The sequence below is a fragment of the Streptomyces sp. NPDC029292 genome (genome assembly GCF_055569295.1).
Genome location: NZ_JBVHXR010000001.1, coordinates 942,226 through 1,051,807, shown reverse-complemented (window position 1 = coordinate 1,051,807; position 109,582 = coordinate 942,226). Strand labels below are relative to the sequence as shown.

100 protein-coding genes and 4 pseudogenes are annotated in these 109,582 nt (G+C 71.1%); 58 read left to right on the top strand and 46 right to left on the bottom strand.

All coding sequences use genetic code 11. The annotated features are described in order from the left end of the window. Nucleotides 1–198 precede the first annotated feature (198 nt). The 3 genes from hydA to ACZ4WS_RS04795 all read left to right on the top strand — a co-directional run bounded on the left by hydA (nucleotide 199) and on the right by ACZ4WS_RS04795 (nucleotide 4,341). The gene (gene hydA / locus ACZ4WS_RS04805) at nucleotides 199–1,599 is read left to right on the top strand and encodes a dihydropyrimidinase (RefSeq protein WP_467977085.1); all 1,401 of its coding nucleotides are present in this window, start codon (nucleotides 199–201) and stop codon (nucleotides 1,597–1,599) included. A gap of 18 nt (nucleotides 1,600–1,617) precedes the next feature. Then, nucleotides 1,618–2,637, top strand: coding sequence for a TIGR03842 family LLM class F420-dependent oxidoreductase (locus ACZ4WS_RS04800; RefSeq protein ID WP_467977084.1), 1,020 nt, complete (start codon nucleotides 1,618–1,620; stop codon nucleotides 2,635–2,637). 177 nt (nucleotides 2,638–2,814) lie between these two features. After that, nucleotides 2,815–4,341 carry an NCS1 family nucleobase:cation symporter-1 gene (locus ACZ4WS_RS04795; protein WP_467977082.1) on the top strand — a complete coding sequence of 509 codons (1,527 nt, stop codon included), beginning with the start codon at nucleotides 2,815–2,817 and terminating at the stop codon, nucleotides 4,339–4,341. 45 nt (nucleotides 4,342–4,386) lie between these two features. On the opposite strand, the gene ACZ4WS_RS04790 is transcribed toward ACZ4WS_RS04795, so the two are convergent. From ACZ4WS_RS04790 to ACZ4WS_RS04780, 3 genes are all read right to left on the bottom strand, one after another. Next, a complete protein-coding gene (locus ACZ4WS_RS04790; protein WP_467977080.1) occupies nucleotides 4,387–5,046 on the bottom strand; it encodes a hypothetical protein in 660 nt (219 codons plus the stop codon). A gap of 221 nt (nucleotides 5,047–5,267) precedes the next feature. After that, complete coding sequence (locus ACZ4WS_RS04785; protein ID WP_467977079.1) at nucleotides 5,268–6,089, bottom strand: class I SAM-dependent methyltransferase; 822 nt, start codon at nucleotides 6,087–6,089, stop codon at nucleotides 5,268–5,270. Continuing rightward, the gene (locus ACZ4WS_RS04780; RefSeq protein ID WP_467977078.1) at nucleotides 6,086–7,087 is read right to left on the bottom strand and encodes a carboxymuconolactone decarboxylase family protein; all 1,002 of its coding nucleotides are present in this window, start codon (nucleotides 7,085–7,087) and stop codon (nucleotides 6,086–6,088) included. The genes ACZ4WS_RS04785 and ACZ4WS_RS04780 overlap by 4 nt, the downstream gene beginning before the upstream one ends. A gap of 257 nt (nucleotides 7,088–7,344) precedes the next feature. Here ACZ4WS_RS04780 and ACZ4WS_RS04775 point away from each other — a divergent pair, with 257 nt between their 5' ends. From ACZ4WS_RS04775 to ACZ4WS_RS04765, 3 genes are read left to right on the top strand one after another with little or no spacing between them, the layout of a single operon-like run. After that, complete coding sequence (locus ACZ4WS_RS04775) at nucleotides 7,345–8,493, top strand: sensor histidine kinase (protein WP_467977077.1); 1,149 nt, start codon at nucleotides 7,345–7,347, stop codon at nucleotides 8,491–8,493. After that, a complete protein-coding gene (locus ACZ4WS_RS04770; RefSeq protein WP_467977075.1) occupies nucleotides 8,490–9,158 on the top strand; it encodes a response regulator in 669 nt (222 codons plus the stop codon). The genes ACZ4WS_RS04775 and ACZ4WS_RS04770 overlap by 4 nt, the downstream gene beginning before the upstream one ends. 35 nt (nucleotides 9,159–9,193) lie before the next feature. Continuing rightward, a complete protein-coding gene (locus ACZ4WS_RS04765) occupies nucleotides 9,194–9,841 on the top strand; it encodes a DUF4232 domain-containing protein (RefSeq protein WP_467977074.1) in 648 nt (215 codons plus the stop codon). Between the two features lie 79 nt (nucleotides 9,842–9,920). On the opposite strand, the pseudogene ACZ4WS_RS04760 reads toward ACZ4WS_RS04765, so the two are convergent. Beyond that, nucleotides 9,921–10,034 (bottom strand): annotated as a pseudogene (locus tag ACZ4WS_RS04760) (hypothetical protein); the annotation flags it as partial. 161 nt (nucleotides 10,035–10,195) lie between these two features. Between ACZ4WS_RS04760 and ACZ4WS_RS04755 the strand changes: the two are divergent. From ACZ4WS_RS04755 to ACZ4WS_RS04740, 4 genes are all read left to right on the top strand, one after another. Beyond that, the gene (locus ACZ4WS_RS04755; RefSeq protein ID WP_467977072.1) at nucleotides 10,196–12,016 is read left to right on the top strand and encodes a gamma-glutamyltransferase family protein; all 1,821 of its coding nucleotides are present in this window, start codon (nucleotides 10,196–10,198) and stop codon (nucleotides 12,014–12,016) included. 112 nt (nucleotides 12,017–12,128) lie between these two features. Beyond that, entirely contained in the window at nucleotides 12,129–12,974 is an 846-nt protein-coding gene (locus ACZ4WS_RS04750) for an inositol monophosphatase family protein (protein ID WP_467977070.1), read from the top strand. 128 nt (nucleotides 12,975–13,102) lie between these two features. Next, entirely contained in the window at nucleotides 13,103–14,512 is a 1,410-nt protein-coding gene (locus ACZ4WS_RS04745; protein ID WP_467977068.1) for a phytoene desaturase family protein, read from the top strand. Next, nucleotides 14,509–15,018 (top strand): O-acetyl-ADP-ribose deacetylase, encoded by a 510-nt coding sequence (locus ACZ4WS_RS04740; RefSeq protein WP_467977067.1) that lies wholly within the window; start codon nucleotides 14,509–14,511, stop codon nucleotides 15,016–15,018. Before ACZ4WS_RS04745 ends, ACZ4WS_RS04740 begins: the two co-directional genes overlap by 4 nt. Before the next feature lie 103 nt (nucleotides 15,019–15,121). On the opposite strand, the gene ACZ4WS_RS04735 is transcribed toward ACZ4WS_RS04740, so the two are convergent. Beyond that, nucleotides 15,122–15,481 (bottom strand): nuclear transport factor 2-like protein, encoded by a 360-nt coding sequence (locus tag ACZ4WS_RS04735; RefSeq protein ID WP_467977065.1) that lies wholly within the window; start codon nucleotides 15,479–15,481, stop codon nucleotides 15,122–15,124. 39 nt (nucleotides 15,482–15,520) lie between these two features. After that, the gene (locus ACZ4WS_RS04730; protein ID WP_467977063.1) at nucleotides 15,521–16,306 is read right to left on the bottom strand and encodes an SDR family oxidoreductase; all 786 of its coding nucleotides are present in this window, start codon (nucleotides 16,304–16,306) and stop codon (nucleotides 15,521–15,523) included. 99 nt (nucleotides 16,307–16,405) lie between these two features. On the opposite strand from ACZ4WS_RS04730, the gene ACZ4WS_RS04725 reads away from it, so the two are divergent. Continuing rightward, nucleotides 16,406–16,924, top strand: a complete 519-nt coding sequence (locus ACZ4WS_RS04725; protein ID WP_467977061.1) for a winged helix-turn-helix transcriptional regulator — start codon at nucleotides 16,406–16,408, stop codon at nucleotides 16,922–16,924. 23 nt (nucleotides 16,925–16,947) lie between these two features. Here the strand turns inward: ACZ4WS_RS04725 and ACZ4WS_RS04720 are convergent, their stop codons facing one another. The 3 genes from ACZ4WS_RS04720 to ACZ4WS_RS04710 all read right to left on the bottom strand — a co-directional run bounded on the left by ACZ4WS_RS04720 (nucleotide 16,948) and on the right by ACZ4WS_RS04710 (nucleotide 19,297). After that, the gene (locus ACZ4WS_RS04720; protein WP_467977059.1) at nucleotides 16,948–17,325 is read right to left on the bottom strand and encodes a nuclear transport factor 2 family protein; all 378 of its coding nucleotides are present in this window, start codon (nucleotides 17,323–17,325) and stop codon (nucleotides 16,948–16,950) included. A 95-nt stretch (nucleotides 17,326–17,420) separates the two neighbouring features. Then, nucleotides 17,421–18,134: an SDR family NAD(P)-dependent oxidoreductase gene (locus ACZ4WS_RS04715; RefSeq protein WP_467977057.1), complete on the bottom strand. Its 714-nt coding sequence runs from the start codon at nucleotides 18,132–18,134 to the stop codon at nucleotides 17,421–17,423. Nucleotides 18,135–18,373: 239 nt separating this feature from the next. Beyond that, on the bottom strand, nucleotides 18,374–19,297 hold the full coding sequence (locus ACZ4WS_RS04710; protein WP_467977055.1) for a LysR family transcriptional regulator: 924 nt from the start codon (nucleotides 19,295–19,297) through the stop codon (nucleotides 18,374–18,376). Between the two features lie 431 nt (nucleotides 19,298–19,728). Here ACZ4WS_RS04710 and ACZ4WS_RS04705 point away from each other — a divergent pair, with 431 nt between their 5' ends. From ACZ4WS_RS04705 to ACZ4WS_RS04690, 4 genes and pseudogenes are all read left to right on the top strand, one after another. Continuing rightward, a complete protein-coding gene (locus tag ACZ4WS_RS04705) occupies nucleotides 19,729–20,031 on the top strand; it encodes a muconolactone Delta-isomerase family protein (RefSeq protein WP_467977054.1) in 303 nt (100 codons plus the stop codon). 140 nt (nucleotides 20,032–20,171) lie between these two features. Further along, nucleotides 20,172–21,569, top strand: a complete 1,398-nt coding sequence (locus ACZ4WS_RS04700) for a YbfB/YjiJ family MFS transporter (RefSeq protein WP_467977052.1) — start codon at nucleotides 20,172–20,174, stop codon at nucleotides 21,567–21,569. Nucleotides 21,570–21,598: 29 nt separating this feature from the next. Next, the gene (locus ACZ4WS_RS04695) at nucleotides 21,599–22,204 is read left to right on the top strand and encodes a GOLPH3/VPS74 family protein (protein ID WP_467977050.1); all 606 of its coding nucleotides are present in this window, start codon (nucleotides 21,599–21,601) and stop codon (nucleotides 22,202–22,204) included. Nucleotides 22,205–22,241: 37 nt separating this feature from the next. Beyond that, nucleotides 22,242–22,445, top strand: a pseudogene (locus tag ACZ4WS_RS04690) (alpha/beta fold hydrolase); the annotation flags it as partial. A 115-nt stretch (nucleotides 22,446–22,560) separates the two neighbouring features. Here ACZ4WS_RS04690 and ACZ4WS_RS04685 read toward each other — a convergent pair. After that, nucleotides 22,561–23,181, bottom strand: coding sequence for a TetR/AcrR family transcriptional regulator (locus tag ACZ4WS_RS04685; RefSeq protein WP_467977048.1), 621 nt, complete (start codon nucleotides 23,179–23,181; stop codon nucleotides 22,561–22,563). Nucleotides 23,182–23,402: 221 nt separating this feature from the next. On the opposite strand from ACZ4WS_RS04685, the gene ACZ4WS_RS04680 reads away from it, so the two are divergent. Further along, nucleotides 23,403–24,242, top strand: a complete 840-nt coding sequence (locus ACZ4WS_RS04680) for a COG4705 family protein (RefSeq protein WP_467977046.1) — start codon at nucleotides 23,403–23,405, stop codon at nucleotides 24,240–24,242. Nucleotides 24,243–24,262: 20 nt separating this feature from the next. Here the strand turns inward: ACZ4WS_RS04680 and ACZ4WS_RS04675 are convergent, their stop codons facing one another. Both ACZ4WS_RS04675 and ACZ4WS_RS04670 read right to left on the bottom strand, forming a co-directional pair. Continuing rightward, entirely contained in the window at nucleotides 24,263–25,162 is a 900-nt protein-coding gene (locus tag ACZ4WS_RS04675; RefSeq protein ID WP_467977043.1) for a M48 family metalloprotease, read from the bottom strand. Further along, nucleotides 25,159–25,578 (bottom strand): BlaI/MecI/CopY family transcriptional regulator, encoded by a 420-nt coding sequence (locus tag ACZ4WS_RS04670; protein WP_467977042.1) that lies wholly within the window; start codon nucleotides 25,576–25,578, stop codon nucleotides 25,159–25,161. Before ACZ4WS_RS04670 ends, ACZ4WS_RS04675 begins: the two co-directional genes overlap by 4 nt. Before the next feature lie 180 nt (nucleotides 25,579–25,758). Here ACZ4WS_RS04670 and ACZ4WS_RS04665 point away from each other — a divergent pair, with 180 nt between their 5' ends. Further along, the gene (locus tag ACZ4WS_RS04665) at nucleotides 25,759–27,264 is read left to right on the top strand and encodes a DUF2142 domain-containing protein (RefSeq protein WP_467977040.1); all 1,506 of its coding nucleotides are present in this window, start codon (nucleotides 25,759–25,761) and stop codon (nucleotides 27,262–27,264) included. Then, nucleotides 27,261–28,196 carry a lysylphosphatidylglycerol synthase domain-containing protein gene (locus tag ACZ4WS_RS04660; RefSeq protein ID WP_467977038.1) on the top strand — a complete coding sequence of 312 codons (936 nt, stop codon included), beginning with the start codon at nucleotides 27,261–27,263 and terminating at the stop codon, nucleotides 28,194–28,196. Before ACZ4WS_RS04665 ends, ACZ4WS_RS04660 begins: the two co-directional genes overlap by 4 nt. A gap of 93 nt (nucleotides 28,197–28,289) precedes the next feature. On the opposite strand, the gene ACZ4WS_RS04655 is transcribed toward ACZ4WS_RS04660, so the two are convergent. Further along, nucleotides 28,290–28,661, bottom strand: coding sequence for a winged helix-turn-helix domain-containing protein (locus ACZ4WS_RS04655; RefSeq protein WP_467977036.1), 372 nt, complete (start codon nucleotides 28,659–28,661; stop codon nucleotides 28,290–28,292). Between ACZ4WS_RS04655 and ACZ4WS_RS04650 the strand changes: the two genes are divergently transcribed. Continuing rightward, a complete protein-coding gene (locus ACZ4WS_RS04650; RefSeq protein WP_467977034.1) occupies nucleotides 28,635–28,880 on the top strand; it encodes a hypothetical protein in 246 nt (81 codons plus the stop codon). The genes ACZ4WS_RS04655 and ACZ4WS_RS04650 overlap by 27 nt on opposite strands. Before the next feature lie 66 nt (nucleotides 28,881–28,946). Continuing rightward, nucleotides 28,947–29,780 carry a COG4705 family protein gene (locus ACZ4WS_RS04645; RefSeq protein WP_467977032.1) on the top strand — a complete coding sequence of 278 codons (834 nt, stop codon included), beginning with the start codon at nucleotides 28,947–28,949 and terminating at the stop codon, nucleotides 29,778–29,780. Here the strand turns inward: ACZ4WS_RS04645 and ACZ4WS_RS04640 are convergent. The 4 genes from ACZ4WS_RS04640 to ACZ4WS_RS04625 are packed head-to-tail and all read right to left on the bottom strand — an operon-like array spanning nucleotide 29,761 to nucleotide 33,097. Beyond that, nucleotides 29,761–31,122, bottom strand: coding sequence for a sensor histidine kinase (locus ACZ4WS_RS04640; protein WP_467977030.1), 1,362 nt, complete (start codon nucleotides 31,120–31,122; stop codon nucleotides 29,761–29,763). The two genes, ACZ4WS_RS04645 and ACZ4WS_RS04640, sit on opposite strands and share 20 nt — an antisense overlap. Beyond that, on the bottom strand, nucleotides 31,119–31,781 hold the full coding sequence (locus tag ACZ4WS_RS04635) for a response regulator transcription factor (protein WP_467977028.1): 663 nt from the start codon (nucleotides 31,779–31,781) through the stop codon (nucleotides 31,119–31,121). Before ACZ4WS_RS04635 ends, ACZ4WS_RS04640 begins: the two co-directional genes overlap by 4 nt. A 9-nt stretch (nucleotides 31,782–31,790) precedes the next feature. Then, on the bottom strand, nucleotides 31,791–32,429 hold the full coding sequence (locus ACZ4WS_RS04630) for a phosphatase PAP2 family protein (protein ID WP_467977026.1): 639 nt from the start codon (nucleotides 32,427–32,429) through the stop codon (nucleotides 31,791–31,793). Further along, the gene (locus tag ACZ4WS_RS04625) at nucleotides 32,426–33,097 is read right to left on the bottom strand and encodes a DedA family protein (protein ID WP_467977024.1); all 672 of its coding nucleotides are present in this window, start codon (nucleotides 33,095–33,097) and stop codon (nucleotides 32,426–32,428) included. Before ACZ4WS_RS04625 ends, ACZ4WS_RS04630 begins: the two co-directional genes overlap by 4 nt. 115 nt (nucleotides 33,098–33,212) lie before the next feature. On the opposite strand from ACZ4WS_RS04625, the gene ACZ4WS_RS04620 reads away from it, so the two are divergent. Together ACZ4WS_RS04620 and ACZ4WS_RS04615 are read left to right on the top strand one after the other, a co-directional pair. Continuing rightward, nucleotides 33,213–33,584, top strand: coding sequence for a BlaI/MecI/CopY family transcriptional regulator (locus tag ACZ4WS_RS04620; protein ID WP_467977022.1), 372 nt, complete (start codon nucleotides 33,213–33,215; stop codon nucleotides 33,582–33,584). After that, entirely contained in the window at nucleotides 33,581–34,510 is a 930-nt protein-coding gene (locus ACZ4WS_RS04615; RefSeq protein WP_467977020.1) for a M48 family metalloprotease, read from the top strand. Before ACZ4WS_RS04620 ends, ACZ4WS_RS04615 begins: the two co-directional genes overlap by 4 nt. Nucleotides 34,511–34,529: 19 nt before the next feature. Here ACZ4WS_RS04615 and ACZ4WS_RS04610 read toward each other — a convergent pair whose 3' ends face one another. Next, nucleotides 34,530–35,675 (bottom strand): MFS transporter, encoded by a 1,146-nt coding sequence (locus tag ACZ4WS_RS04610; RefSeq protein WP_467977203.1) that lies wholly within the window; start codon nucleotides 35,673–35,675, stop codon nucleotides 34,530–34,532. Nucleotides 35,676–35,700: 25 nt separating this feature from the next. Beyond that, complete coding sequence (locus ACZ4WS_RS04605; protein ID WP_467977018.1) at nucleotides 35,701–36,063, bottom strand: ArsR/SmtB family transcription factor; 363 nt, start codon at nucleotides 36,061–36,063, stop codon at nucleotides 35,701–35,703. Between the two features lie 35 nt (nucleotides 36,064–36,098). Between ACZ4WS_RS04605 and ACZ4WS_RS04600 the strand changes: the two genes are divergently transcribed. The 3 genes from ACZ4WS_RS04600 to ACZ4WS_RS04590 all read left to right on the top strand — a co-directional run bounded on the left by ACZ4WS_RS04600 (nucleotide 36,099) and on the right by ACZ4WS_RS04590 (nucleotide 40,128). Then, on the top strand, nucleotides 36,099–38,084 hold the full coding sequence (locus ACZ4WS_RS04600; protein ID WP_467977016.1) for a heavy metal translocating P-type ATPase: 1,986 nt from the start codon (nucleotides 36,099–36,101) through the stop codon (nucleotides 38,082–38,084). A gap of 82 nt (nucleotides 38,085–38,166) precedes the next feature. Beyond that, on the top strand, nucleotides 38,167–39,636 hold the full coding sequence (locus ACZ4WS_RS04595; protein WP_467977201.1) for an AlkA N-terminal domain-containing protein: 1,470 nt from the start codon (nucleotides 38,167–38,169) through the stop codon (nucleotides 39,634–39,636). Nucleotides 39,637–39,645: 9 nt separating this feature from the next. Then, complete coding sequence (locus ACZ4WS_RS04590; protein ID WP_467977014.1) at nucleotides 39,646–40,128, top strand: methylated-DNA--[protein]-cysteine S-methyltransferase; 483 nt, start codon at nucleotides 39,646–39,648, stop codon at nucleotides 40,126–40,128. A gap of 46 nt (nucleotides 40,129–40,174) precedes the next feature. On the opposite strand, the gene ACZ4WS_RS04585 is transcribed toward ACZ4WS_RS04590, so the two are convergent. Next, complete coding sequence (locus ACZ4WS_RS04585; RefSeq protein ID WP_467977013.1) at nucleotides 40,175–40,900, bottom strand: SIR2 family NAD-dependent protein deacylase; 726 nt, start codon at nucleotides 40,898–40,900, stop codon at nucleotides 40,175–40,177. 576 nt (nucleotides 40,901–41,476) lie between these two features. On the opposite strand from ACZ4WS_RS04585, the gene ACZ4WS_RS04580 reads away from it, so the two are divergent. Both ACZ4WS_RS04580 and ACZ4WS_RS04575 read left to right on the top strand, forming a co-directional pair. After that, on the top strand, nucleotides 41,477–44,122 hold the full coding sequence (locus tag ACZ4WS_RS04580) for an amino acid permease (RefSeq protein WP_467977012.1): 2,646 nt from the start codon (nucleotides 41,477–41,479) through the stop codon (nucleotides 44,120–44,122). Nucleotides 44,123–44,305: 183 nt separating this feature from the next. Then, the gene (locus ACZ4WS_RS04575) at nucleotides 44,306–44,902 is read left to right on the top strand and encodes a DUF3159 domain-containing protein (RefSeq protein WP_467977010.1); all 597 of its coding nucleotides are present in this window, start codon (nucleotides 44,306–44,308) and stop codon (nucleotides 44,900–44,902) included. 259 nt (nucleotides 44,903–45,161) lie between these two features. Here ACZ4WS_RS04575 and ACZ4WS_RS04570 read toward each other — a convergent pair whose 3' ends face one another. Beyond that, nucleotides 45,162–45,653, bottom strand: a complete 492-nt coding sequence (locus ACZ4WS_RS04570; protein WP_467977008.1) for an NUDIX domain-containing protein — start codon at nucleotides 45,651–45,653, stop codon at nucleotides 45,162–45,164. Further along, nucleotides 45,650–46,549: a helix-turn-helix transcriptional regulator gene (locus tag ACZ4WS_RS04565; protein ID WP_467977006.1), complete on the bottom strand. Its 900-nt coding sequence runs from the start codon at nucleotides 46,547–46,549 to the stop codon at nucleotides 45,650–45,652. The genes ACZ4WS_RS04570 and ACZ4WS_RS04565 overlap by 4 nt, the downstream gene beginning before the upstream one ends. 85 nt (nucleotides 46,550–46,634) lie before the next feature. Here ACZ4WS_RS04565 and ACZ4WS_RS04560 point away from each other — a divergent pair, with 85 nt between their 5' ends. The 3 genes from ACZ4WS_RS04560 to ACZ4WS_RS04550 all read left to right on the top strand — a co-directional run bounded on the left by ACZ4WS_RS04560 (nucleotide 46,635) and on the right by ACZ4WS_RS04550 (nucleotide 50,845). Further along, nucleotides 46,635–47,519, top strand: coding sequence for an SDR family NAD(P)-dependent oxidoreductase (locus ACZ4WS_RS04560; protein ID WP_467977004.1), 885 nt, complete (start codon nucleotides 46,635–46,637; stop codon nucleotides 47,517–47,519). Between the two features lie 113 nt (nucleotides 47,520–47,632). Beyond that, nucleotides 47,633–50,086, top strand: a complete 2,454-nt coding sequence (locus ACZ4WS_RS04555) for a polysaccharide lyase 8 family protein (RefSeq protein WP_467977002.1) — start codon at nucleotides 47,633–47,635, stop codon at nucleotides 50,084–50,086. A 45-nt stretch (nucleotides 50,087–50,131) separates the two neighbouring features. Beyond that, entirely contained in the window at nucleotides 50,132–50,845 is a 714-nt protein-coding gene (locus ACZ4WS_RS04550) for a heparin lyase I family protein (RefSeq protein WP_467977000.1), read from the top strand. 66 nt (nucleotides 50,846–50,911) lie between these two features. Here the strand turns inward: ACZ4WS_RS04550 and ACZ4WS_RS04545 are convergent, their stop codons facing one another. Next, nucleotides 50,912–51,988: an ADP-ribosylglycohydrolase family protein gene (locus tag ACZ4WS_RS04545; RefSeq protein WP_467976999.1), complete on the bottom strand. Its 1,077-nt coding sequence runs from the start codon at nucleotides 51,986–51,988 to the stop codon at nucleotides 50,912–50,914. 161 nt (nucleotides 51,989–52,149) lie between these two features. On the opposite strand from ACZ4WS_RS04545, the gene ACZ4WS_RS04540 reads away from it, so the two are divergent. Further along, nucleotides 52,150–53,286, top strand: coding sequence for a glycerate kinase (locus ACZ4WS_RS04540; RefSeq protein WP_467976997.1), 1,137 nt, complete (start codon nucleotides 52,150–52,152; stop codon nucleotides 53,284–53,286). Between the two features lie 171 nt (nucleotides 53,287–53,457). On the opposite strand, the gene pssA is transcribed toward ACZ4WS_RS04540, so the two are convergent. The 9 genes from pssA to ACZ4WS_RS04495 all read right to left on the bottom strand — a co-directional run bounded on the left by pssA (nucleotide 53,458) and on the right by ACZ4WS_RS04495 (nucleotide 64,390). After that, nucleotides 53,458–54,276, bottom strand: coding sequence for a CDP-diacylglycerol--serine O-phosphatidyltransferase (pssA, locus tag ACZ4WS_RS04535; protein WP_467977199.1), 819 nt, complete (start codon nucleotides 54,274–54,276; stop codon nucleotides 53,458–53,460). Between the two features lie 22 nt (nucleotides 54,277–54,298). After that, the gene (locus ACZ4WS_RS04530) at nucleotides 54,299–54,946 is read right to left on the bottom strand and encodes a phosphatidylserine decarboxylase (RefSeq protein ID WP_467976996.1); all 648 of its coding nucleotides are present in this window, start codon (nucleotides 54,944–54,946) and stop codon (nucleotides 54,299–54,301) included. A gap of 170 nt (nucleotides 54,947–55,116) precedes the next feature. Beyond that, nucleotides 55,117–56,322, bottom strand: coding sequence for an acyl-CoA dehydrogenase family protein (locus ACZ4WS_RS04525; protein ID WP_467976994.1), 1,206 nt, complete (start codon nucleotides 56,320–56,322; stop codon nucleotides 55,117–55,119). A 2-nt stretch (nucleotides 56,323–56,324) separates the two neighbouring features. Beyond that, nucleotides 56,325–56,852: a MaoC family dehydratase gene (locus tag ACZ4WS_RS04520; RefSeq protein WP_467976992.1), complete on the bottom strand. Its 528-nt coding sequence runs from the start codon at nucleotides 56,850–56,852 to the stop codon at nucleotides 56,325–56,327. A gap of 5 nt (nucleotides 56,853–56,857) precedes the next feature. Further along, a complete protein-coding gene (locus ACZ4WS_RS04515; protein ID WP_467976991.1) occupies nucleotides 56,858–57,829 on the bottom strand; it encodes an HpcH/HpaI aldolase/citrate lyase family protein in 972 nt (323 codons plus the stop codon). After that, nucleotides 57,826–59,853 carry a protein meaA gene (locus ACZ4WS_RS04510; RefSeq protein ID WP_467976989.1) on the bottom strand — a complete coding sequence of 676 codons (2,028 nt, stop codon included), beginning with the start codon at nucleotides 59,851–59,853 and terminating at the stop codon, nucleotides 57,826–57,828. The genes ACZ4WS_RS04515 and ACZ4WS_RS04510 overlap by 4 nt, the downstream gene beginning before the upstream one ends. A gap of 10 nt (nucleotides 59,854–59,863) precedes the next feature. Next, on the bottom strand, nucleotides 59,864–61,201 hold the full coding sequence (gene ccrA / locus ACZ4WS_RS04505) for a crotonyl-CoA carboxylase/reductase (RefSeq protein WP_467976988.1): 1,338 nt from the start codon (nucleotides 61,199–61,201) through the stop codon (nucleotides 59,864–59,866). A gap of 434 nt (nucleotides 61,202–61,635) precedes the next feature. Continuing rightward, nucleotides 61,636–62,448: a TetR family transcriptional regulator gene (locus ACZ4WS_RS04500; RefSeq protein ID WP_467976986.1), complete on the bottom strand. Its 813-nt coding sequence runs from the start codon at nucleotides 62,446–62,448 to the stop codon at nucleotides 61,636–61,638. Between the two features lie 136 nt (nucleotides 62,449–62,584). Next, entirely contained in the window at nucleotides 62,585–64,390 is a 1,806-nt protein-coding gene (locus ACZ4WS_RS04495; RefSeq protein WP_467976984.1) for a 3-hydroxyacyl-CoA dehydrogenase family protein, read from the bottom strand. 371 nt (nucleotides 64,391–64,761) lie between these two features. On the opposite strand from ACZ4WS_RS04495, the gene ACZ4WS_RS04490 reads away from it, so the two are divergent. After that, nucleotides 64,762–65,334, top strand: a complete 573-nt coding sequence (locus tag ACZ4WS_RS04490) for an adenylosuccinate lyase (RefSeq protein WP_467976983.1) — start codon at nucleotides 64,762–64,764, stop codon at nucleotides 65,332–65,334. 210 nt (nucleotides 65,335–65,544) lie between these two features. On the opposite strand, the gene ACZ4WS_RS04485 is transcribed toward ACZ4WS_RS04490, so the two are convergent. The 3 genes from ACZ4WS_RS04485 to ACZ4WS_RS04475 form a co-directional block, all read right to left on the bottom strand. Next, nucleotides 65,545–66,057 carry a GNAT family N-acetyltransferase gene (locus ACZ4WS_RS04485; protein WP_467977198.1) on the bottom strand — a complete coding sequence of 171 codons (513 nt, stop codon included), beginning with the start codon at nucleotides 66,055–66,057 and terminating at the stop codon, nucleotides 65,545–65,547. Nucleotides 66,058–66,228: 171 nt separating this feature from the next. Continuing rightward, entirely contained in the window at nucleotides 66,229–67,821 is a 1,593-nt protein-coding gene (locus tag ACZ4WS_RS04480) for an alpha/beta hydrolase (protein WP_467976981.1), read from the bottom strand. A gap of 153 nt (nucleotides 67,822–67,974) precedes the next feature. Then, a complete protein-coding gene (locus ACZ4WS_RS04475; RefSeq protein WP_467976979.1) occupies nucleotides 67,975–69,006 on the bottom strand; it encodes an Rv2578c family radical SAM protein in 1,032 nt (343 codons plus the stop codon). A 182-nt stretch (nucleotides 69,007–69,188) separates the two neighbouring features. On the opposite strand from ACZ4WS_RS04475, the gene ACZ4WS_RS04470 reads away from it, so the two are divergent. From ACZ4WS_RS04470 to ACZ4WS_RS04455, 4 genes are all read left to right on the top strand, one after another. After that, nucleotides 69,189–69,632 (top strand): SRPBCC family protein, encoded by a 444-nt coding sequence (locus ACZ4WS_RS04470; RefSeq protein ID WP_467976977.1) that lies wholly within the window; start codon nucleotides 69,189–69,191, stop codon nucleotides 69,630–69,632. 180 nt (nucleotides 69,633–69,812) lie between these two features. After that, complete coding sequence (locus tag ACZ4WS_RS04465; protein WP_467976976.1) at nucleotides 69,813–72,200, top strand: MFS transporter; 2,388 nt, start codon at nucleotides 69,813–69,815, stop codon at nucleotides 72,198–72,200. A gap of 224 nt (nucleotides 72,201–72,424) precedes the next feature. Next, the gene (locus ACZ4WS_RS04460) at nucleotides 72,425–74,878 is read left to right on the top strand and encodes a SpoIIE family protein phosphatase (protein WP_467976975.1); all 2,454 of its coding nucleotides are present in this window, start codon (nucleotides 72,425–72,427) and stop codon (nucleotides 74,876–74,878) included. 209 nt (nucleotides 74,879–75,087) lie between these two features. Continuing rightward, nucleotides 75,088–75,816 (top strand): class I SAM-dependent methyltransferase, encoded by a 729-nt coding sequence (locus ACZ4WS_RS04455; RefSeq protein WP_467976973.1) that lies wholly within the window; start codon nucleotides 75,088–75,090, stop codon nucleotides 75,814–75,816. A gap of 70 nt (nucleotides 75,817–75,886) precedes the next feature. Here the strand turns inward: ACZ4WS_RS04455 and ACZ4WS_RS04450 are convergent, their stop codons facing one another. Further along, entirely contained in the window at nucleotides 75,887–76,459 is a 573-nt protein-coding gene (locus ACZ4WS_RS04450; RefSeq protein WP_467976972.1) for a pentapeptide repeat-containing protein, read from the bottom strand. 448 nt (nucleotides 76,460–76,907) lie between these two features. On the opposite strand from ACZ4WS_RS04450, the gene ACZ4WS_RS04445 reads away from it, so the two are divergent. The 9 genes and pseudogenes from ACZ4WS_RS04445 (at nucleotide 76,908) to ACZ4WS_RS04405 (ending at nucleotide 87,964) form a co-directional block, all read left to right on the top strand. Then, a complete protein-coding gene (locus ACZ4WS_RS04445; protein ID WP_467976970.1) occupies nucleotides 76,908–77,741 on the top strand; it encodes a M55 family metallopeptidase in 834 nt (277 codons plus the stop codon). After that, nucleotides 77,734–79,038 carry a M20/M25/M40 family metallo-hydrolase gene (locus tag ACZ4WS_RS04440; protein ID WP_467976968.1) on the top strand — a complete coding sequence of 435 codons (1,305 nt, stop codon included), beginning with the start codon at nucleotides 77,734–77,736 and terminating at the stop codon, nucleotides 79,036–79,038. Before ACZ4WS_RS04445 ends, ACZ4WS_RS04440 begins: the two co-directional genes overlap by 8 nt. Nucleotides 79,039–79,052: 14 nt before the next feature. Beyond that, a complete protein-coding gene (locus ACZ4WS_RS04435) occupies nucleotides 79,053–81,065 on the top strand; it encodes a prolyl oligopeptidase family serine peptidase (RefSeq protein WP_467976967.1) in 2,013 nt (670 codons plus the stop codon). 31 nt (nucleotides 81,066–81,096) lie between these two features. Beyond that, nucleotides 81,097–82,032: a S66 peptidase family protein gene (locus ACZ4WS_RS04430; protein ID WP_467976965.1), complete on the top strand. Its 936-nt coding sequence runs from the start codon at nucleotides 81,097–81,099 to the stop codon at nucleotides 82,030–82,032. A gap of 122 nt (nucleotides 82,033–82,154) precedes the next feature. Further along, nucleotides 82,155–83,954 (top strand): CocE/NonD family hydrolase, encoded by a 1,800-nt coding sequence (locus ACZ4WS_RS04425; protein ID WP_467976963.1) that lies wholly within the window; start codon nucleotides 82,155–82,157, stop codon nucleotides 83,952–83,954. Between the two features lie 88 nt (nucleotides 83,955–84,042). Then, nucleotides 84,043–84,291 carry a DUF1049 domain-containing protein gene (locus ACZ4WS_RS04420; RefSeq protein WP_467976962.1) on the top strand — a complete coding sequence of 83 codons (249 nt, stop codon included), beginning with the start codon at nucleotides 84,043–84,045 and terminating at the stop codon, nucleotides 84,289–84,291. A gap of 25 nt (nucleotides 84,292–84,316) precedes the next feature. Continuing rightward, a complete protein-coding gene (locus ACZ4WS_RS04415; RefSeq protein WP_467976961.1) occupies nucleotides 84,317–84,868 on the top strand; it encodes a GNAT family N-acetyltransferase in 552 nt (183 codons plus the stop codon). A 26-nt stretch (nucleotides 84,869–84,894) separates the two neighbouring features. Continuing rightward, nucleotides 84,895–85,939, top strand: a pseudogene (locus tag ACZ4WS_RS04410) (arginase family protein). A 51-nt stretch (nucleotides 85,940–85,990) separates the two neighbouring features. Continuing rightward, nucleotides 85,991–87,964 (top strand): DUF5107 domain-containing protein, encoded by a 1,974-nt coding sequence (locus ACZ4WS_RS04405; RefSeq protein WP_467976959.1) that lies wholly within the window; start codon nucleotides 85,991–85,993, stop codon nucleotides 87,962–87,964. Nucleotides 87,965–88,138: 174 nt separating this feature from the next. Here the strand turns inward: ACZ4WS_RS04405 and ACZ4WS_RS04400 are convergent, their stop codons facing one another. Beyond that, nucleotides 88,139–88,492 (bottom strand): VOC family protein, encoded by a 354-nt coding sequence (locus tag ACZ4WS_RS04400; protein ID WP_467976957.1) that lies wholly within the window; start codon nucleotides 88,490–88,492, stop codon nucleotides 88,139–88,141. Nucleotides 88,493–88,650: 158 nt separating this feature from the next. Between ACZ4WS_RS04400 and ACZ4WS_RS04395 the strand changes: the two genes are divergently transcribed. Both ACZ4WS_RS04395 and ACZ4WS_RS04390 read left to right on the top strand, forming a co-directional pair. Continuing rightward, nucleotides 88,651–89,139: a phage holin family protein gene (locus tag ACZ4WS_RS04395; RefSeq protein WP_467976955.1), complete on the top strand. Its 489-nt coding sequence runs from the start codon at nucleotides 88,651–88,653 to the stop codon at nucleotides 89,137–89,139. Between the two features lie 30 nt (nucleotides 89,140–89,169). Further along, nucleotides 89,170–90,183 (top strand): SDR family oxidoreductase, encoded by a 1,014-nt coding sequence (locus tag ACZ4WS_RS04390; protein ID WP_467976954.1) that lies wholly within the window; start codon nucleotides 89,170–89,172, stop codon nucleotides 90,181–90,183. A 15-nt stretch (nucleotides 90,184–90,198) separates the two neighbouring features. Here ACZ4WS_RS04390 and ACZ4WS_RS04385 read toward each other — a convergent pair whose 3' ends face one another. After that, nucleotides 90,199–91,680 (bottom strand): toll/interleukin-1 receptor domain-containing protein, encoded by a 1,482-nt coding sequence (locus ACZ4WS_RS04385; protein WP_467976952.1) that lies wholly within the window; start codon nucleotides 91,678–91,680, stop codon nucleotides 90,199–90,201. A gap of 117 nt (nucleotides 91,681–91,797) precedes the next feature. Here ACZ4WS_RS04385 and ACZ4WS_RS04380 point away from each other — a divergent pair, with 117 nt between their 5' ends. Continuing rightward, the gene (locus ACZ4WS_RS04380; RefSeq protein ID WP_467976950.1) at nucleotides 91,798–92,235 is read left to right on the top strand and encodes an HIT family protein; all 438 of its coding nucleotides are present in this window, start codon (nucleotides 91,798–91,800) and stop codon (nucleotides 92,233–92,235) included. Here ACZ4WS_RS04380 and ACZ4WS_RS04375 read toward each other — a convergent pair whose 3' ends face one another. Next, nucleotides 92,236–92,688 carry a hypothetical protein gene (locus tag ACZ4WS_RS04375; RefSeq protein ID WP_467976948.1) on the bottom strand — a complete coding sequence of 151 codons (453 nt, stop codon included), beginning with the start codon at nucleotides 92,686–92,688 and terminating at the stop codon, nucleotides 92,236–92,238. It abuts the gene before it with no gap. A 194-nt stretch (nucleotides 92,689–92,882) separates the two neighbouring features. After that, nucleotides 92,883–93,089, bottom strand: a pseudogene (locus ACZ4WS_RS04370) (LLM class flavin-dependent oxidoreductase); the annotation flags it as partial. Between the two features lie 99 nt (nucleotides 93,090–93,188). Between ACZ4WS_RS04370 and ACZ4WS_RS04365 the strand changes: the two are divergent. Then, a complete protein-coding gene (locus tag ACZ4WS_RS04365) occupies nucleotides 93,189–94,586 on the top strand; it encodes an NAD(P)/FAD-dependent oxidoreductase (protein ID WP_467976947.1) in 1,398 nt (465 codons plus the stop codon). Next, complete coding sequence (locus ACZ4WS_RS04360; RefSeq protein ID WP_467976945.1) at nucleotides 94,583–96,430, top strand: transketolase; 1,848 nt, start codon at nucleotides 94,583–94,585, stop codon at nucleotides 96,428–96,430. Before ACZ4WS_RS04365 ends, ACZ4WS_RS04360 begins: the two co-directional genes overlap by 4 nt. 181 nt (nucleotides 96,431–96,611) lie before the next feature. Here the strand turns inward: ACZ4WS_RS04360 and ACZ4WS_RS04355 are convergent, their stop codons facing one another. The 3 genes from ACZ4WS_RS04355 to ACZ4WS_RS04345 all read right to left on the bottom strand — a co-directional run bounded on the left by ACZ4WS_RS04355 (nucleotide 96,612) and on the right by ACZ4WS_RS04345 (nucleotide 99,254). Further along, the gene (locus tag ACZ4WS_RS04355; RefSeq protein WP_467976944.1) at nucleotides 96,612–96,782 is read right to left on the bottom strand and encodes a hydrophobic protein; all 171 of its coding nucleotides are present in this window, start codon (nucleotides 96,780–96,782) and stop codon (nucleotides 96,612–96,614) included. 42 nt (nucleotides 96,783–96,824) lie between these two features. Beyond that, nucleotides 96,825–97,646, bottom strand: coding sequence for a class I SAM-dependent methyltransferase (locus tag ACZ4WS_RS04350; protein ID WP_467976943.1), 822 nt, complete (start codon nucleotides 97,644–97,646; stop codon nucleotides 96,825–96,827). Nucleotides 97,647–97,748: 102 nt separating this feature from the next. Next, nucleotides 97,749–99,254, bottom strand: coding sequence for a phosphatase PAP2 family protein (locus tag ACZ4WS_RS04345; RefSeq protein ID WP_467976941.1), 1,506 nt, complete (start codon nucleotides 99,252–99,254; stop codon nucleotides 97,749–97,751). A 206-nt stretch (nucleotides 99,255–99,460) separates the two neighbouring features. Between ACZ4WS_RS04345 and ACZ4WS_RS04340 the strand changes: the two genes are divergently transcribed. From ACZ4WS_RS04340 to ACZ4WS_RS04330, 3 genes are all read left to right on the top strand, one after another. Then, complete coding sequence (locus ACZ4WS_RS04340) at nucleotides 99,461–101,080, top strand: ATP-binding cassette domain-containing protein (RefSeq protein WP_467976940.1); 1,620 nt, start codon at nucleotides 99,461–99,463, stop codon at nucleotides 101,078–101,080. Between the two features lie 161 nt (nucleotides 101,081–101,241). Next, nucleotides 101,242–101,550, top strand: a complete 309-nt coding sequence (locus ACZ4WS_RS04335; RefSeq protein ID WP_467977196.1) for a DUF6158 family protein — start codon at nucleotides 101,242–101,244, stop codon at nucleotides 101,548–101,550. After that, complete coding sequence (locus tag ACZ4WS_RS04330; protein WP_467976938.1) at nucleotides 101,547–102,134, top strand: TIGR03086 family metal-binding protein; 588 nt, start codon at nucleotides 101,547–101,549, stop codon at nucleotides 102,132–102,134. Before ACZ4WS_RS04335 ends, ACZ4WS_RS04330 begins: the two co-directional genes overlap by 4 nt. Before the next feature lie 274 nt (nucleotides 102,135–102,408). Here the strand turns inward: ACZ4WS_RS04330 and ACZ4WS_RS04325 are convergent, their stop codons facing one another. After that, a complete protein-coding gene (locus ACZ4WS_RS04325) occupies nucleotides 102,409–102,792 on the bottom strand; it encodes a DUF2795 domain-containing protein (RefSeq protein ID WP_467976937.1) in 384 nt (127 codons plus the stop codon). Nucleotides 102,793–102,889: 97 nt separating this feature from the next. Beyond that, nucleotides 102,890–103,726, bottom strand: a complete 837-nt coding sequence (locus tag ACZ4WS_RS04320) for an ATP-grasp domain-containing protein (RefSeq protein WP_467976935.1) — start codon at nucleotides 103,724–103,726, stop codon at nucleotides 102,890–102,892. Between the two features lie 268 nt (nucleotides 103,727–103,994). Here ACZ4WS_RS04320 and ACZ4WS_RS04315 point away from each other — a divergent pair, with 268 nt between their 5' ends. From ACZ4WS_RS04315 to ACZ4WS_RS04295, 5 genes are all read left to right on the top strand, one after another. Next, nucleotides 103,995–104,789: an RNA polymerase sigma factor SigF gene (locus ACZ4WS_RS04315; protein WP_467976933.1), complete on the top strand. Its 795-nt coding sequence runs from the start codon at nucleotides 103,995–103,997 to the stop codon at nucleotides 104,787–104,789. Between the two features lie 279 nt (nucleotides 104,790–105,068). Next, nucleotides 105,069–105,434, top strand: a complete 366-nt coding sequence (locus tag ACZ4WS_RS04310; RefSeq protein WP_467976931.1) for an ANTAR domain-containing protein — start codon at nucleotides 105,069–105,071, stop codon at nucleotides 105,432–105,434. A gap of 196 nt (nucleotides 105,435–105,630) precedes the next feature. Beyond that, nucleotides 105,631–106,236 (top strand): hypothetical protein, encoded by a 606-nt coding sequence (locus tag ACZ4WS_RS04305; RefSeq protein WP_467976929.1) that lies wholly within the window; start codon nucleotides 105,631–105,633, stop codon nucleotides 106,234–106,236. A gap of 254 nt (nucleotides 106,237–106,490) precedes the next feature. Continuing rightward, on the top strand, nucleotides 106,491–107,738 hold the full coding sequence (locus ACZ4WS_RS04300) for an aminotransferase class I/II-fold pyridoxal phosphate-dependent enzyme (RefSeq protein ID WP_467976928.1): 1,248 nt from the start codon (nucleotides 106,491–106,493) through the stop codon (nucleotides 107,736–107,738). Then, nucleotides 107,735–108,874 (top strand): MBL fold metallo-hydrolase, encoded by a 1,140-nt coding sequence (locus tag ACZ4WS_RS04295; protein ID WP_467976926.1) that lies wholly within the window; start codon nucleotides 107,735–107,737, stop codon nucleotides 108,872–108,874. The genes ACZ4WS_RS04300 and ACZ4WS_RS04295 overlap by 4 nt, the downstream gene beginning before the upstream one ends. On the opposite strand, the gene ACZ4WS_RS04290 is transcribed toward ACZ4WS_RS04295, so the two are convergent. Then, on the bottom strand, nucleotides 108,871–109,491 hold the full coding sequence (locus ACZ4WS_RS04290) for a DedA family protein (protein WP_467976924.1): 621 nt from the start codon (nucleotides 109,489–109,491) through the stop codon (nucleotides 108,871–108,873). The two genes, ACZ4WS_RS04295 and ACZ4WS_RS04290, sit on opposite strands and share 4 nt — an antisense overlap. Between the last annotated feature and the right edge of the window lie 91 nt (nucleotides 109,492–109,582).

Below are 109,582 nucleotides of genomic sequence, written 5' to 3'. Positions count from 1 at the left end.
GTGGGCTTTCCCCCTGCACCTGTCCTGGGGGGAGGGACGGACCCCTGACCGAGCCGGAGGCACACCCCCCCCCGAGGCCCCGGCCAGGGGGACCCCCCCCCCGCGTCACCGTATTCCTCTCGAGGAAACAGCGTTGACCTCAGTTTTCAACAGCTTCGGTATTCCCTCAGTGCACGCACGACCGGAAGGAGAGGGAGCATGAGCCGTACCGTCATCCGTGGTGGTCTCGTCATCACCGCGTCCGACGAGATCCACGCCGACGTCCTGATCGAGGACGGCCGGATCGCCGCCCTCGCCGCGACCGGCACCCCGGCAGCCGAGGCGTGGACGGCCGAGCGGGCCATCGACGCCACCGGCAAGTACGTCATTCCGGGCGGCGTCGACGCCCACACCCACATGGAGCTGCCGTTCGGCGGCACCTTCGCCTCCGACACCTTCGAGACGGGCACCCGGGCGGCGGCCTGGGGCGGCACCACCACCATCATCGACTTCGCGGTGCAGAGCGTGGGCCACTCGCTGCGCGAGGGTCTCGATGCCTGGAACGCCAAGGCCGACGGCAAGTGCGCCATCGACTACGCCTTCCACATGATCGTCTCCGATGTGAACCAGGAGACGCTCAAGGAGATGGACCTGCTGGTCGAGGAGGGCGTCACCTCCTTCAAGCAGTTCATGGCCTACCCCGGCGTCTTCTACAGCGACGACGGCCAGATCCTGCGCGCCATGCAGCGCTCCGCCGAGAACGGCGGCCTGATCATGATGCACGCCGAGAACGGCATCGCGATCGATGTGCTGGTGGAGCAGGCGCTGGCCCGGGGCGAGACCGACCCTCGCTTCCACGGCGAGGTCCGCAAGGCGCTCCTCGAAGCCGAGGCCACCCACCGCGCCATCAAGCTCGCGCAGGTCGCGGGGGCTCCGCTGTACGTCGTGCACGTCTCGGCGCAGGAGGCAGTCGCCGAGCTGGCACGGGCCCGCGACGAGGGCCTGAACGTCTTCGGCGAGACCTGTCCGCAGTACCTGTTCCTGTCGACGGACAACCTCGCCGAGCCCGACTTCGAGGGCTCGAAGTACGTGTGCAGCACGCCACTTCGCCCCAAGGAGCACCAGGCCGCCCTGTGGCGGGGCCTGCGCACGAACGACCTCCAGGTCGTCTCCACCGACCACTGCCCCTTCTGCTTCGTGGGCCAGAAGGAGCTCGGCCGGGGCGACTTCTCGAAGATCCCCAACGGCCTTCCGGGCGTCGAGAACCGCATGGACCTGCTCCACCAGGCCGTCGTCGACGGACACATCTCGCGCCGCCGCTGGATCGAGATCGCCTGCGCGACCCCGGCCCGGATGTTCGGCCTGTACCCGAAGAAGGGCACCATCGCGCCGGGCGCCGACGCGGACATCGTCATCTACGACCCGCACGCCGAGCAGGTCATGTCGGTCGAAACGCACCACATGAACGTCGACTACTCGGCGTACGAGGGCAAGCGCGTCACCGGCCGGGTCGAGAGCGTGCTCTCGCGCGGCGAACCGGTCATCACCGAGCGGGAGTTCACCGGACGCGCGGGGCACGGCGTCTACACCCCCCGCTCCACCTGTCAGTACCTTCTCTGAACGACTAGGAGCGGCGCCATGGACTTCGGACTCGTCCTGCAGACCGACCCCCCTGCCTCCCGCGTCATCGACCTGATGAAGCGGGCCGAGGGCAATGGCTTCACGTACGGCTGGACCTTCGACTCCGCCGTGCTGTGGCAGGAACCCTTTGTGATCTACAGTCAGATTCTCGCGAACACCGAGAAGCTGACGGTCGGCCCGATGGTCACCAACCCGGGCACCCGCACCTGGGAGGTCACCGCCTCCACCTTCGCGACGCTCAACGACATGTACGGCAACCGCACGGTGTGCGGGATCGGGCGCGGCGACTCGGCGATGCGCGTCGCCGGACGCAAGCCCAACACCCTGGCCCGCATCAGCGGCGCGATGAAGGTGATCCGGGCGCTCGGGCGGGGCGACGAGGCCGACCTCGGCGGCACCGTCATCAAGTTCCCGTGGGTCAAGCCCGGCGCCGAACTCCCGGTCTGGATGGCCGCGTACGGCCCCAAGGCGTTGAAGATGACCGGAGAGGAGGCCGACGGCTTCATCCTCCAGCTTGCCGATCTGTATCTCACCGAGTACATGGTCAAGGCCGTGAAGGACGCGGCGGTCGAGGCAGGGCGTGACCCCTCCGAGGTGAAGATCTGCGTGGCCGCGCCCGCGTACATCACCGAGGACGACTCGCCCGAGGCGCTCGCCCACGCCCGTGAGCAGTGCCGCTGGTTCGGCGGCATGGTCGGCAACCACGTCGCCGACCTCGTCTCCAAGTACGGCGAGCACTCCGCCGCCGTACCCGACGAACTCACCGACTACATCAAGGCCCGCGAGGGCTACGACTACTCCCACCACGGACGCAGCGACAACCCCGACACCAAGTTCGTGCCCGACGAGATCGTCGACCGGTTCTGCCTGATCGGCACGGCCGAGAAGCACATCGAGAAGCTGAACGCGCTGCGCGCACTCGGCGTCGACCAGTTCGCGGTGTACGACATGCACGACGCGCAGGAAGCCACCATCGACGCGTACGGGGCGAAGGTCATCCCGGCGATCAACGGCTGACCCAGGCCCAGGCGTTACCGCGGCTCCCGCCCCACGCGGTACCGCGGCTCCCGCTCCACCTCCCCATTCGTCCCCTTCCCTCCGTCCGGGGAAGGGGACCGGCCGCACCCGCACACCTCCCCCCACGGCGTCACCCGCACGGCCTTTCCCGACACTCCTCACCTGATTGGCCTGCCCATGACCGAGACCGTCCCCACCGACAGCCCGCCACCCGCTCAAGTCACGCTCGCCGACGGCCGGGTGGAGATCGCCCCCGACGCGCCCGCCCCCAGCGGCCCCTACGCCAACGAGGACCTGCTGCCGGTCCCGGTCGAGAAGCGCACCTGGACCACGTACAACTTCTCGGCGCTCTGGGTCGGCATGGCCCACAACACCGCTTCCTGGACCCTGGCTTCCGGCCTGATAGCCGTGGGCATGGACTGGAAGCAGGCCGTGTTCACCATCGCGCTGGCCAACCTGATCGTGCTGGTCCCGATGCTGCTCACCGGGCACGCCGGCCCCAAGTACGGCATACCCTTCCCCGTATTCGCCCGCGCCTCCTTCGGCGTCCGCGGCGCCAACCTCCCCGCCGTCGTACGGGCGTTGGTGGCCTGCGGCTGGTTCGGCATCCAGACCTGGATCGGCGGCGAGGCGATCTACTTCCTCGCCGGGAAGCTCTTCGGCGACGGCTGGAAGAACGCCTCCGAGGTCGGCGGCTACGCCTGGACCATGTGGCTGTCCTTCGCCATCTTCTGGGTGCTCCAGGTCGCCATCATCTACCGGGGCATGGAGACGATCCGCCGCTTCGAGAACTGGGCCGCGCCCTTCGTACTCCTCGGCGCCGGCGTGATGCTGTGGTGGATGAGCAGCAAGGCCGGCGGCTTCGGCCCGCTGCTCGACCAGCCCTCGAAGCTCGGCTGGGGCGGCGACTTCTGGAAGCTGTTCTGGCCCTCGCTCATGGGCATGATCGGCTTCTGGTCCACGTTGTCGCTGAACATCCCGGACTTCACCCGCTACGGCAAGAGCCAGAAGGCGCAGACCTGGGGCCAGGCGCTCGGCCTGCCCACCACGATGACGCTCTTCGCCTTCCTCTCCGTCATGGTCACCTCGGGCTCGCAGGCGGTGTACGGCGAGGCGATCTGGGACCCGGTCCAGCTGGCCGCCAAGACGGACAACGTCGCCGGCATCCTCTTCGCCCTGGTCACCGTGCTGGTCGCGACCCTGTCCGTGAACATCGCGGCCAACCTGGTCTCCCCGGCCTTCGACTTCTCCAACATCGCGCCCCGGAAGATCAATTTCCGCGCCGGTGCGCTCGCCACCTGCGTCCTCGGCGTGCTGATCTTCCCGTGGAAGCTGTACTCCGACCCGCAGGGCTACATCTTCACCTGGCTCGGCCTGGTCGGCGGTCTGCTCGGCACGGTCGCCGGCATCCTCATCGCCGACTACTGGATCCTGCGCCGCACCAAGCTCGACCTCGCCGACCTGTACCGCACGGGCGGCCGCTACTGGTACGACGGCGGCTGGAACTGGCGGGCCGTCGTCGCCTTCGTCACCGGCGGCGTCCTCGCGGTCGGCGGCGCGGACTTCCACCCGCTGATCGACGGACGGCCCATTCCGGCGCTGGAGTCGCTGGCCGACTACGGCTGGGCGGTCGGGCTCGGTACGTCGATGGTCCTGTATGTCGTGCTGATGCTGCTGCGGGGCAAGGAGAAGACAGCTGTCTGATTTAAGTGCCCTTGGGTAGAGCTGACCCCTTCATTCGGGTCAGCTCTACTGGGCTTTCTCCAGGGTGGCCACCGCGTCCTTGGCGGCTTTGATGGCGCCCTTGTTGATTTCGTCCGTACCGGGCGCCTTCTTCGTCTCGAAGTCGCTGCCGTTGTAGGTGACGACCACCAGCGCGTTGGACGCGCGGGCGATCACCACGCCCTCACGTGTCTGCTGCTTGTCCTCGGTGGCGAGGTTCACGACGGAATAAGCCGTGTCGCCCAGGCCGGGGACATCCCCCCCGCCGCTCTTCTTGGCGATGCGCTCCTTGTAGGAACTTTGTGCCGCTTCGTCCGAGTTCATGATCTCGAAGGAGATGTCGAGCCAGCGGTAGTCGTACCCCTTGAGTGCGTTCCAGGAGCAGGTGCGGCGCACGGACTTGTCGGTCGACGCGATCTCCTGACCGGCCGTCTTGGCGCCCGGGACCAGGGACTTGACCGTCTTCTCCGCCACGCTGCCGCAGGGTGCGGGCGACGCGGTGTACGTCTTGGTGGCCGCGGACGTCGACGGAGCGGACGCCGTACTGGTCGCCTTTTGCGTCGTTTTGTGATCGGCCGTAGGGGTCGCGGCGAACGGACCGGACGTCAGGGCCCAGCCCGCCGAGGCGAGCACGGCGACCGGCAGCAGACGCGCGGTGAGAGCGAGCGGCAGAGGAAGGGAACGCACGACGCACTTCTCGTGGGGGACGGTGCGGAGGTAGTCCGCACTGCGGACGGGACGCCAGTGTCACATGAGTCTCTGTGGGGCGGAAGTGCCAACTCGCTCCGTACCTGTGCGGTGACAGTGGCTCACTGTCCACGGACTGTGGGGCGCCCCGAAGTTGCCCTCGCACTCGCCCCGGCAGTCGCCCTCGAAGTGGTCCTCGAAGTGGTCCTCGAAGTTGCTCTCTAAGGTGTCCTCGCCGTCACGAGCCACACCGCGGCCCGGAGACGAACGCCGCGATCCGTCTCGTACGGGCGCAAAGTGTCCTCCAAGGTCGCGCGGGTGTCGGCCGCGACGGTCCGTCCGCCGGGCGTGCGCGAGAGGATGAAGCCGACGGCGTCCGAGGCGTCGCGCCCCCACACCGTCTCCAGCTCGACCGGGCTCACCGTCACGTCGTCGTACCCGTGCAGGACTTCGCGGATGCGAGCCGGGTCGGACAGGGAGGCCATCGCGACGTGCGCGGCGACCGTGTCGGGGTCCGGTTCGTCGAGGAGCTTGCCGAACAGGCCCAGGGCCCGCGACTCCTCCGCATCCGGACCGGCGGGCTGCGGACAGATGAACGCGAGCCGCCCTCCCGGCCGCAGCGCCCGCGCCAGATTCCGGAACGCGGCCGCGTGGTCCGCGAAGAACATCACCCCGCCCCGGCTGATGACGACGTCGTATCCGGCCGCCGGGAAGGGGTGGACCTGGGCGTCGGCGAGCTCGTACGCGACATTCGTGACCCGCTCGGCGGCGGTGACCGCCCGCGCCCTGTCGAGCAGGGGCGCCGAGATGTCGACGCCGACGGCATGCCCGGGGGCGGCCAGCCGGGCCGCGATCCGTGTGGTCGTCCCCGCGCCGCACCCGACGTCGAGGACGCGCTCGCCCGCCGCGATGGCCGCGCCCGCGAACAGCGCGTCGTTCACGCCGGCCAACATCGTGTCGTAGCGCTCCTGATGGGCGGCCCAGTGGATGCCGACGGGGCCGTTCCAGGCTTGTGCCTGAGCGGAGTTGGCGTTCGGGGTCATGAGGTCTCCTTCGCGGTGTGGACGGGAAGTGCGCTCTCGATCCGGTCGACGGCGGCGAACGCGCCGTACGCCACGAGATGCACGAGGCAGTGGTCGGCATGAATCGGTGTGCGCCAGGCCGTCACGTCTTCGTCCGTGATGCGGTACGGGGCGATGGCGGCCAGCAGCGCGAGGCGCGCGCCGGGGCGTGAACGGTCCGGCAGCTCATCCCACGCGAGCGGCGGGTGCGCGCCGTCCCATTCCTGGAGGGTCTCCTGTACGAGGGTCCGGTCGGCCTCGTCGAGAAGTCCCGCGCCCGCACCGGCGGCGGTGCGCAGCGCGGCGTAGGCCGGGCCGACGGTCGTCCCGCGCGCCCAGTCCGGGCCGGGACCCGGATCGTCGAGCAGCGCCAGGCCCGCCCCGGGGGAGGGGTGACGACGCAGCGTTCCGGCGACCGAGCGCCCCACCAGACTCCGGACCACCCGGAAGCGCTGGGCGTTGCCCGGCAGCAGATTCTCGGTCAGCAGCGCCGACACGATCCGGTTGATGAAGTGGAAGGAGAGCGCGGTCCCGATGTAGGCGGGGGCGTGCGCGGCGGGGAAGGGGAGCGGCGTCAGCGCCGGCGCGCCCGGCGCGCGGGACGCCTTCCCCCACGCCAGCACGCGCGCGTGCCCCTCGTCGGCGGGGGTCTCGCCGCGCGCCACTGTCTCCGCGAGGGCGTGATCCCCGGTGCCGTGCAGCAGCATGGTGTGCGCGTCCACGCAGAAGGGACAGCGATTGGCGACGGACACTCCGAGCGCCGCGAGCTCCTTCCCGGTCCGGCTGCCCTCGCCCGCGATGAGCGACTCGCGCATCAACGCCCAGGCGGGAGCGAGGATTTCGGGAGCGGAGGAGAGGACGACGAAGGTGGTGGCGCGCTCGATGCCGAAGTCTTCGGCGAGTTGGGCGTAGACGGCCGCGGTGGTGCCGGTGGCGGATTTGGGGGGCGGTGGGGTGGTGTAGCGGAACGGGGTGGGCATGGTCCGGTTCGCCTCCTGGTGTGGGTTACCGCTGATGGCAGGCGTTCCGCGGGTCGGAACGGGTGGCCACGGCCATCAACGCCGGGTGCCCTGGCCACCCTCGCTCCGAGGAGGCACCCGGGACGTCGTACACCCGAAGGCAATCCGCGCTACGACCACCAAGCCCGCGCGCGGTGCGAACTACTGCGCCGGGAGTACCCCGACAGCCATCCACAGGTCTGACGCGACGGTCGGCCCGGCCGCATATCGTGCCGAGCATGCAGCTTGACCAGGTCACCCGAAGGCGCCTGGCCGACACGACGCTCGCCGTCGTGATCGGCGCCCTCGTGGTGACCTCGGCGGCGCTCGACGGCACGACCCTCGTCGACTACACCCTGATCGCCCTCGGCTCGCTCACCCTCGCGGCCTACCGCAGCGCCCCGCGCGCGGTCCTGGCCGTGAGCACGGCCACGACGACCGCGTACGTCGTGCACGCACACCCAGGCCCGCTGTCCGCCCTCCCCGTCCTGGCCGCCGTCCACACGGCCGCCCGCGCGGGCCACCGAGGGGTGGCTGCGCTGGCAAGTGCCCTGTTCCTGGCGGTATATATGGCGACGGGGCCCACGACACGGGAGATCGTCGAGCGGGCGCTGCTGCTCGCGGGCTGGTTCCTGTGCGCCCTGGTGACGGGCCTCGCCGACCGCAACTGGCAGGCATACCTGCGTCAGACGGAACAGCGTGCGCTGGAGGCGGAACGCACCCGTGAGGAGGCCGCGTTGCGGCGGGCGGGCGAGGAACGGCTGCGGATCGCCCGGGAGTTGCACGACTCGCTCACGCACAGCATCTCGATCATCAAGCTCCAGGCGGGTGTTGCCGTCCATCTCGCCCGCAAGCGCGGCGAGGAGGTGCCGCCCGCGCTGCTGGCCATTCAGGAGGCGGGCGGCGAGGCGATGCGTGAACTGCGCGCCACGCTCGAGGTGTTGCGCACCGACGAGCCGACCGGCACGCCCGCGCTGCTCGTGGAGCGGGCCCGCGCCGCCGGCCTCGCCGTCGACCTGAGGGTGACCGGCGAGGAGCGCCCGCTGACGGCGACCGTGGACCGCGCCGCGTACCGCATCGTCCAGGAGGCTCTCACGAACGCCGCCCGTCACGCGGGCCCCGCCAAGGTCACCGTTGAACTCGGCTACACGCCCGGCGAGTTGACGATCCGCGTGGACGACGACGGCGCCGTCCAGCCTCCTTCGAGTTCTTCACTGCGTTCGAGCAGGGGGGAGCCCCGTCGGGCGCCCAAGCCCGGCATCGGCCTCACCGGAATGCGCGAACGCGTCACGGCTCTCGGCGGCACCCTGCGGGCCGGTCCGCGTGCGGAGGGCGGCTTCTCGGTGCGGGCCGAACTGCCGCTGGGCCTGCCGGAGGACGCGTCGTGATCAGGGTCGCCCTCGTCGACGACCAGGCTCTGATGCGCGCCGGTTTCCGCGCCCTGCTGGACGCCGAGGACGGCATCGAGGTGGTGGGCGAGGCCGCCGACGGGGAGCAGGGGCTGGCGCTCGTGCGGGCCCAGGTGCCGGACATCGCCCTCGTCGACGTACAGATGCCGGTGATGACGGGCATCGAGGCGACCCGACGTATCGCCGCCGACCCGCGGCTGTCCGGCGTACGCGTCGTGATCCTCACCAACTACGGCCTGGACGCATACGTCTTCGAGGCGTTGCGGGCCGGTGCCCTCGGTTTCCTGCTCAAGGACACCGAGCCCGCCGACCTGCTCCAGGCCATCGAAGTCGTCGCCCAGGGAGAGGCGCTGCTGTCCCCGTCCGTCACCCGCACCCTGATCGGAGAGTTCGTCGCCCGGCCCCCCGACCGGTCCACCGCGCCCGGTCTCGAATGCCTCACGCGCCGCGAACGCGAGGTCACCGCGCTCGCCGCGCGCGGCCTCACCAACGAGGAGATCGCCGCGCACATGGTCATCAGCCCGTTCACGGCGAAGACCCACGTCAGCCGCGCGATGACGAAGCTGGGCGCCCGCGACCGGGCCCAACTCGTCGTGTTCGCCTACGAATCGGGGCTGGTGACGGCGCGCGGGCGCGCGGAGTGACGGCTTCCGCCGAGACCGCGTGCCATGATCGGCGCGTGCTCGCGATACGCCGGAAGCGGACCCGCCCCGCCGCCCTCGCCTGTGTGCTGGCGCTGGCCGCGAGCGGGTGCGGGCCCTCCGCCGAACTGGACCGCGAGCGCAACCCCGAACGCAAGCCCATGCCGTCGCAGACGCGGGCCGCCCCGGCGCCCGCGTCCGCCGAGCCCTCTCCGGCGCCCGCGTCCGCAGAGCCCTCCCCGGCCGTACCGGTCCAGCAGACGCGCGGCTGCCCGCCCTCCGGCCTGCGCGTCGACCCCGGCCCCGTCGACGCGGCCATGGGACTGCGCGCCATGACCCTCACCCTCACGAACTGCGGCACGCGGTCGTACGAGGTGAACGGCTACCCCGTCGTCCACGTCCTCGACGAGACGGGCGCCCCGCTCACGGGAGTACGGACCGTCGAGGGGACGGACAAGGTGCCCATGGCGCCGGAGGACCCGGGCCCCGAGCCGCTGACGCTGGCCCCGGGCGAGGTCGCCCGGGCAGGCCTGTTCTGGCGGATGAACGCCGAGGACGGTACGTACCTCCGCGTCGCGCCGGACAAGGGGCGGGACGCCTTGAACGTACGCCCGGAAGAGCCCCTCGACATCGGCCCGGAGAACACGCTCGGGACGACGGCGTGGGTATCGGGCTCGTCCGCTTAGCGGAGTCCGTCGGTGGTGTCGTCCGCTCAGCCGCGTCCGCCGGTGGCGGCGTCCGCGCCCCGCGCGAGCTCGAAGTGGTCAGGGTGATGCCCAGCTTGGAATGCAGCACGTCGGCCGCCATGGTGCCGAAGACGCTCACCGTGACCACCGCAGACCAATAAACCCCGGCGTGGGGAAAGGCGCCAACTCGCATACTGCACAGCTGATATGGATCGCCCATGAGTGTGTCTGATATGGCACCGGCCCGGGTGTGTTTGAAGGAGATTTCCAGAAATCGGAACCCTCCCTTCCGGTGGCCGCGAGTGTCATAGTCGAGCGCGAAGTTGATCGCTCCGCACAGCGAGGTGGCACGGCATGTTCACGACCCGACCGACGCTCCAGGGCACCTTCGGCATGGTGTCCTCCACGCACTGGCTCGCCTCGCAGTCGGCGATGGCCGTCCTGGAGGACGGCGGCAACGCGTACGACGCCGCCGTCGCCGCGGGCTTCGTCCTGCACGTCGTCGAGCCGCATCTCAACGGACCCGCGGGCGAGGTCCCGATCATCCTCGCCCCGGCGGCCGGCGAGGTGCGGGTGCTGTGCGGGCAGGGCGTCGCGCCGGCCGGAGCGACGATCGCGTACTACAGGGGACTCGGTTTGGATCTCGTACCCGGTACGGGGCCGCTCGCCGCCGCCGTGCCCGGCGCCTTCGACGCCTGGATGCTGCTCCTGCGCGACCACGGCACGAAGACCCTCGCCGACGTCCTGAAGTACGCCATCGGGTACGCGGAGGACGGACACGCGCCCGTGGAGCGCCTCGGCGAGACCGTGGAGTCGGTGCGCGAGCTGTTCGAGACGGAGTGGACCTCCTCGGCCGAGGTGTATCTGCCGGGCGGCAGGTCACCGCGCCCCGGCGAGCTGTTCCGCAATCCCGCCCTCGCCGCGGCCTGGCGACGGCTGATCGCCGAGGTCTCCGGGGAGACCGATCGCGTGGCGCAGATCGAGGCCGCGCGCGGGGTCTGGCGTTCCGGCTTCATCGCCGAGGCCCTGGTGCGCCAGGCGCGGCGGCCCACCATGGACACCAGCGGCGAGCGCCACTCCGGCACCCTGACGGCCGCCGACCTGGCCTCCTGGTCCGCGGCCTACGAGGCCCCGGCGACGTACGACTGGCGCGGCTGGACCCTGTGCAAGGCGGGCCCCTGGAGCCAGGGCCCGGTCCTCCTGCAGCAGCTGGCCCTGCTGCCGCCCGAGCTGCCGCGCTACGGCTCCGCCGATTACGTCCACCTTCTGGTCGAGGGCTGCAAACTCGCCATGGCCGACCGGGAGGCCTGGTACGGGGACGCGGCCGAGGTGCCGCTCGACGAGCTGCTGTCGCAGACGTACAACACCGACCGGCGCGCCCTCGTCGGCGACAAGGCGTCGTACGAGCTGCGACCGGGCAGCCCGGGAGGGCGCACACCCCGGATGAGCGGGCACGCGTGCGTGGTGGCCGCCGGGGAATCGGGCTTCGACGCGCTGGGGGTACCGGGCGCGGGCGAACCCACCGTGGCCCGCACGGGCGCGGGACTCGAAGTGGCGAGGGACGGCGGCACCCGGGGCGACACCTGCCACCTCGACGTCGTCGACCGCTGGGGCAACATGGTCGCCGCCACGCCCAGCGGTGGCTGGCTGCAGTCCAACCCGGTCGTGCCGGAACTGGGCTTCCCGCTCGGCACCCGGCTCCAGATGGCCTGGCTGGAGGAGGGACTGCCGAACTCCCTCACGCCGGGTCGCCGCCCGCGCACCACGCTGACCCCCTCGCTCGCGCTGCGCGACGGTGTGCCGGTCATGGCGTTCGGCACCCCGGGCGGCGATCAGCAGGACCAGTGGCAGACGCACTTCTTCCTGTCGGTGGCGCTGCGTTCCGAGGTGCGCGGCGGCCTCGATCTCCAGGGCGCCATCGACGCCCCGAACTGGCACAACGACAGCTTCCCCGGCTCCTTCTACCCGCGCGGCATGCGGCCCGGCAGCCTCACCGTCGAGTCCCGCATGGACGAGGCGGTCGTCGAGGAGCTGCGCCGCCGCGGCCACGACGTCCTTCTCGCCGAGGCCTGGTCCGAGGGACGGCTGTGCGCGGTCGCACGGGACCCGGAGACGGGTGTGCTGTCGGCGGCGGCGAATCCGCGGGGGATGCAGGGGTACGCGGTCGGACGCTGACTCTTGAACCTCAGGTAGTCGCTGACCCCTCAACCCTGGGTATTCATGGTGATTCCACCCGGAGTACACCGGCGGGGTGGGGATTGTCAGTGGCCCGTGCTGTCATGGAGCCGTGATCGTAGACATCGAAACCATCGACGAGTTTCTCGTACACCGCACGTACCTCGTGGAGGAGGCGGTCCGCGAGGCGGCCGCCGCCGAGATCATGCCGCGCTTCCGGCAGCTCGCCGCGCACGAGATAGACCAGAAGACCGGCCCGCACGACCTGGTGACGGACGCCGACCGCAAGGCCGAGGAGTACCTCACCGAGGCCCTCACCAGGCTGCTCCCCGGCTCGGTCGTGGTCGGTGAGGAGGCGGTGCACGCCGACCCGGCGACGTACGACGCGATCCGCGGCACTGCGCCGGTCTGGATCGTCGACCCCGTCGACGGGACACGGCAGTTCGTGCACGGCGACTCCGGCTTCTGCACACTGGTCGCGCTCGCGCTGGACGGCGTCGTGCACGCGTCGTGGACGTTCGCTCCCGCGCGCGACGAGTTCGCCACCGCGATACGCGGGCGGGGCGCCGTACTCGACGGTGCGCCCCTGCGCTCCGGCTCGCCCGTGCCCGGCCGCGACCTCGACATCGCCACGTCCCACCCGGACTACACCACGGACGAGCAGAAGCGCGCGCTCCTCGGCCTGCGCGTCGACGGCGTCGTCCCACGCCCGTGCGGCTCGGCCGGCCTGGAGTATCTGGCCATCGCCCGCGGCGAGTTGGACGCCACGGCCTTCTCCTGGGAGGCCGCCTGGGACCACGCCGCGGGGCTGCTGCTGGTCGAGGAGGCGGGCGGCGCCCATCTGACCCTCACGGGCGAGCCCTTCCGCATCACCGGGGGCAACGCACTGCCGTTCACGGCGGCCAGGGACGAGGCCACGGCCCGCCGGGTGGTGGCGCTGCTGACCGCCGGAGCCTGACCAGGACACTCCGCGCGCGTTCCACGGCTTGCGGTCCCCAACCGCCTGCGCCGCCAAGGCTGTCAGTCCTCCGGCATATCCTGATCTCAGTGGCCGTCGGCTGACAAAGGAGTCCGAAGGTGCCGTCGATGCTCGATGTGGTCGTGGTGGGTGCGGGGCCGAACGGACTGACGGCTGCCGTGGAGCTGGCCCGCCGGGGCTTCTCCGTGTCCGTGTTCGAGGCGCGGGACACCGTGGGCGGGGGAGCGCGTACCGAAGAGCTGACGCTGCCCGGCTTCCGGCACGACCCGTGCGCGGCGGCGCATCCGCTGGGTATCAACTCGCCGGCGTTCCAGGCGATGCCCCTGGAGCGGTACGGACTGGAGTGGCTGCACGCCGGGCTGCCCATGGCGCACCCGTTCACCGACGGCACGGCGGCGGTCCTTTCCCGGTCCGTGGCCGAGACGGCCGCCTCGTTCGGGCCGCGCGACGCCGGTGCGTACCGCAGGCTGGTCGCGCCCTTCCTCCCCAGGTGGGACACCCTGGTCCGCGACTTCATGGCGCTGCCCCTGACCGCGCTGCCCCGCGACCCCGTCACCCTGGCCCGCTTCGGCCTCGTCGGGCTGCCGCCCGCGACATGGCTGATGCGCCGCTTCCGCGACGAGCGGGCCAAGGCATTGTTCAGCGGGCTCGTCGCGCACGTCATCGCCCCGCTCGACGGCATCGCCACCGGCGCGGTCGGCCTGGTCTTCGCGCTGGCCGCGCACACCCGCGGCTGGCCCGTCGCGCGCGGCGGCTCCCAGTCCATCTCCGACGCGCTCACCGCGTATCTCAAGGACCTCGGCGGCACCGTCCACACCGACTACGAGGTCAAGCGCCTGGACGACCTGCCGCCCGCGCGCGCGTACGTCTTCGACACCTCGCCCACCGCGCTGGCCCGGATCGCGGGCTTCGGGCGGTACTACGAGCGTTACCGGTACGGGGCGAGCGCCTTCAAGATCGACTATGCGCTGGACGGCCCCGTGCCCTGGACCGCCCAGGAGGCACGCGCCGCCGGGACCGTACAGGTCGGCGCGAGCAGCGCGGAGATCGGCACCGCGCTGCGGGCGGCCTCGCGCGAGGGCCGGGCGCCCGACGCGCCCTTCCTGATCACCGTGCAGCCCAGCGTCGTGGACCCCTCCCGGGCCCCCGAGGGCAAGCAGGTCTTCTGGGCATACGGACATGTTCCGAACGGCTGGACCGGGGACCTCACGGACGCCATCGAACGCCAGCTGGAGCGTTTCGCACCGGGCTTTCGCGACCGCGTGTTGGCCCGAGCGACGGCGGGCCCGCCCGAACTCGCCGCGCGCAACGCGAACTACGTGGGCGGTGACATCGCCTGCGGCGCCGCCTCCGGGCTCCAGCTCCTGCTGCGGCCCAAGCTGTCCCTGTTCCCGTACAGCACCCCGCATCCGGCCGTCTTCATCTGCTCGTCGGCCACGCCACCGGGCCCCGGCGTCCATGGCATGTCCGGCCACAACGCGGCGAAGGCCGTCTGGAGGAGACTGAGGCAGTCATGACCACGATCACGCTGGTCCAGGGCGACATCACCCGGCAGACCGCCGACGCCATCGTCAACGCCGCGAACTCCTCGCTGCTCGGCGGCGGAGGCGTGGACGGAGCCATCCACCGCCGGGGCGGCCCCGCCATCCTCGCCGAGTGCCGCAAGCTCCGCGCCTCCCATTACGGCAAGGGCCTGGCCACCGGGCAGGCGGTCGCCACCACCGCCGGTGAGCTGGACGCGCGCTGGGTGATCCACACCGTCGGCCCGGTCTTCAGCAGCGAGGACGACCGCTCCTCGCTCCTCGCCTCCTGCTACCGGGAGTCCCTGCGGGTCGCCGACGAGTTGGGGGCCCGTACGGTCGCATTCCCTGCCGTCTCCGCCGGCATCTACGGCTGGCCGATGGAGGACGCCGCTCGTATTGCGGTGGAGACGGTACGGGCCGCGGAGACGGCGGTCGAGGAGGTCAGGTTCGTCCTCTTCGACGACCGGGCGTACGCGGCGTTCGCCGGGCAGCTCCGCTGACGGAACCACGGGTGGATTACCTGTCCCGCCTGAGCCCCCGATGCAGCGGTCATCGGCGACGGTCCTGCTTGACGCGGGCGCGAACGGCGGCGCAGGAGCGGACTCAGGGTTCGATGACGAGGCGTTCGACCAGGTCGCCGCGGAGCGTGAACCGGTAGCGCAGATCGATGGTGCCGCCGGGGAAGTCGCCTTCGAGGTGGTGCGTGGCGATGTAGTGGGTCGCGTCGATCTGCTCGGCTCCGGTGAGGTCGATGGTGTACGTGAATTCGGTCGCGGCCCGGTCCAGCCACTCCTCGATCGCGTCGGTGCCCTGGTGGGTTGTGGCGTCGTCGGTCACGGTGGCGTCGCCGGTGAACGCGGTGAGGGCGGTAGCGGTGTCGTGGGCGCGGTGCGCCTTGAGATAGCGGGCGATCACCTCGGGCAGGGCGTCCGGGGCGATGGCCTGGGGTTGGTTGTCGTGCATGACGGTCCTCGCGGTGGGTTGAGACGCTGGGGGGCGGGTTCAGACGGTGGGGGTGGTGCCGCCGTCGATGACGTGCTCGGCGCCGACGATGGCGGAAGCGCGGTCGGATACGAGGAAGGCGACGAGCTCGGCCACTTCCTCGGGCCGGTTGGGGCGGCCGAGGGGGATGCCGCCCAGTGAATCCATGAGCTGGGTCAGCGCCGCGTCCTGGGTGATGCCGGCGTCGTGGGCGATCCTGGCGACCAGACGGTCGGCGGCGGTGGTCTGGACGAAACCCGGGGAGACGGTGTTGACGCGGACGCCGTGCGGGGCGACCTCGTTGGCCAGGCCCTTGCTGTAGGTGGTCAGGGCGGCCTTGGCGGCGGCGTAGGCCAGGGTTCCGTTCCACAGCGGCATCCGGCGCTGGATCGAGGTGACGTGCACGATGGCCCCTCGGCCGGCCGCGATCATGCCCGGCAGCAGGCCCCGGTCCAAGCGGACGGCGGCCAGCAGGTTGATGTTCAGCTCTCTGGCCCAGTCGTCCTCGCCGAGCGCCGCGAATCCTCCGGCCGGCGCCTCGGAGCCGCCGAGGGTGTTGACCAGAATGTCCACGCCGCCCAGCCGGGCCTCCACCTCGGCGACCACCTGCGCGGCACCGTCGGCGGTGGACAGGTCGGCGGCGACGAACGACTTCTCCTCGGCATCGTCCGGTCGGCTGCGGGCGGTGACGAGCACGGTCGCACCGGCCTGGGCGAGGCGTCGGGCGATCGCCGCTCCGCTGCCCTTGGTGCCGCCGGTGACCAGGGCGCGGCGGCCCTCCAGGGAATCGCTGGGGAATGTGGTCACGGGGTGCTCCGTTCCCGGGCGCGGGCATGCTGCGCAGCACCCCGTCCGTTACTGCTAAAATAGAAGCTACTCACTTCGACTTTAGCAGTAACTGAGGGGATGGTCGCCGTGCCGAGCCGGATCAGGCTGGAGGACCGGGAGTGCCCGCTGTCCACGACGGTGGAACACGTCGGTGAGTGGTGGACGCTGCTGATCCTCCACGACGCTTTCGACGGCTACACCCGCTTCGACCAGTTCCAGGAGAACCTGGGCATCTCCTCCAGCATGCTCACCAGCCGGCTGAAGAGCCTCGTCACGGACGGGCTGCTGGAGCGCCGGCCCTATCAGGCCAATCCCGTGCGCCACGAGTACGTGCTGACAGAGCTGGGGCGCTCCCTGCGCCCGGTGATCGTCGCCCTGGCCGCATGGGGCAACTCCCACCTCGGGGCACAGGAGCGCAGCATGATCCTCGTCGACGCGGACAGCGGCGAGGAGGTCGAGCCCGTCGTCGTCGACGCCAGGACCGGCCGCCGCCTGGACGACAGCGACACCTTCGTCTTCACGGCGGGCCCGGCGGCCAGCCGCGCCATGCGTGACCGTTATGCGACCCGGCCGGCGGTCTCGACGGAAGGCGCGTAAGACGCTCCGCCGCGCAGGGAGAATCAGTCGAGCCGGGAGACCTGGTAGTGGCTGATGTACCAGCCCTCCTCCGTGCGCTTCAGCAGTACGCCGAGGTTGACGCCGAGGGTGGGCCGGTCGGTGAACGAGAAGTCGACGCCCAGGTAACCCAGTACGAGGTCGTCGGCCGGGCGGCGGGTTTCGAGAATCCGATACGCGGCCGTCATCCCGATGGGCTGGGAGTCGTAGTAGGCGGCGATGCCCGGCCTTCCGACGCTGTAGGGGTGCAGTCCCTGGAAGATCGCGTCTTCGGTGAAGTGGGAGGCGACCTGCTGCGGTTCGTGCCGGTCGACGGCGGCCTTCCACTGGTCGAGGACGCCGCGCAGGACCGCTTCAGCGCCTGTGTCTGTCGTGCTGTTCATCGGAGTTCTCCTGTCGGTGGAATCGTGAGCGGTGTCCTGCCGGTGGAATCACCGGCGGTGTCCTGCCGGTGCAATCGCGAGCGGTGTCCTGCCGGTCAGTGGCCGGCGCTCATGCCGCCGTCGACATGGAGGATCTCGCCGGTGACGAACGGCGCGTTCTCCAGGTAGATCACCGCGTCGACGATGTCGCTCTGCTCGCCCATCCGGCCGACCGGATGCAGGGCGGCGAGGGCCTCATGGGTCTCCTCGGGGTGCATGGGGGTCTTGATGGTGCCCGGTGAGACGGCGTTGGTGCGGATGCCACGCGTGGCGTACTCGATGGCGAGGGACTTGGTGGCCGACTGCAGGCCGCCCTTGGTCAACGAGGCAAGCACGGACGGAACGTTGGAGTTGGCGTTGTCGACCAGGCTGGTGGTGATGTTGACGATGTGGCCGCCGCCCTGGGCGAGCATGTGCTCGATGGCCAGCTGGGAGATGCGGAAGAAGCCCGCGAGGTTGATGCCGGTCACGGCGGCGTAGTCGTCCTGGGTGTACTCGGTGAAGGGCTTGGCCACGAAGACGCCCGCGTTGTTGACCAGGGTGTCGACACGGCCGAATCGCTCGACGCCGGCCGCGATGACGCGTTCGGCGGTGGCGGGGTCGGCGATGTCGCCCTGGACGGTCAGGATGCCCGCGTCGTGGGAGGGGGCGATCGTGCGCGAGGTGGCGACGACGGCGTAGCCGAGCTTGCGGTAGGCGTCGACGAGGCCGGCGCCGATTCCCTGCGAGGCGCCGGTGATGACTGCGACCTTCTGGTCCTGAGAGCTCATGATGATCTTCTCCGAGATGAGGTGGGGGCTTCTCGACCGATCCCCGACTACTAGCCGACCGGTCAACTAAGTGGAACGTAGGCGTCTCGGAGAGAAGAAGTCAAAGGTCAACAGGGTCCGCGCCAGGACCGGCTTCCTCCCTGCTGGTAGGCGCAGACTTCCAGCCCAGGTCAGCGGGATCGTGCCGGACTGGGGTCGTGCGGCACGATCCCGCTGACCCGAGGAACGGCGGAGTTGCCCTAGCGCTGGTGCGGATCGCCGTCGGGCAGCCAGGCGCCCGCGTCGTGGATGCGGAGGTCGCCCACGCCGTCGCCGAGGGCGTCGATGACGGCGAGGACCGCAGGACGGTCCTCGCCTGCGCGCCAGACCAGGGACCACGTCCAGTAGATCTCCGGTGCGACGACCGGGCGTTGGACGAGGTCGGGCGGCAGGGGAGTGGTCTGGCCCTTGGGGGAGTTGACGACCGGGCGGCCGCTCCGGCGGACGTGGTCGAAGAACGCGGGTCCGGTGATGCCGCCGTCGGAAATGCTTACCGCGCGCGCCCCGGTGTCCTTGGCGAGTTGTTCGGCGTAGACGTTCCAGGACGACCAGGAGGTGGTGTCGTCGTCGATGAGGACGATCGTGTCCCGGGCGGATACCTCGCTCGTGTCGTCGCCGGTGGCAACGGCGTAGAGCCGGTCGGCGCCGATGAGCCGGGCGCGCAGACCGCGTTGTTCCAGGTCCTCGGTCCGCACCCAGCACACCGCGAGGTCCAGGCTGCCGTCGGCGACCCGGGCGGCCTGGGTGTGCGAGGGCGCGATCCACGCGTCGATGTGGAGTTGGGCCACCGCGGCGGTGCGGGCGGTCAGGTCCGGCGGAAGCCAGTTGACGTAGCCGAGCCGTACCGGTTCCGATCCGGACAGCCGACCGGCGCGCCGCTGGAGGTCATCGGCCCGCTCCAGCAGGGCGCGGGTGTGCGGGAGCAGGGCCGAACCCGCCGGGGTGAGGGACACCGAGCGCCGGTCGCGATCGAACAGCCGCACGCCCAAGTCACGTTCGAGCGCCTTGATCTGCTGTGACAGAGAGGGGCCCGCGATCAGCAGGCGCTCGGCGGCCCGGCCGAAGTTCAGCTCCTCGGCGACGGCGACGAAGTACCGCAGTTGGCGCAGCTCCACGCTCGTCATGCTACGTCGGTGCGAGGTCCCGCCTCCCAGCAGGGAGGAAGCCGGTCGTGGCATCGCCCCGGGAGGCGGGCGGACGATGAGGTCATGGAAGCACGACGGCGGATGACCGCAGAGGCCCTCGCCGACACCCGGCGGGAGGACGGTCAGGATGCGGCCGGTTGCCGGTTGCCGGTTGCCGGTTGCCGGTCGCCGGGCCGACAGGGCCGATGGGGCTCGGCGGCCCGCCAAGGTCGTCCGCGACGGTCTTCCGCCACGGTCGTCCGACCCTTCGACGCCTCCGGCGGACGGGTTGAGCTTGCCGACTCCTGATACGTCGTCCACCGTCGGACCTGACCGCGGCGGTCGACCACCCCCCTGAAAAACAACAGGCCACCATCAGCACCCGCGGCGTTCCGGTCCTCGCCGGACGCCCCACCGAGCGGAGCAGGACCATGCGAGACTTCCTGGTCGAGATCACGACCACGGTCCCCGAGGGCACCAGCCAGGACGAGGTCGACCGGCGGCGCGCCGCCGAGGCCGTCCGCGCCCGGGAACTGGCCGGCACCGGCAACCTGGCACGGCTGTGGCGCCCGGTCGGCGAGCTGCGCAGCATCGGCATCTGGCGGGCCGCCGACGAGCAAGAGCTCCACGAGAAGGTGCTCGGCACGCTCCCCCTGCGCCCGTGGATGACTCTCACCGTCACCGCGCTCGAGTCCCACCCCAACGACCCGGGCCGGACCGACGCCACGCCGTGACGGCACACCCCTGCTCGCACTCACCCCCGTTCGCACTCACCGCCGCCATGCCCCGGCCGCGGCGGTGAGCCGTGCCCGCCCCGGAAACCCGCACGACCTCACAAGGACTTCGTGATGCACGGTCTCGCAAGGACTCCGTCATGAGCGTACGACCCCTGCGCGACGCCCCGGCCCGAGGAGGCGGCACACTCCACTCGCCCTGGGGCCACGTCGCCCGAGCCGCCGCGGCACTCGCCGCGGGCATGGGGGTCGGCCGGTTCGTCTACACCCCGATCCTCCCCCTGATGCACGCTCAGGCGGGGCTGTCCGCAGGGGCCGGCGCGAACCTGGCCACCGCCAACTACGTCGGCTACCTCGGCGGCGCGCTCGCCGGCATCCTGGCTCCCGCGCTGGTCCGCTCGCCCGCCCTCCTCCGCACCTCCCTGATCGTGCTGACCGGCAGCCTGGCCGCCATGCCCGCCACACACATCACCGGTGTGTGGATCGCGCTGCGGCTGCTGGCCGGAGTGACGAGTGCCCTGATCTTCGTCATCGCGGTCAACTCCTTCCTCAGCCACCTGCGGGAGTACCCGCCTCACCTGCCCGGCTGGGCTTTCGGCGGCGTCGGTGCCGGCATCGCGCTGTCCGGTCTGCTCGTCCTCGTTCTGGGCTCCGTCGCCGACTGGCGGGCCGCCTGGTGGGCCTCGGCCGCACTCGCCGCGGTCCTCGCCGTCGCCTCGTGGAACCTCCGCCCCGAAGCCTCTCCCGCGGCAACCGCGGCAACCGCGGCAACCGCGGCAACCGCGGCAACCGCGACGGCCGCGGCAACCGCGGACTCCGGCACGGCGGCGGTCGGCACGGCCGAGGTCGGCACCGCGGCGGTCGGCAGGCCGAAGACGCCTACGCACCGCTGGTTCACCGCCTTGTTCGCCTCCTACACCCTGGAAGGCATCGGCTACATCGTCGCGGGCACCTTCCTGGTCGCCGCGATCGAGCAGAGCTCCCCGGGCCGGCTCGGCAGTGGCGCCTGGGTGCTGGTCGGTCTGGCGGCTGTGCCGTCCTCGGCGCTGTGGGCCTGGCTCGGGCGCCGTTGGTCCCGCCCCGACCTGCTGGTCGCGGCGCTGGTCGTCCAGGCGGTCGGCATCGCCCTGCCCGCCCTGATCGGTGGAGTGACGGCCGCCCTGGTCTCCGCTGTCCTGTTCGGCGCGACCTTCATCGGCGTCAGCACCCTCGCCCTCGCCACAGGGGTCCACCTCCAGTTCCCCCGCTCCGTCGCGCTCCTGACCGCCGGATACTCCGTCGGCCAGATCCTCGGCCCCCTGGTCGTTGCGCCACTGCTTCACCACGGCTACCACCAGGCCCTGATCCTGGCCGCCGTCGTGGTCCTCGCGGCCGCCGCGGCCGCCGCCGTGCTGCGCATCGGCTTCCCGCATCACATGGTGGTGGTGCGACATGCCGTCCCGGCACCGGTACGACAGTCCGCACCGGCCGAAACCGTCGCCGTACGACAGTCCACACCGGCGGAAACGGCCCCGGACCCGGGCAGGCGAGGTGTCTGATGGAGCCGAACTCTGACATGGAGCCCCTCGTGACCACACCGCAGGACTTGTTGATCACCACCATGGACGTCGAGTCCAGCCGTCCCGTCGAGCAGGGCGACCTGTCGCTGGCTCTCGCGGGAGCCGAGCTGGTCGACCTCATCGAGGCCCAGGCCCTCACCCTGGACAGCGACCGCATCGTGCCCGGCGCACAGTGGACCTTGGACGACCGCCTGTTGGACGAGGCTGCCTCGTCGCTCACACGGCAGCCGCCGTACGAGTCCGTCGAGGACTGGCTGTGGCGCCGGGGCCGTGGCCTGTCCACGGCCTACCTCGCGGTCCTGGAGGCGGAAGCGCAGGTCACCAGGCGACGCCACCGCTGGATTCCCCTCCGGACCGGCCAGGCGGAATTGGCCGACTCCCCGGCCCGTCGCCGGGCGGCCGACCGTTGGACGTCGGGTGAGCCCGCCCTCGTCGGCCTCGCGGCCGCCGTGGGCATCCACCACGGGCCGGCCGAGCAGGCCGAGAGCCTCGCCGACGACGCGGTCGTGACCGTGCTGGCCGCTGTCCATGACGCGGTGACGGAACTGGAGGCCGTACGGCAACGGCGCCGCATCGAAGAGGCGGCCTTCGACAACATCTGGCGAGGCCAGTGACGAAGACACGGGCGGACCGTGAGCCGAGTCCCCAACGCCGAACACCTCTTTCGGCCCACTGAAGCAGATCAATGCGGGGGCCCTGAACATGGGATACGCCGAGGCCGGCCCCGCTCACGGTCCCGCAGTCGTCCTTCTGCACGGCTGGCCCTACGACATTCACAGCTATGTCGACGTGGCGCCTTTGCTAGCGGCGGCGGGCTACCGGGTGATCGTCCCGTACCTGCGCGGTCATGGCACCTTCACGGGTGCATACGATCACCGGACGCTGAAGGGCATCGGCCACAACGTGCCGCAGGAAGCCCCCGAAGCCTTCGCCGAAGCCGTCGTCGATGTAGACGAATTCTGATCGGCATTCAGACGCCGACCGCGGTCTCCCGTGGTGCGCGGGCACCCAGCAGGGCAAGGCAGTTCGCCCACAGGGGGCCGAGCCGGTGGGTGTTGTTGTAGAGCTTGGCGAACAACACCTGACCCTCCAGCTGGGCGACCACCGCCCGTGCGGCTTCCCGGGTGTCGGTCACGGTGACTTCCTCGCGCGCAAGAGCCTCGGTGATGACCGATTCGACCATCTCGACCTGCGCGTCGAAGATTTCCTGCAGCCGGGTGCGGATGGCCTCGGTGTGGTTGCTCAGCTCCAGGGTGAGGTTCCCGAACATGCAGCCCGCGACGGTGCCGCAGCTCTGCTGGCCGGCGCGCTGGCCGGCCTCCGTCTCCTCGAACAGCCGTCGCAGCCGTCGCAGTGGCTCCTCGGCGCTGTTCAGAACGCGTGTCCAGGCGCGCTTCTGGCCGGCCCATTGCTCGTCGATCACGGCCAGGGCGAGAGCTTCCTTGGTTTCGAAGAAGTAGTAGAAGCTGCCTTTGGGTACGCCGGCCGTCTTGCAGATCTCGGCCACGCCCAAGGCCGAGTAACCGCGCAGCTCGATGAGCGATTGCGCGGCGCTGAGGATCTTCTCCCTGGCATCGCTGGTCCGTCCCATGCAATGAGTGTACGACCGGTCGTCTATCGCCCGATCGGTCGTCCATTACCCACCGGAGGCTGACGCCCGCGCTCAGGATGTGTTCAGGGAGCGGCTGCCACATTGATCACATTCCGCTCACCATGGCGCGACGCCGAGTTATCAGACACGCGCTCTGCCCCTGCCCCGGCCCCTGCCCCGGCTCGGGGAGGGCGTCGCCGTACCCCCTGGAGAAATCAAAAGTGAACAAGTCGGAACTCGTCACCGATCCGGATGTCGCCGATCCCGGCACGTACGTGATGAAGAAACTGCCGGAGGTGACCCTGGCCTTCTGGGTCATGAAGATCGCCGCGACGACGCTCGGCGAGACGGCGGGCGACCTCTTCGCGCAGACCCTCGAGCTCGGTTACTTCCTCACCACGATCGTCCTGTTCCTGATCTTCGTGATCACGCTGGTGGTCCAGCTCAGGTCGCGGCGGTACAACCCCTTCTTCTACTGGACCGTCATCCTGTCCACCAGCATGGCGGGCACGACGATGTCCGACTTCATGAACCGTGGCGCCAGCGCCAAGTACCTCTCGGACGGGGCCACTTCGCTGGGCTGGGGGCCGCAGGGCCTGGGCCTGGGCTACCCCACGGGCGCCGCGATCCTGATCTCACTGCTGGTCGCCATCTTCGCCGTGTGGAAGTTCACCGGGCTGACCTTCGTCATCCGCGACATCGTGACCTTCCGGGGAGAGGCCCTTTTCTGGTCCGCGATCCTCGTGTCGAACACGCTCGGCACCTCCATGGGTGACTTCCTCTCGGACAGCTCCGGACTCGGCTACGCGGGTGGCGCACTGCTCGTCTCCGGGCTGCTCGCGGGACTGCTCGCGCTGACGCTCGTACCTGCCGTGCCGAACGTCCTGCTGTTCTGGATCGCCTTTGTGCTCACCCGCCCTCTCGGGGCCACGGCGGGCGACTTCCTCACCAAGCCGGTCGCCAAGGGCGGCCTCGACCTCGGCACGGTGGGCTCCTCGGCCGTGCTCCTCGCGCTCCTCGTCGGCCTCATGGGGTACGCCCAGGTGCGGCAGCGCTCATAAAGGCCCGAGCCGTAGGTGGCCTACCAGCCCGGCAGGGTCTCCGCCAGCAGCCGCAGCAGATCGCCCGTGGCGTCGACCGCGCCGAGCGCGGGCAGGGCGCCGAGGGCGAGGACGGCCGCCCCGATGGGCCAGAGATCGGGAGGCGGGGCCGTCTGCAGGGCCGCGATCCGGCGGGTGACGGCGTGTTCGGAGAAGTGCAGGGCGCATCCCGGGCGGGCGCGCTGGGAGACGAGGGCGGCGCGGGCGAGGGCGCGTGCGGTGGTGTGGCGGTCGCCGACGGTCCCGGCGGCCTCTTCGTTGGCCCAGCGTTCCAGCAGGAACGTGACGGTGGTGCGCACCGGAGCGAGCAGCGGATTGGCCGCGGCGGCCAGGGCGGTGGCGGTCGACAACGCCGAGTGCCGGTGGGCGAGATGGGCGCGCTCATGGGCCAGCAGGACCCGCCGCTCCGCGGGATCCAGTGCGCCGAGCATCGCGGCCGTGACCAGGATGCGGCCCGGCGTTCCGGGGATGGCGAAGGCGTGTGGGGTCGACGACGCGGCGACGATGAGTTCGCTGTCGGGCGGGTGTCCCTCGCACAGGCGGCGCAGGACCCGGCGGGTCGCGGAGTGGGCTCGTACGACGTGGAACAGCCGGAAGGTGATCACGCCGAGGGCGGCGACCGTCACGACGGCGATGGTCTCGGGAACGGGATCGGGCAGTGCACGGCCGTCCTCACTGGCCTCCGCGGCGACCGACGGGGCCCTGTCGATCAGCGTGGCGCCGAGCAGCAGCAGCGCCCAGGTGGAGGCGGCCGCGGTCAGGACCGCGGCGGTGGTGAGGACGCGGGCCGCGAGGGCCGGCGACACCCGTCGGCCCACCTGCGGGGCGATCGCGGGGAGCAGCAGCGACAGGACGATCGGAATGTAGACGTCGATCCTCATAGCCCGATCCCGCCCAGTGGCCCGCTCCCGTCGAGTGGCCCGCTCCCGCCGAGGAGGTCCCGCAGGGCCTCTTCCTCCTGGGGGCTCAGTCGGGTGACGAACTGCTGGAGGGCCGCGATCGGGTCGGGTCCGCGGTCGAGCGCCTCGTGCATGGCCTCGGCGGTCAGCTCCGCCGCGTTCTTCGCGGGCCGGTACGCACCGCGCCGCCCGTCCACATCACGGAGCACCAGACCCTTGTCGTACAGGCGCTTGAGGATGGTGTGCACGGTGTTGTAGGCGAGGCCGCCGCCGATCTCGGCCTGGATCTCGGCGGGCGTCAGGGCGTCGTCGGTGGCCCAGAGGGCGGCGAGGACTTCGCTCTCCAACTCGCCCGCACTGCGCCGTTCCGCTTTCCCGTGGGGGCCTGTGCCAGCCATGTTCGCCACCTTACAGCGCGTAGGGGACGCCTACGACGGCGCCGGCCTCCGGATGCCCGCTCCGGACTGCACCCCCGGTCGGTGCGCGGTAATTTGTCCATGTTTTTTCTAACTCCCGCCTTCACCCTACGTCTTGTAGGGTGAAGAAACCCTACAGCTTGTAGGGCTGAAGGGTGGACGATGGCCAAGACCTTGAACATCCCGCTCGTCGGCGCCGAGCGCCACGGCCCGCCCTCGGCTGCCCGTGCGTCAAGACGGCCCGGCGGCGAGTACTGGCTCGCACTCGTGGCGGGTGCCTTCACGCTGGCCCAACTGCTCCTCGTACGCCCCGGGATGGGCCTCGGCTGGGACGAGACGGTGTACGTCAGCCAGGTCACCCCGCACGTCCCCGCGGCGTTCTTCAGCGCGCCGCGCGCCCGCGGTGTCCCGCTGCTCGTGGCGCCGATCGCCTCCTGGTCGTCGTCCACGACGCTGCTGCGGGTCTATCTGGCCCTGCTGTCCGGACTCGGCCTGTTCCTGGCGCTGCGCGTCTGGCGGGCGCTGTTCCCGACGCGGGTACTGGCGGCGGCGGGCGCCCTGTTCGCCACGCTGTGGGTGACCTTGTTCTACGGCCCGCAGGCCATGCCCAACTACTGGGTCGCGATCGGCGCCCTGGCGTGCGTCGGCTGCTTCCTGCGCGCCCAGGCCGACCGCCTCGACCGGGCGGCACTGTGGGGAGTGGGCCTGAGCGCCGCGCTGATGGCGTGGATGCGGCCCACCGACGCGATCTGGACGACCCTGCCGCTGCTCTTCCTCGTCGTGTGCGTCCGCCGGTGGCGGCGTACCCGGCTGCTGGTCGCGCTCTTCGCGGGTCTGGTGGCCGGGGTGGGCGAGTGGGTCGTCGAGGCGTACGTCAGCTACGGCGGCCTGGGCCGGCGGCTCTCCGACGGCTCCCGCATCCAGGGCGGCCTGGGCTGGAACTTCGCCGTCGGCGACCAGATGCGCAGTCTGGGCGGACGCGCCCTGTGCCGCCCGTGCACCGGTGCCATGCCGAACCCGGTGGTGATGGTGTGGTGGTTCGCCCTGCCGCTGCTCGCGGTCCTCGGACTCGTGGTCGCCGTCATGGCCCGGCGCACGACGAGCACGCTGCTGCTCCTGGCCTGCGCCACGACCGCGGGCGTCCCCTACCTGTTCATGATCGGATACGCCGCCCCGCGCTTCCTCCTGCCTGTCTACGCCCTCCTCGCGATCCCGGTCGCCGACGCCCTCGTCCACCTGGTCACCGCCCCGAGCCGGGCCTGGCGCCCGGTGGCCGTGACCCTGGTGGCGCTCGGCCTCGCCGGGCATCTGGCGGTGCAGTACGCGGTGCTGGAGAACACCGTGCACCGCACGACCGTCTCCCACCAGGACTGGGCACGCACGGCGACGGAGCTGCACCGGCTCGGCGTACGGGCGCCCTGTCTGCTGACCGGGTACCAGGCCCCTCCGATCGCCTTCTACACCGGCTGTTCCTCCGTCGCGACCGGCGGTCACAACGCCAACACCACCGAGGCGGACATCGTGCGGGCCGGACAGCGCGAGCCGGTCGCCGTGGTCACCACCTCGGGAGGACGTCCGCCCGCATACGCCAGGACCTGGGAACCGCACCGCATCGGCAGCCTGCGCGTCTACGTCGCGCCCGCCGCACAGGCCGGCCGAGCGGCATGACCCTCCCGCCCGGCGTTCCCACGAACACCGTCGGCAGACGGGTCACCTGGCATGCCGCGATCACGCTCGGCGTGGTGGTGTGCGCGGTGTATCTCGCCCGTCGCCACTGGCCGGTGATCGAGACCGGAGCCGTCCGGCTCGCCGTCGCCGACCGCGGGTGGCTGCTGGTGGCGACCGCCGCGACGGTGGCGACCTGGGTGTGCTCGGCCCTCGCCCAGCAGGGCGCGGTGACCCGGCCGCTGCCCGCCGGGCGGCTGGTGGCGGTGCAGTTCGCGGCCTCCGCCGCCAACCACGTCCTGCCCGCCGGACTCGGGGCGGGCGCCGTCAACCTGCGCTTCCTGACCCGGTGCGGGCTGCCGGTCGCCCGGTCGGCGACCGCGCTCGCGGTCAAGGCCACCGCGGGGACCGTGGTGCGGGGCTGTCTGATCGCCGTGCTCGCGCTGGTCTGTCCCGGCGCGCTCCGCTTCCCGCACGTCTCCGCGACGGCATGGGCGGTGACGGTCGCGGTGCTCGCCACCGCCGTGGTCCTCCTGTCGGGGCCGCTGCGGCGCGCGCTCGGGGCCGTGCTGGCGGACATCCGCGCCGTGCACGAGCTCCCCGCGCGGGCGGCCGCGTTGTGGGGCGGCTCGCTGGCCTTCGCCTCGCTGCACGCCGCCGTGCTCATCGCCGTCACCCAGGCCATCGAGCTGCCGCTGCCCCCGGCCCCGGTGGCCCTCGCGTACCTCGCCGCGAGCAGCGCCGCCGTCCTGCTGCCGACCCCCGGCGGCCTCGGTTCCCTGGACGCCGCCCTCGCCCTCGCCCTGACCCTTGCCGGAGCGCCGGGCAGCGCGGCGGCGTCGGCGGTGCTCGGTTACCGGCTGCTGACCGTGTGGCTGCCGCTGCTTCCGGGCCTGTTGGCGCTGGGGGTGCTGGCGCGCCGCCGGGTGCTGTGAACGCCGGCGGGTTCAAGCGGGTTGGAACCGCTGCCGGTTTCAGGCGGGTTGGAACCGCCGCCGGGCTCAGGCGGGTTCGAACCACCGCCGGGCTCAAACGGGTTCGAGACGGTAGCCGTGCCCTCGCAGGGTGGTGATCCGCGGCACTCGGTACGACTGCGACTCCGCGTCGGTGAGCCGGCGGCGCAGCCCGGCCATGGTGACGTCGAGTGTCTTCGTAGAGCCGAACCAGTTCTCGTCCCACACCTCGGCCATCAGCGTCGCGCGGGACACGGCCTCGCCCGCGTGCCGGGCGAGCACCGCGAGCAGCTCGAACTCCTTGGGCCGCAGCTCGACTTCATGCTCGTGGAGCGTGCACCGGCGCGCGGTGATGTCGACGACGAGGTCGCCGAGCCGGATGGGCTCCTGGGGCGGTACGGCGATGGCCCGGCGCCGCAGATGGGCCCGCAGCCGCGCGAGCAGCACGGTCAGGCTGGACGGCTTGACGAGGGCACCCTGGACACCGAACCGGCCCGCCTCTTCGCCCGCGGGTGCACGGCCGGCGCCGCGGGCGGCACGGGCATCGGCCTGGCCCTCGCCCGGGACCTGGCCGTTTCGCTCGGCGGCAGGCTGTTCCTGGCGAGGAACGATCCGACGACGTTCACCCTGCTCGTGCCGGTCCGCCAGGAGGACGGCGGACCGTAGTCAGGATGAGTAGTCAGGATCAGCAGTCAGGATGTGTTCAGGCTCCGGCTGGCACGGTCGGGCCTCATGACATCTGAGACTTCTGAGACGTCCGCGGCGTACGGCCGCGTCGATGCCGCACCCGGTCGCCGTCTTCGCTGGAACAAGGTTCCCGAAGTCACCGCGTACTTCTGGATCATCAAGGTGCTGTGCACGACGGTCGGCGAGACCGCCGCGGACCTCCTGAACGAGAAGCTGAACATGGGCCTGACCGGTGTGTCGCTGCTGATGAGCGCGCTGCTGGTGGCGGTGCTCGTGGTCCAGTTCCGTACGAAGGCCTACCGGCCCGGCGTCTACTGGCTCGCCGTGGCCCTGATCAGCGTCGTCGGCACGCTGATCAGCGACAACCTCACCGACAACCTGGGCGTGCCGCTGACGACCAGCACCGCCGTGTTCTCCGTCGCCCTCGCCGTCGTCTTCGCTGTCTGGTACAGCCGCGAGAAGACCCTGTCCATCCACAGCATCGACACGGTGTCCCGCGAGGCCTACTACTGGCTGGCGGTGCTGTTCACCTTCGCGCTGGGCACCGCGGCCGGTGACCTGGTCGCCGAGAAGATGGCCCTCGGGTACTGGGTCTCCGCCGTCCTGTTCGCCCTCGCCATCGCCGCGGTCGCCGTCGCGCACTTCGCGCTCGGCCTGAACGCCGTGCTGAGCTTCTGGATCGCGTACATCCTCACCCGGCCGCTCGGTGCCTCGGTGGGCGACTACCTGTCGCAGCCGACCGGCGACGGCGGCCTGGGCTTCGGCACCGTGGTCACCAGCGTGCTGTTCCTGGCGGTGATCCTCGGCCTGGTGGTGTTCCTGTCGGTGACGCGCAAGGACGTCACCGAGTCCGAGCGGCTCACCCCGCAGGGAGGCTGACCACGAACCTCGCCCCGGAGGTGTGCCGCTCGTCATGGTGCACCTCGCCGCCGGCGGAGCGGGCCAGGCGTCGCGCGAGCGGCAGCCCCAGGCCCGCTCCGCCGTGTCCGTCCCCGGGATCGGCGCGGCGGCCGGGCTGGAACAGCTGCGCCGTGAACGACGGCGGTACGCCGGGTCCGTCGTCCGTGACATCGACGTATACGCCGCCGGAGCGCGCCTGGGCCGTGATCTCGACCCGCGTGTGCGCATGCCGCAGCGCGTTGTCGAGCAGGGGGCTGACGATGCGCTCCAGGAGGGCGTCCGGCACCCCGGCCGACAGTCCGGCGTCCCGCCCGGTGACCACGACCTCCACCTTCTCCGTCGTACCGGCGCGGTCCGCGAGCCGTCGGAGCACGGGCAGGACGTCGGCCGTGCCGGGCGCGGTGGACGCGCTGTCGCGGGCGTCGTCGAGGAGGGTGTCGCAGATCGTGCGCATCGACTGGGCGGCGTCGGCGATGGCCGCGTGGGTGGCGCGGGTGTCGGCGGCGGAGCGGGGGCGGGCCTGCCACCAGTCGAGCTCGGCGATGATCCGGGCCAGCGGATTGCGTAGTTCGTGCGACAGCTCCCGGGTGAGCTGCTGCTCATGGCGCAGCAACGCCCGGATTCGGTCCAGGAGCGAGTCCAGCGACCCGCCCAGCTGGGCGAGTTCGGTGGGCCGGGCCACGCTCCCGAAGCGCTCCTCGGACGCAATGGCACTCCACTGAGTGGCGTGGGCGGTCATGGTGCGCACGGGACGCAGCGCGCGCCCCACCGCCAGGCGGGTCAGCGCGTAGGTGCAGGCGAGCATGGCGGTGTCGAGCGCGAGCGACGCGAACAGCAGGGTGTCGGCCGAGCTGCGATAGGGGGAGAGGTCCAGCGCGGTGACGACGCTCGCGGCGTGCCGGCCACCGGGCACCGGCCGCGAGCACAGCCGGGCGGGGCCGTGGCTGTCGGCGGTGACGCACTGCCGTCCGCCCTGCGCGGCGAGCCGGTCGGCGGCGCGGGTCAAGGGGCTGGTGGCGGTGGCGGACGGGGGCTTTTCCAGCAGCCGGTCGTCCGCGTAGATCCACACGTTCGTGTCGAGGAGTTCCTCGCCCGGAGTTTCCAGGACGCGCACCCGGGAGCCGCTGGTGTCGAGGGTCGCGGCGACGGCGGCGGCCCGCGTGCGCAGCTCGTCGTCGGCCTGGTGCTGGAGGTGTCGCTCCACGACCGTGTTGAACGCGACGGTGAGGATCACCATCAGGAGCGTGGCGGTGGTGAGCGCGACCAGGGAGAGCCGGCCGCGCAGGGTGCGGGGCCACCAGCGGGAGAAGAACCCCGTCATGACAGGCGGTGGCCGATACCGCGCGCGGTGGTGACGGTCAGCCGGCTGCCGCTGTCACGGAGCTTGCGGCGCAGCCGGGTCAGATACTGGTCGAGCGTGTTGTCGCTGACCTGCGCGCCCTCGGGCCAGCCCGCCCTGATCAGCTCCCGTCGGCGCACGATGTCCCCGGACGCCGCCATGAGCGCCGCCAGCAGCCGGAACTCCGTGGGCGTCAGGCCGACCTGGGTGCCCCGGACGGTGAGGCTGTGCCCGACCGGGTCGAGGACCAGGTCGCCGGCCGTCGCGGTGGGGACGGAGCCGGTGCGCTTGAGCGCCGCCCGCAACCGCGCGGCCAGCTCCGTCAGATGGAACGGCTTGGGCAGATAGTCGTCACCCCCGGCCGAGAAGCCGGCCAGCCGGTCGGTGAGGCGGTGGTGGGCCGTCAGGAAGATGACGGGCGAGAGGAACCCGTTGGCCCTGATCGCCTGGCACACGTCCCGGCCGTCCGCGTCCGGCAGCCCGACGTCGAGCACGGCCGCGTCGACGTCGTCGCCGGCCAGCCGCAGGGCGGTCGCACCGTCCCGCGCGGGCACGGTGTCGAAGCCCTCGTCACGCAAGCCGCGCAGCAGGACGTCACGCAGTGCGTGATCGTCCTCGACGACCAGGATCCTGTGGCGCATTCCGCTCCCTCACCTGCTCTCGTACGGTGCTGCCCCCGCAGTCTCCGGCGCGACCAGCAGAGGCTTCAGGGGCGAGCCCGTCAGGCGGTGCGCCAGCGCCTCGGGGGCCCGGTGCAGCGTCGCCGTCAGCAGCATCGCGATCAATGTGCCGACCAGGACACCGGCCATCACGTCGTGCGGGTAGTGCACGCCCACCCAGACCCGGGACACGGCCATCGCGCAGGCGGCCACGACCGCGACGGTGCCGAGGCGGCGGGAGACGAAGAGCAGCGCCACGGCCGCCGCGGCGGCGATGACCGCGTGATTGCTGGGGAACGACCAGTCACCCGGCGCCGGACACGCCTCCAGCGTCTTCACATGCAGGCTCTGACAGGGGCGGTCCTCGCGCACCACCGCCTTGAAAACGGAGTTCACCGCGTACGCCACGACCACGATCACGGGCACGGCCAGGGCGATCAGCGCGGCCCGCGCGCTCACGCGCCGCGCCTGCCACCAGCCCAGGACCATGAGCACGGCGAACAGCCCGAGCCCGTACGTCGACCAGGCGGACACCAGGCTGTCCAGCCACGCGGGGGAGTCCTGGGCGAGGTCCACCACATACGTGTAGGCCGAGCCGTCTATCGAGGAGCCGTCGAAGGCGAGGATCATCCCTGGACGCCCTTCTCGGCGGCGGCCGCCCGGCGGGAGCGCAACAGCTCGGCGGCGAGCGGGATCAGGGACACGATGACGATCACCGCGATCATCGGGAGCAGATACCGGTCGACGTTCGGGATGGACGAGCCCAGGGCGTATCCGCCGAGCGTGAGGCCCAGGCTCCAGACGACACCGCCGACGATCTGCCAGACGGTGAAGGTCCGCACGGGCACGTGCAGTGCGCCCGCCATGGGGTTCAGCACCGTACGCACCACGGGCACGAAGCGGGCCAGGACGATCGCCTTCGCGTATCCGTAGCGCTCCAGCAGCTCCTCGGCGCGCTGCGCCCCCGCGTGCAGCCGGGGCGAGGAGCTGCGGGAGAGCAGTGCCCCGCCCGCCTTGCGCCCAATGAGGTAGCCGCACTGCGCACCGGCCAGCGCGCCCACGGCGGCGGCGATCAGCAGGGGGGCCAGCGACAGCTTCAGGCCGCCGTGACCCGAACCGGTGCACAGCAGGCCCGCGGTGAACAGCAGGGAGTCGCCGGGCAGGAAGAACCCGATGAGCAGCCCCGTCTCCGCGAACATCACCACACCCACACCCAGCACACCGAAGGCGGCGAGCAGGGACTGGGCACTCAGAATGTTCACCGCGAGCTGTGACGCTGCAAACAAAGGTGCGGCCATGGTCGCGAGCCCTCTCATACTGGACGGGCGGGTACGGGCGAGAAGTACCCGAGTGACTACAATTCTGTAGACGGTCTACTGAACTGTAGACGATAGCGGGGTGAGGATCGTTCCCATGACCAGCGAGAAGGACGAACGCCGACCGGCCGGCGAGCTCGAGGCCGGTGTGCTGGCCGCCCTCTGGGCCGCCGGCGCGCCCCTCACGCCGGGACGTGTACAGCGGGAGCTGGACTCCGGCCTTGCCCGTACGACCGTGACGACGATCCTGTCCCGGCTGCACGAGAAAGGCATAGTCGGCCGCGAGCGCCAGGGCCGGGGCTACGCGTACTTCCCGGTCCAGGACCCGCACGGGCTGACCGCCCGCCGCATGCACACCGAACTCGACCGGGACGACGACCGCGAGACGGCCCTGGCCCGGTTCGTCGCCCAGCTCAGCCCCGACGACGAGCGCCTGCTGCGCGACCTGCTGGAATCGGGTGAGGAATGACGGTTCTGCTGATCGTCCCGCTGCTGGTGCCCTTCGCGCTGTCACCGCTGGCCCGCCGTTGCCTCGACCGTCTCGAGCCGGTGACCGCCCTGTGGGCGCTGACCCTCGCGGTCCTGGTGCTGGCCGGAGCCTCCGTGGCCGCGCTCGGTGCGCTGGTCCTGACCGGCCTGTTCAAGCTGCCGGTCTTCGCGGGCCTCGGCGATCTCGTCCACCCCCTGCACACCGCGTCCGACCTGGTCGTCCTGCCCGCGGCGGCGGCCGCCATCGGCGCCCTCACCGTCGGCGCCTGGACCCTCGTACGCTCGGCGCTGCGTCAGCTCCGCGCCTTCCGCAGCGCCCGCACCCAGGCCGACCGCCGCCCCGCCGCGGGCGACCTGTGCGTCATCGAGTCGCCGCACCCGGACGCGTACGCCCTGCCGGGCCGCCCACACCGCATCGTCGTCACCACCGCGATGCTCCGCAGCCTCGGCCCCGACGAACGCGAGGTGCTCTTCGCGCACGAGCGGGCCCACAACGCGGGCGGCCACCACCGCTTCCTCCTCGCGGCCGAACTCGCCGCCCACTGCCATCCCGGCCTGCGCCCAGTCCGCGCGGCCATCGCGCTCGCCGCGGAACGCGCCGCCGACGAGGCCGCCGCCGTAGTGGTGGGAGACCGGCGGCTGACCGCGCGCGCCATCGCCCGCGCCGCCCTGGCCACCCGCGCGGCCCGCTCCACGCGCCCCGAGTTCGCCCCCGCGGCGACCAGCGGACCCGTCCCGCAACGGGTCGCGGCCCTCCTCGCGTCCCCCGAGCGCCGCCCCCGCGCCGCCTCCTGGATCGCCCTGCTCCTCGCCGTCTGCGCGGCTGTCTCGGTCTGCGCCTCGGCGGGCGGCGTACTCGCCTTCCATCACGAGGTGGAGATAGCTCAAGGCGAAGAGGCCCGCTGACGGCTCCGTAGTAGCGGGCTCAAGGCGAAGCGGCCTGCTGACGCCTCCGTAGCAGGGCGCCGACGACCGGTCCGACCGCCAGCAGCACGGCGAGCACCGCGTACCCGTACGACAAGGTCGCCGCCGTGGCGATCGCCGCGACGAGCAAGGGGCCGCCCGCGTCGCCCAGCTCACGCCCGAGCTCGGCGGCGCCCATCGTCTGGCCGAGCCGCTCCTGAGGGGTGGCGGACGCCAGCGCGGCGAAACCCAGCGGGGTGATCAGCCCCGTACCGATGCCGATCAGCGCCGCCGCGAGCAGGACGCCCGTCAGCCCCGGGAGTGTCGCGCAGCCGAGCCCCGCGGCGGCCGTCAGCAGCCCGGCGCCGAGGCCCGCGCGAGCGGTCAGCCGGCCCGCGTCCAACGCCCGCCCGGCACGCGGCTGGACGACCGCGGCACAGGCCGCGAGGACCGACACCGCGGCACCGGTCGCCACGGTGCCGAGCCCCGCGACCGCACCGGAGACCGGCAGGAAGCCCACACCGACGGAGAGCGCGGCCGTGGCACCCGCGAGCGCCGCCGTCGGGGTGAGGAAGGCGGGGTCGGCCAGCCGGCGCGCCAGGTCGAGCACGGTCTGCCGGGCGCGCGGCAGCGGCGGCACGTGCGGCACCGCGATCACCGCCCATACGGCGACGACCGCGCCCAGCGCCGTGAGCACCGCGAACAGCAGCCGCAGCCCGCCCGCCCACACGAGCACCCCGCCCAGCAGCGGACCCAGGGTGTAGCCGATGGACTTGTAGTAGCCGTAACTCCCGTACACCCGCCCGTGCTTGGCCGCCGGATTGAGCCGGGCCACCAGCGCCGAGGCCGCGGGCGAGAAGGCGGAGGCCGCCGCGCCCTGGCCGAGGCGTGCGGCCCACAGCCACCCCGGACTGTCCACCACGACGTACAGCGCGGACGCGACGGCGAAGGCGACGAGCCCGCCGAGCAGCACGGGCCGGGCCCCGATCCGGTCGGCGACCGTGCCGAACACCGGCTTCAACACCACCTCGGCACCGTCGTAGAGAGCGAGCAGTCCGCCCAGCACGAGGAGCGAGGTGACCCGGTCCTCGGAGCGGCCGCCCAGATTCGCGGCGATGCCGTGTGCCCCGAACGCCGTGGTGAACCCGGCGGCGTACAGCGGCCACATCTGCCGCGCGGGCGCCCGCGTCACGTCATTCGGGGGTGTCACTGAGGCCGAGCCGCAGATGCTCCACGTGGTAGACCGCCTGATCGAGGAGTTCGGCGACATGGTGGTCGTGGAGCGCGTACACGACCGAGCGGCCGCTGCGCTCGCCGACCACCAGGCCCAGATTGCGCAGCAGTCGCAGCTGGTGCGAGCACGCGGACTGTTCCATGCCCACCTCGGCGGCCAACTCCGTCGCCGGAAGCGGTCCTTCGCGCAGCCGCGCGAGGATCAGCAGGCGGGAGGGGGTCGACAGTGCCTGGAGCGTGGTGGCCACCTTCGCGACGTTGGCCGCGTCCAGACGTACGCGCTCGGTGGCGTCCTGCGCGGCGGTGACGGCTCCATGACCCATGGGCCGCATCCTACCCACCGCATATGAAGATATGAATGAGTCTTCATGTGTTCCTGTATGGTGCCCCTGTGTCTCGTGTGTCTCCCACCCTTGCCCCGCCGCCCGTCGCCGGCCGGCCCGCCCCGGCGCCCCCTCGGCGCCACACGCGCGTCCTCGCGCTGCCCGAGGCCCGCTGGGCGCTCCTGGCGACCGCCGCCTTCCTGCTCGCGCTCGCGCTGCACCTCGGCTCCGCGCCCAGCTGGGCATACGGCCCGCTCTACGCGATCGCGTACGTCGCCGGAGGCTGGGAGCCCGCCCTCGAAGGGCTGCGGGCGCTGCGCGAGAAGACCCTGGACGTCGACCTGCTGATGATCGTCGCGGCCCTGGGCGCGGCCGCGATCGGACAGGTCCTGGACGGCGCCCTCCTGATCGTCATCTTCGCCACCTCCGGCGCCCTGGAGGCCCTCGCCACCGCCCGCACCGCCGACTCCGTACGCGGCCTGCTGGACCTGGCGCCCGCCACGGCGACCAGGGTGACCGCCGACGGCGAAGAGTCGGTCCCTGTTGATCAACTCGCCGTCGGAGACCTGCTGTTGATCCGCCCCGGCGAGCGCATCGGCGCCGACGGACGGGTCCTCGACGGCACCAGCGAGGCCGACCAGGCCACCATCACCGGCGAACCGCTGCCGGTCGTGAAGGCGCCCGGCGACGAGGTCTTCGCGGGCACCCTCAACGGCGCCGGCGCGCTGCGCGTCCGCGTCGAGCGCGACCCCGCCGACTCGGTGATCGCCCGGATCGTCACCCTGGTCGAGGAGGCCTCGCGCACCAAGGCGCCCACACAGCTGTTCATCGAGAAGGTCGAACAGCGGTACGCGGTGGGCGTGGTGGCCGCCACGCTCGCCGTCTTCGCCGTGCCCCTCGCCTTCGGCGCGGACCTCACCGGGGCGCTGCTGCGGGCGATGACCTTCATGATCGTCGCCTCTCCGTGCGCGGTCGTGCTGGCCACCATGCCGCCGCTGCTGTCCGCCATCGCCACCGCCGGACGGCACGGTGTCCTGGTCAAGTCGGCGGTCGCGATGGAACGCCTCGGTGAGATCGACACGGCCGCCCTCGACAAGACCGGCACGCTGACCGAAGGCGCGCCCGAGGTGACGGCCGTACGACCGTCGCCCGGGTCAGGCCTGGACGAGGACGCCCTTCTCGCCCTGGCGGCCGCCGCCGAGCACCCCAGCGAACATCCACTGGCCCGCGCGATCGTCGCCGCCGCCCGCGCCCGCGGCCTGCGCCTCGCACCCGCCGACGACTTCACGGCGAAGCCGGGCCACGGCGTCACCGCCACGGTCCACGGCCACGTCATCACGGTCGGCCGCCCGGACATGCGCGCCGGCGCCGCCCACGACGCCGATTCCGCCGATTCCGCCGACGACACGGTCGTCGTCGTGGAACGCGACGGTGCCCCCGTCGGCACCCTCGCTCTCACCGACCGCCTCCGCCCCGACGCCCCCGAGACCGTCTCCGCGCTCACCGCCCTGACGGTCACCTCTCCCGTCCTGCTCACCGGCGACAACCCGCGCGCCGCCGCCCGGGTGGCCACCGCCACCGGCATCACCGACGTACGCGCCGGTCTGCTGCCCGAGGACAAGGTTCTGGCGGTACGAGACCTCCAACAGGCCGACCACAAGGTGCTGTTCGTCGGAGACGGCGTCAACGACGCCCCCGCCCTGGCCGCCGCCCACTCCGGGATCGCCATGGGCCGCGCCGGATCCGACCTCGCCCTGGAGACCGCCGACGCCGTCGTCGTCCGCGACGAACTGGCGGCCATCCCCTCGGTCGTACGGCTGTCTCGTGCGGCCCGTCACCTGGTCACGCAGAATCTCGTCATCGCGGGTACCTTCATCACGACTCTCGTCCTGTGGGACCTCGTCGGCCACCTTCCGCTGCCGCTCGGCGTCGCGGGCCACGAAGGGTCCACGGTCCTCGTCGGCCTGAACGGGCTGCGGCTGCTCCGGGAGTCGGCATGGCGGAAACAGGACAGGTCCTAGCCGCAGGCCGGGCAAGGTACATGTCGTTTTCTCGCCAGCCCCGTCCTCGCGGGTGCCCGATGCTTGAGGCATGCAGAACGCGATGCACACCGACACCGAGCGCTGCGTGCGCGCCGTCCAGTCGAAGGACGCGCGCTTCGACGGATGGTTCTTCACAGCGGTTGTGACCACACGGATCTACTGCCGGCCGAGCTGCCCGGTGGTGCCGCCGAAGCCGGAGAACATGACGTTCTACCCGAGCGCGGCGGCCTGCCAGCAGGCCGGGTTCCGGGCCTGCAAGCGCTGCCGCCCGGACACCAGCCCCGGCTCGCCCGAGTGGAACCAGCGCGCCGACCTCGTGGCCCGCGCGATGCGCCTGATCGGCGACGGGGTGGTGGACCGCGAGGGCGTACCCGGCCTCGCCACCCGGCTCGGCTACAGCACCCGCCAGATCGAGCGGCAGCTGCTGGCCGAACTGGGCGCCGGACCGCTCGCGCTCGCCCGCGCCCAGCGCGCCCAGACCGCACGGCTGCTCATCGAGACCACCCCGCTCCCCATGGCGGAGATCGCCTTCGCGGCGGGGTTCTCCTCGATCCGCACCTTCAACGACACCGTGCACGAGGTCTTCGCGCTGTCACCGAGCGAGCTGCGTACCCGGGTGCCCAAGCATCGCGCCGCGAGTGCTCCGGGGGTGCTGAGCCTCCGGCTCCCCTTCCGTGCCCCGCTCAACCCCGACAACCTCTTCGGCCACCTCGCCGCGACCGCCGTACCCGGCGTCGAGGAGTGGCGCGACGGTGCGTACCGGCGCACGCTGCGCCTGCCCTACGGCCACGGAATCGTCGCCCTCACCCCGAACTCCGACCACATCGCCTGCCGCCTCACCCTCAGCGACCTGCGCGACCTGCCCGTCGCCATCAGCCGCTGCCGCCGCATGCTCGACCTGGACGCCGACCCGGTCGCCGTCGACGACCAGCTGCGCACCGACCCGCTGCTCGCCCCGCTCGTCGACAAGGCGCCGGGCCGCCGGGTGCCGCGCACGGTCGACGAGGCCGAGTTCGCGGTACGGGCCGTCCTGGGCCAGCAGGTCTCCACGGCCGCCGCCCGCACCCACGCGGCGCGCCTGGTCACCGCGCACGGCGAACCCGTCGACGACCCGGAGGGCGGCCTCACTCACCTCTTCCCTTCGGCCGCGGCGCTCGCGGCACTCGACCCCGAGTCGCTCGCGATGCCCAGCACCCGCCGTGCCACCTTCACCACACTCGTACGCCAACTCGCCGACGGAACCCTCCACTTGGGCGTCGAGAGCGACTGGGCGGAAGCCCGAGCCCGTCTCCTCGCCCTCCCCGGCTTCGGCCCCTGGACGGTCGACGTCATCGCGATGCGCGCGCTCGGCGACCCCGACGCCTTCCTCCCCACCGACCTCGGAATCCGCCGCGCCGCCCAAGAGTTGGGCCTGCCATCGACCCCGGCCGCCCTCACGGCACGCGCCGCGGCCTGGCGGCCCTGGCGGGCGTACGCCGTCCAGTACCTGTGGGCGACCGACAGCCACCCGATCAACTTCCTGCCTGTGTAAGGACGTTCAGTGAAGCAACACACAGTCGTCGACAGCCCGTACGGGCCCCTCACGCTCGTCGCCACCGACGGCGTCCTGTGCGGCCTCTACATGGTCGGCCAGCGCCACCGTCCACCGGAGGAGAACTTCGGTGAGCCCGACGACACCCCGTTCGACGAGGTGACCGCCCAGCTACGGGCCTATTTCGCGGGCGACTTGAAGGACTTCGATCTTCCCCTGCACCTGGACGGCACGCCCTTCCAGCGCACCGTCTGGGAACAGCTCCAGAAGATCCCGTACGGCGAGATCCGCTCGTACGGCGAACTGGCCGACGCCCTCGGCAACCCCAAGGCCTCGCGCGCGGTCGGCCTCGCCAACGGCAAGAACCCGATCGGCATCATCGTGCCCTGTCACCGCGTCGTCGGCGCGAACGGCAGCCTCACGGGATACGGCGGCGGCCTGGACCGCAAGAAGCGGCTGCTGGACTTCGAGAGCGGAGCAGCTCTCTTCTAGCCGCCCTCTTCCAGCGCTCTCCAGCCCCCTCCGCCGGCCGCTTCCTCTAGTCGGCCAGCTTGCGCAGCAGCTCAGGCAGGGCGGTGCCGATCGGCTCCCGTACGATCTCGTCGGCCCGTTCGTCGTAGGGCGTCGGCTCGGCGTTGACAATGACGAGCCGGGCGCCGTGGTCGGCGGCGATCCCCGCGAGCCCGGCGGCGGGCTGCACCTGCAGGCTGCTGCCGACCGCGATGAACAGCTGGCACGCCTTGGTGATGGCGACCGCCTCACCCAGCACCACCGGGTCGAGCCGCTGGCCGAACATCACCGTCGCCGACTTGAGGATCCCGCCGCACTCCAGGCACGGCGGATCGTCCTCACCGGCCTCGACCCGCGCGAGCGCGTCCTCCATGGGCGCCTTCGCGTGGCACTCGACGCACACCACGGTCCGCGCGGTCCCGTGCAGTTCCAGCACCTTCCGCGCCGGCATCCCGGCGAGCTGGTGCAGCCCGTCCACGTTCTGCGTGATCACCCGCACCGGCACCCCGGACCGCTCCAGCTCGGCCACCGCGCGATGGGCCGTGTTGGGTTCCGCCTGCAGCGTCCGGCTCTTGCGCCGCATCTGCCAGGACCGGCGCCGGATCTCCGGATCGCTCATGTAGTACTCGTAGGTGACGAGCTTCTCGGCCTCGGGATCCCGCCGCCACAGCCCGTTCGGCCCGCGATAATCAGGGATCCCGGAATCGGTGGAGACACCAGCGCCGCTGAGGATGGCGACCAGAGGCTTGTTCATGCGCCGAGGGTAGGACATGGCGCCGAGAGGGCGACGGCGAAGAACGCCGCGCCGGCGCCGAGCGGTCACGCGCACTGAGGTGAGCGAGGCACTCGAACGGGTGATTGAAGCCCTGGCGGGGCGAGTGAGGACGAGGTGGCTGCCGCCTGGGCTGCTGTCGGCGCTTCTGGTTGTCGGAAGCCGGCCCCGCAGCGCAGCCCTCGAACGCCCCTGCCGGAGCCCAGAGGCTCCTCGGACATCCACGCAGTGGGGGAAGCGGGTCTGAGCTCGGTACGGGCCTCCGTACGGCTGTGTGACCTTCTGAGCCCCTTCCTGATGCGGAGGGGGCTCAGTGGTGTGCGGCGACCTCAAGGTGAGTCGGTGTGGGTCGGGCGCATTCGGAGACGGCTGAGCACCTTATCTGCCGGGTTCAAGGCGGCTCGCTCCGCGAGCGGCAGGGAACGGCCGGATCGCCGTCGTGCACCGTGGCAGTCACAGGGGGCGGCCGGCGCGCGGGCGTCACCCGGGGGCTGCCCGGTTGTGTGACCGGCGGCTTTCCTGCTGCCCCTGCGCTGTTGCGGAGGGGAGTGGCCCGCGTTGGAATCAAGTGTGAGGCACTTCGGCGGCGCCGAGTCCGCCGGCCGCCCCGCTCCCGGGACGGGGGCCGGCCGGAAAGGGCTCAAGAACAACGCCCTGGGCATGTTCTCCTCGGTGGTCATCGGGCTGGCCTCCACCGCCCCGGCCTACAGCCTCGCCGCAACGCTGGGCCTCATCGTGGCGGCGGTCGGCCTGCAGGCCCCGATCGTCATCATGCTGGCGTTCGTCCCTATGCTGCTGATCGCGTACGCCTACCGGGAGCTGAACGCGAGCAACGCCGACTGCGGAACCACCTTCACCTGGGCAACCCGCGCCTTCGGCCCACGCACCGGCTGGATGGGCGGCTGGGGCATCATCGTCGCCAACGTCATCGTCATGGCGAGCCTCGCCGAGATCGCCGGTATCTACAGCTTTCGGCTGGTGGGCCTGAACGGACTGGCGGAGGACCGGCTGTGGACCACCGTGGCGGGCATCGTCTGGATCGCCGTGATGACCACGGTCTGCTATGTCGGCATCGAGTTCTCGGCCGCCGTCCAGCGTTGGCTGCTGTGCCTGGAAGTGGGGATGCTGGTCCTTTTCGCCGTCGCCGCGCTGGTCAGGGTCTACACCGATGCTCCCCCGACGGCGATCCATGTCTCCGCCTCCTGGTTCAACCCCTTCGAGGTGTCCTCGGTGAAGGCCCTCACTTCGGGCCTCCTGGCGGGAGTCTTCATCTACTGGGGCTGGGACACCGCTGTCTCGATCAACGAGGAAACCATCGACAGCACACGCATCCCCGGGCGCGCCGCAGTCATGTCCACCGTGTTGCTCCTGATCATGTACGCGCTGGTGTCCACCTCGGCGCAGGCCTTCGCCGGAGTCGGCTCCTCGGGCGTCGGGCTGGGCAACATCAGCAACTCGGGCGATGTGTTCTCCGGACTGGGCGAGGCCGTCTTCGGGAGCCACGACACAGGGCTTGTCCTGTCGAGACTGCTGATCCTGATGGTGCTGACCTCGGCGCTGGCCTCCACCCAGACCACCATCCTGCCCCTGGCCCGGACCGTCTTCTCCATGGCGGTCCACAAGGCCCTCCCCGCCCGGTTCGCCCGGGTCCACCGCAAGTTCCTCACCCCGACCTGGTCGACCGTCGGCATGGGAGCGGTCTCGATCGCCGTGCTCATCCTGCTGGCCTCCTTCAGCGGGAACGTGCTGGCCGACTCGATCGATTCGGTGGGCCTCGCGATCGCGTTCCACTACGGGCTGACCGGCTTCGCCTGCGTCTGGTACCACCGCAAGATCCTCACCCGCAGCACCAAGGACCTTGTCTTCAAGGGCGTCCTGCCAGGGCTGGGTGGGCTGATGATGCTCTGCCTGTTCGTCTACGCCACCTTCGTCTACGCGGACCCCGGGTACGGCGCGACCAGCGTCGACCTGCCGCTGATCGGACCGACCGGCGGAGTCACCGTCCTGGGCCTGGGCGCCCTGCTGCTCGGTCTCCTGCTGATGCCGGTGGTCACCCGTGGCCACGCCGTGGCCCTCAGACTCCAGCGGAGCCTGCTTCCGCGCCACCTGCCGTCGCACACCGCCCTTGACTCGGCGAGGCGCTACCTGCCCGCCGACAGCGGGTCCGGGGTGGGCGGCGACTGGTACGACGTCATCCCCCTGTCGGGCACCCGGGTCGGCCTGGTCGTCGGGGACGTGCTCGGTCACGGCCTGCGCGCCGCGGCCACCATGGGCCGCTTGCGCACGGGTGTGCGCGTCCTGGCCCGGCTGGACCTGACCCCGGACGAGCTCCTGTCCCGCCTGGACGACCTGGTCGAGCAGACCACGCAGGAGAGCCGGGTCGGCCACGGCCCGGGCCACCCGAGGCCGCAGGCCGACGAAGCCCTGGGCGTGACCTGCCTGTATGCGGTGTACGACCCCGGCTCGGGGAAGTGCAGCCTGGCGCGGGCCGGGGAGTCGGTGATGGCGGTCGTCGAACCGCACACGGGCGTCGTCGACTATCCGGAGCTGCCCCCCGGACCGCCGCTGGGAATCGGTGGCCTGCCCTACCAGAGCACGGAGCTGGAGCTCCCGCCGGGCAGTCTCGTCGCCCTCTTCACGGGCGGCCTCCTCCAGGCGACCGACGGCCGTGACGCCGGGCTCGCGCAGCTGTCCCAGGTCCTCGCCGACGACCGAGCGTCCCTGGAAGAGCTGTGTGACCGGGCGGTGACCACCCTGCTGCCCGGGCCGGTGGACGAGGACGCGACGCTGCTCTTGGCCCGCACGCGCCTGCTCGACCGGAACCAGTTCACCGAGTGGGAACTGCCGCCGGACCCGGCGGCGGTGGCCACCATCCGCACCGCCGTCAGCAAGCAGCTCCGCGACTGGGGGCTGGACGAGCTGACGTTCACCAGCGAGCTCATCGTCAGCGAACTGGTCACCAACGCCATCCGCTACGTCGGCGGCCCGATCCAGGTACGCCTGATCCGCGACCGGACCCTGATCTGCGAAGTCTCCGACACCGGCCACACCACGCCCAATCTGCGGCACGCCGCGAGCGACGACGAGGGAGGCCGGGGCCTGTTCATCATCGCCCAGATGACCCACCACTGGGGCACGCGCTACACCCCCACCGGCAAGACAATCTGGACCGAGCAGGACCTGCCGCCGGCGGACGGCCAGTAGCACCTTTCCGAGGGCGGAGAAATCGGCGTACGCCTGTGACTCCCTTCCCCGACCTCAGGGGGTGGGTCACTGACGTCCGGGGCAGGGGTGCATCGGATGCGAAGAGCGGTGGCTGAAGCCACGATGGAATGGGCAGGAGGGCTCAGTGCCCCCACCCAGTCCCGGCACGACGGGAGGCGCTTTGTGGCAGACACGGGATCGGCCAAGCGGACGGGCAACCTCTTCTTCGCGTTCGCCCCCTGGATCATCTTCGATGTCGTGGCGAGCCCCAGTACGTGGGAGTACGCGGCCCTGGCAGCCCTGTTGGCCTCCATCGTGCTCAGCCTGGGTGACATGCGACGGGGCAGCTTCAAGATCCTCGAGATGACCGGGATCGTCTTCTTCGCGGTTCTCAGCTTGCTCGCGCTGGCCCTCGACCGGCACCAGCTCATCTGGCTGGAGACCTATGCGCAGACTCTCGCGAACGGGGTCATCGCCGTCGTCGCCCTCGTCTCCCTTGCGTTCGTGCCGTTCACGACTCAGTACGCCCGTGAGTCGACGCCGCGCGAGTACTGGGATTCGCCGACGTTCCGGCACATCAACCTCGTCCTCACCGCGGTCTGGTCCGCCGCGTTCGCGGCCACTGCGGTGCTGGGCGTGATCGCCGCACACACCAAAGGCACGTCGGACTGGCTGAACTGGATCATTCCCGTGGCTCTTCTGGTCCTGGCCGTCCGGTTCACGGAACGCTATCCCGACCAGTACGCCGCAAGACACGGCGCCGAGCGCGCCGTTGCCTGAGCGCTTGGACCGACGCCGGGGGACGTGTGCGCGCACACCGTCGGGCCGATCCGGGGCCGGCGACGGCTGCCGGTGAGGGCGCGGGACGGCAGCTGCCGTACATCAGGGTGTACAGCGCCGGGTTGGCCAGGCCCAGGCCGACGTGAGTCAGGGTCCGCCCATGGCCAAGGCGCACGGAGGCCAGGGTCACCGAGCGCGACGAGGGACTGCGTGCGGTGGACATCAAGCCGCGGGACGTCGAGGGCTGAACCGCGCCCGGTCAGCCCACCCGGTGGCCGTTCTCCAGCTCGGCCGTCCCCGCGCCCTCCGCCAGTACGTCGAGCGCGGCGAGCACGCGCCGCCCCAGGGCGCCCGGCAGATACTCGGCCAGCTCCAGGCGCGGCACCAGTCGCCACGACAGCAGCTCCTCCTCCTGCAGGCGGATCGCCTTGAGGTCGTCGTCGCCGAGCACGCCGCCGTCGTACAGGTAGGCCACCAGCGGGGGCCGCGCCGTCCCGTGCACCCAGTCGACGGCGAGGAGGCGGCCGAGTTCCCTGTCGAGACCGATCTCCTCGGCAGTCTCGCGGCGGGCGCCCTGGCGCGGGGTCTCCCCGTCGTCCGACTCGACGGTGCCGCCCGGCAGGGCCCAGCCCTCCCGGTAGTTCGGCTCGACGAGCAGCACGCGCCCGTCGGCGTCACGGAAGAGGGCAGCGGCCCCGGCGAGGACGCGGGGGAGGCCCGCGATGTACGTGGCGAAGTCCTGAGTGGTCATCCACGAAGCGTAACGAGCTTCCGCAGCCGTTCGTCGGACTCGCTGCCCGGCTCGGCGAAATGGCAGATCAGGCTCAGCCGGGGGGCCTCCTCCAACGCCATGCGTACGTACGTCACTTCGAGGTCGCCGACGTCGGGGTGCTGGTAGCGGCGTACGGAGGAGCGGAACTCGATGACGTCGTGGGTCTCCCAGACCTCGGCGAAGTAGGGGCTGGTTTCCAGGAGTTCGGTGACCAGTTCGGAGAAGCGCGGGTTGTCGAGTTCGTACGCCGCCTGCTGGCGCAGCAGTCCCGCCAGCCAGCGGGCCTCCTTCTCCCACTCCGGCATCAGCGCGCGGACCTCCGGGACGCGGAACAGCATCCAGACGCTGTTGAGTTCGCGGCGCGGGCGGTCCAGCAGGGCCGGGCCGAGGATCCGCTCCTGCGCCGAGTTCCAGGCGAGGATGTCGAAGCAGCGGTCGATGACGAACGCCGGGTTGGGCATGAGCTTGTCCAGGAAGGTGCGGACGGCGTCCGGGACCTCCAGGGAACGTGCGGCGGGTTCGGGCACGGGCAGGCCCGCGAGCCGGAAGAGATGGGCGCGTTCGACCTCGTCGAGCTGGAGGGCGCGGGTCAGGGCGAGCAGGATCTGCGGGGAGACATGGATGTCACGGCCCTGTTCGAGCCAGGTGTACCAGGTCAGGCTCACGCCGGAGAGCAGCGACACCTCCTCGCGGCGCAGCCCTGGGGTGCGGCGGCGGCCACCCGGTGGCAGTCCGGTCGCCGCGGGGTCGGCGCGCTCGCGGCGGGAGCGCAGGAAGGCGGCTAGGGCCTTGCGGCCGTGATCGTTCGATGACGCCGCGAGCGTGCCGCGGCCCTGATCGCCGGTGCCGGGTTCTGATGCTGGTGTCGCTGCCACCAGTAAATTCTGCACTCTTCAACGGGGGTGCCGCCTGGCGGAGGGTGGGAGGGACAGCGGAACTCCCTTGTGAAAGGCGGCCCTTGTGGCTGAGCTGACCCCTCCCCGAACCGTTCTCGTCACCGGTGCCACCGGTGGTGTCGGTGGCGCGCTCGCGCGGAGGCTGTGCGCCGACGGCTGGATCGTGTACGCCGCGCACCGCAAACCCGCGGACGCCGAAGCGCTGCGCGACGCCGGCCTGACCCCCGTCCTCCTCGACCTGACGGACGAGGAGTCCCTCGCGGCGGCCGCGGACGTCGTCGGCCCACGTCTCGACGGTCTGGTCAACAGCGCGGGCGTCATGGGACAGGGCCCCGTCGAACTGGTGCCGACCGAGGCATGGCGCCGCCAGTTCGACATCAACGTGATCGGGCAGGCGGCGGTGATCCGAGCCTTCCTGCCCGCTCTGCGGACGGCCGGCGGCCGGATCGTCAACCTCGGTGCCGTCTCCGCCCGCGTCACACCGCCCTTCTTCGGTCCGATCGCCGCGTCCAAGGCCGCCCTCGCGGCGCTCACCCAGGCCCTGCGGATGGAACTGCGCCACCAGGGCGTCAAGGTCTCCCTGGTCGAGCCGGGCGCCATGGACACCGCCATCTTCACCACGTCGGACAAGGCGAGCGCGGACATGGGCTGGGCGGGCTCACCCGAAACCCGGCACCGGTACGCGGGCGCGCTGGACGCCGTACAGGCCGCGGCGGCCCGTCAGCCGCTCGGACCCGTCGCCCCGGCGGTCGACGCCGTCGTACGCGCCCTGACCGCACGCCGCCCCGACACCCTCTACACCACCGGACGCGACGGACGCGCCCTCGCGCTGCTGCGGTTCCTGCCGACCGGGACGCGGGACCGGCTGATGCTGCGTGCGATGGGCCTCCGCGCCGACAGCTTCGGCCGCCTGGAGCGTGACAACTCCACACCAACCGGAGTGAGTTGAACGATCGAAACGATCAATTCGACCGTTAGTATTGAGCGTTTGGTTCGTGGGGTGCTAGAAAGCGCTCACTTTGCAGCGGTAACGCTGCCCTCTCCTTGCCCCCGGAGACCCCCATGACGACCCCTTGGTCACGACGCGGCTTCCTTGCCACCACGGGAAGTTCCGCGTTCGCGCTCGGCCTGACCGGCACCGCCACCACCGCCCTGCTCGGAGCCACCGCCTCTTCCGCCGCCGCGGAAGAGGCGGACGAGTTCGCGACGCTGCGCGCCAGATGGCGCACGCTCATCCTCGGTGAGGGCTTCAGCCCGACCGCCGAGCCCTTCAAGTCCAAGCTCGCCACCCTCGGCACCACGGCCCGGACCTACCGGGCGGAGATGGTCCCCGCCGCCGGATCGCTCTGGCCGACCCTGGTGTTCGCCGACCCCGAACCCGACAAGGACACCGAGTCCTACGGCTACTCCGCGAACATCCAGACCAGCTACACCCGCCTCAAGACCATGGCCGAGGCGTTCAGCCAGCCCGGCACCGGCGTCACGGGCGACGAACAGCTCAAGGCCGACGTCCTCATCGCCCTGGACCACCTCAACACCCAGGTCTACAACGAGAACCAGACCAGCTACGGCAACTGGTACAACTGGCAGATCGGCGCCCCGCAAGCCCTCCTCGACATCAGCGTGATGATGTACGAGCACTTGTCGGCCGAGCAGATCTCCGCCACCGTCAAGGCCGTCGACCACTTCGTCCCGGACTCCGCGGTCGCCGCGTACACGGGCACCAGCACCGGCGCCAACCGCATCGACCTGTGCCGCGTACTCGCCCTGCGCGGCATCCTCGACGGCACCGCCGCCAAGATCGCCCTCGCCCGCGACGCCATCTCGCCGGTCTTCCCGTACGTGACCACCGGCGACGGCCTGTACGCCGACGGCTCACTCATCCAGCACACCTGGGTCCCGTACACCGGCAGCTACGGCGCCGTGCTGATCGACGGCCTCAGCAAGCTCTTCGCCCTGCTCGGCGGCTCGACGTGGGCGGTCACGGACGCCCGGCGGCAGCTCTTCCTCGACGCCGTCGAGTCGGCGTACGCCCCCTTCATCCGCGACGGCCTGATGATGGACGGCGTCTCCGGACGCGCCATCAGCCGCGGCCTGTACGCGAGCGACCCGCTGCAGATCCAGCAGGACGACCATCTGCGCGGCCATACCGTCATCGGCCACATCCTGCTGCTCGGCCAGGGCGCGAGTTCGGAGGAGTACACGCGCTGGAAGTCCCTGGCGAAGGGCTGGTTCCAGCGCGACACCCACTGCGACGTCACCGCGGGCACCACCCTCGGCGTGGCCCCCCTCTCCCGGGTCCTGTCCGTCCTCGACGACACCTCCGTCAGTGCCCTCGCCGAGACGCCCGGCCACAAGCTGTTCCCGGGCATGGACCGGGCCGTGCACCGCACCAGGGACTGGGCGGCGTCGGTCAGCATGGCCTCCGAGCGGATCACGTACTACGAGAACGGCAACGGCGAGAACCTCCATGCCTGGCACACCGGTTCGGGAATGCTGTACTGGTGGGCCGACGGCGACGGAGGCCAGTACAGCGACGGCTTCTGGCCCACGGTGGACCCCTACCGGCTGCCCGGCACCACGGCCTCCCGCAAGCCCCTGACCGACGGCGAGGGTGGCATCTGGGGCGCGGCACGTCCGGCCGTCAGCTGGGTCGGCGGCACCACGGACGGCACGTACGGAGTCAGCGGCCAGCACCTCAAGGGGCTCTCCTCCACCATGGAGGCGAAGAAGACCTGGTTCTTCCTGGACGACTCGGTGGTGTGCCTCGGAGCGGGCATCACCGGCGGCGACGGCACGGGCGTCGAGACGGTCGTCGACAACCGCAACCTCGGCGCGGACGGCACCGCGGCCCTTACCGTCAACGGCCGCACACAGCCCGGTGACCTGGGGTGGAGCGACACCCTGGACCGAGCCGGCTGGGCGCATCTGGCGGGCCACGGCGGATACGTCTTCCCGGGCGGAACGACGCTCACGGCGCTGCGCGAGGAGCGCACCGGGACCTGGCAGGCCATCAACACCGGCTGCTCGACCGTCGAGGTGACCCGCCGCTATGTGACGCTGCTGGCCGACCACGGCACCGACCCGGCCGATGCCTCGTACGCCTACATCCTGATGCCGGGCGCGAGCGAGCGGCGCACCGCGGCCCGTGCCCAGGACCGCGACTGGCTGGTCACCCTGGCGAACTCCGCGAGCGCGCAGGGCATTCGCGTTCCCTCCCTCGGCTTCACGGGCGTCAACTTCTGGGCCGCGGGCACGGTCGGCAAGGTCACGGCGAGCGCCCCCGTGAGCGTACTGATCCACGAGAAGCGGGACGGCACGGCCGTGATCGGCGTCGCCGACCCGGCACGCGAGGTCACCGGGCTCACCCTCACCTGGAAGCGGCCCGTCAGGTCGGTCGTGTCCAAGGCGTCCTCGGTCACGGCGGCCGAGACGGGCTCCTCGCTGACGCTCACCTTCGGCGATCTGAGCGGCTCGATCGGAGCCACCCACAAGGTGACGGTCAAGCTCGCCTGACACTCCGCCCTCTCCTCCTCCTCCTCCAGCAGAAGGCAGTTCGCCATGCGCAAAGCGCTCAGCACGCTTCCGGCCATCGGGTTCTCCCTCGTCCTCCTGATGGCCTCGCCCGCCTCCGCCTCCGTCACCTGGGACGGTGACGCCTCCGCCGGAACCGGCGTCTTCGCCGGCGTCGAATGCGACGACCCCGGCAGCATCACGGTCGCCGTCCGTGAGGACCGCGGCTCGATCTTCAAGTTCAACAAACCGGCCGGCCTTCGCCGTTGCGAGGGACGCGGAATCTCGGTGAACGGCTCCGAGTACGTCTTCGCGAACAACAACACGTACTACCTGGGCTGGGAGACCGCCACCAACACCGACGACGCGGCGACGATCTTCCAGTGGAAGTCGTATCCGAACAGCACCCAGAACTACCCGGTGCTCATGAAGGTCGAAGGCGGTGAGCTGCGGCTGTTCCACATCACGGAAGACGGCACCTGGATCCTGCTGTGGAGCCAGGCGATCACCGTCGACACCTGGAAGCACATCGCGCTCGGCATCCACACCTCGGAATCGGCGACCGGCGGCTGGATCGAGCTCTACTACAACGGCGTCAAGCAGACCCTCTCCGACGGCTCCACCCGCTACGTCGGCCGCACCTGGGACACGCTCAACAAGCCCAAGTGGGGCACGTACGGGGCCGAGATCGAGGACACGGCGGGCATCAACTGGATCGACAGCCTCAAGGTCGGCACGACGTACGAGGACGTCGCGCCGTAGGGAGGTGCCCCCGGTTCCCTGCCGGAGGTCCAGGGGCACCCCTGGACCTCCGGAGCAGGGGCGCCTCTAGACCTCCCTCTCCATCACCCGCAGCGTCCGGTCGGCCAGCTCACTGATCCGCACCCTGTCGAAACCGAACACCGCACTGCGGACCGTGTCTTCCAGCGGGTCCTTCCACTGGTCCGGGATCGCCGCGGCCCCGCACAGCACGCCCGCGACGGAGCCCGCGGTCGCGCCGTTCGAGTCGGTGTCCAGGCCGCCACGGACGGTCAGTGTGATGGTGCGGGTGAAGTCGCCGTCGCCGTACAGGAGCCCGGCCGTGAGGACCGCGGCGTTCGGGATCGTGTGGATCCAGCCGAATCCCGCGGTCTCCGCGGCCACCGTGGTGAGCGTGTCCTCCCAGGTCATCCGGGTCTCGTGGAGCGTCAGCACCCGGCGCACGGTGCGCGCGAGGCGACTGCTCTCGGGGATCACGGTGAGCGCCGTGTCCAGCGCGTGCCGCACGGTCGGGGCGGTGAAGGCGGCGGAGATCAGCGCCGCCGCCCACATGGCGCCGTACACGCCGTTGCCGGTGTGCGAGAGCACGGCGTCGCGGCGGGCGAGGGAGGCGGCGCGGCGCGGCACTCCCGGGCTGGTCCAGCCGTAGACGTCGGCGCGGATGAGAGCGCCGATCCACTCCTGACAGGGATTGTCGTACGTCGCCGTCAGCGGCGGCTTGAGCCCATTGGCGAGGTTGCGGTACGCGGCCCGCTCCGCCGTGAACGTCTGCAGATACGGCAGCCGCAGCAGCCACAGGTCACCGACCTGCTCGGTGCTGAAGCCGAAGCCGTGCGTCTCCAGCAGATCGAGCCCCAGGATGGCGTAGTCCACGTCGTCGTCCCGGCAGCTGCCGTGGATACGGCCGCGCACGCAACTCCGCCACTCGGGCCGCAGCTCGAACCCGTCGCTCTCGTCGCTGCCCTCGGCGGGCTCGGGGAGGTAGTCGGTGAGGGGCAGGGCCGCGGCCTGCCGCAGATAGCGGTCGATGCGTTCCCGCGTCCAGTGGTCGCCCTGCTCGACCGGCTTGCCGAGCATGTTGCCCGCGATCCGGCCCAGCCAGCCCCCGAGGATGCGGTCGGCGAGCTCAGTGCCCACAGGGGTCATGGCTCCGGTTTACCCAATTCCGGGCGGGCGCGCGCGTTGTTCCGCGGTTCGGTCGGGGCATGACGGCGGGGGCTTCCTCCGGTTAAGGTCGCAGCGGCGCGACTGCCTTGACGTGAGCAAGGCCCGGAAAGCAAGGGGAATGCAAGGTGGCGGACGCTGCTGTGAATCGGACCCCGCGTGTGCTCATCGCCGCGGACAAGTTCAAGGGATCGCTGACGGCCGTACAGGTCGCCGAGCGCGTGACGGCCGGGCTGCGCCGGGTCGCGCCGCGTGTCGAGGTCGAGGCGCTGCCGGTGGCCGACGGTGGCGACGGGACCGTCGACGCGGCGGTCGCGGCCGGGTTCGAGCGGCGTGAGGTGCGGGTCGCCGGGCCGCTGGGCGACGAGGTGACGGCGGCGTACGCGCTGCGCGGTGACACCGCGGTCGTGGAGATGGCTGAGGCGAGCGGGCTGCAGCGGCTGCCCGCCGGGGTCTTCGCGCCGCTCACGTCCTCGACGTACGGCTCCGGAGAACTGCTGCGGGCCGCGCTGGACGCCGGTGCGCGCACGATCGTGTTCGGCGTCGGCGGCAGCGCCACGACGGACGGGGGCGCGGGGATGCTGTCCGCGCTGGGCGCGCGCTTCCTCGACGTGGACGGTGAGCCGGTGGCCCCTGGCGGTGCCGCGCTGCGTGACGTCGTGACCGCCGATCTCTCCGGCCTCGACGCCCGGCTCTCCGCCATCGACTTCGTCCTCGCCAGCGACGTGGACAACCCGCTGACGGGTCCCAAGGGCGCCCCCGCCGTGTACGGCCCCCAGAAGGGCGCCAGCCCCGACGACGTGGCCACCCTGGACGCGGCCCTCGCCCACTTCGCGACCGTCCTGGAGAAGGCCATCGGCCCCAGGGCCGCCGAGTACGCGGCCGCGCCCGGCGCCGGCGCCGCGGGCGGCATCGGCTACGGCGCCCTCGTCATCGGCGCCCGCTTCCGCCCCGGCATCGAGGTCATGCTCGACGTCCTCGGCTTCGCTCCCGCCTTGGACCGTGCCACGCTGGTGATCACCGGCGAGGGGTCCCTCGACGAGCAGACCCTCCACGGCAAGGCTCCCGCCGGTGTCGCCGCCGCCGCCCGCGCCGAGGGCAAGGAGGTCGTCGCGGTCTGCGGCCGCCTCGCGCTTGCCCCGGAGGCCCTGGGGAAGGCGGGCATCCGGCGTGCGTACGCCCTCACGGAGGTCGAGCCCGACGTCGCGAAGTGCATCGCCGACGCGGGGCCGATCCTGGAGCGCGTGGCGGAGAACATCGCGCGGGACTTCCTGGCCTGACGGAAAGCGGTTTTCGCCCCCCTGAAAGATTGCGCAGTTCCCCGCGCCCCTTCAGAGGCGCGGGGAGCTGTGCGACCAGCCCCCGCCCACCCGCAGCCGAACAGCCATGCAAAGCCGAAGGGCCCCGAACCAATCAGGTTCGGGGCCCTTCGGCACGTACAAGCACCACCGCTACGGCAGCTGCGCCGTCCGCGCCTCTCGGCGATTGTCCCGGAAGTTGTTCACCTTCCGAGCCGTGGCGAAGAGGGGAATCACCGCACCCATGACCAGCTGCAGCGCACAGCCCGTCTGGAGGAGCAGCTGACCGCTCGGCGCGTCGAAGGCCCAGGCCGCCAGCAGCCCCATGCTGAGCACGATCCAGGAGAGCATCGCCCCGGCGAGGCGCCCCCGCGGCTTCGGGTACTCGACCCGGCTCACCATCAGCCACGCGGTACCGATGATCGCCATGAGCGTGGCGACGAATGGCAGCTCCAGCAGCACGATGGAGACGACGGTGAGCGCACCGAACGGCGACGGCATGCCCTGGAACGTGCCGTCCTTGACGGTGACGCAGGAGAAGCGCGCGAGGCGGAGTACGACCGCGAGCAGGACCACGATGGCCCCGACCGCCGCCACCCGCTGATGCGCGTCGTCCGCGACCATGCCGTAGACCAGCACGAAGTACGCGGGCGCGAGCCCGAAGCTGATCAGGTCGGACAGGTTGTCCAGCTCGGCGCCCATGGGGGAGGAGCGCAGCTTGCGGGCGACCAGTCCGTCGAAGAGGTCGAAGACCGCCGCGCAGAGCATGAGGATGACGGCCGTGGCGGCGCTGTGGCGCGCCATGCCCGTCTCCTGGCTGCCCGTGAGGTGCGGGATGAGGATGCCCGTGGTGGTGAAGTACACCGCCATGAACCCGCACGTGGCGTTACCGAGGGTGAGGGTGTCCGCTATTGAGAGGCGGAGCGAGAGGGGCATCTCCTCCTCGTCGTCCACCTCGTCGGCCTCCGGCACCCAGCCGGTCTGTGTCTCGGGATCAATCACGGTCAATTCGAGTCACCCCAGCCACGGTCTTCTGACCGACCTCCACATCGACCTCGACACCCTCGGGGAGGTAGATGTCGACGCGCGAGCCGAAGCGGATCAGACCGATCCGGTCGCCCTGCTCGACCTTCGTACCCTGAGGGATATAAGGAACGATACGACGGGCGACCGCGCCGGCGATCTGGATCATCTCGATGTCACCGAGCTCGGTGTCGAAGTGCCAGACGACACGCTCGTTGTTCTCGCTCTCCTTGTTGAACGCCGGAACGAACCCACCGGGGATGTGCTCGACCGAGGTCACCGTGCCGGAGAGCGGCGCGCGGTTGACGTGGACGTTGAGCGGGCTCATGAAGATCGCGACGCGGGTGCGTCCGTCCTTCCACGGCATGATGCTCTGCACCACACCGTCGGCGGGCGAGATGACCCGGCCCTGAGTGATCTCGCGCTCGGGGTCGCGGAAGAACCACAGCATGCCCGCCGCCAGCGCGGTGGCGGGTACGGCCACGGCCTTGGCGGCGCCGGAGCGGCGTGCCTTGGCCAGGCTGAGTGCTGCGGTGGCAACGGTCGGGAGAAGCCACGGCGATGCTCCGCGCGCGAGGCGGACCCGGCCGCGTGGTGCAGAGGTTTGGCTGTGGGGCATGGATGACCTTCGTAGCGGATGATGCCGCGCTGTAACGGGGGACGGCGGCTTTCCCGGGATCGTACCGGTCGCGGGCCGCAACTGGGCAAGCCAGGAAGCCGAGTCGGCGGCCGAAGAGTGTTGACGGGGTGTGATCTTCTTCTCGAAGAAAACACCCCGAACCCGGACATCTAGCCCTGGAGTCGATACTCTTCGAGCAACCTGCGCCCGATGATCATTTTCTGGATTTCGGCTGTACCTTCACCAATCAACAGCATCGGGGCCTCGCGGTAGAGGCGCTCGATCTCGTACTCCTTGGAGAAGCCGTAGCCGCCGTGGATCCGGAAAGCATCCTCCACGACCTCCTTGCAGTACTCGGAGGCGAGGTACTTCGCCATCCCTGCTTCGAGGTCGTTTCGTTCCCCGGAGTCCTTTTTGCGTGCAGCGTTCACCATCATGGCATGGGCGGCCTCGACCTTGGTAGCCATCTCGGCGAGCTTGAACTGGATGGCCTGGTGCTGGGCGATCGGCTTGCCGAAAGTGTGACGCTGCTGGGCATATGAGACGCCCAGCTCGAACGCACGCTGGGCGACGCCGCAGCCACGTGCCGCTACGTTGACGCGGCCGACCTCGACTCCGTCCATCATTTGGTAAAACCCTCGGCCGGTGGTCCCGCCGAGCACACGATTGGCCGGAATGCGCAGTCCGTCCATGATGAGCTCGGTGGTGTCGACGCCTTTGTAACCCATCTTGTCGATCTTCCCGGGGATGGTGAGGCCGGGGCGGACCTCTCCGAAGCCGGGCTCCTTCTCGACCAGGAAGGTCGTCATCGACTTGTGGGGCGCGGTGCCCTCGGGGTGTCCTTCGTCACTCCGGACGAGAACCGCCACCAGAGTCGACGAGCCGCCGTTCGTCAGCCACATCTTCTGACCGTTCAGGACGTACTCGTCGCCGTCCTTGACCGCCTTGGACGAGATCGCCGACACATCCGAGCCAAGAGCCGGCTCCGACATGGAGAAGGCGCCTCGCACCTCGCCCAGCGCCATCCGGGGCAGGAAGTAGTCCTTCTGCTCCTGCGTGCCGTGCTGCTTGAGCATGTACGCCACGATGAAGTGGGTGTTGATGATGCCGGAGACCGACATCCAGCCGCGGGCGATCTCCTCCACGCAGAGCGCGTAGGTGAGGAGCGACTCGCCCAGGCCCCCGTACTCCTCGGGGATCATCAGCCCGAAGAGGCCCAATTCCTTGAGGCCGTCGACGATCTGCTGCGGGTACTCGTCGCGGTGCTCCAGCTCGGTCGCGACCGGGATGATCTCCTTGTCCACGAAGTCGCGGACGGTGGAGAGGATCTCCTGCTGGATGTCGGTCAGACCAGCGGTCTGGGCGAGTCGCGCCATGGCTACTTCTCCGTCTTTCGCTTTGAAATGTCCAGCAGCTCCGGGCGGCCGGGCTGCTCGCCGCCGCGCTCCTTGATGTACGTCTCGGTGGGGACCATCACCTTGCGGCGGAACACGCAGACCAGCGTGCCGTCCTGCTTGTAGCCCTTGGTCTCGACGTAGACGATTCCGCGGTCGTTCTTCGACTTCGACGGCGTCTTGTCGAGGACCGTCGTCTCGCCGTAGATGGTGTCGCCGTGGAAGGTCGGCGCCACGTGACGCAGCGACTCGATCTCCAGGTTGGCGATCGCCTTGCCCGATACGTCCGGCACGGACATGCCCAGCAGCAGCGAGTAGATGTAGTTCCCGACTACGACGTTCTTGCCGAAGTCCGTCGTGTTCTCCGCATAGTTGGTGTCCATGTGGAGCGGGTGGTGGTTCATGGTCAGGAGACAGAAGAGGTGGTCGTCGTACTCCGTGACCGTTTTTCCGGGCCAGTGCTTGTAGACCGCGCCGACCTCGAACTCTTCGTACGTGCGTCCGAACTGCATGGTGCTCAGGCCTCCGGGGCTTCGAACTTGCTGGTGCGCTGCATGCCGGCGGCCCGGCCCTTGCCGGAGATGACCAGGGCCATCTTGCGGCTGGCCTCGTCGATCATCTCGTCGCCGAGCATGGCGGAGCCCTTCTTGCCGCCCGCCTCGGACGTGCAGTACTCGTATGCGTCGAGGATGAGCTCCGCGTGGTCGAAGTCCTCCTGGGAGGGCGAGAAGATCTCGTTGGCCGCGGCGACCTGGTCCGGGTGCAGCACCCACTTGCCGTCGAAACCGAGGGCGGCGGCGCGCTGCGCGACCTCGCGGTAGCCCTCCTGGTTGCGGATCTGGAGGTAGGGGCCGTCGATCGCCTGGAGGTTGTTGGCGCGTGCGGCCATCAGGATCTTCATCAGGATGTAGTGGTAGGCGTCCGCCGGGTAACCGGGCGGCTGCTCGCCCACGACCAGCGACTTCATGTTGATCGACGCCATGAAGTCGGCCGGGCCGAAGATGATCGTCTCGACGCGCTGGGAAGCCGTGGCGATCTCGTTGACGTTGTTCAGACCCTGGGCGTTCTCGATCTGCGCCTCGATGCCGATCTTGCCGACCTCGAAGCCCATTGTCTTCTCGATCTGCGTCAGCAGCAGGTCGAGAGCGACGATCTGCTGGGCGTCCTGCACCTTCGGCAGCATGATGCAGTCGAGGTTCTGGCCCGCGCCCTCGACCACGGTCACGACGTCGCGGTACGTCCACTCGGTCGTCCAGTCGTTGACGCGCACGACCCGCGTCTTGCCGGTCCAGTCGCCCTCGTTGAGGAACTTCACGATGGTGTGCCGCGCCTCGGGCTTGGCCAGCGGGGCGCAGGCGTCCTCCAGGTCGAGGAAGACCTGGTCGGCGGGGAGGCCCTGGGCCTTCTCCAGGAAGCGGGGGTTGCTTCCCGGCACCGCGAGGCAGGAGCGTCGCGGGCGAAGCCGGTTCACGGGGGCGGGCGTGGTCATGCGGGGACCTCCAGGGGGTCGAGCTTGTTCGCTTTCCGGATCTCGTCGACGATACGGCCGATGATTCCGGTGATATCGAAGTCCTTCGGGGTGAAGACCGCGGCCACTCCCGCGGCCCGCAGCTGTTCGGCGTCGGCGTTCGGGATGATCCCGCCCGCGATCACCGGAATGTCGGCCGCGCCGGCCTCGCGCAGCCGCTCCAGCACGTCCGGCACCAACTGGGCGTGCGAACCGGACAGGATGGACAGCCCGACGCCGTGCACGTCCTCGGCGACGGCCGCGGCCACGATCTCCTCGGGCGTGAGCCGGATGCCCTGGTAGACCACCTCGAACCCGGCGTCGCGGGCCCGCACGGCGATCTGCTCGGCGCCGTTGGAGTGCCCGTCCAGGCCCGGCTTGCCCACCAGGAAGCGGAGCTTGCCGACGCCGAGGTCCTTCGCGGTCAGCTCCACCTTGCGGCGCACCAGCGCGAGCGCGGTGCCCTCCTCGGCGGTGACCGCGACGGGCGCGGACGAGACGCCGGTCGGGGCGCGGAACTCGCCGAACACCTCGCGCAGGGCCCCGGACCACTCGCCGGTCGTGACGCCGGCGCGGGCGCACTCCAGGGTGGCCTCCATGAGGTTGTCCGTGCCCTTGGCCGCCTCCTTCAACCGCTCCAGCGCCTTGCACGGACGCGGGTGGTTGAACGGCGGCTGGTAGCGGGTGTCGCGCCAGTTCTGCAGGGCGGCGATCACCCGGGCCTCGACCGCCGGGTCGACCGTCTGGATCGCCGCGTCCAGGTCGGCCGTCAGCGGGTTCGGCTCGGTCGACTCGAAGATGTTGACGCCGACGATCTTCTCCTGCCCGGACTCGATACGGGCCCGGCGCTCGGCGTGCGAGGAGACGAGCTGCGACTTCAGATAGCCCGACTCGACGGCGGCCATCGCGCCGCCCATCTCCTGGATCCGGTCGATCTCGGCCAGCGACTCCTCCATCAAGGAAGCCACCTTGGCCTCGATGACATGGGAGCCCTCGAAGATGTCCGCGTACTCCAGCAGGTCGCTCTCGTGCGCGAGCACCTGCTGGATGCGCAGCGACCACTGCTGGTCCCAGGGCCGGGGCAGGCCCAGCGCCTCGTTCCAGGCGGGCAGCTGCACGGCACGCGCGCGTGCGTCCTTCGAGAGCGTCACGGCCAGCATCTCGAGAACGATCCGCTGGACGTTGTTCTCCGGCTGCGCCTCGGTCAGACCGAGGGAGTTGACCTGGACGCCGTACCGGAAGCGCCGCTGCTTGGGGTCCTCGATGCCGTACCGCTCGCGCGTGATCTTGTCCCAGATCCGCCCGAACGCCCGCATCTTGCACATCTCCTCGACGAAGCGGACGCCCGCGTTCACGAAGAAGGAGATACGGGCGACCACGTCACCCTTGCGGTCCTCGGCGATCTGGCCGGACGCGAACACCGCGTCCAGGACGGCGATCGCGGTGGACATCGCGTACGCGATCTCCTGGACCGGGGTGGCTCCCGCCTCCTGCAGGTGGTAGCTGCAGATGTTGATCGGGTTCCACTTCGGGATGTGGTTCACCGTGTAGGTGATCATGTCCGTCGTCAGACGGAGCGAGGGAACCGGCGGGAAGACATGCGTCCCCCGCGACAGGTACTCCTTCACGATGTCGTTCTGGGTCGTCCCCTGGAGCTTGGTGATGTCCGCACCCTGCTCCTCGGCGACGACCTGATAGAGCGCCAGCAGCCACATGGCGGTGGCGTTGATGGTCATCGAGGTGTTCATCTGCTCCAGGGGGATGTCCTGGAACAAGCGGCGCATGTCACCGAGATGGGACACCGGCACGCCGACCCGGCCGACCTCGCCGCGGGCGAGGATGTGGTCGGGGTCGTAGCCGGTCTGCGTCGGCAGGTCGAACGCGACCGACAGACCGGTCTGGCCCTTGGCGAGGTTGCGCCGGTACAGCTCGTTGGACGCCTCTGCGGTGGAGTGACCGGCGTAGGTCCGCATGAGCCACGGCCGGTCCTTCTGGCGCTCAGTCATCTAGGGGACCTCAGATGTTCCGGAAGCGGTTGATGGCGTCGATGTGCTGGGCGCGCTTCTCCTCGTCGCGCACTCCCAGGCCCTCCTGGGGCGCCAGCGCGAGGACGCCGACCTTGCCCTGGTGGAGGTTGCGGTGCACGTCGTACGCGGCCTGCCCGGTCTCCTCCAGGGAGTACACCCGGGAGAGCGTCGGGTGGATCTTGCCCTTGGCCACAAGCCGGTTGGCCTCCCAGGCCTCGCGGTAGTTGGCGAAGTGCGAGCCCACGATCTTCTTCAGGGACATCCACAGGTAGCGGTTGTCGTACTCGTGGTTGTAGCCCGAGGTCGAGGCGCAGGTGACGATGGTGCCGCCCTTGCGGGTGACGTACACGGAGGCGCCGAAGGTCTCGCGGCCCGGGTGCTCGAAGACGATGTCGACGTCCTCGCCACCGGTCAGCTCACGGATGCGCTTGCCGAAGCGCTTCCACTCCTTCGGGTCCTGGGTGTGCTCGTCCTTCCAGAACTTGTAGCCCTCGGCGTTGCGGTCGATGATCGCCTCGGCGCCCATCGCCCGGCAGATGTCCGCCTTCTGCTCGCTGCTCACGACACAGATCGGGTTGGCGCCACCGGCGAGCGCGAACTGCGTCGCGTACGAGCCGAGTCCGCCGCTCGCGCCCCAGATGAGGACGTTGTCGCCCTGCTTCATCCCGGCGCCGTTGCGGGAGACCAGCTGCCGGTACGCGGTGGAGTTCACCAGCCCCGGGGCGGCGGCCTCCTCCCAGCTGAGGTGGTCCGGCTTCGGCATCAGCTGGTTGGACTTGACGAGCGCGATCTCGGCGAGGCCGCCGAAGTTCGTCTCGAAGCCCCAGATGCGCTGCTCGGGGTCGAGCATCGTGTCGTTGTGGCCGTCGGAGGACTCCAGCTCGACGGACAGACAGTGCGCGACGACCTCGTCGCCGGGCTTCCAGGCGTTGACGCCCGGGCCGGTGCGCAGGACGACGCCCGCGAGGTCGGAGCCGATGATGTGGTACGGCAGGTCATGGCGCTTGGTGAGCTCGCTGAGCCTGCCGTAGCGCTCCAGGAAGCCGAAGGTCGACATCGGCTCGAAGATCGACGTCCAGACCGAGTTGTAGTTGACGGAGGAGGCCATGACGGCCACCAGAGCCTCGCCCGGGCCGAGCTCCGGCACCGGCACGTCGTCCAGGTGGATCGACTTGCGGGGGTCCTTGTCGCGGGTGGCGAGCCCGGCGAACATCTCCGTCTCGTCCTTGTGCACGGTGATCGCGCGGTACGACTCGGGGAGCGGAAGAGCGGCGAAGTCGGCAGACGTGGCCGTCTGCGACTGAATCGCGTCCAGGATTTCCTTCACGGTGTTGCCTCCGGCGATGAGCGTCCGAGGGGAGACGCTGAGGGTTACGTCGGTGCTGCTGCTGGGGGTGAGGGGTGTGCCGTCGGTTCGGCGGAGGTGGTGCTGTGGCAGCGCTTGGTTGGCGCAGGAGGTTGCCTGTGACGCAGGCGTCCGGGCGCGCTCGCCATTGGCTTGCGGGGACAGCCGGCGTACGAAAGGTCTCTGCACGCCGGCCGCCCGGACACCTTCAACGTATGGCACGGCGTGTCACCCCGCAAGGCACGGAGTGCCATAAGTTGCGCTCAGGTGAAATCTTTACGTAACACGTGAGCGATGATCGATCAGACTGCGCGATGATCGATCGAATCCGGGGCGCAAAAACGCCGGACGTGCTCAAATCGAGCCCGTCCGGCGTTGGGGGACAAGCGGCGGGAGCCGCGGTTCTGTGAGGGAAGTTACGACCGTTCCTTGAGCGCCTGCTCGATGGTTCGCATCACCTGATCCAGCGGGGCATCGACCCTGGCCACGGTGACCAGCACATCCCCCTCCGTGAAGGAAGAAGCCGGCGCCGACCGGGGCGCAGCCTCGCGCCCGGCGCCGATCCCCGTGCCGAACGTCTTCCGCACGATCGCGAAGGCGTGGTCCAGCTGGGACTCGACGTCGCCTTGTCCCCCGGCCCGGAGCCAGCGCCGCAGGACATGGTTGTGAGCCGTGACCACGGCGGACGCCGCGACCTCCGCGAGCAGCGGATCGTCATTGGCGTCGTCGTCGTGCGCGTGCTCGTCGAAGTGGCCCAGCAGATACCGCGTGAACAGCCGCTCGTAGCGGGCCACGGAGGCGATCTCGGCCTCGCGCAGCGTCGGCACCTCGCGCGTGAGCTTGTAGCGCGAGACGGAGATCTCGGGCCGGGCGGCGTACATCTTCATGACTTCCTTGATGCCACGGCACACCGTGTCGAGCGGGTGCTCGTGCGGCGGTGCCGCGTTGAGCACCGCCTCGGCCCGGATCAGGGTGTCGTCGTGGTCGGGGAAGATCGCCTCTTCCTTGGAGCGGAAGTGGCGGAAGAAGGTACGACGGGCCACCCCGGCCTGGGCTGCGATCTCGTCGACGGTGGTTGCCTCGTACCCCTTGGCCGCGAACAGCTCCATGGCCGCGGCCGCCAGTTCCCGGCGCATCTTGAGCCGTTGCGCGGCCGCGCGACTGCCCGCGGCACTCTCCGGCGCGTCGGGCGTAGCTGGTGTACGTGAGGACTTGGCGGGCTGGGACATGACCCGAACGTACTGCATGGGTGCAGGAGAGCGCGCATGTCCGGGGATCCCCCCGCCCTCCACGGGCGGGGGGTTTCCGGTCGGGTCGAGCAGTCCGCCCCAGTCGGCGCTGTCTCTGAGCCGGTCGCCCGGACGCTCAGCGCCGGGCATATTCGCGGAAGCCGCGGCCCGTCTTGCGGCCGAGGCAGCCCGCGGCCACCAGGTGCTCGAGGAGCGGTGCCGGGGCGAGGCCCGGGTCACGGAACTCGCGGTGCAGAACCTTCTCGATGGCCAGGGAGACATCGAGCCCGACCACGTCCAGGAGCTCGAACGGGCCCATGGGGTACCCGCCGCCCAGCTTCATCGCCGCGTCGATGTCGTCGAGAGACGCGTAGTGCTCCTGCACCATCTTGATCGCGTTGTTCAGGTACGGGAACAGCAGCGCGTTCACGATGAAACCGGCCCGGTCGCCGCAGTCCACCGGGTGCTTGCGGATCTTCGCGCAGACCTCGCGGACCGTGGCGTGCACGTCGTCCGTGGTCAGGACGGTCCGCACGACCTCGACGAGCTTCATCGCCGGGGCCGGGTTGAAGAAGTGCATGCCGATCACGTCCTGCGGGCGCGAGGTGGCGCGGGCGCAGGCGACGACGGGCAGCGAGGAGGTCGTGGTGGCGAGGATCGCGCCGGGCTTGCAGACCTTGTCGAACGTGGCGAACAGCTGCTGCTTGATCTCCAGGTCCTCGGCCACCGCCTCCAGCGCCAGATCGACGTCCGCGAAGGCGTCGTACGAGCCCGCCGGGGTGATCCGGTCCAGGGTCTCCGCCGCGGCCTCGGCGGTCATCCGGCCTTTGTCGACGGAGCGCGAAAGCGACTTGCCGATACGGGCCTTGGCGGCCTGCGCCTTCTCCTCGGTGCGGGCGGCCAGGACGACCTCGTACCCGGCCTTGGCGAAGACCTCGGCGATGCCGGACGCCATGGTGCCGGAGCCCGCGACGCCGACGGAGCGCACCGGACGACCAGGCGTCTCGGATCCGCCGGACAGCGGCGTCAGCGCGTCCCGCACGACGGTGGCGCTGCCGGGAGCCTCGTACGAGTAGAAGCCGCGCCCCGACTTCCGGCCGGTCAGGCCCGCCTCGCTGAGCTGCTTGAGGATGGGCGCGGGCGCGTGCAGCCGGTCGTGCGACTCGGCGTACATGGCCTCCAGGACCGTCCGCGCGGTGTCGACGCCGATCAGGTCGAGCAGCGCGAGCGGGCCCATGGGCAGTCCGCAGCCGAGCTTCATCGCCGCGTCGATGTCCTCGCGGGAGGCGTACTTGGCCTCGTACATCGCGGCTGCCTGGTTGAGGTAGCCGAACAGCAGCCCGTCGGCGACGAATCCGGGGCGGTCGCCGACGGCGACGGGCTCCTTGCCGAGGTCGAGCGCGAGGTTGGTGACCGCCGTGACGGCCGTGGGCGCGGTCAGCACCGACGAGACCACCTCGACCAGCTTCATCGCGGGCGCCGGGTTGAAGAAGTGCAGGCCCAGGACGCGCTCGGGGCGGGACGAGTCGGCGGCCAGGCGTGTCACGGACAGGGCGTTGGTGCCGGTCGCGAGGATCGTCTCCGGGCGCACGATGCCGTCGAGCGCGCGGAAGACCTGCTGCTTGATCTCGTACGACTCCGGGGTCACCTCGATGACCAGGTCGGCGTCGGCCGCGGCCTGCAGGTCGGTGAAGGCGCGGAAGCGGGCGAGGACGTCGTCGCGCTCCTGCTCGGTGAGGCGCTCGCGCCGCACGGCGCGGGCGGTGGAGGCTTCGAGCGCCGTGACGGCCTGGGCGGCCGCGGCCTCGCTGATGTCGATGCCGATGACTTCGCGGCCGGCCCGGGCGAGGACCTCGGCGATGCCGGTGCCCATGGTGCCGAGGCCGACGACGGCGACGGTCTTGAGCGGGGACAGAGGGGTGTCGGACAGGGGAGTGGCCATCGCGGGACTCCAGAAAGAGGGTGACGACTGAGGAGCGCACGCAGGTACGCCGAAGAGCGCACGAAGTGCGAAAGATGCGGGTGTTGCCGGGCTGACGAGCGCACACGCCCGGTGCCGTCCAGGGCGCCGAAGAACGTGCGCCCGAAAGAACGGTGAAGCCGACCGGCCCTGTCCCGGAGCCATGTCGTACTGAGGTACCTGAAGTACCGAACCGACTGCTCTCACGGCGGCTGCGTCACCAGGCCACCGCAAGTAAAGACGCGAGTGGGTAACTCGCTCGTCTGAGCTTAACCCGCCAGTAACGAGCGCGCCAGCCCCCGAGTTTGTGATGTACGTCCCCGCGCCTCACAGGTTTCTCTAGGCTCGGCGTCATGGACGAAGCGTTGCGATCACTCACGGAGCGTGTACAAGCCGAGGCCGGGGCCTCGGCGGCGTACGACCGTCTTCTGGCGGCCGAGGGCCTCGACGAACTGGCGGCCGCGCTGACCGAGCCCGGACAGCCGCTGTGGGCACGGGAGTTGGTCGCCTTCCGGCTCGGGGTCGCCGGGGACCGGCGGGCCTTCGAAGCGCTCGTCCTGCTGCTCAACCACCGCGACCCGCAGCGCTGCGCGTCCGCCGCGTACGCCCTGGCCCGGCTCGGCGATGCCCGCACCGCCCGCGCGGCCGCCGCGCTCGCCACCAACGAACTGCGCGTCGCCTACGCCCTGCATCCGGTACGGCTCCTGGTGGAGCTGCGCGCTCCCGAGGCCGCGCCCGCACTGATCACCACGCTCGAACGCCGACTGCGCCCGCACGATCCCTACCGCACGGTCGCGCTCGCGTGCGTGGAGGGTCTGGGGGAACTGGGGGACGTCCGGGCGAGACCCGTACTGAACCAGGCGCTGGCGCATCCGGCGCTCGCGGAGGCTGCGGTCCACGCGCTGGCGCGGCTGCCAAAGCCGTAGGCCGCGGCTCGGCCGCGCCGCCGGCCCCGGGGACGTCTCTGCGCGCGGGTGCGTCACCGTCCCGGCGCGCAGGTGCGCCGCCGTCCCCGCGCGGGTGCGGGGCCGTCCCAGTGCGCAGGTGCGTCGCCGTCCCTGTACGCGGGTGCGTCGCCGTCCCCGCGCAGGTGCGCCGCCGTCCCCGCGCGCGGGTGCGCCCGACCGAGGAGTACGTCAGCCCCGCTCGACGCCGGTGAGTGCGCGGGCGTACCGCACCTCGGGGACCGCGACTCCGTCCACGTCGAAGGGCTCCTCGGCGCCGTCCGGTGCGAACCCGGCCTGCTCGTAGAAGCGGCGGGCCGGGGCGTTCTCCTTCAGCACCCACAGGAGCATCCGCTCGTGCCCGGCGGCGGCACACCGGCCGGCCGACTCCCGCAGCAGCGCGCGCCCGACCCCGCCCCCGACTCGGTCGGGATGGACGTAGATCGCGTACAACTCGGCGTCTTCGGTGCGGACTTCGCCGTCCCGGTACGGCCCGTAGCAGGCCCAGCCGATCACCTCGCCGTCCCTCACCGCGACCAGGTTCACGATCTCGTCGCCGCCCTGCCCGAAGCGCGCGCGTCGCCGCGTCGCGTCCTCCTCCACACTGAGCGCGTCGAGGTACGACTGCGGTATCAGCCCCTTGTATGCCGTCTGCCAGCCGCGGATGCGGATCTCGGCCACGCGCGGGCAGTCGTCGAGGGTCATCTCGCGGACCCGGAGAGCGCTCACTCGCCCACCACCGCGTACGCCTCGATCTCCACAGGCGGCGGCGGGGGCGACCCCGTCGGGGGCGGGAATGCGGGTCAGGTCACTCATGCGTCCATGGTGGACCATGGGTCTGACAATGCCCCCGACGGGTCACTGCTCGCAGGTGGTTCAGCCCCGGAAGCCGAGCAGTCCGTGCAGTGACGAACCGCGCGAGGAGGCCGACGCCGCCGTCGTGCTCAGCGGCTCCGGGTCGGGCAGCGTCTTGCACACCGCGTCGACCTCACCGCCGCTGCGCGGCACCTTGCCGTTGCTCAGATACGTCGCCAGGTACTTGTCCAGGCAGGCGTTCCCGCTCAACGTGATGCCGTGGTTCCCGCCACCCTGCTCGACCACCAGGCTGGAGCCGCGCAGTTGGTGGTGGACGGTGACGCCGCCCTCGTACGGAGTGGCCGCGTCGTTCGTGGCCTGGAAGAGCAGCGTCGGCGGCAGGGCGTCGTTGGAGACGTCCACCGGCTGCAGCGAGTCCGTCGGCCAGAAGGCGCACGGCGCGTTGTACCAGGCGTTGTTCCAGGCCATGAACGGTGCCTTGTCGTACACCGCCCAGTTGTCCTTGCGCCACTGGTTCCAGTCGCGCGGCCAGGACGCGTCACGGCACTGCACCGAGGTGTAGATGCTGTAGCCGTTGTCGCCCGAGGCGTCGATCGCGGCGAAGTTGTCGTACGCCTCGACCAGCGGATCCGCGTTCTTGTCGTTCACGTAGGCCGCGAACGCGTCGGCGAGGTAGGGCCAGTAGCCGTTGTAGTAGCCACCGGGTATGAAGGTGTCCTCCAGCTCGGAGGCGCCCACCTTCTTGCCCGCGGGCTTCTTGGCGAGCGCCGCGCGCATCGCGTACCACTTGGCCTCGACCTTGGCCGGGTCGGTGCCGAGCTTGTACGTCGCGTTGTGCTTGGCGACCCAGGCCAGGAACGCCAGATGACGGTCGTTGAAGGCGTAGTCCTGTCCGATGTTGTCGTCGTACCAGGCACCGGTGGGGTCGACGATGGAGTCGAGCACCAGTCGCCGCACACGGTGGGGGAAGAGCTTCGCGTAGACGGCGCCCAGATAGGTGCCGTACGAGTACCCGAAGTAGTTGATCTTCCTGGCGCCGAGCGCTTGCCTGATCGAGTCCATGTCACGGACCGCGCTCACCGTGTCGATGTACGGAAGCAGGCTCGCGTACTTGGTGCCGCAGGCCTTGGCGAAGGCCGCGGCGCGGGCGAGGTTGGCCTTCTCGATCGCGCGGGTGCTGGGCACGGAGTCCGGGCGTACCGGGTTGAAGTAGCCGGGCTTGCAGTCCAGCGCGGGCTTGCTCGCGCCGACGCCGCGCGGGTCGAAGCCGATGACGTCGTACTGCGCCGCCACCGCCTTGGGCAGGGAGGACGCCACGAACCCGGCGAGCGTCAGCCCGCTGCCGCCCGGTCCGCCCGGGTTCACCAGCAACGGCCCCTGGTACGTCTTCGCGGTGTGCGGGACACGGGAGAGCGCGAGCGTGATGCTCTTGCCGTGCGGGTTGGAGTGGTCGAGCGGCACCTTCAAGGACGTACATTGCAAGGTCGGATAGTCCGTGGTGCCGCATTTCTTCCAGGTCAGCTTCGCCGTATGGGCGGACTGCGTGGTGCGCGGAGCGGTCGCGGAGCCCGCGCTCGCGTCGGCCGGGACCGAGGTCATCATCCCGGCCACCACCGCGGCGACACCACACAGTGCAGCTGCTCTTTTCTTCACGAGGCCTCCCAGGACGGAGGGGTGAGCCGTGCACGCCACGGCCTTCGCCGCATCGTCCCGGAAAGGAACCCCGGAAGAACTCGTTCTGACAAGACTCGACCCGATCGAGCCGCGCGAAGTGCTCAGAGGCCGTCAGAGATGTCTCGGAAGCCGTCACAGGAGCGTGAGTTGAGTCGGCTCCGGTGCCGCGGGCTCAGGGGCGGTGATCCTGCGCGGCATCCCCGCGCGCGTGGGGCCGATGCCGTACTCCTGGGCCAACTCGTGGACCTGGCGGGTGATCCGGCGCTGATACCACTTCGGGGCGTACGCGCCCTCCGCGTACAACCGCTCGTAACGGCGCACGAGACAGGGGTGGTGGTGGTCCAGCCAGGCCATGAACCACTCACGGGCGCCGGGGCGCAGATGCAGTACGAGCGGGGTCACGGAGGTGGCGCCGGAGGCCGCGATCGCCCGTACGGTGGCGCGCAGTTGGGCCGGCTGGTCGCCCAGGAAGGGGATCACGGGGGCCATCAGGACGCCGCAGCCGATGCCGTGCTCCGTCAGGGTGCGCACGACGTCCAGGCGCCGCTCCGGCGCCGGTGTGCCCGGCTCGACGGTGCGCCACAGCTCGGTGTCGGTGAAGCCCACGGACACGGAGATGCCGACATCGGTGACCTCGGACGCCTGCTTCAGGAGGTCGAGGTCGCGCAGGATCAGTGTGCCCTTCGTCAGGATCGAGAAGGGGTTCGCGTGGTCGCGCAGGGCGGCGATGATGCCGGGCATCAGGCGGTAGCGGCCCTCCGCACGCTGGTAGCAGTCGACGTTGGTGCCCATGGCGATGTGCTCGCCGTGCCAGCGGCGTGAGGCGAGCTGGCGGCGCAGCAGGTCCGGCGCGTTGACCTTCACCACGATCTGGGAGTCGAAGTCGAGGCCCGTGTCGAGGTCCAGATAGCTGTGCGTCTTGCGCGCGAAGCAGTACACACACGCGTGCGTGCACCCCCGATAAGGGTTCACCGTCCACTCGAAGGGCATGCGGGAGGCCCCCGGCACCCGGTTCACGATCGACCGCGCCCGGATCTCGTGGAAGGTGATGCCGCGGAACTCCGGGGTGTCGAAGGTACGGGTGGTCACCGCGTCCGCGCCGAACAGCGCGGCATCCCGGGCGGGGTCCCCGGCGGGGTCCACTGTGAGGTTCTCCCAGCGCATGACGCCTCCTCGGTAGCACTGGCCATAGAATAGAACACATGTTCCCTTGATCGTGCGACCTCGTATTCCGTGCCCTGCGAGGACCCCTTCCGTGTCCTACGGGCACCCCGATTTGGGCGGCCAGGGCGCCTGGTGGTTGGCTGGCCGCACACCCCGAGTAACCAAGTGCTGGAGGAAGTGCAATGGCGCAGGTCGAGGCCACGACGGAACGGGTCATCGCAGCGGACGCGGAGGCGGTGTTCGACGCCCTGGCCGACTACAGCGGCACGCGCGCGAAGCTGCTGCCCGAGCACTTCAGCGAGTACGAGGTGCGCGAGGGCGGTGACGGCGAGGGCACCCTCGTGCACTGGAAGCTCCAGGCCACCAGCAAGCGCGTCCGCGACTGCCTGCTCGAGGTGAGCGAGCCCACCGACGGCGAGCTCGTCGAGAAGGACCGCAACTCCTCGATGGTCACCACCTGGCGGGTCACCCCGGCCGGCGAGGGCGAGTCGCGCGTCGTCGTCAGCACCGTCTGGAACGGCGCGGGTGGCATCGGCGGCTTCTTCGAGAGGACCTTCGCGCCCAAGGGGCTCAGCCGCATCTACGACGCGGTGCTCGCCAAGCTCGCCACTGAGGTGGAGAAGTAGCCCGAGGGGCAACTCCGTGGGCCGCGCCGTCCAAGAGGTAACTCTCCAGGCCGCGTTGTAGCCCTCACCGTTTCGAGTGGATCTCCTCGTCGTGCGACGGTACGCCGTAACTCGTCGCGCTTGCTCACAGTTGTCGCGTAAGCGGGAATTGTGCGGTGGGCGCGACGAGGGGAGCGGTACGTGGGCGGGATCACTCTGGTGAAGGGCGAACCGCCTGCCGCGCCCCCGCGGGAGCACGCTCCGGTGGCGGCCGAGACCGTCCAACTGGGCCCGCGCCAGGTGCGGTTGGTCTTCTTCGGGCTCATGCTCGCGCTGCTTCTCGCCGCCCTGGATCAGATGATCGTGGCCACCGCGCTCCCGAAGATCGTCGGGGAGCTGCACGGCCTGGACAAGATGTCCTGGGCGATCACGGCCTATCTGCTCACCTCCACCGTCGGACTCCCCGTCTACGGCAAACTCGGCGACCTCTTCGGCCGCAAGGGCGTCTTCCAGTTCGCGATCGTCGTCTTCGTCATCGGCTCGGCACTCGCCGGACGGGCGCAGACCATGGACCAGTTGATCGCCTTCCGCGCGATCCAGGGCGTCGGCGCGGGCGGCCTCATGATTGGTGTGCAGGCGATCATCGCGGACGTCGTGCCGCCACGCGAACGCGGCCGTTTCATGGGCCTGATCGGCGCCGCGTTCGGTCTCGCGTCGGTCGCGGGGCCACTCCTCGGGGGCTACTTCACCGACCACCTCTCCTGGAGATGGTGCTTCTACATCAACGTGCCCTTCGGCCTGGTCACGCTGGCCGTCGTCACCGTCGTACTGAAACTGCCGAAGCCCGCCGCCAGGGCGCGCCTCGACATCCTCGGTGTGCTGCTCCTCGCCGCCGCGTCAACCTGCGTGGTGCTGCTGACCAGTTGGGGCGGCACCGAGTACGCGTGGGGCTCGCGGGTCATCCTGGGGCTCGGGGCGGGCGCACTCGCCGCGACGGTCCTCTTCCTCGTCGTCGAGCGCTTCGCGGTCGAACCGCTCATCCCGCTGCGGCTGTTCAAGGACGGCGTCTTCAACATCACCGCTCTGGTGGGCCTGGTCATCGGCGTCGCCCTCTTCGGAGCCGCCAGCTACCTGCCGACCTTCCTTCAGATGGTCGACGGCGCCAGCGCCACCGAGTCCGGGCTCCTGATGCTCCCCATGATGGGCGGCATCGTCGGCGCCTCGGTCATCTCCGGACAACTCATCAGCCACACCGGGCGCTACAAGGTCTATCCGGTCCTCGGCAGCGCGCTCGCCGCCGTCGGCATGTGGCTGCTGTCCCGCCTCGAGGTCGACACGCCCCGGCTGCAGTACAGCATCTGGATGGCGGTGCTGGGTGCGGGCATCGGCATGGTGATGCCGGTCCTGGTCCTCGCCGTGCAGAACTCCGTGCGCCCGGCCGACCTCGGCACCGCGACCAGCGCCAACAACTACTTCCGGCAGATCGGTGGCAGCGTCGGAGCCGCCGTCTTCGGCACCCTGTTCGCCAACCGCCTCGCTGACTCGCTCGCCGACCGCCTCCCCGCGCGCGCGGGCACCGGTCTCCCGGACCCCGAGTCCCTCACCCCCCAGCTCGTCCACGCGATGCCCGCCGCCCTGCGCGACGACTACATCGGGGCCTACGCGGACGCCATGCCGCGGATCTTCCTCTACCTCGTGCCGGTGATCGTCGTTGGCCTGCTCATCGCCTTCTTCCTCAAGGAGAAACCTCTGGTGTCCCACAACGCCCCCGCCACCGACGCCGAGTCCGCCCCCCTCACGCAGATCCCGCACGCGCGCTCGTCGTACGCCGCCGGGATCCCCGTCTGCGGCACGGTGCAACACCCCGACGGCACCGTCGTGCCGCGCGCCGCGCTCACCCTCATCGACGTCGCGGGACAGCAGATCGGGCGGGGCGCCAGCGGCGAGGACGGGCGGTACGCGCTGTCCACGCCGGGCTCTGGGTCGTACGTCCTGATCGCGGCCGCGGGAGGCCACCAGCCGCAGGCGGTCTCGGTGACCGTCGGCGAGCGCCCGGTGGAGCTGGACGTCGTGCTCGGCGGCGCGGGACGCCTCGCCGGGAGCGTGCTGACCGCGGACGGCACCCCGCTGCGGGAGGCCACGGTCACGCTCACCAATGTGCACGGAGAGGTGGTGGCCACCACCCGCAGCGGGCGCGAAGGGGGCTATGTCATGACGGAGTTGGTGGCGGGCGAGTACACCCTCGCCGCCAGCGCGCCGGCGTTCCGCCCGGCCGCGCTCCCCGTGAGCGTGCAGGCCGCCCGTGAGACCCGCCAGGACGTCGAACTCGCGGGTGGCGCCGTGCTGCGCGGCACCGTACGGGCGGGCGGCGGACGCCCCGTCGAGGACGCGCGCGTGACGCTCCTGGACGCCGCGGGCAATGTGGTGGACACCCTCACCACCGGAGCCGACGGAACGTTCCGGTTCGTCGACCTCTCCTCCGGCGAGTACACCGTCATCGCGGCGGGCTATCCGCCAGTGGCCACCGTGCTCCAGGTCGCCGGGGGCGGCCGGACGGAACGGGACTTGCAACTGGGGCACGAGGACTGACGGGACGGGGCGGGTGACCTGGGGCACGAGCACGGACGGGACAGGACGGCACCGGGCGGGACGGGCAACTGGCTTACGAAGAACGGGTGTTGCGCGTCTGTCATGCGCCGGAGCCGCCGCGCGACGTCAATTCCGGTATTGCCACACATCGCGACAGGCCGCCGCCGTACCGTGGTGATGGCGGCACAGATCGTTCGGAACGGTGGGGAGAGAGGGCCTGGGTCATGGACCGTGGCACCGAAGTGGGCGCAGCCCCCAGCCGCGGAGCTGGGAAGGGCGCGGTGGAGCACGCCGCGGCCGGCCGCATCCCCCTGGCCGTGGTGGTCGTGGACCGGGACGGCCTGGTGTCGCACTGGAGCACCGGCGCCAGGCGCCTGTTCGGCGCCCCCAGGGAGGACGCGGTGGGCCGCGCCGCCGTCGATCTCCTCCCCGTCTCCGGCGCCCTCCCCGAGGACGACGCCACGGCGCCCTACGGGGCGTACGCGGCGTACGACGGACTCGGCCCCGACTTGGAGTCCTCCCTCGACGGGCGGCTGTCCTATCCGGCCGCGGGGCGCGCCCGGCTCACGGTGACCGGGCGCGACCGGGTCGACGTCCTGTGGTGGGCGTACCCACTGGTGGGCCCCGGGCGGGAGCGGCTGCTGGTACTGGCCGCCGACGCGGCCGCGATGCGCCAAGAGGACGACGAGGCTGTCGTCGAGCGCATCGCGCCCGGCTTCGCGCTGCACACCGACTTCCCCGGCGCCGAGGAGCTGGCGCGCCGACTGCCCGAGATCCTGCCCAGCATGAGCGTGGGCGAGGGCGCCCGCATCGTCGGGCAGGTCCTCGAACTGGGCTACCCGGTCCTGGAGTTCAGTCAGAACGACCGGGTGCCCGTCACCCCCGACTGGGGCGTGCCCCGGCGGGCCGAGCGCAAGGCGCGCCGCGAGCGGGCGGCCAGGGCGGCGGCGGTCGGCGAGCCGCTTCCGCAGGACGTCCAGGACGACGGCGAGGACCTCGAGTACGTCGCCGTACGCGAGCGCCTGGAGTTCCTGAACGAGGTCAGCGGGCGCATCGGCACCTCCCTGGACCTGTCACAGACCATCCTCGAGGTCAGCCGCGCCGTCGTGCCCCGCTTCACGGACGTGGCGGGCACGTACCTGCGTGAGCAGGTCATCGCCGGTGAGGGCTTCCCCGACGGGGTGCCCGACACGACCACCATGTGGCACCGGGTCGCCGTGGAACACACCGACGAGCCGGGCCGCTGGGACGATGTCGTGCCCGTCGGCGAGGCCATGCCGTTCCCGGCGCACACGCCGTTCTTCCAGTGCATGACCACCGGGGAACCCGTCCTCGTGCCGCGCATCAGCGAGCAGATGGGGCACATGATCGCCGCGCAGTTCGAGAAGCGCGACATCCGGCCGCTGATCACCAACCGCTCCATGCTCGTCGTACCACTGAAGGCCCGCAATGTGGTGCTCGGTTTCATGATCCTGCTGCGCCACCCCGAGCGGGTCGAATTCAACGACATGGACCGCGTCACCGGCGCCGAACTGGCCGCCCGCGCAGGCCTCGTGCTCGACAACGCGCGCATGTACACCTACCAGGAGAGCGTCGCCGAGACCCTCCAGGACAGCATGCTGCCGCACATCGCGCCCCGGATGGCCGGCTGCGACATCGCGACCCGCTATCTGCCCGGCACGCTCCTCGGACGTGTCGGCGGCGACTGGTTCGACTCCGTGAAGCTGCCCGGCTCCCGCACCGCCCTGGTCGTCGGCGACGTCATGGGTCACGGTCTCAACTCGGCGGCGATGATGGGCCAGTTGCGCACCGCCGTGCAGACCATGGCGGCGCTCGACCTGCCGCCCGCCCAGCTCCTGCGCAACCTCGACGACCTGGCCCAACGGCTCGGCGACAGCTACCTCGCGACCTGCTTGTACGCCGTCTACGACCCCATCGCCGGCGAGCTGCACCTCGCCAACGCGGGCCACATCCCGCCCGTCGTGGTCCGCGCCGAGGACGGATACAGCGAGCTGCTCGACCTGCCGACGGGCGCGCCCATCGGTGTCGGCGGAGTGCCCTTCGAGTCGGTACGCGTGCGCGTGGCGCCCGGCGACCGGCTGGTGATGTGCACCGACGGGCTGGTCGAAGTCCGCGGCGAGGACATCGGCGTCGGCCTCGCCACGCTCTGCGAGTCCGCCGCCCACCCGGCCGCCTCCATGGACGACGCCTGCGACACCATCATCCGCGCGCTCAACACGCGCGGCGGCCGCAAGGACGACGTCGCTCTCCTGATGGCCCGCCTCAACGGCATCGACTCCGAGGACGTTACCGAATGGCGGTTCGCACTCGACCCGATCGAGGTGGGCAGGGCCCGCGCCGTGGTCCGCGAACAGCTGCACATATGGGGCCTGGCCTCGCTCGCCGACAGCGCCGAGCTGATGGTCAGTGAGCTGGTGACGAACGCCGTACGGCACGCGCACAGCCGCCAGATAGAGCTGCGACTCGTCCGGGGCGACACCCTGCTGTGCGAAGTCGACGATGACGACCACACGCTGCCCACGCTGCTCAGCGCGGGGCCCGACGACGAGTTCGGCCGCGGCCTGCGCGTGGTCAGCACCCTGGCCCGCGAGTGGGGAGCCAGCCGGACGAGCGCGGGCAAGACCGTGTGGTTCGAACTGACGCTCCCGCGACGCTGATCCGCACGGGCGACGATGAACCGCACGAGTGACGCTGACCTGCTCGCGCGACGCGCGGATCCAGGGGGCGCGGGCGGCGTGTGAAGCCGTACGGGTATCGAATGAGCCGTGAAGGAACGCGCCACCCGCTTGTCGCCTCGCGCGGGGCGCGGTAAACCGTTCTGGCCTGCCAGGTCCGGTGGGCTGCGGTCGCAACCTGGGGAGCGGGCATGAGCGTGACGAGTCGGTACCGGGAGGCCTGGGAGGGCTTCTGGCGCGAGGCCTCCGAGGAACAGGGGGCGGTCTTCTGGGACGCGGAGCCCGTGCTGACCGTCGGCGTCCATCTCGCCCTCTTCGAACCGCATCTGGCGGCTCGCGATCTGCCGGTCGTGGACCTCGGCTGCGGCAACGGCACCCAGACCCGCTTCCTGGCCGACCGCTTCCCACACGTCGTCGGCGCCGACCTCTCGTCCGCGGCGCTCGACCATGCCCGGCACGCCGATCCGGCGGGTCGGGCCGTCTACCGGCCGCTCGACGCGGTCGAGAAGACCGAGGCGGAGACCCTGCACGCGGAGCTCGGCGACGCCAACGTGTATATGCGCGGGGTGCTCCACCAGGCCGAGCCCGACGACCGGCAGCCGTTGGCGGACAGCCTCGCGACCCTGGTGGGGGAGCGGGGCCGGGTCTTCCTCGTCGAACTCGCCGAGGCCGCCGGCCTCGTCCTGAGGGGCCTGGCACAGGGCCCCGCCGGCCCGCCCCCCAAGCTCGCCCCGGTCTTCCGGCACGGCATCGCCCCCGGCGAGGTCGCGGACGCCGCGGTCCCCGAGTATCTCCGCTCCGCGGGCCTCACGGTCCTCGCGAGCGGCGAACTCCCCCTCATCACGACCGAGTACACGGCCGACGGCACGCGTATCGAACTGCCGTCGAAGTGGCTGGTGGCGGGGCGTTCCGGGGCGTGAAGCGCCGGCGGCACGGGTACGGCGTCACCGACTGAGGCCGCCGTACCCGCGCCTGGTGGCCATGCACGTCCTATCCCTCAAGACCGCCCAACACCCGTTCCGCCAGGCTCGCGAGCCGCTGGCCGCCCGCCCTCTCGTAGTCGCCGCGGTTGAACACACCGTCCGCCGACTCGTCGCCGGGGCCGCGCAGGGCCTCGGTGAACTCGGCTGTCAGCATGCGGGCTTCGGGGGAGGTGTCGCCGGTCAGGAGACTGAGGGCGCGGCGCGCGGCCGCACGGTAGCCGGGGACGACGTACAGACCCGGTGTGGCGGGCAGCGTCACGTCCTCGAAGTGGCAGCCCCAGAACTCGACGTCCTCGAACTCGGCGCCGCCGAAGTCGACTTGGCGCAGTGGGGTCGGCGACGGGCGGTCCGGCACGGGCCGCCCGTCGAAGATCACTTCCCGCAGGCGGCCGGTGAACCGGCACTCCCGCAACGCGCACTGCTCGAAGTGCACCCCGTCCAGCTTCGCCCGTGAGAAGTCGCAGGCTTCGAAGGCCGCCCCGAGCGCCACCGCACCCCGCAGCTGGGCGCCTGCGAACGACACGCCGTGCCATGTGTTGCGGCGGCCGCGGTCCCAGCTGCCGATGACCGCGTCCTGCATCCGCGGGCAGGTCGTCGAGCGGCTTGCCCGACTGGAGGCGGGACAGCACGTCGGCGGCCAGCCGCGCGCCCTCGTCCCCGCGCCAGTCGACGCCCGCTCCCCCGCCCGGCCGGGCGCCGGCACCGGCGCCCGACCCCGTACTACGACCACGAGTTTCATCCCGTGAACAGTCCAATCCCCCAGCTCAGTAGCGCCAGGGCGACGGCGACCGCCACCACGGCGGCTACCGGTAAGCGCCCGACTCTGGCCTTGACGACCTGTAACCCGCGCATGATCACGATCCCCCCGGTCTCGTCAGCCTCAGCGCACCCAAGTGCCTGTGCCGGGACGGGCAGGCCTGTCTCAAAAGGGACGGGTGGGACAGCGGGGGCCACGCCAAGGAGCGCACGGCCAGGTGGGAATGACGCTTCCTGGCCGGTTCCTTTTCTGGCGCGTAACGTGACGGAACATGAAGATCCTCATCAGTGCCGACATGGAAGGCGCCACGGGTGTGACCTGGCCGGCCGACGTGCTGCCGGGGACGCCGCAGTGGGAGCGGTGCCGGTCGATGTTCACCTCGGACGTGAACGCCGCCGTGCTCGGCTTCTTCGACGGCGGCGCCGACGAGGTGCTGATCAATGAGGCCCACTGGACCATGCGGAATCTCCTGCTCGAACAGCTGGACGAGCGAGCGGAGATGCTCACCGGGCGGCACAAGTCCCTGTCCATGGTGGAGGGCGTCCAGCACGGTGACGTGGACGGCATCGCGTTCGTCGGCTATCACGCGGGCGCCGGCATGGAGGGCGTCCTCGCCCACACCTATCTCGCGAACTCCATCACGGGCGTGTGGATGAACGACGCACGGGCCAGTGAGGGACTGCTCAACTCCCATGTCGTCGCCGAGTACGGCGTGCCCGTCGTGCTGGTCACCGGCGACGACCTGGCCTGCGAGGACGCGCTCGGGTACGCGCCCGAGGCACTGAAGGTCGCCGTCAAGGATCATGTGTCGCGGTACGCGGCGGTGTGCCGTACGCCGTCCAGGACCGCCGCCGACATCCGGGCCGCGGCCAAGGAGGCGGCGTCCCTGGCGGTGCGTCACGAGCCGGTCGTCGACGGGCCGTTCACCGTCGCCCTGGAGTTCGACGCCGAGCACCTGTCGATGGCCGCCACCGTCGTGCCGGGTGTCCAGCGCGTCGGGGAGCGGAAGGTGGCGTACACCAGCGACACCATGTACGAGGGAATTCGCACCTTCAAGGCGGTCACCACGATCGTCTCGGCCGCGGTGGAGGAGCAGTATGGCTGACGCACTGGCTCTCGATGAGGTCGTCCGGTTCACCTCCGACCTCATCCGTATCGACACGACCAACCGCGGCGGCGGGGACTGTCAGGAGCGCCCTGCCGCCGAGTACGCGGCCGCGCGGCTGGCGGAGGCAGGGCTGGAGCCCACGCTCCTTGAGCGCACGAAGGGGCGTACGAACGTCGTGGCCCGCATCGAGGGCACCGACCCGTCCGCCGACGCGCTGCTCGTCCACGGTCATCTGGACGTGGTGCCCGCGCAGGCCGAGGACTGGAGCGTGCACCCGTTCTCAGGGGAGATCCGCGACGGCGTCGTGTGGGGGCGCGGCGCGGTCGACATGAAGAACATGGACGCGATGATCCTCGCGGTCGTGCGCGCCTGGGCGCGCGCGGGCGTACGGCCCCGGCGTGACCTCGTGATCGCGTTCACCGCCGACGAGGAGGCGAGCGCCGAGGACGGCTCCGGGTTCCTCGCCGACGAGCACCCCGGTCTCTTCGAGGGCTGCACCGAGGGCATCAGCGAGTCGGGAGCCTTCACCTTCCACGACGGCAGCGGCAGACAGCTCTACCCGATCGCAGCGGGTGAGCGCGGCACGGGTTGGCTCAAGCTCACCGCGAGCGGCCGGGCGGGCCACGGCTCCAAGGTGAACCGCGCCAACGCGGTGGTCCGCCTGGCCGAGGCGATCGCGCGGATCGGCGCGCACGAGTGGCCCGTCAGGCTCACCCCGACCGTGCGCGCTGCCCTGACCGAACTCGCCGCCCTGTACGGCGTCGAGGCGGACCTCGCCGACGTGGACGACCTCCTGGTGAAGCTCGGCCCCGCCGCCGCGCTCGTCGAGCCGACCGTCCGCAACAGCGCCAACCCGACCATGCTGAGCGCCGGATACAAGATCAACGTGATCCCGGGGGAGGCCGTCGCCTACGTGGACGGCCGATATCTGCCCGGTGGCGAGGACGAGTTCCGCACGACTCTTGACCGGCTCACCGGACCGGACGTGGAGTGGGAGTTCCACCACCGTGAGGTGGCCCTCCAGGCGCCGGTGGACTCGGTGACGTACGCGAGGATGCGCGCGGCCGTCGAGGAGTTCGCGCCCGAGGGGCATGTGGTGCCGTACTGCATGTCGGGCGGCACCGACGCCAAGCAGTTCTCGCGCCTCGGCATCACCGGTTACGGGTTCGCGCCGCTGAAGCTCCCGGAGGACTTCGACTACCAGGCCCTCTTCCACGGTGTCGACGAGCGCGTCCCCGTCGAGGCGCTCCACTTCGGCGTCCGTGTCCTCGACCGCTTTCTGCGCACGGCCTAGGGAAGGTGGGGCACATGGTGCAGACCCTGGCGTACGGTTCGTGGCCCTCGCCCATCGGCGCGACGCTCGCCGCCGCGCACGACGGGCGCCCGGAGTTCGTGGGCTTCGTCGGCGACGAGGCGTGGTGGACCGAGCCACGGCCCACGGAGGGCGGGCGGCGCACGCTCGTACGGCGGAAGGCCGACGGCACGGAGGAGTCGGTGCTGCCCGCTCCCTGGAACGTACGCAGCAGGGTCATCGAGTACGGCGGGCAGCCGTGGGCCGGCGAGATGCGCCCCGAAGGACCCCTGGTGGTCTTCGCCAACTTCGCCGATCAGCGGCTGTATCTGTACGAAGCCGGGGGCGAGCCACGCCCGTTGACACCCGTCTCGCTCGTGGGCGGCGGACTGCGCTGGGTGGACCCGCAGTTGCATCTGGAGCTGGGTGAGGTGTGGTGCGTCCTCGAGGAGTTCACCGGGGACGGGCCGGCCGACGTACGGCGGGTCGTCGCCGCGGTGCCGCTGGACGGCTCGGCGGCGCAGGACCCGGACGCGGTGCGCGAACTCACCGACGGGCGGCACCGGTTCGTCACCGGCCCCCGGCTCTCGCCCGACGGGCGGCGCGCGGCCTGGCTCGCCTGGGACCACCCGCGGATGCCGTGGGACGGCACGGAGCTGGTCCTCGCCGACGTGACCGAGCAGGGCATGCTGCACGCGGTGCGATCGGTCGCCGGTGGACCCGACGAGTCCATCGCGCAGGCCGACTGGACCGCGGACGGCACCCTGCTGTACTCGAGTGACCGCACCGGCTGGTGGAATCTGTACCGGCTCGGCGAGGACGACCAGGAGGCGGCGGTCTGCCCGCGCGAGGAGGAGTTCGGCGGGCCGCTGTGGAAGATCGGGTACCGCTGGTTCGCGCCGCTGGAGGGCGGGCTGATCGCCGTGGTGCACGGTCGGGGCGCCACCGCGCTCGGGATACTGGACCCGGAGACCGGCGAGGTCGTCGACGCGGCCGGACCCTGGACCGAGTTCGCCCCGACGCTCGCCGCGCACGGCACGCGCGTCGTCGGCATCGGAGCCAGCCCCCGCAGCGCCTACGAGGTCGTCGAGCTGGACGCCCTCCCCCACGCTCGAACGAGCTCGCGCGGGGGGACCCCCATCGGCCGGGCCCGGGTGATCGGCGCCGCGCACGACGACCCGGTGGACCCCGCGCACTACCCGGAGCCGCTGATCCGCACCTTCACCGGCCCCGCCGGGCGCGAGATCCACGCGCACATCTATCCACCGCACCACCCCGGCCATGTCGCACCCGGGGACGAGCTTCCGCCGTATGTCGTCTGGGCGCACGGCGGCCCCACCGGCGCCGCGCCCCTCGTCCTCGACCTGGAGATCGCCTACTTCACCTCGCGCGGGATCGGCATCGCGGAAGTCAACTACGGGGGGTCGACGGGGCACGGACGGGAGTACCGCAACCGGCTGCGCGAGCAGTGGGGCGTCATCGACGTCGAGGACTGCGCGGCCGTCGCACTCGCGCTCGCCGACGAGGGCACCGCCGACCGGGGGCGGCTCGCCATCCGCGGGGGCAGCGCGGGCGGCTGGACGACGGCCGCGTCCCTGACGACCACCGACGTGTACGCCTGCGGCACGATCCTCTATCCGATCCTCGACCTCGCCGGCTGGGGTTCGGGGGAGACCCACGACTTCGAGTCGCGGTACCTGGAGACGCTGATCGGGCCGCTCGCCGAGGTGCCGGGGCGGTACGCGGAGCGGTCGCCCACCGAGCACGCCGACCGCGTCACCGCGCCCTTCCTGCTGCTCCAGGGCCTCGACGACGTCATCTGCCCGCCCGCGCAGTGCGAGCGGTTCCTGGCCAGGCTGGAGGGGCAGGGACGCCGCGTTCCGCACGCCTACATCGCCTTCGAGGGCGAGGGCCACGGTTTCCGGCGGGCCGAGACGATGGTGCGCGTCCTGGAGTCCGAACTCTCGCTGTACGCACAGGTCTTCGGGCTGCACCCGCCCGGGATCCCCACCTTGGAGCTGGCCAAGTGAAACCGTTCGTTCCGGAACTGGAGCACACCGCGTGACCTCACCGACCCCCCTCACCCGCCCGGCGCGTCTCGCCGCCGGAGCCCGCGTCGCCGTCGTCGCGCCCAGCGGGCCCGTGCCCGAGGAGCGGCTCCAGGCGGGCCTCGACATCCTGCGCGGATGGGATCTCGACCCGGTGGTGGCACCCCATGTCCTGGACCGGCACGCCGAGTTCGACTACCTCGCGGGCACGGACGCCGACCGGGCGGCCGACTTCCAGGCCGCCTGGTGCGACCCGGGGGTGGACGCGGTGCTGTGCGCTCGCGGTGGGTACGGCGTGCAGCGCATGGTCGACCTTCTCGACTGGGACGCGATACGGGCCGCGGGGCCCAAGGTGTTCCTCGGGTTCAGTGACATCACGGCGCTGCACGAGGCGTTCGCGACCCGCATGGGCCTTGCGACCCTGCACGGACCGATGGTGGCCGCCGTCGACTTCCTCAAGAACGCGCGGGCGCAGGAGCATCTGCGGGCGACGCTCTTCGAGCCGGAGACGGTGCGCACCATCGTGTCGAGCTCGGCCACCGCGCTGGTGCCGGGGCGGGCCCGGGGTGTCACCCTCGGCGGCTGCGTGAGCCTGCTCGCCGCCGACCGGGGCACACCGCACGCCCGTGCCTCCGTCCGGGGAGGACTGCTCCTGATCGAGGACATCGGCGAGGAGGCGTACCGGCTGGACCGGATACTGACCCAGCTCCTGCGGGCCGGATGGTTCGACGAAGTCGCCGGGATCGCGCTCGGTTCCTGGGTGGACTGCGGGCCGTACGAGGGGCTGCGTGCGGTGTTCGCCGACCGGCTGGGCGGACTCGGGGTGCCCGTCGTCGAGCACTTCGGGTTCGGGCACTGCGAGGAAGCGCTCACGATCCCCTTCGGAGTCGCGGCCGAACTGGACGCGGACACGGGGGCATTGACGCTGGACGAGCCGGCGCTCGGCTGACGGCACCGCTCACTGAATATCCGTCAAGAAACTCCCGGCACGGTGATTGACCGCCGTCTGACACGTGTCACAGCATGACTACCGGCCGGTACTTACCGGTCGGTAGTCGGGTTGTCCTCAGCGTGGAGGTCTACGTGTCCCGTCGCTCGCGTGTGCCCAGATCCCGTGCCTCGCTCGTCCTGGCCCTAGGTGCCGCGCTCACGGCACCGCTCGCGTTCACCGCGCCCGCCTCGGCCACCGGCCAATACACCGTCACCGCCCTGAAGTTCACGGTCGAAGCCGGTGGCCGCACCTGCACGATCGACGCCGACCTGTACCGGCCCGCCGGCGTGGACAGCGACCACACCGCACCCGCCGTGCTCGCCACCAACGGCTTCGGCGGAAGCAAGTCGGACGGTTCGACGGACGCGATCGGCAAGGCCTTCGCGGCCCGCGGCTATGTGGGGCTCGTCTACTCGGGGCTCGGTTTCGGCAAGTCGGGCTGCCTGATCGCCCTCGACGACCCGCGCGTCGACGGCGTGGCCGCCTCCCGGCTCGTCGACTTCCTCGCGGGCACCCGCGCCGCCGACGACGGCACGAAGGCCGACTACGTCACCCGGGACGGCAAGGGCGACCCGCGCGTCGGCATGATCGGCGGCTCCTACGGGGGCGCCGTCCAGATGGCCACGGCCGCCGTGGACCACCGCGTCGACGCCCTCGTCCCCCTGATCACCTGGAACGACCTGGCCTACTCGCTGGACCCCAACAACACCGTCGGCGCCCGTGCCGTGCCCGGCGCCTTCAAGTGGCAGTGGACCAACGGCTTCTACCTGATCGGCGAGAGCCAGCCGCTGACCGTGCCGAACCTGGACCCCTCCCGGATCAACTCCCTCACCTGCCTGCACTTCGTGAGCGACGCCTGCGACACCGTGCGGACACTGAACTCGGGGAGCTACCCGGCCGCCAAGACCGGACCGCTGCTCAGTTACGCCCGCAGCGTGTCGCCCGTCTCGTACCTGCGCACCGTGCAGGCGCCGACCCTCCTCGTCCAGGGGCAGGCCGACAGCCTCTTCAATCTCAACGAGGCGACAGCGACGTACAAGACCCTCAAGGCGCAGGGCACCACCACGAAGATGATCTGGCAGTCATGGGGGCACAGCGGCGGGCTCACCGACCCGACGACCGGCGAACTCAACCTGAGCCAGGGCAACTTGGAGACGAGCTACGTCGGCAGGCGGATCCTCGCGTGGTTCGACCGCTATCTGCGGCACCACAAGGGCGTCGACACGGGACCCGCCTTCGCGTACTACCGCGACTGGATCGCCGACCCGGACAACACCTACGCCACCGCCTCGCGGGTGCCCGCGCTCAGTCAGCGGCTCTATCTCTCCGGGGACGGCAAGCTCGTCGACAACCGGCGGAAGGTCGCGCGCGGCAGCCGGGAGTACCGCAACTGGCTGGTGCCCACGAGTCACTCCGAGAACTCCCTCGCCGGGCTGGTCGGGTTGCCCGATCCGGCGCCGTACGACACCGAGGGCACCTACCTCGGCTGGACGAGCGAGCCCCTGACCCGCTCCGTCGACGTCGTCGGCGCGCCCAGGGCCACGCTGAAGGTCGTCTCACCGCAGACCGAGCGCGTGCAGAACTCCGGCAACGCCGCCGACAAGCTGGTCCTCTTCGCCAAGCTGTACGACGTCGCTCCCGACGGCACGAAGACGCTGGTGCATCGGCTGGTGGCGCCGGTGCGGGTGCCGGACGTGACGAAGAGCTTCACCGTCACGCTGCCGGGGATCGTGCACCGGTACGAGGCGGGGCACCGGCTCCGGTTCGTCGTCGCGGCCAGTGACGACGCGTACTTCGGGAACAAGGGGGTCAAGCCGGTGACCGTCACCAGCGCGCCGGGGGACACCGGGGTGCTGGAACTGCCGGTCGTCGGGGACTGAGGGCCCGGTCCGTCGTCGTCCCGGCTCCGGGTCACCCGGAGGAACCGCCCACCGCGCGTGCCGTCGCCTCGCGGCTCATGCTGAGCGCATGAGCCCGAAGACCTCGGAGAGCACCGGCGCGAGCGGTGGGAAGAGCGGTGGCGGGCCCCGGACCCCCGGCAGGGCCAGTGTCGCCGCGCTGGCCCTGCTCGCCCTGATCTTGGTCTTCGAGAACACCCGCAGTACCAAGATCCGGCTGTTCATTCCGGAAGTGACCATGCCGCTGTGGATGGCACTCCTCGGCACCGGGGTGATCGGCGGGCTGTGCGGGGCGTACGCGCGCAAGCGCCGAGGCTGAGCGCGTACCGGCGTAGTGTGGCGGGATGTCTGAGAACGCCCCCGACTATCTCGCCGAAGGCCCCCGCGTGGGCATACGGCACTTCACGTACGAGGACGGCGCGGAGTTCACCGCCCGGGCCAGGGAGAGCAAGGATCTCCACCAGCCGTGGCTCTTTCCGCCCGGCAGCGCCGACACCTATGCCGCGTACGCGGGGCGCCTCATCGAGGATCCGACGAAGGCCGGATTCCTGGTGTGCGAGCGGGACGGCGGAGGCATCGCCGGGTTCATCAACATCAACAACATCGTCGAGGGCGGCTTTCTGTGCGGGGCGTTGGGGTACGGCGCCTTCGCGCACGCCGCGGGGCGCGGCCTGATGGCCGAGGGACTCGGGCTCGTCGTGCGGTACGCCTTCGGAACGATGCGATTGCACCGGCTCGAAATCAACGCGCAGCCGGGGAACGCCGGCTCCATCGCACTCGCCCGGCGGTGCGGCTTCCGGCTGGAGGGCTTCTCGCCGGACTTCATCTACGTCGACGGAGCCTGGCGGGACCACGAGCGGTGGGCGATCACCGCGGAGATGGTCTCTTCCCGTTGAGCGCTTCTCGGGTGAGGATGAGCCCCATGCGGAACCTCGTTGTGCTCGACGCCCCGTCCAACCTGGGCCTGCGTCCGCCCGCGCCCGGCACCGTCCCCGGTTGCCACAAGCTCGCCGGTGCCCTGCGCGAGCAGCGGATCGTGTGGGGGTACCTCCCACGCCTTTAAGGCAGTGGGGGAGGCTCGGAGCGCTGGAGGGCGGGGTCGTCGTACCGCCGCGCTACGACCGCGGGGAGTGGCAGGAGGGCGGGGTCGTCGTACCGCCGCGCTACGACCGCGGGGAGTGGCAGGAGGGCGACGGGGTCTTCAACGCCGCCGCCATCGCCACGTACACCCGAAAGCTCGCCGACCGCATCGAGCGCCATGTCCGCGCCGGTGAGCTGCCCGTCGTCCTCGGCGGCGACTGTTCCATCCAGCTCGGCGCCTCGCTCGCACTGCGCCGCCTCGGCCGGTTCGGACTCGCCGCCGATGGGGGCACCTCCCACGCCCTTTAGGCAGTGGGGGAGGGTCGGCGGACTTCCGGCACCCGGGGAACTCGGACCGGATCGGCGCGGCGGGCGGCGAGGAACTCGCCCTCGCGACCGGCCGCGGGCAGGACGACCTCGCCGACCTCGAAGGGCTGAAGCCCTATCTGAAGGACGAGGACGTACGGCTCTTCGGCATCCGCGACTACGACACCGAACGCGACGAGCTCGCCGCGCTGAAGATCCCCACGGTCACCGTCGGCGAGCTGCGCGAGTGGGGCGCGGACGCCATCGCCCGGGCCACCTTGGGGACCCTCGAACTCCCGCACCTGGACGGCTTCTGGGTCCACCTCGACGCCGACGCCTCGACCCTCCCCCAGCTCTCGGCTGCGCTCGAGCCGGGGGGACCCCCAGTCATGTCCGCCGTGGACAGCCCGGACCTCGACGGGCTGCTCCCCGACGAACTCCTCGCGCTGCTACGTCCGTTGCTGCGCTCCCCGCACTGCGTCGGCCTCAACGTCACCATCTACGACCCCGATCTGGATCCGGACGGCACGGCGGGCGCGCTGCTCGCCGACCTCGTCGTCGCCGCCTTTGCGGAATCCTGACCGGATCCTGACGAGCGGAGACCCTGGTCAGGTTCGCGATGACCGGGTTCCATGGTCATCGTGACGACGATCCGACGTGACGTACTGACGCTCCCCGCCGCGGAGTTGGGTCCGAACAACCCGCTGCCGCCGCTGCGGACGCTCGACGAGATACATCGCATCGACGACCGCGACCGCGAGGGCCTGCCGCGCGAGATGGCCCGGCAGATCGGGTACGAGCCGCTGCGCAGCCTGCTGCCGGAGCGCATCCGCGACGGGTACGACAGACAGCGCGCGCCGCGCAAGATCGACACGATCGTGATCGAGAACGACCGGCTGCGGGCCACCGTGCTGTCGGGCTACGGAGGCCGGGTCGCCTCCCTCTTCCACAAGCCCTTGCAGCGCGAACTCCTCTACCGCAACCCGGTGTTGCAGCCCGCCTGCTTCGCCCTCAACGGCGCCTGGTTCTCCGGTGGCATCGAGTGGAACATCGGCGCCACCGGGCACACCACCCTCTCCTGCTCGCCCGTCCACGCCGCCCGCGTCCCCGCCCCCGACGGCGGCGAGATGCTGCGCCTGTGGGAGTGGGAGCGGCTGCGCGACCTCCCCTTCCAGGTCGACCTGTGGCTGCCGGACGGCTCCGACTTCCTGTACGTCGGCGTACGCGTCCGCAATCCGCACGAGAAGCCCGCGCCCGTGTACTGGTGGTCCAACATCGCGGTCCCCGAGGAGCGCAGGGTGCTGGCACCGGCTGAGGAGGCCTGGCAGTTCGGTTACGAGCGGAGGCTACGAAGCGTGCCGGTGCCGTCGTACGACGCCATCGACCGCACGTATCCGCTGAACAGCACCTTCCCCGCCGACTACTTCTACGAGGTGCCCGACGGGCAGCGCCGCTGGATCGCCGCGCTCGACGACGCGGGCGACGGGCTCGTGCAGACGTCGACCGATGTGCTGCGCGGGCGCAAGCTGTTCGTCTGGGGCTCCGGTGCGGGAGGGCGGCGCTGGCAGGAGTGGCTCACCGAGCCCGGCACCGGTGGGTACTGCGAGATCCAGGCCGGGCTTGCCCGCACCCAGCTCGAGCACGTCCGCCTCGATGCGGAGAGCGAGGTGTCCTGGCTGGAGGCGTACGGGCCGCTGGCCGTGAGCGGGGACGCGGTTCACGGGGCGGACTGGGGAGTGGCGCGGGCCGAGGTGGAGACGGCATTGCAGGGTGTCCTGCCGCGCGCCGACGTCGATGCCGCGTACGACGCCTGGTTGCCGCAGGCCGACGTGGAACCCGGCGAGGTGCTGGCCGTCGGCTCCGGCTGGGGCGCGCTCGAAGTGCTGCGCACCGCCTACAAGGTGCCCGGTACGCCCTTCGAGGAGTCCACGCTGGGTGAGGCGCAGGCGCCGTGGCTCGAGTTGCTTCGGTCCGGTGCCTTTCCCGAGCCGCGGCGGGTCGGGCCGCCCGGTGAGAGCCTTGTCGCCGCGCATTGGCGGGACATGCTGGAGACCGCGCCCGCCGTGCCGCTTGCCGAGTATCACCTCGGGGTGGCCCAGTGGCATGCCGGTGATCTCGCGCAGGCCGTGCGCAGTTGGGAGCGGGCGCTTGAACTCGCTCCGTCTCTCTGGCCGTTGCTGCGGTGTCTTGCCGTGGCCGATCTGCAGGCGGGCAACCGGGAGCGGGCCGCCGATCGGTATGCCGACGCGTTCGACGATCTGTGCCAGGAGCGGCGGGACGACGGGGAGGTCTGGACCGCGGCCACGGCGGCGCTCGGGCGGGAGGCGATCGAGGCGTTGCTCGCGGTGCGGCGCGTCTCGGAGGCGCGTGCCGTGTGGGAACGGCTGCGGCCCGCAACCCGGGCGCGTGGTCGATTCCGGTTGATCGAGGCGCAACTGCTGGTGAGCGAGGGGGACTTGGGTGCGGCGCGGGCCGTTTTCGACTCGGGGTTCGAAGTGGCCGATCTGCGGGAGGGGGCGGAGGCCATCGGTGAGGTGTGGGCTCGGCTGAGTGATGAGGCGTTGCCGGGGCGGTACGAGTTCCGGATGCGGCCGTCGATTGACTGAACGTCGACGGGTTTCGCCCCCTCCGCCCCAGACCCCACTCCTCAAACGCCGGACGGGCTGATTTCAGCCCGTCCGGCGTTTGAGGACGAGGCCGTTCAGGCCGAAAGCGGGGGTCTGGGGGCGGTAGCCCCCAGATGCGGGACGGGTAGGGGCGGAGGGGGCGAAAGACCTGGCCTACGCCGCCGACCTGCGGTCCGCGTACTCGAACACCGCCCCGTCCGGATGCATCGCGATCAGGTTGCGGCCCACCGGCGTCGCGACCGGGCCCGCCAGAATGCGCGCGCCCGAGTCGCTGAGGACGCGATGGGCTTCGTCGACGTCCTTGACGGCGATGGTGGCGGCGACCTTGCGGAGGACGTCCAGTTCGGCTTCGGGTCCGCTCATGAGCAGGAAGCACCCGACCGCGGCGACCGACACGCCACCGCGCTCGAAGCGCAGGGCGCGGCCGCCGGCCAGTCGTTCGTAGAAGGGGACCGAAGCCTCCAGGTCGTCGACGCAGACACGCAGCGTGGCTCCCAGAATCTCCATGAGGAGGAGCCTAGTTGGGGCCGGTGACGGAGGAGATCGTTTCGGGCGGATCCTGTTACCCCCGACCCAGAGGTTCGCGATTCGCGTGCGCTGCGGAATCGGGCGGCTACCCTGTGTGCGCGGTGTTATGCGTACGGGCGCTCGGGTACTCGTGCGCCATGGATCACCTGGAACATCTGGACAAGGATCTCGTCGACGAGCTGGCGCAGGTCGCACGCGAGACCGTACGGGACGAGCTGCGGGAGCAGACCCGCAAGCAGCGCCGCACGGCCACCCTGTACGCCGCCTCCGGTGCCGTCGCCCTGTACGCGGGTGCCGCGCTGGCGCTCGCCCTCGGCCTCGCGCTCGCGCTGGGCCTCCCCGGTTGGGCCGCCGCGCTGATCACCGCCGCGGTGCTGGGCGTGGTCGCGTATGTGCTGCGGGGCATGGCCCGGCCGTCCGCGTCCCGGCCCACACCGGGGCGCGAGGCCGAGTCGGCCGCGGGCGGCGGCCGTGTCATCGGCGGTACGGCGCCCGTTGCTCCGCCCGGCGGCCTCGGCATGCCGTACCCGCCGGTCCCGCCCGTCGCGCCGGGTGGGGGAGTACCCGGCGCCGCTGCGCCGCGTCCGGAAGACGTGGACCCCGAAGCGCCGCATCACCGGGCGTGACGAGCCGTGTCGGGGTGCCGCAGGGCCGTCGTGGTGACCGGGGCCAGCGGCGGCGTGGGCCGGGCCGCGGCCCTGGCCTTCGCCGCCCGTGGCGACCGTGTCGCCCTGCTCGCCCGGGGCCGCGAGGGCCTCGCCGCGGCGGCGGACGAGGTGCAGCGCGCCGGGGGTGAGGCACTGGTCGTCACCGTCGACATGGCCGATGCCAAGGCGGTCGACGACGCGGCCCAGCGGATCGTCGACGAGTTCGGCCGGATCGACGTCTGGGTCAACAACGCGTTCGCCGGGGTCTTCGCACTCTTCACGGAGATCACGCCCGACGAGTACCGGCGGGTCACCGAAGTGACGTATCTGGGCTGTGTGTTCGGGACCCGGGCCGCACTGCGCTACATGCTGCCCCAGAACCACGGGAGCATCGTGCAGGTCGGGTCGGCGCTGGCCTACCGGGGAATCCCGCTGCAGTCCGCCTACAGCGGTGCCAAGCACGCCATCCAGGGCTTCAACGAGTCCCTGCGCTGCGAACTGCTGCACGAGGGAACGAAGGTCCGTACGACGATGGTGCAGCTGCCCGCCGTCAACACCCCCCAGTTCGACTGGGTGCTGAGCAGGATGCCGGGGCGGGCCCGGCCGGTCGCACCCGTCTACCAGCCGGAATTGGCCGCACGTGCGATCGTGCACGCGGCGGCGCATCCTCGGCGGCGCGAGTACTGGGTGGGCGGGTCGACGGTGGCCACGCTCGTCGCCAACGCGGTGGTTCCCGGTCTGCTCGACCGGTATCTCGCCCGTACGGGATTCGACTCCCAGCAGGAGGAGGGGGATCAAGCCGGTCCGGCCAATCTGTGGAGCCCGGCCGACGGTCCGCACGGGCGGGACTTCGGCGCCCACGGACGCTTCGACGCGGAGGCACACAACGGCAGCGGCCAGGAGTGGCTGTCCCGCAACCGGCAGCGGATGGGCCGGGCGCTGGCCCTGGGCGCGGGCGTGCTCGTCGCCGGCAAGGCGGGGCGCGCGGCCATCAAGGCCGGCGAGCGGGGTCGGCGGCCCTAGGTGTATGGCCCTGTCCTAGTCGGGCTCCGCGTGCTCTTCGGGGCGCGGTGCGGGCGCGATGGGCTTGACGCGTGCGGGGGAGCTCAGGTCCGCCAGACGCTCGGCGAGCACGTCCCTGCGCTCGACGGCTTCCGTCACCAGCTCGTGTCGCTGCCAGCGCTGATGGCGGTGGCCGATTTCCATGGTGCCGAGGGACAGGACGGCGCCGATCAGGGTCACGGCGACCAGCGCGACGTACGTGCGCGACGTGCCCGTTCCCGCGGCGCTGAAGGCGAGTGCTGACGCGAAGGCGAGCGCCGCGGTCAGCGTCACCCATACGACGTAGAAGCCGAACATCCAGGGGTGGTCCTGGCTCAGCCAGTCCACGCGCGACCGCCTCGCCTCACGGCTCAGTCCGGTCAGGGCCTCCCGGATGTCGGCGAGTTCCCACTGCGCCTTCTCCCGCAGGTCCCGTGGGAGCGGTCGCACCCATCCGTCCATGCTCATGCGGCGCTCCAGACGCGCGATCGCCCGCCGCAGCGCGGGTCGGGTCACGGGGGTGGGAAGGCCCTGCGGCCATCTGCTCCACAGGTCCTGGTCCCTCTTCTCGAGGCGGACGTTGGTGGACGCCGCCCAGCCGACGGCGATGCACAGGGGCAGCAGCAGGACCAGCGACATCTCGGTCCCCAGATCGCCCTTCAGAGAGAGGGTGCCGAACAACGGGATGAGGAGGAGCGCGACGGCGATCGGGTAAGTCTGGCGAATGTACGTTCGATGTTTGATCGTGTGAAGTTCGCGCTCCCAAGAGTTGACAGAGCGACGGAGCAGGCCGTGGACGGCGCCGACCGCCAGCAGGGGCGCGCACATCCCCAGACAGGAGCCGACGGTGGCGTAGGCGAACGGAAGCCCGCCCTTTCCGGCCCGGCTCTCCTCCCGTGCGAGTGCCAGAACCGCGCACAGGACGACAGCCGCCAGGATCGCGGTGGCGACCCCCAGCCACCGACCCGGCCGGACCCGCCGCCGTTCCGTCGGCGGGATCGGCTGCCACGTCGGTGCCACGTCGGGCTCCAGTACGGCGATCAGTTCCGTCAGGTCGGCGTGGCGTCGATCTCCGCGGAGGCGGTGGGCCTGGCGGTGGGCGAGGTCGCGCATCCGTTCCGGCAACTCGCCCGGCTTCGGAGGCTCGGCGCCGTCCAGCAGCAGGGGAATGACGGTCTTGCCGGCGCCCAGAGCCAGTTCGATTTCCAGACGTACCCAGTCGTCCTCACGGTCCAGCCGCCGTCTGACACCGGACTCGTCCCGCGTTGCCGTCCATCCCTGGTGGACCACGACAAGCAGGACCTCGCAGTCCGCCACGCGCTCCCGCAGCGCGTCCGGATACCGTTGTCCCGGCAGGATCGAGGAGATGTCGCGGAACACCATCTCCTTGCCGAAATGCCGCTGGAGCCGCTCGAACAAGTCCTCCCTGACGTCGTCGGTCGGTTCATGCCTGCGGTAGTTGATGAAAATGCCGCCCATGCCGCTGTTCCGCCCACCCCTCGTCGCAAGCCGCCGCGATCAATGTCAGGGTTCGTATCAGAGATCGCGCGCGAGTGGTGCGGTTCGTGCCCGATCCATCCGTACGGGGAGAGGCCGATGACAGCCTGCGCTTTCTGCGACATCGTCGCGAACCCGAGCAGGGCGCGCGTGATCTGCGAGGACACGCACACGATGGCCTTCTTCCCGCTGGCACCCGCGACCCGGGGGCATACGCTGGTCGTGCCCAGGACACATGCCGCGGATCTGTGGACGATGGACGACACCGGGGCGCAGCTGCTGATGCGCACGGTGCTGACGGTTGGCCGGGCGTTGCGCGCGGTGCTCGAACCCGCAGGCATGAACGTCATCAACTCCGCGGGGGCGACGGCCTCGCAGACCGTGTTCCACACCCATGTGCACCTGGTGCCGCGCTGGCCCGGGGATGCGATGGGCGCCATCTGGCCGCCACGGGGAGCGGGGTTCAGGGACGATGCCGAGCTGGACGGGCTCGCCCGCCGGCTCTCCGCGGCGATCGGTCGGCAGCCGGAGCCGTGATCACAGCGCGACGGCGATCATCAAGAGGTCGGCCGCCAGCAGAGGCCCGTAGAACAGCACCAGCGTCTGCGACAACGTGACGCGCAGCAAGGGCGCCCGTGCGAGGTAAGGGCCCACGTTCATGGACAGCATCTCGACCCTGTCATCGGGTCGGCGTGCGTCGTCGTAGAGGTGACGGAAGAGCCTCTCCTGCCGCAGGAAGAAGCCGTCGAGATACCAGAAGCAGAGCAGCGGTACGACTCCGACGGTGGCGATCTGCCAGCTCAGGCGGCTCGCGGACAGTGCCAGGAAACCCGCGGCCAGGGTCAGTGCCCAGCCTTTGACGAGGAACGAGTTGGTGCCCAGGCGCGTGATGACAGCCTGGATGAATTCCAGATGCTTGAGCCGGTCCGCGTCCAGCGGCACCCTGGCGCCGACGACGTGGGCATCCGATCCCTCGCTCAGCGCAGTCACCTGGCACGCCCCCCTTTGCGAACTCCCGTTCACCGATCGTAGCCGCAGGCTGTGACGGAACGCCAGGAGCCTTTTGATCAAGGGGAGTTGGGCGCCGCAGCCGGAACTGGGCGCCGGATCAGTCTCATAGGGCTGCCTGTTGCAGCCGCGGCCGTCCGCGGACGGTGCGTACCGCCTCGTCGCGGGCGGGGCCGTAACAGAACTTCGTGCCGCCGCTCGCCGGTGCCGACGCCGAGCCGGAAGCGGCCGTTCGTCATGACCGCGTTCGTCGCCGCGGCCTGCGCGGCCACCGCCGGGTGGATCCGTGCGGTCGGACAGGTCACCGCTGTCTCGGTCGGCAGGGAAACCGCTTCGGAGAAGGCGCCGATCACCGACCACACGAAGGGGATCCGGCCCTGCGCGCCCGGGTCGCGCGCGAAACGCCGGAAGCCTCCGCGTTTGGGTGCCCTGACCAGGGGGACGCGGAAAGTCCGTACGAGCGACACCGCCGGAGGCGAAACGTGAGTCGACCCCGCATTCTGATCGTCGGTGCCGGCTTCGCCGGGTACCGGACGGCCCGCGTCCTGTCGCGGCTGACCCGGCACAAGGCCGATATCACTCTGCTGAATCCAACCGACTACTTTCTGTATCTGCCCCTCCTGCCCCAGGTCGCCGCCGGAGTCCTGGAGCCGCGACGCGTCACCGTCTCGCTCTGCGGCACGCTGTCCCACGTACGCCTGGTGCTCGGCGAGGCCGACGGCATCGACCTCGACGCGCGCACCGTGCACTACACCGACCCGGAGGGCGACGGGGGCACGCTGACGTACGACCGTCTGGTGCTCGCCGTCGGGAGCGTCAACAAGTTGCTGCCCATTCCCGGCGTCGCCGAGTACGCGCACGGCTTCCGTGGGCTGCCAGAAGCGCTGTACCTACGGGATCACGTGACCCGGCAGGTGGAGCTGGCCGCCGCCTCCGACGACCCCAAGAGCTGCGCCGCGCGCTGCACCTTCGTGGTGGTCGGCGCCGGATATACCGGGACCGAAGTCGCCGCGCAGGGAAAGCTGTTCACCGACGCGCTGGTACGGAAGCGGCCGCTGCGCGAGGGGATGCGGCCCCGCTGGCTGCTGCTCGACCTCGCGCCCCGGGTGCTGCCCGAGCTGGACGAGCGGCTCTCGCGCACCGCCGACCGCGTGCTGCGGCAGCGGGGCGTGGACGTGCGCACGGGGACCTCGGTGAAGGAGGCCACGCCGACCGGAGTCCGGCTCAGCGACGGGGAGTTCGTCGACACGCGAACCCTGGTGTGGTGTGTCGGCGTACGGCCCGACCCGTTGGTCGAGGGCCTCGGACGGCCCCTTGAACGTGGGCGGCTGCTCGTCGATCCGTATCTTCAAGTACCCGGACATCCCGAGGTGTTCGCGTGCGGGGACGCCGCCGCCGTACCGGATCTGGAGAAGCCCGGACAGTACACACCGATGACCGCGCAACACGCCTGGCGGCACGGGAAGGTCGCCGGCCGCAATGTCGCCGCCTCGCTCGGTATCGGTGGCCGCCGCCCCTACCGCCACCGCGACCTGGGCTTCACCGTCGACCTCGGCGGCGCGAAGGCCGCCGCCAACCCGCTCGGTATCCCGCTGTCCGGCCCGCTCGCCGGAGCCGTCACCCGCGGCTATCACCTCGCCGCGATGCCCGGCAACCGCGTCCGGGTCGCGGCCGACTGGCTGCTGGACGCCGTACTGCCGCGCCAGGCCGTGCAGTTGGGCCTGGTCCGCTCGTGGTCGGTGCCGCTGGACACCGCCTCGCCGGAGCTGGCGAGGGTGACCGGCCCGCCCGGACAAACCGAGAGTCGCCCAAGCAGCCAGGAACCCGTGGGTCGCCCGAGCCGCCGGGAACAGGACAGCAGCTCGGAAGGAGAGTCATGAACACCCGCCAACTCATCGATCTCGCCCAGCAGTTGCGCGTCGACAGCGTCCGTGCCACCGCCGCCGCGGGCTCCGGCCACCCCACCTCCTCGATGTCCGCCGCCGATTTGATGGCGGTCCTGCTGGCCAAGCATCTGCGCTACGACTTCGAACGTCCCCAGCACGCCGGCAACGACCGCTTCATCCTCTCCAAGGGGCACGCCTCACCGCTGCTGTACGCCGCGTACAAGGCGGCCGGGGCCATCAGCGAGGCCGAGCTGCTCACCCTCCGTAAACTCGGCAGCAGGCTCGAAGGGCACCCGACGCCCCAGCGGCTGCCGTGGGTCGAGACGGCCACCGGCTCGCTCGGACAGGGGCTGCCCGTCGGGGTCGGTATCGCGCTCGCCGGAAAACGGCTGGACCGTACCGGATACCGCGTCTGGGTGCTGTGCGGCGACAGCGAACTCGCCGAGGGCTCCGTGTGGGAGGCCGCCGAGCACGCCGGATACGAGCACCTCGACAACCTCACCGCGATCGTCGACGTCAACCGGCTCGGCCAGCGCGGGCCCACCCGGCACGGACACGACCTGCACGCGTACGCCCGCCGGTTCCAGGCCTTCGACTGGCACACCGTGGAGATCGACGGACACGACGTCGACGCGATCGACCGTGCGTACGCCGAGGCCGAGTCCACCAGGGGACAGCCGACCGCGATCCTCGCCCGCACCCTCAAGGGCAAGGGCGTCGAGTCGGTCCAGGACCGTGAGGGTCTGCATGGCAAGCCGCTGCCGGACGCCGCTGAAGCGATCGCCGAACTCGGCGGCGTGCACGACCGGCGCGTGGAGGTCCAACAGCCGCCCGCCGCACGGATGTTGCACGCCGTACGCTCGGGTCACCTCGACCTGCCGCGCTACGAGACCGGCGACAAGGCCGCCACCCGCGACGCCTACGGGCAGGCGCTCGCCGCGCTCGGCACCGCCCGCGGCGACATCGTGGCCCTGGACGGCGAGGTGAGCGACTCGACGCGCGCCGAGTTCTTCGCCAAGGAACACCCCGACCGCTTCTTCGAGTGCTACATCGCCGAGCAGCAGCTGGTCGCGGCCGCGGTCGGGATGGCCGCGCGCGGCTGGGTGCCGTACGCCTCGACGTTCGCCGCCTTCCTCACCCGCGCGTACGACTTCGTCCGCATGGCCGCGATCAGCGGCTCCGGCATCAACCTCGTCGGCTCCCACGCGGGCGTCTCCATCGGGCAGGACGGGCCCTCGCAGATGGGCCTGGAGGATCTGGCGATGTTCCGGGCGGTGCACGGATCGACCGTGCTGTACCCGTGCGACGCCAACCAGACCGCCAAGCTCGTCAGTGAGATGGCGGGCTTGGCGGGCATCCGCTATCTGCGCACCTCGCGCGGGGACACCCCCGTCATCTACAGCCCCACCGAGGACTTCCCGGTCGGCGGCAGCAAGGTGCTGCGCGCCTCCGACGAGGACCGGCTGACGCTCGTCGCGGCGGGCGTCACCGTCCACGAGGCGCTGGCCGCCGCCGAGTCGCTCGACCGCGAGGGCATCCGGGCCCGCGTCATCGACCTGTACTCCGTCAAGCCGGTCGACCGTCGCACCCTGCGCGAGGCCGCCGAACACACCGGTTGCCTCCTCACCGTCGAGGACCACCGGGAGGAGGGCGGCCTCGGCGACGCGGTCCTCGACGCTTTCCTCGACGGCCGCCCGGTGCCGCGCCTGGTGCGCCTCGCCGTCCGTACGATGCCGGGCTCGGCGACTCCCGCCGAGCAGCTGCACGCCGCGGGCATCGACGCCGAGTCGATCGCGGCGGCGGCGCGGCTGCTGGTGGAGCACGCCGTCGTCCGCTGACCATGTGCGTGCCGTTTGCGCGGCACTCGTTCCCGGTTATTTCCCGATGAAGATTGTCGGAGCGTGCACGGTTGCACGCGCAGCAGAATGCGGAGCTTATCCGAGCTGCCCGAGGTCCAGCTGAATCTGGACCTCGGGCAGCTCGGACCGCTACATTCCAGGGAATAGACCCGGGGTGGGTTTACCACCGATACCAGCGGCCCCTGCCTCCTGAAGCGCTCGTACCGCGCACCAGGAATCCAAGCAGCCACAGGACGATGACTATCAGGGCTAGCCACCAGAGAATTTTCACTGCGAATCCCGCGCCGAAGAGAATCAGCGCCAGAAGCAGTACCAGCAGGATGGGAACCATATTCTGAACCTCCTGCTTTCCGGGTTTCCCGAAGCAGGCGAATCAGACTTCCTTACGGCAGAGAATTTCTCCGTGCAGTACGGAGAACCAGCCGTCCTCCTGCCGCCCCCACTCCCGCCAGGCGTCCGACACGGCGCGCAGCTGATCCGTGGTGGCGTGGCCGCCCTCCGTGGCACGGTCCGCGTAGGCGGAGGCCAGCGTGCGGTCCGCCCACAGCCCGCTCCACCACACCCGCTCGTCCTCGGTGGCGAACGTCCACGTGCTCGACGTGGCCTTGATGTCCCGGATACCGGCCGCCAGTGCCCACGCCTTGAGACGCCGTCCCGCCGCCGGCTCGCCCCCGTTGGCACGGGCGACACGCAGATACAGGTCCTGCCAGTCGGTCATGCCCGGTACCTCGGGATACCAGGGCATCGCCGAGTAGTCCGCGTCGCGGACGGCGATGAACCCGCCCGGCTTGGTGACCCGGTACATCTCCCGCAGCGCCTGGACCGGGTCGCCCACGTGCTGGAGCACCTGATGGGCGTGGACCACGCAGAAGGTGTCGTCCGGATACTCCAGCGCGTGGACGTCCGCGATCCCGAACTCGACGTTCTCCAGGCCGCGTTCGGCCGCGACGGCCCTGGCCTGGTCCAGGATCCCCGGCGCGTGGTCGACGGCGGTGACGTGTCCGTCGGGAACCAGTTCCGCCAGGTCGGCGGTGATGGTCCCGGGGCCGCAGCCGATGTCCAGGATCTTCATGTGGGGCTTCAGTGAGTCGAGCAGGTACGCCGCCGAGTTGGCGGCGGTGCGCCAGACGTGCGAACGCAGCACGGACTCGTGGTGGCCGTGCGTGTAGACAGCGGTCTCCTGCGCCTTCGACATGACCGTTCCCCTTCTCGTCGTACGGGCCTCGGGAGTCGCCGCTCCGTGAGGCGGTAGGCATCACCGTACGCGCCCATGTCGAATAATGAGACCCGCGTCTTGCTATGTGGGCAAGTCGCGGGGAGGCAGCGGCCGGTAGACGGTCAGCGCCCCGGGAATCTTCTGGAGCGTCACCTCACCCTCCACCTCGGTGACTTCGCCGTCGTACGCGAGGAGCGTGCCGGGCGCGACGCCGTCCACGCGCAGGCGGCGTACTCGTACGGCCGCGTGGGCGGGGGAGCGGGTCAGCGGTCCCGCGAGCGCGGCGGCCAGCAGCCGGACGGCGGGGCGGCGGCCGCCGTGCACGACGCGTACGTCCAGGAGTCCGTCCGCGAGGTCGTGGCGGCGGGCCGGGGCGAGACCCATACGGTGATACGTGCCGTTGCCGGCGAACAGCAGCCACAACGGGTGGGTGCGGCCGCCGAGTTCGGCCCGCAGTGGATGGTGGTCCGCGCGCAGGACGCGCAGCACGCCGAGCACCCCAGCCGGCCATCCGCCGATCAGCCGGGCCCAGTACTCGCGCTCACGCACCAGTTCCGGATAGACGCCCAGACTGCAGGTGTTGAGGAAGATGCCCCGCGTGGCACCCGACGAGAATCGGCCCACGTCCACGCGGACCGCGTCGCCCTGCCGGAGGGCATAGCCCAGATCGCGGTCGCCCTCCACGCCGAGGTCGTGGGCGAAGTGGTTCAGGGTGCCGCCCGGGAGGACGGCGAGGGGGAGGCCGTGGCGCAGGGCGACCTCGGCGGCGGCGTTCACGGTGCCGTCACCGCCGCATACGCCGAGGACCCGGGCGCGGGTCGCCGCCTTCTCCAACTCGGCCCGGATGTCGGCCGGTTCGCACTCCACGGTCCTCGCGCGCGGCAGGGCGTCGCGCAGGGCGCGTACCCGGTCCGGGGTGCCCGCGCCTGTGTTGGCCACCATGACCAGGCCCTCGCCCCCGGGCAGCGCGGGCGCGTCCGCATGGGTGCGGCCGGGCGGTGGCAGCTGGTCGCGGGTCGGGACCAGGCCCCGTACCGCGTACGTGGCGCCCACGCCCAGGGCGGCGCCCGCGAGGACGTCGCTCGGGAAGTGGACGCCCGTGTAGACGCGGGACAGGGCCACCGCGGTGGCGAGCGGCGCCACGCTCGCGCCCCAGCCGCGGGACTCCAGGGCCACGCCCGTGACGAAGGCCGCGGCCGAGGCGGCGTGGCCCGACGGGAACGAGGTGGTGATCGGCTGGCGCTTGAGCTGCCGGATCAGGGGGACGGGGTCCAGGGGCGGGCGGGGGCGGCGTACCGAGCGCTTGCCGAGGGTGTTGATGGTGGCGGAGGCCAGGGCGAGCGACGCGAGGCCTCGGGCAGCGGCTCGGCGTGCCCGCGGGGTGCGGCTCGCTGTGAGTGCCGCCGCTGTGGCGCACCACAGCACGCCGTGGTTCGCGGTCCTGCTCAGCCTGGGCAGCAGGCGGTCGCAGCCGGGCCAGTGCCGGGCGGCTACCGCCTCGAAGAGGCGGCAGTCCGCTGCGAGCAGTCGGTCCCTGAGTGCGTGGCGCCCCGGCGGGCGGACGGTGAGGTCGACGTCTGGGGTCATGGGGGTGCGGGTACCCTGGTCAAGCGTTTCCTCGCCCCCGCCGCCCCTGCCCTTCCCGCCCCTGCCCTTCCCGTGCCTGGGGCTGTCGCCCTCAGACCCCCGCTTCGGCCTGGACGGCCTCGTCCTCAAACGCCGGACGGGCCAAAAGATGCCCAGCCGAATACGCGTTTGCCCCGTACCCCCCGCTCCCCGGAGAATGCCTCCCCATGGGACACCTCGAAGCCGCGCATCTTGAGTACTACCTTCCCGACGGGAGGGCGCTGCTCGGCGATGTGTCGTTTCGGGTGGGGGAAGGGGCCGTCGTCGCGCTCGTGGGGCCCAATGGGGCCGGCAAGACGACGCTGCTGCGGCTGATCTCGGGGGAGCTGAAGCCGCACGGGGGGACCGTCACCGTAGGGGGCGGGCTGGGCGTGATGCGGCAGTTCGTGGGGTCCGTACGGGACGAGACGACCGTACGGGAGCTGCTGGTGTCGGTGGCGCCGCCCCGCATCCGGGAGGCCGCGCAGGCCGTCGACGCCGCCGAGCACGCGATGATGGCGGTCGACGACGAGGCCGCACAGCTTCAGTACGCGCAGGCGCTGTCCGACTGGGCCGAGGTGCGCGGATACGAGTCGGAGACCCTCTGGGACATCTGCACGATGGCCGCGCTCGGCATCCCGTACGAGAAGGCGCAGTGGCGGCTGGTGCGGACGCTCTCCGGCGGCGAGCAGAAGCGGCTCGTGCTGGAGGCGCTGCTGCGCGGCACGGACGAGGTGCTGCTGCTCGACGAGCCGGACAACTACCTCGACGTACCGGGCAAGCGCTGGCTGGAGGAGCGGCTGAAGGAGACCCGCAAGACGGTCCTGTTCGTTTCGCACGACCGCGAGCTCCTCGCCCGCGCCGCCGAGAAGATTGTCAGCGTCGAACCCAGCCCCACCGGTGCCGACGCCTGGGTGCACGGCGGCGGATTCGCGACGTACCACGAGGCACGGCGGGAGCGCTTCGCCCGGTTCGAGGAGCTGCGGCGGCGCTGGGACGAGAAGCACGCCCAGCTGAAGAAGCTCGTGCTGAATCTGCGCCAGGCGGCTTCCATCAGCCATGAGCTGGCCTCCCGGTATCAGGCCGCGCAGACCCGGCTCAGGAAGTTCGAGGAGGCCGGGCCGCCTCCGGAGCCGCCGCGCGAGCAGGACATCAGGATGCGGCTGCACGGCGGGCGCACCGGCGTAAGGGCGGTCACTTGCAAGGGACTTGAGCTGACCGGCCTGATGAACCCCTTCGATCTGGAGATCTTCTACGGCGAGCGGGTCGCCGTACTCGGCTCCAACGGCTCCGGCAAGTCGCACTTCCTGCGCCTGCTCGCGGGCGACACCGTCGCGCACACGGGCGAGTGGAAGCTCGGCGCGCGGGTCGTCCCCGGGCACTTCGCGCAGACACACGCCCACCCGGAGCTGGAGGGCCGCGTGCTGCTCGACATCCTGTGGACCGAGCACGCCCAGGACCGCGGCGCCGCCATGTCCCGGCTGCGCCGCTACGAGCTGACCGCGCAGGCCGAACAGCGTTTCGAGAAGCTCTCCGGCGGCCAGCAGGCCCGCTTCCAGATTCTCCTCCTGGAGCTGGAGGGCTCCACGGCCCTGCTCCTCGACGAGCCGACCGACAACCTCGACCTGGAGTCCGCGGAGGCCCTCCAGGAGGGCCTGGAGGCGTACGAGGGCACGGTCCTCGCGGTCACCCACGACCGCTGGTTCGCCCGCTCCTTCGACCGCTACCTGGTCTTCGGCTCCGACGGCCGGGTACGCGAGACCACGGAGCCGGTGTGGGACGAGCGCAGGGTGGAGCGCGCCCGCTAGCGGCCCGCGAGGGTCACTTCCCGCAGGTGGAGAGCGCGTCGGCAGGGCGCAGACGTCCGTGGCCGCGCGTCGTACGTGTGTGCATATTTCGTACAGCTGCCCAGGACCCCGGATCTTCGTAAAGTGGAGGGAGAAAGGCGAGATCCATGGCTCCCTCCCGGATGCCGCTCGGGGTATTGCCGGCGGGCGGGTACCCGGACCGCACCGAAGGACACGACGATCGGGGTACCACCATGATGACCGGAGTCGACCCGGGCCGGCTGGACGACCAGCAGCTGATGAAAGAGCTGGAGACGATCCACCGCACGCGCCATGACACGCTGCTGCACGGTTCGAACGACGCACTGCGCACCCACAACGTGCGCATGGCCGAGCTGGAGGGCGAGTATCTGCGCCGCCACCCGCGCCGCCCGGTGGTCGCGGGCCGCACGCGCGAGGGAGCCAGGGACCGGGGGGCCGGAGCGGAATGAGCGGTATGACAGACGTCCATCCGGTCCTCACCCGGCACGCGGAGGCCCTCGCCCTGTTCGGCGACCGCGTCCACACGGTCAGGGACGACCAGTGGGAGGCCGCCACGCCCTGCACCGACTGGACGGTGCGCGATCTCGTCAACCATCTCGTCTCCGAACAGCTGTGGGTGCCCGCGCTGGTCCGGGACGGTGCCACCGTCGAGGCCGTCGGCGACACCTTCGACGGCGACCTGCTCAGCTCCGACCCGGCCGCCTCCTGGGACACCGCCGCGCACGCCTCCCGTACGGCCTTCGCCGCGCCGGGCGCGCTGGAGCGCACCGTCCACCTCTCGTACGGCGACACCGTGGCCAGCGCCTACTGCGCGCAGACGGTGACCGACCTGACCGTGCACGCCTGGGACCTGTCCCGCGCGATCGGCGCCGACGAACGGCTGCCGGACGACCTCCTGAAATTCACGGTGCGCGAAGTCACGCCGTACGCTGCCAACCTGGCGAAGACCGGGCTCTTCGCCGCGCCGGTGGAGCCGCCACCCGGCGCCGATGTGCAGACCAAACTCCTGTGCCTGCTGGGGCGTGCGCCCTAGACGGCGGACCTGCTGGACCAGCCACTGGTCGCCGCGCCGCGTCAGGAGGAGCTGGTGAAGGGGTGTTCGGGCCGCCGCACACGGCCACCGGCCCGAACACCCCTTCACCGCGGCCGGACTCGCCGCCGAGGCGCGCGTCGGGGTGGTCGGGCTGCCGTACGACGCCGACGTGCAACTCCGTCGATCATGGGGCAGGGCGATGTCGCGGTCGGTGAGGATCCCGATCGCCCGGTGGTCGCCCGCAGTACCCCTGAGCGGGCGCCTATGCCTCCCTTCAGCGCTGCCCGGCGTGTACCACCGCTTCGGCCAGCTCGTGCGCCGTGGCGTAGTGCGCCTTGTGCGGCAGCCGCTCCAGGGGTTCGATGAGGACGTCCGGCGCGTGCTTGTCGCGCAGGAGGCGGGTCAGCTCGCGGGGACCCGCGGGGAACGAGGTACGGCCCAGCAGCCGCGCCAGTTCGAGGCGCACCGTCTCCACGGCGGCGGGCGCGCGGCCCGGTGTCACGGGTCCGCCCGCGAGCTGCGGGTCGTCGTCGGCACTCGGCTCGGGGTCGTGCCACTCCTCGGTCCGGGTGGGGTGCCCCGACCTGAGCAGCCCCTGCAGTTCGTGTTTCATCTCTTCGTCCCGGTGGACACTCAGCCGGTCACTGCCTCGCTGCATGACTCCCTCCAGATGTTCGGGGGTGGTCATCGCGTACCCGTGGAACCGGAGCCGACACGTTGATCCGCCCGGAACCCGGCAGGTGCGGGGATTCCCGTCAGGCGGCGGGCGGAGCGTCCAGGAACCGGTGGAGGGAGGCCGTCATGCCGGTGACGAAGGTGTCGCGGGTCCGGTCGGCGACGAGGTCCAGGGACAGATAGGGGTTGAGGTCCTCCAGCTCGACCAGGAGCAGTTCGCCCTCCTGAGTGCGGCAGGCGTCCACGCGCTGGATGCCGTGGTCGAGGGTGTTCCAGTCGATGAACCGGCGGGCGAACGCGAGGTCGGCGTCGGTCGGCTGGTAGGGCTCGAGGACCCAGCGCCGGTCGGGGTCGGGGGCGTGCAGGGCGTACTGGAACGTGTCGTCGACGTAGTAGAAGGACACCTCGTAGCGGAAGTCGATACGCGGCTGGACCAGGATGTCGCCGTAGGCGAGGCCGTCCAGCCCTTCCCGGGGCACGAAGGCCAGGCCGATGGAGTCCGCGCCGGCCTTCGGCTTGACCGCGTACTGGCCGGTCTCGGGCAGACGGGCCAGGTCCTGCGGCCGGTTGATGGTGGGGATGACCGGGTATCCGGCGGCGGTCAGGTCCAGCAGGTGCTGCTTGCCGGCCATGTCGCCGCGGCCGGACAGCGGGTTGTAGACCCGGGTGCCCCGCACCGTGGCCCGCTCCCGGAACGCGTCGTACTCCTTCTGGTAGTGCAGCACCGGGCCGCTGTTGCGGACCACGACCGCGTCGAAGGAGTCCATTAGCGCGGCGGCGTCCAGCGGGTGGCACAGGGCGATGTCGAAGGCGTCGCGGAGCCGGGAGGTCAGGAAGATGTCCTCGTCGCAGTAGCGCCGTCCTCGGGCCTGGTAGGCGAGATCGGTCACGAACAGAACACTGGGACGGGCAGGCATGGTGCGGCTCCTCGGGTGGTTGCTGCCAACCTACCTGTGCCGCCGGGGCTCGGCTCTTCAAGATCCCCTTGGGCCTGCGGCTGCTGGAAAAGCCTGCGCGTGTTTGCCCCGGATACGCCGGGGCAGGCGCAATTCCAGTGCTTCGGACAGGAGGCACGTCCATGGGAGCGGTGAACCGCGCCAGGGTGTACCCGTCCGGCGCACGGGTGCGCTCCCAGGGTGACCGACCGTCCAACCCAAGGCATCTGCAAGGGAGTTGCGACGCACCATGCGAACTCAAGCGAGCGCGAAGCATCATCCGCACGACGACGCCCCCGACACCGCAGAGGCATTCCGCAAGCTCGCCACGCTCCCCCCGGGCCGGCAGCGCGACACGCTCCGCGAGGAGGTCGTCGAGGCCTGGCTGCCGATGGCCGAACGGCTCGCGGGACGGTTCCGCAGCCGCGGCGAGAGCTACGAGGACCTGCGCCAGGTCGCGGCGCTCGGCCTGGTCAAGGCCGTCGACCGGTACGACCCCGAGCTCGGCAACGCCTTCGAGAGCTACGCGGTGCCGACCGTCACCGGTGAGATCAAGCGTCACTTCCGCGACCACATGTGGACCCTGCACGTACCGCGCCGCGTCCAGGACCTGCGCAACCGGGTGCGGTTCGCCTGCCAGGACCTGTCGCAGACCGTGTCCGGCCGCAGGCCCACCGTCGCCGAGATCGCCGAGCACGCCCGGCTGAGCGAGGAGGACGTCCTGACCGGCCTGGAGGCCCTGGAGAGCTACACCGCGCTCTCCCTGGACGCCGAACTCCCGGGCAGCGAGGACGGTTACTCGCTCAGCGACGCCCTCGGCTCACCCGACCCGGCCCTCGACACCGTCATCGACCGCGAGGCCGTCAAGCCCCGCCTCCAGGCCCTGCCCGAGCGCGAACGCGCCATCCTCTACATGCGGTTCTTCAGCGACATGACCCAAAGCCGTATCGCCGACGAGCTCGGCATCTCCCAGATGCACGTCTCCCGGCTGATCAGCCGCTGCTGCAACCGGCTCCGCGACCAGGTCATGCGTGACGCGGCGTAGGGCGGCGGTGCCGGGTCGGCCCAACCAGGCTCGCACCAGGGCTATATGACTGGGCGTCATGGCCGCCCGCCGCGGTGACCCGGCCCGACCTCGCCGGACTCGTCTCGGTACGGCTCCGCTGCGGCGGCGGGACCATTCCGGCCGCCCTGGAGCGTGGTGAGCCCGTCGCCTCGGCGGACCTGCTGCGCGAGGAGCGCCGGCCGACGTACCGCGCCGTGGCCCTCGACTCGGGCGTGCGCTCCGGCGTCACCATCCCCCTTGCGGCGCCCCGGGCTGACCGTGACTCTCAGCCGCTACAGCTTCCGGCTCGGCGCACCGCAAGACGCCCCGCACGGCCCCGCCCGCGCCCTCGGCGACGTCGCCGTGACCTGCCTGATCCGCGACCGCTCCTACCGCGCCTCGCTCACCGAGCTCGACCAGCTGGGCGCCGCACTGCGCTCCCGGCCCGTCGTCGACCAGGCGTGCGGCATTGTCATGCTTGTGCTTGTGCTTGTGCTTGTGCTGGGCTGCGACGCGGACGCGGCCTTCGGGGCACCGCGCCGCATCTCGCAGCGCACCCACCGCAGACTGTCCGAGGTCGCCTCCGCCGTCGTGGACAAACGCGGCCGGGGCCTGGAGCGGGAGCTCGTCTCCCTGTCCGGCTGACCGACCGCCCCGGGTGGCGGGCGCCGTGCCCGGGAGCGCCGCGGTCGCCACGACCGCGGCGTCACCCGCTCGGGCGTCTGTGTCCCGCGAATGGTGCCCGGCCGCGCGCGCCCGGCCGCCGGGCGGGCTGTGATGGGCCAACGGGGGCACGACGGCCGTGCCCCCGGATCGCAGCCCGGCCGAAGGAGCCACGCCCATGCGCCGCACCGCCCGTGTCCTGTCCGCCATCGCCCTGGCCGGTGCCGCCCTGGGCGCCGCCGCGTCGGCCGCGTCCGCGGATCCGGCCGCGGAGGTCAGCCCGGGCTCCGTCACGCCCGGCGGCACCGTCAGCATCTCCGTGACCTGCGACGCGTTCGGCGGAACTCCGCCCGAATTCATCGACGCCTCCTCCCAGGGCTTCGAGGAGGGCAAGGTCCAGCTGCGCCGCGTCGCCGGCGACCACGGGGGCGTGGCGGGCCCCGCCTACCGCGGGACGGCCCGGATCCCGCCCGGCGGGAACGCCGACGACGGCACCGACGCGATGGGCCCCGAGTCCGACTGGGGCGTCGACGGCGCCTGCCCCGTGGCACCGGGCGGCCGGGAGAAACAGTGGACCGCCTCCTACACCGTGGCCCGTGGCACCACTGCCGTGAGCGACACCGTGGAGCGTCCCCCGACCGTTCAAAGCGGGGTGAGCGCCGGTGAGGGCGGCGCCTTCACCGGGTCCATCCCGGCCCTGATCGCCGGAAGCGTCCTGATCGCGGGCGCGGTCGGCACCGCCGCGTACCGACTGCTCCACAAGGGTGCGCCGGCGGACAAGTGACGCTGTGACAGGCACAACCCGACCGGGTGCCCTTGGGGTGGCCTGACCCTGGGTACGGAGAGGCCGAGGGAGCGAGCGGGACCGTACAAAGGGCTGTACGAAGGGCTGTACGAAGAGGTGGGGGTGGCGGAAACCGTACAGGGACGGGAGCACCGGAACAGAGCTCGGCATCGGCGACACGCGAGGCACTGGCGACACGGCACGGCACGGGCGACACGGCACGGCACGGCACCACGGACTGCGCGGAGGCACGTATGCGGCGGACGGATCCGGAAGGCCACGGGCCCGTCCGTTACGGGCCGCAGCTTCCCGACCAGGGTCTGCCCGTGCTGCCGGAACTCCGTTCCGTGCTCGCGGCGGCCGCGGACCTCGCCCACGCCGAGCCCTCCGGCGGCGGGCCCGCGCTGCTCGAAGCGGCGTGCGGTTACTGGACCCGCCGAGGACTGCCCGCCGCACCGGACCGGGTGGTCGCCGCACCCGGCGCCGCCACGCTGCTCCTCGCGCTGACCGGCGCGCTCGGTGGCGACGTCCTCGTGCCGCGCCCGTGCGCCGCGTGGTGGGCGCCGCAGGCACGCCTGTTGGGCAGATCGGCGTTCCATGTGCCGACGCCCGCGGAGTGCGGCGGCATCCCGGACCCCTACGCCCTCCTGGAGACCATCCGCAGAGTCCGCGCCGAAGGCGGCGACCCGCGCCTGCTCGTGCTGTCCGTCGCCGACGACCCCACCGCGACCGTCGCGCCGCCCGAGGTGGTCCACGAGACCATGGAGGCCGCGGCGGGTGAGGGCCTGCACATCGTCAGCGACGAGACCTGGCGCGACACCCTGCACCGGCCGCACGACACCGTGCTGCTCAGCCCCGCCGAGATGCTCCCCGGCGGGGTCACCGTCGTCACGGACCTCGCGGGGCCCTTCCTGCCGCAGGGCTGGCCGGCCGCCGTGGCCCGCTTCACCGACAACGACTCCGGCGTCCGGCTGCGCGCCCGCGTCCTCGACGTGCTCACCGTGCTCGATGCCCGGGTCGCCGAACCGGTCGCCGCGGCGGCCGCGTACGCCCTCGGCGAGCCCGCCGAGGTCACCGGGCGGCTCGCGGCCGCCGTACGCCTGCACGCGCGCGTGGCCGCTGCCGCGCACCACGCCGTGGTCGGCGCGGGCGCCCTCGCGCGGCCCCCGCAGGCCGGGAGACACCTGTACGTGGACCTCGGCCCGCTGCGTTCCGCGCTCGGTGCGCACGGTGTGGGCGACGCCCAGGATCTGGAGGACTTCCTCACCGCCCGGCTCGGGATGCCCGCGCCGGGCGGCCACCGGTTCGGCGACGACCTCGCGGCGCTCCGGGTGCGGCTGGGGACCGGGCCGCTGCTCGGTGCCACGGACGACGAGCGGGCGGAATGCCTCACGTCACCCGCGCCGTTGGAACTGCCACATGTGCAACGCGCGTTGACCCTCTTGGGGTCGGCCTTCGACGATCTCCGCGACGACGCTCAGCGATGGGAGCCTCCTCGATGACGCAGCAGTCCGAGTCGACCAGGAGCACGAGCACGAGCACGAGCACCAAGGACGTCGACGAACCGGCGTCTTCGCAGGCCCCGGTGACGGGGCCGCTGTCTCCCTCTTCTCCTCTCTCTCCGCTGTCTCCTCTCGATCCTCTCCACCCTCTCCATCCTCTCGCCGAGCCCCGTCCGCTCGGCGAGAGGCGTGTCTGGCCGCGGTCCTTCGTGGACCGGCTGACCGCGCCGCTGCCGGGGCTGCGGGCCTTGGCCCGTTTCGCCCGCGAGGGCGTGCTGCGCCCAGGGCCCGAAGGGCTCGCCGACATCCCGCTGCTGCCCTTCGAACCGGGGCCGCTGCCCCAGGTCGACGCGCGCACGGTCGCCGTCTCCTGGGCGGGGCACGCGAGTTGGGTGATCCGCGTCGGCGGGCTCACCGTCCTCACCGACCCGGTCTGGTCCCGCAAGATCCTCGGTACCCCGGCCCGGATCACCCCGGTCGGCGTGGCCTGGAGCGCGCTGCCGCGCGTCGACGCGGTCGTCATCAGCCACAATCACTACGACCACCTGGACGCGCCGACCCTGCGCCGACTCCCGCGCGACACACCGGTGTTCGCGCCGGCCGGGCTCGGACGCTGGTTCAGGCGCCGCCGGTTCACCCAGGTCACCGAGCTGGACTGGTGGGAGGCTGCCCAACTCGGCGGCGTCCGCTTCGACTTCGTCCCCGCCCACCACTGGTCCAAGCGCAGTCTCACCGACAGCTGTCGCACGCTGTGGGGCGGCTGGGTGCTGACGGCGCCCGACGGACAGCGCGTCTACTTCGCGGGAGACACGGGGTACGGCCACTGGTTCGCCCGCATCGGCCGGCGCTATCCCGGCATCGACCTCGCCCTGCTCCCCGTCGGCGCGTACGACCCCCGCTGGTGGCTCAGCGACGTCCACTGCGATCCGGAGGAGGCGGTGCGGGCCGCCCTCGACCTCGGGGCGCACCGCATGGCTCCCATGCACTGGGGCACCTTCGTGCTCTCGGCGGAGCCGGTCCTGGAGCCGCTGACGCGGGTTCGGGCGGCCTGGGAGAAGGCGGGGCTGGACCGGGAGGATCTCTGGGACCTGCCGGTGGGAGCTTCGCGGGTGCTCGGCCAGGTCCTGTCGGCCTAGGCGACGGTCCTGCGCATCCGGCGCCACAGGCTGGGGGTCAGGCTGATGAGCACCGTCAGCACCACCGCCGCCACCACTCCCTCCCAGGGCTCGCTGAAGAGGGAGCCGCCGAGGATGCCGATCAGTTGGTACGTCACGGCCCAGGCGAGACAGGCCGGGACGTCGCCGCGGGCGAAGGTGCGCAGGGGCATCTTCGCCAGCAGGCAGGCGAGCATGACCGGGATGCGGCCGGCCGGGACGAGGCGGGAGAGGACCAGTACGGCGATGCCGTGGTCGCTCAGCTTCTCCTGGGCCTGGGTGAGGCGGTCCTCCGGGGCGCGGTCGCGGAGGGTCTCCAGCCAGCGCGAGCCGTTCTTGGAACGCATCCCGCGCTGCCCGAGCCAGTACAGCGCGACGTCTCCGAGGAACGCCGCGAGCGCCGCCACCGCGAAGACCAGCAGCAGCGCGAACGCCGAGGTCTGGTGAAAGGCCACCACGGCCGCCGAACTCACCAGCGCACCCGTCGGCACCACCGGCACCAGCGCGCCGATCAGCACCAGCAGGAAGAGCGAGGGGTAGCCGACCACCTGCTGCGTGGACTCGGGCGGCGCGGTCGACGCCGCGACGGACAGGAACATCACCGGACGACCTCCGGCGGAACGCCTTCACCGTGCCCGGGCCGGTGCGGCATGGTGTTGCTGGCCGTGCTGGCCGTGCTGGCCGTGCTGG

Excerpts from the sequence above, each read along its gene's own strand:
- hydA (WP_467977085.1), top strand. The coding sequence starts at position 199 with ATGAGCCGTACCGTCATCCGTGGTGGTCTCGTCATCACCGCGTCCGAC.
- ACZ4WS_RS04800 (WP_467977084.1), top strand. The coding sequence starts at position 1,618 with ATGGACTTCGGACTCGTCCTGCAGACCGACCCCCCTGCCTCCCGCGTC.
- ACZ4WS_RS04795 (WP_467977082.1), top strand. The coding sequence starts at position 2,815 with ATGACCGAGACCGTCCCCACCGACAGCCCGCCACCCGCTCAAGTCACG.
- ACZ4WS_RS04785 (WP_467977079.1), bottom strand. The coding sequence starts at position 6,089 with ATGACCCCGAACGCCAACTCCGCTCAGGCACAAGCCTGGAACGGCCCC.
- ACZ4WS_RS04780 (WP_467977078.1), bottom strand. The coding sequence starts at position 7,087 with ATGCCCACCCCGTTCCGCTACACCACCCCACCGCCCCCCAAATCCGCC.
- ACZ4WS_RS04775 (WP_467977077.1), top strand. The coding sequence starts at position 7,345 with ATGCAGCTTGACCAGGTCACCCGAAGGCGCCTGGCCGACACGACGCTC.
- ACZ4WS_RS04755 (WP_467977072.1), top strand. The coding sequence starts at position 10,196 with ATGTTCACGACCCGACCGACGCTCCAGGGCACCTTCGGCATGGTGTCC.
- ACZ4WS_RS04745 (WP_467977068.1), top strand. The coding sequence starts at position 13,103 with ATGCTCGATGTGGTCGTGGTGGGTGCGGGGCCGAACGGACTGACGGCT.
- ACZ4WS_RS04740 (WP_467977067.1), top strand. The coding sequence starts at position 14,509 with ATGACCACGATCACGCTGGTCCAGGGCGACATCACCCGGCAGACCGCC.
- ACZ4WS_RS04735 (WP_467977065.1), bottom strand. The coding sequence starts at position 15,481 with ATGCACGACAACCAACCCCAGGCCATCGCCCCGGACGCCCTGCCCGAG.
- ACZ4WS_RS04725 (WP_467977061.1), top strand. The coding sequence starts at position 16,406 with ATGGTCGCCGTGCCGAGCCGGATCAGGCTGGAGGACCGGGAGTGCCCG.
- ACZ4WS_RS04720 (WP_467977059.1), bottom strand. The coding sequence starts at position 17,325 with ATGAACAGCACGACAGACACAGGCGCTGAAGCGGTCCTGCGCGGCGTC.
- ACZ4WS_RS04715 (WP_467977057.1), bottom strand. The coding sequence starts at position 18,134 with ATGAGCTCTCAGGACCAGAAGGTCGCAGTCATCACCGGCGCCTCGCAG.
- ACZ4WS_RS04710 (WP_467977055.1), bottom strand. The coding sequence starts at position 19,297 with ATGACGAGCGTGGAGCTGCGCCAACTGCGGTACTTCGTCGCCGTCGCC.
- ACZ4WS_RS04705 (WP_467977054.1), top strand. The coding sequence starts at position 19,729 with ATGCGAGACTTCCTGGTCGAGATCACGACCACGGTCCCCGAGGGCACC.
- ACZ4WS_RS04700 (WP_467977052.1), top strand. The coding sequence starts at position 20,172 with ATGAGCGTACGACCCCTGCGCGACGCCCCGGCCCGAGGAGGCGGCACA.
- ACZ4WS_RS04685 (WP_467977048.1), bottom strand. The coding sequence starts at position 23,181 with ATGGGACGGACCAGCGATGCCAGGGAGAAGATCCTCAGCGCCGCGCAA.
- ACZ4WS_RS04675 (WP_467977043.1), bottom strand. The coding sequence starts at position 25,162 with ATGAGGATCGACGTCTACATTCCGATCGTCCTGTCGCTGCTGCTCCCC.
- ACZ4WS_RS04670 (WP_467977042.1), bottom strand. The coding sequence starts at position 25,578 with ATGGCTGGCACAGGCCCCCACGGGAAAGCGGAACGGCGCAGTGCGGGC.
- ACZ4WS_RS04665 (WP_467977040.1), top strand. The coding sequence starts at position 25,759 with ATGGCCAAGACCTTGAACATCCCGCTCGTCGGCGCCGAGCGCCACGGC.
- ACZ4WS_RS04660 (WP_467977038.1), top strand. The coding sequence starts at position 27,261 with ATGACCCTCCCGCCCGGCGTTCCCACGAACACCGTCGGCAGACGGGTC.
- ACZ4WS_RS04650 (WP_467977034.1), top strand. The coding sequence starts at position 28,635 with ATGGGCCCGCAGCCGCGCGAGCAGCACGGTCAGGCTGGACGGCTTGAC.
- ACZ4WS_RS04645 (WP_467977032.1), top strand. The coding sequence starts at position 28,947 with ATGACATCTGAGACTTCTGAGACGTCCGCGGCGTACGGCCGCGTCGAT.
- ACZ4WS_RS04640 (WP_467977030.1), bottom strand. The coding sequence starts at position 31,122 with ATGACGGGGTTCTTCTCCCGCTGGTGGCCCCGCACCCTGCGCGGCCGG.
- ACZ4WS_RS04635 (WP_467977028.1), bottom strand. The coding sequence starts at position 31,781 with ATGCGCCACAGGATCCTGGTCGTCGAGGACGATCACGCACTGCGTGAC.
- ACZ4WS_RS04630 (WP_467977026.1), bottom strand. The coding sequence starts at position 32,429 with ATGATCCTCGCCTTCGACGGCTCCTCGATAGACGGCTCGGCCTACACG.
- ACZ4WS_RS04625 (WP_467977024.1), bottom strand. The coding sequence starts at position 33,097 with ATGGCCGCACCTTTGTTTGCAGCGTCACAGCTCGCGGTGAACATTCTG.
- ACZ4WS_RS04620 (WP_467977022.1), top strand. The coding sequence starts at position 33,213 with ATGACCAGCGAGAAGGACGAACGCCGACCGGCCGGCGAGCTCGAGGCC.
- ACZ4WS_RS04615 (WP_467977020.1), top strand. The coding sequence starts at position 33,581 with ATGACGGTTCTGCTGATCGTCCCGCTGCTGGTGCCCTTCGCGCTGTCA.
- ACZ4WS_RS04610 (WP_467977203.1), bottom strand. The coding sequence starts at position 35,675 with ATGTGGCCGCTGTACGCCGCCGGGTTCACCACGGCGTTCGGGGCACAC.
- ACZ4WS_RS04605 (WP_467977018.1), bottom strand. The coding sequence starts at position 36,063 with ATGGGTCATGGAGCCGTCACCGCCGCGCAGGACGCCACCGAGCGCGTA.
- ACZ4WS_RS04600 (WP_467977016.1), top strand. The coding sequence starts at position 36,099 with ATGAGTCTTCATGTGTTCCTGTATGGTGCCCCTGTGTCTCGTGTGTCT.
- ACZ4WS_RS04595 (WP_467977201.1), top strand. The coding sequence starts at position 38,167 with ATGCACACCGACACCGAGCGCTGCGTGCGCGCCGTCCAGTCGAAGGAC.
- ACZ4WS_RS04585 (WP_467977013.1), bottom strand. The coding sequence starts at position 40,900 with ATGAACAAGCCTCTGGTCGCCATCCTCAGCGGCGCTGGTGTCTCCACC.
- ACZ4WS_RS04570 (WP_467977008.1), bottom strand. The coding sequence starts at position 45,653 with ATGACCACTCAGGACTTCGCCACGTACATCGCGGGCCTCCCCCGCGTC.
- ACZ4WS_RS04555 (WP_467977002.1), top strand. The coding sequence starts at position 47,633 with ATGACGACCCCTTGGTCACGACGCGGCTTCCTTGCCACCACGGGAAGT.
- ACZ4WS_RS04550 (WP_467977000.1), top strand. The coding sequence starts at position 50,132 with ATGCGCAAAGCGCTCAGCACGCTTCCGGCCATCGGGTTCTCCCTCGTC.
- ACZ4WS_RS04545 (WP_467976999.1), bottom strand. The coding sequence starts at position 51,988 with ATGACCCCTGTGGGCACTGAGCTCGCCGACCGCATCCTCGGGGGCTGG.
- ACZ4WS_RS04530 (WP_467976996.1), bottom strand. The coding sequence starts at position 54,946 with ATGCCCCACAGCCAAACCTCTGCACCACGCGGCCGGGTCCGCCTCGCG.
- ACZ4WS_RS04525 (WP_467976994.1), bottom strand. The coding sequence starts at position 56,322 with ATGGCGCGACTCGCCCAGACCGCTGGTCTGACCGACATCCAGCAGGAG.
- ACZ4WS_RS04520 (WP_467976992.1), bottom strand. The coding sequence starts at position 56,852 with ATGCAGTTCGGACGCACGTACGAAGAGTTCGAGGTCGGCGCGGTCTAC.
- ACZ4WS_RS04515 (WP_467976991.1), bottom strand. The coding sequence starts at position 57,829 with ATGACCACGCCCGCCCCCGTGAACCGGCTTCGCCCGCGACGCTCCTGC.
- ACZ4WS_RS04510 (WP_467976989.1), bottom strand. The coding sequence starts at position 59,853 with ATGACTGAGCGCCAGAAGGACCGGCCGTGGCTCATGCGGACCTACGCC.
- ACZ4WS_RS04500 (WP_467976986.1), bottom strand. The coding sequence starts at position 62,448 with ATGTCCCAGCCCGCCAAGTCCTCACGTACACCAGCTACGCCCGACGCG.
- ACZ4WS_RS04495 (WP_467976984.1), bottom strand. The coding sequence starts at position 64,390 with ATGGCCACTCCCCTGTCCGACACCCCTCTGTCCCCGCTCAAGACCGTC.
- ACZ4WS_RS04490 (WP_467976983.1), top strand. The coding sequence starts at position 64,762 with ATGGACGAAGCGTTGCGATCACTCACGGAGCGTGTACAAGCCGAGGCC.
- ACZ4WS_RS04485 (WP_467977198.1), bottom strand. The coding sequence starts at position 66,057 with ATGACCCTCGACGACTGCCCGCGCGTGGCCGAGATCCGCATCCGCGGC.
- ACZ4WS_RS04475 (WP_467976979.1), bottom strand. The coding sequence starts at position 69,006 with ATGCGCTGGGAGAACCTCACAGTGGACCCCGCCGGGGACCCCGCCCGG.
- ACZ4WS_RS04470 (WP_467976977.1), top strand. The coding sequence starts at position 69,189 with ATGGCGCAGGTCGAGGCCACGACGGAACGGGTCATCGCAGCGGACGCG.
- ACZ4WS_RS04460 (WP_467976975.1), top strand. The coding sequence starts at position 72,425 with ATGGACCGTGGCACCGAAGTGGGCGCAGCCCCCAGCCGCGGAGCTGGG.
- ACZ4WS_RS04455 (WP_467976973.1), top strand. The coding sequence starts at position 75,088 with ATGAGCGTGACGAGTCGGTACCGGGAGGCCTGGGAGGGCTTCTGGCGC.
- ACZ4WS_RS04450 (WP_467976972.1), bottom strand. The coding sequence starts at position 76,459 with ATGCAGGACGCGGTCATCGGCAGCTGGGACCGCGGCCGCCGCAACACA.
- ACZ4WS_RS04445 (WP_467976970.1), top strand. The coding sequence starts at position 76,908 with ATGAAGATCCTCATCAGTGCCGACATGGAAGGCGCCACGGGTGTGACC.
- ACZ4WS_RS04440 (WP_467976968.1), top strand. The coding sequence starts at position 77,734 with ATGGCTGACGCACTGGCTCTCGATGAGGTCGTCCGGTTCACCTCCGAC.
- ACZ4WS_RS04435 (WP_467976967.1), top strand. The coding sequence starts at position 79,053 with ATGGTGCAGACCCTGGCGTACGGTTCGTGGCCCTCGCCCATCGGCGCG.
- ACZ4WS_RS04420 (WP_467976962.1), top strand. The coding sequence starts at position 84,043 with ATGAGCCCGAAGACCTCGGAGAGCACCGGCGCGAGCGGTGGGAAGAGC.
- ACZ4WS_RS04415 (WP_467976961.1), top strand. The coding sequence starts at position 84,317 with ATGTCTGAGAACGCCCCCGACTATCTCGCCGAAGGCCCCCGCGTGGGC.
- ACZ4WS_RS04405 (WP_467976959.1), top strand. The coding sequence starts at position 85,991 with ATGGTCATCGTGACGACGATCCGACGTGACGTACTGACGCTCCCCGCC.
- ACZ4WS_RS04400 (WP_467976957.1), bottom strand. The coding sequence starts at position 88,492 with ATGGAGATTCTGGGAGCCACGCTGCGTGTCTGCGTCGACGACCTGGAG.
- ACZ4WS_RS04395 (WP_467976955.1), top strand. The coding sequence starts at position 88,651 with ATGGATCACCTGGAACATCTGGACAAGGATCTCGTCGACGAGCTGGCG.
- ACZ4WS_RS04385 (WP_467976952.1), bottom strand. The coding sequence starts at position 91,680 with ATGGGCGGCATTTTCATCAACTACCGCAGGCATGAACCGACCGACGAC.
- ACZ4WS_RS04380 (WP_467976950.1), top strand. The coding sequence starts at position 91,798 with ATGACAGCCTGCGCTTTCTGCGACATCGTCGCGAACCCGAGCAGGGCG.
- ACZ4WS_RS04360 (WP_467976945.1), top strand. The coding sequence starts at position 94,583 with ATGAACACCCGCCAACTCATCGATCTCGCCCAGCAGTTGCGCGTCGAC.
- ACZ4WS_RS04355 (WP_467976944.1), bottom strand. The coding sequence starts at position 96,782 with ATGGTTCCCATCCTGCTGGTACTGCTTCTGGCGCTGATTCTCTTCGGC.
- ACZ4WS_RS04350 (WP_467976943.1), bottom strand. The coding sequence starts at position 97,646 with ATGTCGAAGGCGCAGGAGACCGCTGTCTACACGCACGGCCACCACGAG.
- ACZ4WS_RS04345 (WP_467976941.1), bottom strand. The coding sequence starts at position 99,254 with ATGACCCCAGACGTCGACCTCACCGTCCGCCCGCCGGGGCGCCACGCA.
- ACZ4WS_RS04340 (WP_467976940.1), top strand. The coding sequence starts at position 99,461 with ATGGGACACCTCGAAGCCGCGCATCTTGAGTACTACCTTCCCGACGGG.
- ACZ4WS_RS04335 (WP_467977196.1), top strand. The coding sequence starts at position 101,242 with ATGCCGCTCGGGGTATTGCCGGCGGGCGGGTACCCGGACCGCACCGAA.
- ACZ4WS_RS04330 (WP_467976938.1), top strand. The coding sequence starts at position 101,547 with ATGAGCGGTATGACAGACGTCCATCCGGTCCTCACCCGGCACGCGGAG.
- ACZ4WS_RS04325 (WP_467976937.1), bottom strand. The coding sequence starts at position 102,792 with ATGCAGCGAGGCAGTGACCGGCTGAGTGTCCACCGGGACGAAGAGATG.
- ACZ4WS_RS04320 (WP_467976935.1), bottom strand. The coding sequence starts at position 103,726 with ATGCCTGCCCGTCCCAGTGTTCTGTTCGTGACCGATCTCGCCTACCAG.
- ACZ4WS_RS04315 (WP_467976933.1), top strand. The coding sequence starts at position 103,995 with ATGCGAACTCAAGCGAGCGCGAAGCATCATCCGCACGACGACGCCCCC.
- ACZ4WS_RS04305 (WP_467976929.1), top strand. The coding sequence starts at position 105,631 with ATGCGCCGCACCGCCCGTGTCCTGTCCGCCATCGCCCTGGCCGGTGCC.
- ACZ4WS_RS04300 (WP_467976928.1), top strand. The coding sequence starts at position 106,491 with ATGCGGCGGACGGATCCGGAAGGCCACGGGCCCGTCCGTTACGGGCCG.
- ACZ4WS_RS04295 (WP_467976926.1), top strand. The coding sequence starts at position 107,735 with ATGACGCAGCAGTCCGAGTCGACCAGGAGCACGAGCACGAGCACGAGC.
- ACZ4WS_RS04290 (WP_467976924.1), bottom strand. The coding sequence starts at position 109,491 with ATGTTCCTGTCCGTCGCGGCGTCGACCGCGCCGCCCGAGTCCACGCAG.